This window comes from Pseudoalteromonas aquimarina (genome assembly GCF_049257255.1).
In the GTDB taxonomy this organism is placed as follows: domain Bacteria; phylum Pseudomonadota; class Gammaproteobacteria; order Enterobacterales; family Alteromonadaceae; genus Pseudoalteromonas.
On the sequence record NZ_JBMMUG010000003.1, the window covers coordinates 230,686 to 346,028 of the forward strand.

Consider the following 115,343-nt stretch of genomic DNA (forward strand, 5'->3'; position numbering starts at 1 on the left):
AGGCTTAATAACAATGGTCAAAAACACCGATATAACACAACGGATGTTGAGAACCTAAGTTACTTTGCGGCTGCAAAATTTGACCAGTGGCAATTCGGTTTAGAGGGGTATGTTAGCGAACACGGCTCGCTTATCACTAACCCAAACAACGCAATGTTTTTTGTTGAGAACTTCAATCACGTTGAAGATAACCGCCATTCTTTATTTGCCGAGTGGCAAGCAAAAGCCAATAAACTGAGGCATTTAGTCGGTGCACGTATTAAATATAATCAAGCTGATGCTGGGATTGTTTCAAGCTCTATGGCAATGATGAACCCACACATTAAGGCGTTGCAAGAGCAGTTTAATAATGCAGATCGCAGTGTCTCTGATACCACAGTTGATATTAGCTACTCAGGTAAGTTGCAACATACCGACTATTTCGCTAGTGAACTTAGTTTTGGTTTTAAGCAGCGCGCGGCTTCGTATCAGCAACGTTATTTATGGTTGCCAATGCAGGCAACAGGCGGTTTGGCAGATGGGAAAACCTATATTGGTAATATCAATTTAAACCCTGAAACCGCCTATCAAGTGAATCTGGCATGGCAATATCAAAAAAATGGCCTTAGCATTTCGCCGCAAATTTTTTATCATCAAATTGACGACTATATTCAAGGCACACCTTCACAAAATATGGCGGCCAATATGGTTGGCAACATGATGGCAGGGGAGGCACCGCTACAGTTTAATAATATTGATGCCTATTTATATGGTGGTGACATTAATATGGCTTGGCGTTTAAACAATGCATGGCAATTTACCAGTGTGGTGAGCTATGTAAAAGGAAAACGCGACGATATAAATGACGATTTATACCGTATTGCACCATTAAATGCGCGAATTACAGCATATTATCGAGAGGGCAATTGGCAGTCTCAGTTAACCATCAGTGCGTATGCTAAACAAACACATGTCAGCGAGCTGAATAATGAGAAAGAATCAGCAGGTTACGGTACTCTTGATTGGCAATTAGATTACGATGTGAATACGCAGCTACGCTTAAACTTTGGTATCTCTAATTTATTAGATAAAGCGTATAGCCCGCATTTAAATGGTGTTAATCGTGCCATGGGAAGTAGCATTAAAGTGGGTGAAGCTGTGCCTGAAGTAGGCCGCAATGTTTTTGTCGGTTTTAACTACAGCCTATAATTAAAAAAGGAGCTTAAATGCTCCTTTTTTGTTTTACCATTAAACAATCGATATTAAGCGGCTAAAGCCTTAATTGCTTATACTTTAAAAATACTTATATCGTTATTCAGTTTACCTGATAGCTCAGAGAGCGTGCGCCCTGTTTGCGCCATATCCGATGCGCTTATAGTCACGCTGCGAATACTGTCACTGAATTCATTAATGTTTTGCGAAATCTCAGCCGCAACGGTAGTTTGTTCTTCGGTAGAAGTAGAAACCACAATATTCATGTCGGCAATTTCAGTGATAGCATCAGCAATTGATTTAATTGAACTTGCTGAGGCTGCTGCAATTTCTACACTGTGGTTTGCTTTGTTTGATGCATCTTCCATGCTTGAAACTGCGCGCTGGGAGGCATCTTGCAATGCGACAATCATTGAGCTGATTTGCTCTGTTGCTTTTTGCGTATTATGAGCCAGTTGGCGAACTTCATCGGCTACCACGGCAAACCCTCTGCCTGACTCACCTGCCCGTGCTGCTTCAATCGCTGCATTTAGTGCCAGTAAGTTAGTTTGCTCTGCTACACTTTGAATAATTTGTACTACAGAGTTAATTTCATTACTTTTTTCGCTCAGTAAATCAATGTCTTCTTTGGTATGACGAATAACGTCGTTTAATTGGTTAATGGAATCGATATTCTCTTGAACTTTTGCCAAACCATGTCTTGCAGTGTCGTCTGATTCGTTGGCTTTATGCGATGTAGTCACGGCATTTGATGCAACTTCACCTATAGCTGCACTCATCTCGGTAATTGCCGTTGCTATCATTGCGGTTTGATGCTCTTGTTGCTCGGTTGTAGCGGCTACTTGACTGCTGTTTCGCGACATTTGTTCTGATTCAGAGCTCAGCGTTTTTACGGCGTTTAGCAGTTCTTCAATCAACGATTGAAAGTGGCTTATCATGGTGTTCACACTGACCGCGGTACTTGAAAACTCATCGTTTCCCGTTTCATCAACACGCAGAGTTAAGTCAGTGTTGTCAGCAATATTTGCCATTGTTGCACCAATATTTCTAAGCGGAGTGATAATCGATTTATAAATAGCCAGCGCCATCACGGTTGTTGCAATTAATAACACGATACACGCAATAATTAGGCTTGTTTGTTTCGATTGGTAATTGGCTGTAGCGCTGTCAGTGAATTCTTGAGAAGTATTAAGCTGCAGATCAATTAAGTCATTTAAACTGGTACTAAAAGGGTCAAATACATCGTACATTTCTTTAACAAACATGTCAGAAGAGCTTGCAAGTGGCTGATTAGTAGCAAGTTGGTTTTTATACCAATTCACTTTTTGTTTAACTTTATCAAATAGTTTTTCGCTAGTTTGAATAAGGCGTGACTCTTCAGGGGTGAGTTCTGTTTGTAAGTAAGCTTGCCAGTTTTCTTTTGCGACTTTTTCAGCACCCTCAATGGCATTCACTAACTGGCTTTTTGTTATCAACTTGGCATTAAATTTATGTAGATTATCAACAATACTTACCGCGTAGTTATCAGATACCACTTTGATTTGTTTAAGCGGTACAACACGGTCGTTATTAATACTTTGAATACCAGACACAAGTGATTTGGTAAGCACAAGCGTAACAAACACAAGGCCAATAAAAGCCACAATTGGCACAGTAATTAAAATGGTGAGTCTGGTTTTTACACTAACAGTATTGAGCATATGGGTTACCCTTACTAAGTGGTAACGCTTAGTTCACTTAAGCAGTTACGTCAGGTTATTGATTAATACCCTTCGACATGAATGCTTTGTTTATCTTGCCCTCCCTGTTCCATGCTGCAAACAAAACAACGTCATAAACCATAGCTAAGTATGGCTTATTGTTGTGAAAAGTACATTGTTGCGTTTATATTAAATTTAATATTTATAAATTAAACGAAACAATTTCTAAAATTCAAAGGGTTATTGATTTTGATCAAAAATTTAAAAAGGCTAATAATTATTTTTTAATTTTTAAGAACAATAAGTTTTAAATAACTAATTGATGCAACTATTGCAATATAAGTAATTGATATGTGATGGGTTAGTAGCTAGTTACCGAAATAAGCTGTTCTTCACAAGCGGCAAGTATCTAATTGAGTTTATAGCTTAGAACTAAAGTTATACGAGATTATTACGTGCTTTTCGCTTAGTCTAAGATTATGCGCTCTTATAATAACGATAATAATGCTTACAATTTGGTCTGTTAGTGCAATTGCATTTGTCTATTTGGCAGTGTTATTTGCGATTGCCTATTTTAGTGAAAAATACAAAGTTCAGTCATTTAAATCGCTGGTGTATGGTTTAACGTTAGCGGTTTATTGTACCTCTTGGTCATTTTATGGCACCACAGCGCAGGCTGCGAATAATGGCTGGTGGCTTGCGCCGACCTATGTCGGTAGTTTGCTGTTGTTTATTTTTGGTTGGCAAGTGTATTTAAAGATCAGTGAAATTTGCCAAACTCATAAAATTACGTCTATTTCCGATTTTATTGCTACACGCTACGGGCAATCTAGCTCACTGGCCAGTATTATTACCACTATCTCTGTATTTGCTATTATTCCTTATATTTCGCTGCAATTAAGCGCCATTAGCCAAAGTACACAGCTAATTGCAGGAAATAGCACAGAGGCTACTCAGTCTATTTTTCAAGACGGTACGTTTTATATCACGTTAGTCTTGGCAGTATTTGCTATTTTGTTTGGTGCAAATAAGCTGCGCCCCAATGCTCATAATTTAGGGTTAATGAACTCCATTGCATTTGAATCACTACTCAAACTATTTGCCTTTTTAGCGATTGGTTTGTATGTCTGCTTTGGTTTATTTGAAAGCCCTAGTGAACTAATGCAAGCAGCAAAAAGTGCTGAGTTGCAAAGCCAAGTTGCCGAGCGCGGCAGCGCAAATTATGTCTATATCAGCCATATGATTTTGGGTTTATTGGCGATGTTGTGTTTACCGCGCCAGTTTCATGTCAGCTTTGTTGAACGAGATGATAAAACCGATATTAAAAAGGCGCGTTGGATCTTCCCGCTTTATTTACTGCTTCTCAATATATGTACGCTACCGATTGGTTATGCAGGGCTGTTATTACTTGATCAACAAAGCGTTGCATTTGATACTTTTGTGCTGGCGCTGCCGCTGGCATTTGATAACCAAGGCTTAGCGTTGACAGCCTATTTAGGTGGTTTTTCAGCGGCCATTAGCATGGTGATTTTATCTGCAATTGTGCTTTCTGTGATGATCACTAACGATATAATTAACCCATTACTCTTAACCAAAAGCAAAGCTAAAAACACGCAGTCGGGCTTATCGCCAGAGGGTATTTTACTCGCGCGCAAAGCGGTGATATTGGGCGTGCTAATTGCCAGTTATTTTTGCCATAAGCTGCTAAGTGGCACCAATAGTTTGGCAAATGTCGGGTTAATGTCGTTCACCTTAGTGGCGCAGTTTGCTCCCGCTTTGTTACTGGGTTTGGTATGGCGAAGTGCCTCACGCAAAGCGGCAAAATACGCCATTTTAACGGGCTTTTCAGTATGGGCTTACAGCTTATTATTACCATCGATTGCTACCAGTTTAAATTGGCAATCACCCTGGCTGCAATTTGGCCCATTTGGTTTAGGCTTTTTGGCACCTGCGGATTTATTGGGGCTTGGTCTTGATAGTATTTCACAAACCTTATTGCTATCTCTTACCTTTAACACTTTAGTGTTTGTGTATATTTCACTCAAACGCGGCGCAGAAGTAGCCGAGCAACTGCAAGCTGAAAAGTTTGTATTTTCGGTAGAGCAACACCACGCAAATAACACCAAGCACCAGCTAAGTGTTGATGAATTAAGCCGGTTATTGCTGCGTTTTGTGGATGAAACAACCGGGCAGCAAATTATTCAGCATTATTTTCCAGAACGCGGCGCTGCATGGTTAAAGCCCTCAGATGCTAAATTAGAAGCCGTTGTAGCAAGGGAAATGGCCGCGGTTATTGGTGGAGCATCAGCTAACTTGATACTAACTGCTGCCAAAAACAAACAACATGGCCAATTGAGCGAAGTGGCAACTATTGTTGATGAAGCAAGCCAAGTACTTAAATTTAATCGCGATTTATTACAATCAACAATAGAAAACGTTAACCAAGGCATTAGCGTGGTAGATGGTGATTTAAATCTAGTGGCGTGGAATAGTGTGTATCAAACCATGTTTAACTACCCAGAAAACGCACTTTATATAGGCCGCCCCATTGCCGATATTATTCGCTTTAATGCCGAGCGTGGATTATTCAAAGCAGACGACATTGAAAGCGAAATCGCTAAACGTTTAGCCTTTTTAAAAACCGGAAGTGCTTATAAATATCAGCGTGATCATCAAAATGGTCGGGTATTTGAAATGCAAGGCAACCCACTGCCAAGCGGTGGCTTTGTAACTACCTTTAGTGATGTAACTGAGTTTGTTAATACCCAAGATGCACTGAAAGAAGCCAATACTAATCTTGAGCAAAAGGTTAACGAGCGCACCCATGCATTAACGCAGGCCAATTCAGAGTTAGCCCAAGCGACCGAAAGTAAAACCCGATTTTTTGCTGCGGCAAGTCATGATTTATTGCAGCCCTTTAATGCCGCGAGCTTATTTTGCTCAGTAATGGAGGAAAAGTCGCAAGGGACAGAGCTTTCAGAACTTGCGAGTAATATTAAAAACTCGCTCACCTCAGCGGAAGAATTACTAAGCAGTATTTTAGAGCTAACAAAACTTGAATCTGGCAGCTTAAAAATCGAAAAAAGTGAATTCTCGATTGCCAAACTTCTCACCCCACTTAGTGCCGAGTTTTCGGCACTTGCCAGCGAAAAGGGGCTTAGTTTTATTGCGCAATTTGATGATGTGATTGTCAGTTCTGACCGCACTTTACTGCGCCGTGTTGTGCAAAACTTATTAAGCAATGCGGTGCGTTATACCCAATCGGGCGAGGTAACACTTTGTGCCAAGAAAGCAGGCGAGCACTTAGAGTTATCGGTAAAAGACACCGGGCCTGGTATAGCTAGTGAAGATCAAACGCTTATTTTCCAAGAATTTAAACAACTCGATGGGCAAGATAAAGCACAGGGGCTAGGCCTTGGTCTAGCCATTACAAAACGTATTTCAGATGCACTTAATTTGGACTTGAGATTGCAGTCTAATATCGGGCAAGGTGCACAGTTTTCAATTCGCTTGCCAATTGCGGCGGCAGGTAGTCAAAGCCAAGAACTTGCGCTTAATCCAATAAATTCAGAGCAGGCAGCTAGCTTCGTTGGCTTAACGGTATGGCTGATAGATAACGATGAAACAGTTTTACAAGCCTTAGCAAAGCGTTTGCAAACATGGGGCTGTGATGTACAAACGGCAACTAATGAAGCGCAGTTAATGGCACTTAAAGAGACGAAATTACTGCCTATGCTGATAATTGCAGATTATCACCTAGATGATGGTGCAACCGGTGTGGAATTACTCGACAAATGCGGCTTAAGCCATGTGCCTTGTATAATAAATACCGCCGAGCATGATGAATCAGTACGCGAGCTGATAAGTGATGCGGGTTACCCACTGCTTTATAAACCAGTTAAAGCGCCAGCGTTAAAACGCTTAATTAAAAAGCTATGTGCTTAAAAGGCTGATATTACCTATGTTCAATTGACTCAAAACCTTAGAGATTCTATTTGCTCAAACGACTTGGCTGGCGTAGTCTTAATGAAAGTGTTGATAATTTAGTCAAAATCAAAGTTGATACAATTTAAATCACTCTGTTAGCTTTCACTACTCAATTGGCTGTACTTATGACGAAACCTGTAACCCAGTTTATTGCACGACAAGCCATTCTCGATGCAAATAAGCAAATATTTGCTTATGAGTTGCTGTATCGAGATTCAGACAATAATGCCTTTCCTGTTGGTGTTACCGATGAACAAGCTACAGGACGCGTGTTTTTTAACTCACTTATTTTAGTTGGTAAAGATAAATTGGTTGCCAATCATTGTGCATTTATAAACTTATCTGACACAACGTTACTGCAAGAAATTCCGCGACTAATCACACCCGATAATCTTGTGCTTGAAATTGTTGAACGCTCGCAGAATATAGAAGAATTGCTAGAAATTGTGAAATCGCTCAGAAAACAGCACTATAAATTTGCCCTAGATGACTATGACAAAGACCCAAGATGGGAGCCTTTGTTGCCGCATATGTCATACGTTAAATTAGAGCTAGAACAACCAATTATAAAAACCACCACCTTAGTTAAAAAACTCAAGCGTTTATACCCAAAACTTAAAATTGTTGTTGAAAGAATCGAAACCTACGACGAGTTTGAATACTTAAAAGGCGCGGGTGTTGATTTGTTTCAAGGCTTCTTTTTTGCCAAACCCGAAATGTTAACTCATGGCAATGTAGAGCCATCAAAGTTGGTGGTGTTTGATTTATTAAAATCGACAACGGAGCCGAATCTCAATTTCAAAGAAATCGAAAGTAAGATTGCTAAAGACTTAAGTCTCACTGCACGCGTGCTAAAACTCGTTAATGCCCGCTCTGGCCTTGATAAACAAGAAATGAAGTCGATTTCTCAGGCTGTGGTGTATTTGGGAGAAGACACACTAAGGCAGTTTATTCGGGTGCTAGCACTCAGTGATTTGGGTGTTGATAAGCCGTCAGAATTGACCAAATTTGGCTTAATGCGAGCAAGCTTTATGTCGTTATTTTTAGCGCCAGGCGGTATTGAGATGGCCGAAGAAGGCTACCTGATTGGTTTAATGTCTATTTTAGGCGCTGTATTAGATATGGATCTTAATACCGTTATTAGCGAATTCTCATTAGACAGCAATTCAAGCGGAGCGCTATTAAATTATGAAGGGTTATTAGGTGGTGCATTAAAAATCGCAATGGCGATTGAAGAAAATAATTGGCAAACAGCAGAATCCATTTTAGCTGAAGTACGACCCGCAACACCCATCTCAAGTATTTTTGAATTAGCAGAACAAAGCCGCACCTATGCAGATGATGTGTATGCGGTTGTATCAGGGTAAGAAGGACTAGAGTTCGCGCCTTAAAACGTTAAAGAATCGGTTTTAAACTGCTTAGGATGAATTATTGACTCAAAGTATCGATAGTTTCTTTACGACGGCAAAGTGCCATTAGCTGACGTTCAGCACCCCATCCTTAACTGCGCAATTTTTATCCCCTAATATGCTTATAACTTGCTTTAAATAGAGTACCTATCCAAATAATCCCAGAACATATCGTAATCAATTACTTTTATGCCTCTTGCTTGATAAGCGTTTAATGCCTCTGTGTCACTTGGTGTATCTTCACCAATAATAATTAAAGTTGTTGTATTATCTATACTATCAGTGAATTGCGTTCCATCTTCTTCAAGTTGTGCTTTGACTTCTTCCATCTCGTCTTCATCTAATTGATAAAACCCGATGACTTGCTCACTAAAGTCAATCACCTCCTCGTCAGCGATGGGGGAACAAATAATGTGGTTAGTACCAGTGGATGATAAAAATACCTCTGCACGTTCAACCTCTGCGCCATTTTGCTGTAAATATTCGATAATGGCGTCAAATACCATCACATCTACTTCAGAGCCAACCTCTGCACTGAGTGTTGCAAAGTTATTATGCACTGTTAACGCTAGGGCTTGCGGTGTTAAGTGCGTGTTTTGCAATACACTGTGAAGCTGTGTGGTACTTAGTAATTGTTCTATGCTGTTTGCAACGGTTTTGTTATCCATATTAATGATAGTTGCATCAAACACGGTACTCGACATATTTAATTTCCTTATTCTTTTTCAGCTTCTAACTCTTTTAAAAAATTCGTGCTCCAGCGCTTTACTTCTGGGTCAACTTTATCACTCAGTAATAGATCAATCACTTGTTGATAATAGGGCAGCGCAAGTTCTGGGTTTCGGTGGCGATTTGGCAACCAAGCATACACTCGGCAAAGGGGTCTGATATTCGCTTCAGCACCAACAGAGTCAATACTTGCCTTGTAGTAGGGCAACGCTGTCAATAAGTGTTTAAACACCAATTGATAGGGTATTAAATCTGGATCGCGACACGGGCGCCAGTCCCACAGAGCTTGGGATAAATCTGAAACCACTTGACCCGCTTTATCAAAAGGATCGGCATCCCAAATTTTAGTATGTTCGAGGTAATCCTCACCGTGCACCGCCACAATAAAATTATATAAGCGTTCACGGGTAACAAAGCCATTTTCAATAAACTCGTTATAAAACAAAATTTGACGATACGCTGTATAAATTCCATTGGCATAACGTTCTTGCCGCATAAGCTGAACCACTTCTTGCATAGCACTAACATCATCGCTTACATGCAAAAGAACCAAATAAGCAAAATGATGATATTTTTCATCTAATACCCCTGTATCATAAAACTGCTTATGGGCTGTAATGAAAATAGTCGGGTCTCCTTCCCCATCTTTAATTAATTCATACAGCCAAGCTTCAAACAGCGGCCACTTTTCATCTCGTGTTTGTTTTTGTTGTTTAGTTAAATTACGCCACGGGGTGGTATCAAATATCATCATTAGGTAGTCCGTTACTGCTATGTTTGTTGTTTTAATATATGTTTTTTGCAATTAGCTTTCAGCTTCTGCTTCAAGTTGTTTTAAAAAATTCGTGCTCCAGCGTTTTACTTCTGGGTCAACGTTATCACTCAGTAATAGATCAATCACTTGTTGGTAATAAGGCAGCGCAAGTTCTGGGTTTCGGTGGCGATTTGGCAACCAAGAATACACCCGGCAAAGGGGTGTAATATTATATTCGACGCCTGAAGGTGAAATACTTGCTTTATAGTAAGGTAACGCCGTCAGTAAGTGTTTAAACACCAATTGATAGGGAATTAGGTCTGGATCATAGCATGGGCGCCATTCACCCAGTGCAATCACTGCATCTGAAACCACTTGACCCGCTTTATCAAAAGGGTCAGCAGCCCAAATTTTAATATGCTCGAGGTAATCCTCACCGTGTACCGCCACAATAAAATTATATAAGTGTTCACGGGTAACAAAGCCATTTTCAACAAAGTCTTTAAAAAATAAAATTTGTCGATATACAGTACAAAGTCCGTTAGCATACATGCCTTTTTGCATAAATTTTACCACTTCATGCATAGCAGCCATCTCGTGGCTGGCATGCAGAAGTGTAAGATACTCCCAGTGCTTATAAATAGGATGGACATCGCCTTTATCGTAAAATTGTTTATAGGCAGCAATTTCTTCATAAACATCTGTTTCATCATCTTTGCCACGTTCATAAAGCCAAGCTTCAAACAGTGGCCACTTTTCATCTCGTGTTTGTTTTTGTTGTTTAGTTAAATTACGCCACGGGGTTGTATCAAATGTCATCATTGGGTAGTCCGTTACAAAAATTAAAGCGCTTTGTTCATGCATTTTGCATGCTGATGAAGGTTTTATCAATGACCGCTTTTCGCTCAATTGCGGCCTTTAAGGCTGTTTCTGAGATACCCTTCCGCTTTTATCTAAAAATTCAAAGCTGTTTTGAGGATATAGTTTGATAGAGTGGTCGCCTTTCTATTACGAAATACATCCTTGTATTTCGCCCTTCGGGCCAGCTTCGCTGTTCAAATTTATTCCCGATAAATTTGTGGTTATTTTATCTTTGGCGAAGCACTAATTTGTCAGGAACAAGTTAGAACGCCGCAGGCGGTCTTTAGATGAAAAGAAGGATCTTGTAATAAAGAAAAGTAACATGAAGCCAATGGATGGACTTTATGATAAACAGGAAGTTGTAAATAGCTTGTCTAATACCCAAATTAGCTCATTAACGACTTGGTAATCTGTTGTGATGAGGTTTTCCACTTAAACTAAGCCCGAATATCAAGCAAAGCCCTCGGCCGATTTAGTATCTACTTGACTGAGTTGATTAAATAAAATGCCGGCTTGGGTGCGGTTGTTAAGGCCAAGTTTACGCAAAATGGCGGATACATGTTGTTTTACAGTGGTTTCTTGCACTGACATTTCATAGGCAATTTGTTTGTTTAACAGGCCGTCGGCAATCATTGCCAGTACCTTGTATTGCTGTGGCGTAAGCTTTTCTAAGTTTTGTGCAAATTCAGTTTGTTCGTTGTCGATTGGGTGGGCTTCTAGGTCTAGATTTTCAGGCAGCCAAGTGTCGCCATCAATCACGACTTCAATGGCTTTGCCAATATTGCTCAGCGAGGTCGACTTTGGAATGTAGGCGCAGGCACCTGCTTCCATGGCGTGGTTGATAATTTTGGCGTCTTCCGTTGCCGATACCATAATCACTAAAATATCAGGGTATTGGTTGCGAATTTGCGTGAGCCCTTGCAGACCTTTGGCGCCAGGAATATTTAAATCGAGGAAAATAAGTTCGGTTTCTGGGTGAGTTTCCAGCAATGAAAACAAGCTCGCTAAATCATAACACTCTTGAATATTGTCTTTTTCGAGATAGTTTGCAGCCGCTTGGCTTAAAGCGCTGCGAAATAGTGGGTGATCGTCTGCGATAATGGCTTTCACTTGCGTTGTCATCCAATTAACTCCAATTCTTCCTGTTATAAGGTATTCGAAATACGGTTACAAGCATTTCCCCAAAGCTGGGCCACCGCACTAGGTGTTGGTGACCCAAGGGGGAGTGTTAATTAAAAGCGGTAATTAACGGTAAGCGTAACGGTACGCGGGTCGCCGTAATAACCAATTAAGGTATTGTCACCACCTAACCCCGGCGTATATTTGCTTGTATCCGTTGGGTCTGTAGGATCAGGGGTGACAAATTGATAACCACCAACAAGGTATTCTTCGTCGGTGAGGTTTTTACCCGTTAGTGATGCGCTCCAGTGGCCATCATTCGAGTACCAAGTAACACCCAAATTCACTAAACCGTAGGCATCTTGCGAAAGTAGGCTAGCTTCTTCAAACAGCACATAATCGCCGCGGTGGTAGTAGTTACCATTTACTACAAAGTCACCAAATGTTGATTCAATGGAATAATCAAATCCGAGGTTAAAGGTTAAATCTGGGGTGTTGGCAATATCAAATTGGTCTGATTTATCAAATTCTTCGCCCGTTTCTGGGTCTGTGTCGATCACTTCAGTAAATTCAGCATCGATATAACCAAGCGAGGCATTAAAATTAAGGTTGTCAGTGGCAACATAAGTAAATTCGGCTTCTATGCCTTGCGACTCTGAGCGGCCAATATTGCCAAGGCGCTGGTTGAGATCGGCTGAAGTTTCACCCGGTAAAATCGAAATATACTGGCGGTCTTTATGCAGCAATGAGAACAAGGTGATATTGGCGCGTAGGTTATTGTTCCACTCGCTTTTCATACCGAGTTCAAATGAGTCTACAATTTCTGGATTGGCAGCGGGCTCTGCGGTTGTGGCACGTGGGTTATAAGTACCTGACTTAAACCCTTGTGCGTAGCTTGCAAAAAACATCATGTCATCTGAATGTTGATATTCCACACCAAGGCGTGGTGTAAAGCGCGACCAATCTTCGTTATCGTTAAGTACTTCTGGTACTAATTCGCCTGCTGGGCGCTCATAACCTGGGATCCAACCTGAGTATGGGTACACAGTGGCAAATACTAAGCCATTGTTTACGTTTGCTTCTTTTTCATCTTGGGTATAACGGGCACCAAGGGTTGCCGACCACTGCTGGTTAAAGTAGTAGCTGCCTTGAATATACGCGGCTTTACTCGATGAATTGTTACAACCAGACACTTCACGGGTTAACCCCGGCAATGAAATCGCATTACCTAGTACTTCTAAAATGGCTTCAAACTGGCCGCATGATTCGCCATCATAGTAATAAAGGCCCGACACCAATTTGTAGTTTTCACCTGCGTGGTTTAGTTGTAATTCATGGCTGGTTTGATTGTCGTCATATACAGCTGGCACATCAAAAATACGAAGCGGTGTATTATCAAAGTCGATATTAGTTGGCGAATAACTTTCACGCTTAGATGCAACGTATTTTACGCTGGTGGCATCTGTTAAATCCCAGTTGGCAAGTAGGCTGTAGCCTTCGAGCTCTACTTTGTTCCACGTTGGTAAGCTGGTGTAGGAGTCGTATACGCTATTTGGCACTGGCGCATTTGTTAATAAACTTGGTAGTAAACGATAACCGCCTTTGGCGTTTGATGTATCGTCGGTTTTATCCCAATTTAAGCGGAAGAATAAATCGTCATTGGCATGCCATTCGAGCGTAACGCGGGCAGCTTCCACGTCTTTGTTGTAGTTTTCGGTATCTTGATTTGGTAAGTCTGATTGTAAATATTCACCAAACCCGTCACGGTTTAAGTTGGCATAACCAACACCAACATAAAGGGTATCTTGAATAAGTGGGTATTGGCCTGTTAGTTTAACATCGCGCTGGTTATAACTCCCTACGCTTGCCGATACATTAAATGACGCATCGCCAGTCATTTCTTTAGTTACGTACTTAATGGCGCCACCTATGGTGTTTTTGCCATACAGTGTGCCCTGCGGGCCGCGTAATACTTCAACGCGTTCAACATCAAGTAAATCAAGCACGGCACCTTGCGGGCGCGCTAAATACACATCATCAATGTAAATACCTACACCTGGCTCGTAGCCCCAAAGCGGGTCTTGCTGGCCTACACCACGAATAAACGCGGTAATGGTTGAGTTTGTGCCACGGCTGCGTTGCAACGTGGTATTTGGTGAAAATTGCTGTACTTCAATCAGTTCGGCAATGCCTTTTTCGGCAAGCTCGGTTGCACCTATTGAGGTAACTGCCACTGGCACTTGTTGAAGGTTTTCGACGGTTTTACGCGCGGTTACTTGAATGCGTTCAAGTTCTGCTTTTTTCTCGCCGTTTTCCTGTTGATTTGCAAATGTAGGGGTTGCTAATGCCAATAATACAGCGCCACTTACTGCAGACAGTGAGCGCAGGCAAGCGTGTTTGCTGCTGTTGATATTTGCCTTGGTCATAATGTTGTTCCTATCTTTATTGTTATACGTTACATCGCACAGCCAAGTCAGTTACCAATCTAGTGGGTAATCTTTAAAATAGCTTTAGCACTATAGTACTATCCACTGTTAATTTGTTGTTTTTAAATAATAAATCATTCACGTATAACTATAGTGCTATTGTTTAAATCGCCACCCTTAGCCACATTGATAGTCAGCAGTAATTTGACGCACTAGCAGCCAAGTCACCCTTGTTAGTGATTCAAATAGGAAGATTTTATGTTAAGTATGCTTGGCCTGATTGGTGGTCTGGCGCTTTTGATTGTGTTAACGCTGCGCGGGATGAATTTATTTATTGCCGCGCCAGCATGTGCACTCATTGTGGCGCTCACCAGTAATTTGGCGATTTTTCCAAGCGCTGGCGCTGATAATTTTATTCAAGGCTATATGAATGGCTTTGCTAATTTTGTTAGTGCATGGTTTTTTATGTTTTTGCTTGGCAGTTTGTTTGGCAAATTTATGGAAGACACCGGCGCTGCCGACAGCGTAGCTCGCTATATTGTCGATAAACTCGGTATGAAACACGCGGTACTGGCAATTGTGATTGCGTGTGCCGTATTAACCTATGGCGGTGTTAGCGTGTTTATTGTGGCGTTTTCGGTGTACCCAATGGCGCTGTCGCTATTTAAAGACGCCAATTTACCGCGCCGTTTTATTCCGGCTACGTTGGCATTTGGTTCGGTTACCTTCACCATGACATCCGCAGGTTCGCCTGAAATTCAAAACTGGATCCCCATCAAGTATTTAGGCACTTCGCCTTATGCTGCGTGGGAAGTGAGCCTAGTTGTAGCGATTTTTATGGCGTGTTTTGGCTACTGGTGGCTGAGAAAAATGATTGGTAAAGCGGTGGCTAATGGCGAGCAGTTTGAAGCGCGCGATGACGACCCAGAAATCCCCGAGCGTGATTACCCGCATCCAGTAACTGGGCTTATTCCGCTGTTAGTGGTATTGGCACTCTCCTTTATTTTGCACGACAGCTTACAGCAGGCTGCCTTGATTGTGGCGTTGTTAGGTGGGGTATTGTCGATTGTGGTGATTAACTTTAAGCACTTTCACAATCTTGCCAAAGCCACCACTGAAGGCACTAATGGCGCACTGATTGCGATTGGTAATACTGCGGCTGTGGTCGGTTTTGGGGCGATTGCTAAATCATCTGACGCATTTACCGTAGCGGTTAATTTAATGACGCAAATTCCAGGCAATGAGCTGATTGGTGCAGCAGTTGCGGTGAGTGTGATTGCGGGGTTAACGGGCTCTGCCTCCGGCGGGCAAGCCATTGCACTGCCATTAGTAGCGCCGCATTATTTAGATGCAGGGGTCAACCCTGAGCAATTACATCGTGTGGTGTCAATTTCGTCGGGTGCGCTCGATACCTTGCCACACAATGGGTATGTGGTAACTACCATTCGCGCAATTTGTAAAGAAACCCATCAAGCGGCATATTGGTCTATGGCGGCATTAAGTGCGGTGGTACCGTTACTTGGCGTTGTGTTGGCGTTGTGTTTGTTTATTTGGTTTTAAGGGCTGATTATGAAAATAATAAAAATGATTACTTTGGTGTTTTTGCTACTGTGTTTGCACGTACATGCCGAAACGCTACTTGTTGAAAAACAAACATTTACTACACAAAACTTTAAAACCTTTGGCGGTAAAAATATTGCCGAAGTAAAGGTAGGTTTTGAAAGCTACGGCACGCTTAATGCCAAAAAAGACAATGCTATTTTAATTACGCATTTCTTTTCCGGTAATTCCCACGCTGCTGGCAAATACGCTGAAAGCGATGCGCTACCTGGTTATTGGGATGCGATTATTGGCCCTGGCAAAACCATTGATACCAATAAATATTTTGTAATTAGTGTGGATTCACTCGCCAATGCCAATGTAAATGATGGTCACACCATTACTACAGGTCCTGCGTCAATTAATCCTGCCACAAACAAACCGTATGGCCTTGATTTTCCAGTGGTGACCATTCGCGATTTTGTTAACGTGCAAAAGTTAGCGCTTGAGAGTTTAGGCATACAAAAACTGCATGCTGTGATGGGCGCATCAATGGGGTCGTTTCAAGCGCTTGAGTGGGCGGTAACTTACCCAGATTGGGTTGGCAAATTAGTGCATGTGATTGGTGCTGGCCAAATGGATGCGTGGAGTGTATCGGCGCTAGAGCACTGGGCATTGCCAATTCGTTTAGATAAAAACTGGAATAACGGCGATTACTACGGCAAAGCTGCGCCTATCGACGGGTTAACTGCCACTATGCTCAATATCACCCAAGATGCGATGCACCCAAATATGTTTGCGCTGAGCTTCCCTAATTTTAAAGTGCTGGATAAAGGCGCACTGAATGATATTCGCACCCAACCCGAAGTAGTACAAACCCTGTTAAGCCGCGCTAAGCTTCGTGCTAAAACGCAAGATGCCAACCATGTGCTTTATTTAGTGCGCGCATCGCAGCTGTTTGTAGCGGGCCATCAAGATGACTACTTAGCAAGCCTTAGCAAAATTAGCGCACCGAGTTTAATTATTCCTGCCAGCAAAGATTTACTGCTGCGCCCAGAAATGGGTCGTACTCTTAATAGCGCATTAAAAGCGCAAGGAAAACAAACCGATATGGTAGAGCTCACTGGCGATTGGGGCCACTTAGAAGGGGTATTTGCAATCTCAGCACAAAAAGAACGTATTCAAGCGTTTTTGGAGGCAACTAATGAATAAACATATTTTGATCACCGGCGGTGCCAGTGGCATTGGTTTGGGCATTGCAGAAGCGCTCGCCGATAGCGACACCTTAATTACCGTAACGGACTTAAACCAAGACGCAGCACTTGAGGCGGCAAAAAAACTCAGTAGCAAAGGTTATCACGCGCTTGGTGTGGCACTAAATGTGACCGATGAAGCAGCGATTATTCAGCTACTTAGCGAGCTGCCTGCACCAGTTGATGTGTTAATTAATAATGCAGGCATTCAACATGTTGCGGCACTTGAAGAGTTTCCGCAAAACCAGTGGCGTTTACTGGTGGATGTGATGCTTACCGGCACGGCACTAATGACCAAAGCGGTATTACCAAGTATGCGCGAGCGCAATTTTGGCCGCGTGATTAATATTGGCTCAATTCATAGCTTAGTGGCGTCGCGTTTTAAGTCAGCCTATGTGGCGGCCAAGCATGGTTTAGTAGGTTTTTCGAAAGTGATGGCGTTAGAAACCGCCGAGCACGACATTACTATTAACACCATTTGCCCAGCGTATGTGAAAACCCCACTGGTTGAAAAGCAAATTGCCGATCAGGCAAAAAACCATGGCATTAGCGAGCAACAAGTGATTGAGCAAATTATGCTCGCGCCAATGCCAAAAAAATCATTTATCGATATTGCAGAAATCGCTCACACAGTGCGTTTTTTAATGGCGAAAGAGGCGTGCAATATTACCGGGCAAACCTTGGCGCTAGATGGCGGCTGGACCGCACAATAGGAGTTTAAAATGGCAGGATTTAATAAGGTAGTTTCAAGTTACAGTGAGGCAATGGCTGGGCTTGAAGATGGCATGACGGTGATTTCGGGCGGTTTTGGCCTGTGTGGTATTCCAGAAGGTTTAATTAGTGAAATTAAGCGCCAGCAAACTAAAGGGCTTACGGTAGTTTCAAACAACTGTGGTGTTGATGGCTTTGGTTTGGGCATTTTGCTTGAAGACAAGCAAATTAAAAAAATGGTGTCATCGTATGTGGGCGAAAACGCCTTATTTGAGCAGCAACTTTTAGCGGGCGAATTGGAAGTAGAACTTACTCCACAAGGCACGTTGGCTGAAAAAATGCGTGCAGGTGGGGCGGGTATTCCGGCATTTTATACGGCAACAGGTGTGGGAACGCTCGTTGCTGAAGGTAAAGAAGTTAAACAATTTAATGGCCGCGATTATTTGCTTGAGCCAAGTATTGTTGGTGATTTTGCCATTATTAAAGCGTGGAAAGCTGACCGCTATGGCAACTGCGTTTATCGCCATACTGCGATGAATTTTAACCCCATGGCAGCTACCGCAGGCAAAATTACCGTGGTAGAAGCAGAAGAAATTGTCGAGCCCGGTGAGCTTGCGCCAAGCGAAATCCATACCCCTGGCATTTATGTAAACCGCGTTATTAAAGGTGAATTTGAAAAACGCATTGAGCGCGTTGTGACACAGGAGCAAAACTAATGGCGTTAACCAGAGAACAAATTGCACAGCGTGTAGCGCGTGAACTTGAAGACGGTTTTTATGTAAATTTAGGCATTGGTATTCCAACACTTGTGGCGAATTTCGTGCCTGAGGGCATCGAAGTGATGCTGCAATCAGAAAATGGCTTACTCGGCATGGGTCCTTATCCAACAAAAGATCAAGTAGATGCCGATATGATCAACGCCGGTAAAGAAACCGTTACTGCAGCCACAGGGGCAGCTATTTTTGATTCGGCAGAAAGTTTTGCGATGATCCGCGGTGGCCACGTTGATTTAACTGTATTAGGCGCATTTGAAGTGGATCAACATGGCAATATTGCCAGCTGGATGATCCCCAAAAAATTGGTGAAGGGAATGGGCGGCGCGATGGATTTAGTGGCAGGCGCTAAAAACATTATTTGTGTAATGACTCATGCTAATAAACACGGTGAGTCCAAATTACTCAGCCATTGCAGCCTACCGCTCACAGGGGTGAACTGCATTAATAAAATTGTTACCGATTTAGCAGTGCTAGAAGTAAAAGACGGTGCATTCCATTTATTAGAGCGCGCACCGGGCATTAGCGTGGATGAAATTGTCAGCAAAACTCAAGGCAAATTAGTAGTACCAGAGTGTGTGCCAGAAATGGTGTTTAGTTAATTTAATTTCCAGTTGTAGCGCAAAATAAAAGGGGAACGTAATAGTTCCCCTTTTTATCGAAACATGCAGTCAAACTATTCTGATGTTTCAGTATCGGTTTGTTGGCCCATATCCTGACTCAATTGCTGCGAATTTTCGTCATCATCTGGGGTAATGAAAAAGTCATTGGCATTGATATTCGCTAGGTTGTCAAACTGCGCTTTGCCAAGGCTAAACCAATGTGCAAAATCACTGCGTTTTACATAATAGCTGTCTTCATGTTGAGCAAATTCAAAGTCAAACTGCTTGCCGTCGGCATCTTTCACGCTGAGCTTTTCAATCTCTGCAAAAGCAATTTCTTGCTCGGCGATTGCCGTGACCGTTAAACTCGAAAATTGCGCAAGCAGCTCATCAATACGCTCGGTATCAAGTGTTTGACCTTCAGGCAATTTTGCAGGCGCTTTAACTTGCCATATGGTTTCAACACCGGTCTTTGAGCTGGCGTTTGCATTTATGATATCTGGTAAGGCAGCGCTTTTATCTGCGATAGACTCTGTACGTTTGTCTAGGTCAGCATCATGCTTTACTTGCGTTTTTTCAAACGCTAATCCTGCTTGGCTGATTTCGCTGATATCTTTTACCGACAGCAATGACTTACTCAACCAATCATTTTTATCAACATTAAGCTGATAGCCGCTGAACTCTATGGTGAACACATCGTTATTGTCGCCATTACGCACGTAGAGCTTTTTAAAGCTGGGTGACTCACCTAACAATATGTCAACTTTATCATCACCTAGCTTGTAGGTGATGCGCTTTTCGAAATTGTCATCGGCCACTTTAAAACGTTCGTGACTGGCTTGAGTGCGTGACACAGGCCAATTCACCTTGCTGTTGATTAAAGTGTCGGTCAGGGCTGACACTTTATAATCAAGTAAAGGTAAATTTGGGTATTCAGCCAAATGCCAATCTGCACCGTTTTTTACCAATGTAAGCGGCTTATCATTATCACCTTCTTGCAAGGTAATTTCGCTGATGGCGTGTTGTTCTAGGCTTAACAATGACACTGGCGCTTGTGTCTCAAAGCTATTTTGGCCGTTATAAAATAGTGCGCCAGCTAGAATAACCTGTGCGCCTAGTGCCACAGATAAAATAGTTACTGCTTTATTCATGGTTGCACTCCTATTGCGAAATCCAAGTTAAATACTCACGCTGTTTGCGCTTTCTACGTTGACGATCAACCAGAGCCAGACCCATTAGCAATGTAAAGGCCAGCGCATAGTTTCCGTATTCCCAAATAAGCTGCTGGTCGTGTTCCATCGGTGGTAGGGTGCGGTTGAAATTACCACGCGCGCGAATGCTCATGAGCGCTCGGTCTTCCAGCGACCAATCCACGGCGTTCATCATCAGCTGCAAACTATTTAGATAATCGCTTTGCGATACGCCTGCGGTTAGTTGCAGCACTTGGTCTTGTACAAAGTCGTTTGAACTGAACAAGATAATGCGTGCACTGTCTGGCGCATGCTTAATCACACTGCTGACATCAAACTGTGTGTCGCTCTGGGCTTCACTGTTTTCAGACTCATTCTCAACGTTGTCAGCCGATGCATCGCTTTGAGAATTGGACTCTTTGGCAGCTAAAAGCGGAGAGTTTTTATCCGCAAAGAATGAGGTAAATTTACCTTGTGCCATCACACCCATTAATTGCTTCGCGGTGTCACCTTCTGATATGTAACTTGTCTCGCCTTGCGCGTTTAGTTGTGGCATCACATCAAGAGACGATGACGTCCACGCTTTGTCAGAGCTTTCAATCAATTTAGTGAAAGTCACGTTTTCTTTATTCTCTGCAAGGGTAATGGGCGACGACCAAGCCATTGTCAGTTGCGGTAGCTCAGAGGTGATTAAATTGTCTTGATTTAATCCATCACGGATATCTGCAAAATAGGGGTAATCCAACATACGCATTTCTTGCAGTTGGAAACCTCCAACATTGCGGGTCACCGGAATTGGGAATGCCGCATTGGTGGCATCCATCACTAGGCTGTTATCAATGTTTAAACCATGATGCGCCAACCAATCTGTCAGCCCACTGTCGACTGAGGTCATGTTCAAACTGCCACCAGCAAGGTTGATACTGTAAGGCGACGTCGCTGCGATCACCGTCCCGCCTTTCATTAAGAATTGGTCTACAGCAAATAACTGTTTTTCATTCAGTGATTTAGGGGCGACCAGCATTAGAATGTCGGCTTCACCCGATACACTGCCATCACTTAAATCTTCATTGATGATGTTCAGCTCACTGCCTAGCATGCGCTCTAGCTCTCTAAAGCTGCTACTTGGCATACCGTAACCATAACTCGGGGCTGAAGCGGGTTTTACTAGCGCTAAGTTTTTAGTGAAACCTGAAGCAAACCGCTTGATTGCCGCATCGAGGTTGCGCTCAAAGCTTGCGTCACTAAAGTCATCCAGTGGAATTTGTACAATTTGATCTTCGCCCGCTAAAGTCAGATAAAAGTAGAAGGTTTGATCTGAGAAAAAGCTGGTTGCCATTGGCTCAAAACCATAATCTTCGGCTATTTGAGTTGCAACTTTACCGCCTTCGGCTTCTGGCTCGATAAAGTTTACACTCAGCTTATTGTAAGACTTGGCTTGTACATCATTTAAGTGCTTTTCAATGCCTTGCTTTAAGCTTTGTAATTGCTCTGGCAGTTTGTCATTTGCCGACACATAGGCGTTAAACGTCAGTGTTTGCTTTACAGTATCGAACAAGTTACCACCGCTTTGATAGTTTTGTAGTACGGTTTTAATCGCGCGGGTAATGTCGTGTTCAGGGTTACGTAGCAGCACTTCAACATCTGACTCGGCGCGGGCATTAACCTCAATTAAGTCTCTAAACCCTAGTACTTGATGCTCGTCGCCGTATTGCACCAGAATATTAAAATAAGAGCTGACAATGGACGCTTGATAACGGTCGGCCACTTGGAACGGCATCGGCTTAATGCCAAATTGGGTGTTGGCTTCTTCTTCAAGCTCAGGGTGCATTTGTGGATCAATAAACTCAACGCGCACTCTGCCATCGGCAACGACTTCGTACTCTTGTAATAAGTCTTTCACTTGCGGCACCAGTGGCGCTAGTAACGGGTGGGTTTTATTACTGAAATACCCTCTGATCAACATAGGCTCTTGTAATTGCGCCAAATAAGACTCAGTCGCTTCAGAAATCGAGTATTGTTTGCCAGCGGTGGTGTCTAAACGCAATTGCGGTAACTGACTGAGCCACACGTTAGCTGTGAGTAAGTTTACCACCAGCAAACCTGTTACTAGTTGCCAGGTTTTATGGTGACTTGATTGTGCATTTGCTTCGTTGTCGTTTTTCGCCCAGCGCTCTTGCTCTAAAAAGTAAGTATTTAAAGCCAAGAACACTAAAGTTAACGAAACATAATAGACCAAGTCTCGAACATCAATGACACCACGGGTGATGTCGTCAAAGCGCGCGCCTGTGCCGAGTTGTCTTAAAAATTCAGCCCCTTGATGAGAGAAAAAGTCGGTTATCGCAGCAGTACCAATAAAGTAAAAAATCCCACCAATTACGCAAGCGGTGATCAAACTGACTATTTGATTGTCACTTCGTGCCGATACCGCCAAACCAATGGCAATATAGGCGCTACCCAATAACAACACCGCCAAATAACCCGAAATAACCGGGCCCCAGTCTAACTCACCTAAAAAGCTGACGGTGATCGGCAAAGGCAGTGTGATCACTAACGCTATCGCCAGCAGTGCCAAGCAACCTAAAAACTTGCCTAGCACAAAATGCCACAGCGGGACCGATAAGGTATGCACGTATTCAATGGTGCCGCTGCGTCGCTCTTCACTCCAGAGCTTCATGGTTAGGGTTGCTGATAAGAAGATCAGTAGAATGGGCATCCACTCGAACATTGGGCGCACATCGGCAATATTGCGAGAGAAAAATGCCTCAGCCCAGAAGAAGATAAACAAGGTTAACGACACAAATGCACCAATAAACAAGTAAGCTATGGGCGATGAGAAAAATAGCGCGATTTCTTTTTGCGCAATACGAACAGCATTAAACTGCGCAGATTGACTAGGCTGCATGCTCGGCTCCTCCCTTAGTGTTATTCGCGGTTGCGACGAATTCGTCGTTATTGATTTGGTTAAAGACGGTTTCTAGGTCACGTTTTTGCGGATAAAGGGCAAACAATTGCGCCCCATTTTCAATGATGGTTTTGCTTATATTTGCAGAAACTTGCTGCATGCTCGACTTGTCTTCTAGGCTCACGATAAATTTATTTGATGCATGTTCGACAGCAAAAACACCTTCAATGTCGGTGAGCTTTTTCGCTTCTGCTAAGTCGCTTTCGACCACCAGCTGTTTGCTTCGCTGCAATGCTTCGAGTTGTTCATCAAGGACCAGTTGCCCCGACTTCAAGATCAACACACGATCACACAAAGCATTCACCTCTTGCATAATATGGGTCGATAAAATCACCGTGGCTTTTTTGGCGATGTCTTTAATCAACTCACGCATATGTTGGGTTTGCTCTGGGTCGAGACCATTGGTTGGCTCATCCAAAATCAATAGTTTTGGTTGCCCTAAAATTGCCTGTGCTACACCCACACGCTGCTTGTAGCCTCGCGATAAGGTTTCGATAGGAGCCAATAATTTTGCCGATAAGTCAGTGGCTTTGATGGCGCGTTTGATTTCGGCTACTTTGTTATTGCCCTTTAAACCTTTTAAATCAGCGGCATAATCTAGGTATTCAGCCACACTCATTTCTGGATAGACGGGCAAACTTTCGGGTAAATAGCCAAGTTGGCTTTGAAGTTTTTTGGGCTCTTTAGAAAGCGTCACGCCATCTAAGCTGACGTCGCCAGTGTCGGCTTCAAGATAGCCGCTGATCATTTTCATTATGGTGGTTTTACCCGCGCCGTTGTGCCCAAGCAGCCCGATAATTTCACCTTTTTGGATCTTAAAACTCACAGAATCTACAGCTTTAAAACTGCCATAGCTGCGAGTTAAATTACTCACCTCTAACATGGAAGTCTCCGAATTAAGCTTATTACTGGTTGTTTATAAATAGATTTTTATTTGAAAAGAGTGCTTGAGACGTTATCGAAAAATACATTGTTATTATCTCCATAGTTGCAGGGTAAATTCCCCAAACAAAGTAAAGAACGAATCGTATTTTCTGATATGGGCAAATTAAAAAAGTTCAAGAGGGAGTGGTTATTTTTTGTTGCAATATCAAGTTAGGCAATAGAGCTAACCATAAGTAGCGGAAGTTGACGAGTTTGCCTGTGTTGAAAACTGATTATTTATCTTGAGGTTGCAGCAAAAGGAGGTGGGGCTAACAGATAAACAATACTTTCCAGCGTGTTAACATTTAGCAGTGCTAGAAGTAAAAGACGGTGCATTCCATTTATTAGAGCGCGCACCGGGTATTAGTGTTGATGAAATTGTCAGCAAAACTCAAGGCAAGTTAGTAGTGCCAGAGTGTGTACCAGAAATGGTGTTTAATTAATCTAATTTTCCAGTTGTAGCGCAAAATCAAAGGGAAGCTAAGTTGTTTCCCTTTTTATTTACACTTTGAAAAATATGAAATAATTGGTGAATGAAAGTGCGCTAAGAGTGCACTCTATTGAACCATTTATAAAGAATGGCCTTTAATTTGTCATGGTTAATTGGTTTTGCAATAAAATCATCCATGCCAGCATCATAACAACGCTGTTTATCTTCTTTAAGTACATTGGCAGTTAATGCAATGATTGGCGTATCGACGAAATTTGGCATTTTCCTAATATGCTTAGTTGCTTCAGTACCGCCCATTACGGGCATTTGCATGTCCATTAAAATAATGTCAAAACAGTCTAATTGGCAGGCTTCAATGGCTTTTTGTCCGTCTTCGGCAATTGTGATTTGGGTAATATTAAATTCGGCCAATAGAGCTTTTATCACAATACGATTAACTTCATTATCTTCAACTACCAATACGTTGAGAGTGGATATATCTATCTCTGGGGAGTTGTTTTTTTGCTGTGATTTACTTTCGATTTCTTCTTTTTTGGCGCGAGAGGTTTGATAATTAAAGTAAAAGTGCGACCCTTTATCTAACTCACTTTCAACTTGTAACGGCGAACCCATTAGCTTGAGCAGTTTGCTGGCAATTGCTAAGCCAAGCCCAGTACCACCAAAACGTCGGGTGATGGATGTATCGGCCTGCGAGAAAGCCTCAAATAAATTATCAATATTGTCTTCAGAAATCCCAATGCCCGTATCTGTTACACTAAAGGACAGCGCCAACGTGTCGTCGTTTTCTAATATTTGAACATAGAGTGAAACGCTGCCAACTTCTGTAAATTTTATTGCGTTGCCAAGCAAATTGATAAGAACTTGCTTAAGCCTTGTTTTATCTCCGTAAAATAAAACGTCTTCATCTTGCGACTTTGAGACGAAAAGCTGTATGTCTTTTGCGGCTGCTTGATGGATAAAAAGTTGCTCTAGTTCGTGCAATAAAAAGCTGAGATCGATAACCGTGTTTTCAAGCTGGATTTTAGATGCTTCGATTTTACTTAAATCTAAAATGTCATTGATAATAACCAGCAAACTATCTCCAGACGACTGAATGATATTAAGCATTTCTGCCTGTTTTTCAGTCAGTTCGGAGTTTTCTAATTGTCTTGCCATGCCGAGGATACCGTTCATTGGGGTTCTGATTTCGTGGCTCATATTTGCTAGAAATTCCGATTTCACTTTAGAAATTCGCTCGGCTTCTAATTTGGCATCTTTTAGATCTTTACTTAATTTGCGAAAGGTATCGGCCGCAATTGCTAATTTACCAATTTCATCGGTTCTATTAAGGTCGGTTATTGGCGCACTTAAATCGCCTTTAATGAAACGAGAAAAACTGACGGTTAATCGTTTTAAGGCATAAGATATGTGCGACTGAATAAAAAAACCGAAAAGTACAATATAAAATATGATGCCAAGGCTAAGTGACAACAGCACTATCTCGGTATTTTTAATCGCCTCTTCATTTTGTTTTTTAATATCAGCAAGGCGTTTAAGCGATGACTCCCTCAAACTATTTGCTAAGGTGCTAAATTCAATAGAGTCACCCGACATCACTACATTCACAAGCGTTAGATAATTTCGGTTGGCTTGAATGCTTTTGCGAAAGGTGTTGGCATACTTTGCTGATAATTTTGTCGTTTTAGCCACTTCTTCATAAAGTGCGGTGTTATTAGCATTCACCCGATTAACTGAAAGTAATTTTAAAGCGGTATCTACCGATTTTCGCTTGGAGTAATCTTTTTTATCTAAAAAGAGCAATGCATCGCGGTGAAGGCTATGCCAAATATTTAACTGTTCTAGTATTTCGGTATTTTCAGTGGCATTTCGACTGTGCTTTTTTATGTTTTCTAGTCTAGCTATGGCTTCAGTGTAAATTGCAGGTAGGTCTTGTTCGATAAGCTGTGTTTTGGTTTCAAATTGCTTATAAAATACATCCAAATTATTTTTATACCGCTCTATTAATTCTGACATTGCATCAAGATAAGTGTGATCTGTCGGGTGCATGGTTCCTACAGAAATGGCATTTAAACTGGTTTCAATTCGGGAGAAATTCTCAGAAATTTTCTCAAAAATGCTATTACTGCCAGACGACCCATAAACGTTAACATCGCGTTGTAGCTCAACAATATCTTTGTTTATTCTTAAAATTTCGACCGAATGGTTACTTATCTTAGTGGTGTTATTGATAGCATTTTCAATTGCGCGCAAGCGCTGCGACATAATTGCGTAGCTAAATACTAAAATCACTAGCACTACGAGCAGTGCTAGAGTCATTTTAGAGACGATTGAACTAGCTATTTTTTTAAACAATTTAAAGCCTTATGCGTTTAGCAGTTCGTACCATTTATCAAGGCTATAATCATAATTTTTCATCACCGTATTCCATACGGCGATGTTTGAAAAGCGTTTTATGTAACTGCCTCCATCACGCATCTCACCGGGTTTAACGGATATTTTGCCATCGGTTCCTCTTAGTTGTTCTGTTGCTTCTTTGCCGTTGTACCAATAGTCCCATTCAGGAACTGACATTAAAGGCTGGCTGCGCTCGGGATTTGAAATGTAGTAACCTTGCCTTGCGATAAATGCACCTGGATAACCGGACAGCCACCAATTCATGTATTCGTATGCAGCATCTTTAACCTCGCCTGAGGTGTTTTTAGACAGGCACATAACGCCATGCCAAGCACGGTAGCCTTCTTTAGGGGAAGCATAGACAACCGGAATGCCACTGCCTTTGCAAGCGCTAACGCCAGGGGAAAACATACTTTGAATATGAACTCTGTTAGATTTCATAAAATCTACCGATTGTGGCACTGACGTCCAAAATCCAGAAAAATGACCTTCTCTTTTTTTAGCAAGTAAAATGCTAAACAGTTGGTCAATCTCTTCAATTGACATATCGCCCATGTCATTAAAGGTCATAAGCCCTGCGCCTTGTGCCGCAAGTGCTGCATCAAAAATACCGATGGTTGGCGCGTTTACTAAGGCCACTTTCCCTTTATTTTTCTCATCTAAAAGCCAAGACCAAGACTCTGTTTCATACGCAATCCCTTTATTTATATGTTGCGTGTTGTAGCCAAATGAATCGACGTTATGAACATAAGGTAAAAAGCTAATGTGAGAAGATGGGTTATTGCCAAGTGTGCCATTTGGCTGAACAAACAAAAGCTTGTTGGGTGAATCGCCAACGCCTAATTTGGCTTCTGGAACTATTTTCCCTGTTTTGGTAAGCGGATTAATCTCGTCCCAATAGGTTAATCTATTAATATCAATAGGTTGAATTGCATCGGCCTGCCATAAAATATTTATTGAATCTGACCACTGTTCATACAAGTCAAATGAGCTTGGATCTGCAGCAGCCTTTTGCAAAACTGCAGCACTGCCCATAGGAGTAAATTCAAGGTTAAGCCCGAGCTCTTTCATAGCGCGCTGTCTTAACTCTTCTTGAAGGGTGACATGTGTGCCCATTACGCGAAGAGTCACTTGTTTCTTTGCAAAAACATAAGGCGCTTTGAATGCCAGCGAAGTAAGGGCTGCACCCGTGCCAATTGTTTTTAGAAACTTTCTACGATTAGTCAGCTCATCCATTTCAAATTACCCAGCTCTAGCTCATTGTCTGAAATTAAGTGTAGAACAATACGTTACAAATGGTGATTGCGAATTAGATAGGTATGATGGGTAAACTGGCCTGCATTTTATAAAATATTGATTAAATTGTTTTTAATCCATTTTTAAAGGGTAGTAGTGGCAAGCGTTGTAATTTAACAATTTGGAAAAAAGCTTTTTTGTGCTTTTCGATGAGTGCTAGCTTAAATCTTGTAGTGTTTTAATACAGGCTTCAAGGTGTTTGGGGTGATAACCTGATACCTGAGCTGTCACAATGGCTCCTTCTTTCATTATGCAAATAGCATCGAGTAAGAGCGGGTTACTTTGGTGCAGTTTACTTTCAATTAGCGCTCTTACTTGTGCTTTATGTTGTTGGCAAAGAGCATAAATTTCACACGTTTCATCACTAAATTCTGCTGAAGTATTAATAAAGAAGCAGCCTCTAAAATCGCCTAAGCTTGGTTCTTTGTGATTAAACCAGCTTGCAAGCGCGTTAAATAGCTGAGTGATTAACTGCTGGTTGGAATTGACATCACTTAACTTTTCATGGAGCCACGCCATAAAGGAAGCATGACGAATCTGTAATGCGGCTTTTAATAGCTCGTCTTTGCTTGCAAAGTGGCTGTACATCGTACGTTTCGCTACCCCTGAAACAGCTAGTATTTCGTTGATACCAATGGCATGAATACCTTGTTTATAAAAAAGTGATAAGGCGGTATCAATCAGTAGTTGACGTTTTTTTGTCATATTTATCTTTGTATGGCTTTGTCTGAAAAGTATATTGACAAAAGTAGACCGTTTTGTCTACCATGAAAAAGTAGACAGAGTGGTCTACTTTTGTTTTGGAGTTACAATGAACGGAATTTATATCGCAAGTTTGGCTGGGTTAGGTGCGTTTTTGGCTATCGGTATGCTGTCTTATGTGGATGCGTCATTGACCAATGTGGCGCTTTTGATGGCACCATTTGGTGCAACTGCAGTACTGGTATTTGGCGTACCCGAAAGCCCACTTGCACAAGCAAAGAATGTAATTGGAGGACACTTAATTACGGCGTCTATTGGTATTGCATTTACTTTATATATTGGTGTGTCGCCGTTCACTTTAGCGCTAGCAACGGGTTGTGCTGTGACTGCAATGTTGCTTACTAAAACGACTCACCCGCCAGCGGGAGCCAATCCAATTTTAATTATGCTTGCAGGGCAGGGGTGGAGCTACTTAATTACTCCCGTGTTAATTGGCGCAGTTGCATTAGTTTTGACTGGTAAAATGATGCAAAAATTACAAAAGCGAATGCTAAAACCAGTTTAAGCAAAAATCAGCGAAAGGTCTGCGCTTTAAGAGAGTTGTTGTTTAAGCCAAATTGTTGCGTCGGTTGGGTTTTCAAAAAATGCGATATTTTGCTTTTTAAGTGCCGGTGTACGCGCTAGTAAGATTTGTTTGGTGACGTTGTTATCAATAATAAAAGCTTTTGCAACAATTGCTTGCTGATTTAACCACTCATTGTAGTTATCGAGGGTTTGGTATGCTTCTGGCGTACCACCTTCTACTTCAAGGTTATTAATTAACATGGCAAAAGGTTGATTTTGAAAAGTGCTTACTAGGCGCTTAATTTCATTTGCATAGTGTTGTACGCCTTTGTCATTAAAGCTACCGATAAATGCAGCCGAAATAATACGCTCACCAATTAAAGCGACTTCACATGTACCATGACGGTTGCTAGCCTTGAACTTCATAAGCAAATTAAAACAGAAATAATATTAAGTGTAACGGATTTAAAAGTAATGTGCAGTTAGCAATTGGTTTTAGATGTGGAGAGCGTAGAGCTGAGGCAAGTTGATTACTTGCCTCCGGAATATTTGCTTATAAAACCACTAGGTTTTCAGCTTGAGGTCCTTTTTGACCTGTCGTTACAGTGAACTCAACTTTCTGACCTTCAGTAAGGGTACGGAAGCCGTCACCAGTAATAGCACTAAAGTGTACAAATACGTCTGGGCCTGATGATTGCTCGATAAAGCCAAAACCTTTTGATTCGTTGAACCACTTAACAGTGCCGTTTACTTTTTCTGACATGATATAAATCCAGTATATAAATTTGGGTGTAACAATTGCTCATAATGAGCGTGAATAGCGTCAAAATAAAGCAAAGTGTTAGTGACTACAGGACGTCGTACATCAAATTCGGCGAAATGAAGAAATAATACTGTAACTCAACTTATTAGCTACAAAGTCAAGTTAACTGTCATGCAAGTCAAAGTCAATGATAATTTAATGACAAAATTGGGAAGTTTTTACTCAAAATTTGTTTGTTAAGTAAACAGTTTCAATTTTTCATGATAGTTGAGGCGCTGTTTTACATTTTTTATTAATCAATTGAAGAATAAGCGATTAATCAGATTTTCTGCATAATCATAGGGGGGCTATTTGTATTTGGTTAGAGTGATGGACTTAACTTTTGGTTGTTAAGTCCATTGAGTTTATTGCGTGCTTTGAAAACAGCGTGTTTGATTTTCACAAAGCATGGTCGTGTTTCACTGTTAACGATGCATACCTCTAATTGGGTAGTTGTTATCTGGATTGCGGATCCACGCTAAACCATTTACTAATGCTTCAAGTTCAGGACGCACAAATGGATTATTTGAGATATCCACAACTTGTATCTCGCCTTTTGCATTAACCACAAATAATCCGGGCTCTGCAAACGGATGGTCGGTTTCTTGCTCTGAACGTGGTTCTGAGATGTAAAGACCAAGGGTATTCATTTGCTCGGTGGTTAAACCGTAGGCAATTGGAAAGTTTACTGTTAGCTGTTCTAAATGGGCTGTGAGTTGTTCTGTACTGTCACCTGAAATAGCAACAATATCGACACCAATTTCAGATAACTTCTGCTTAAACGTGCTTAATTGATTAAGGTACTTAGTGCAAAGTGGGCAGTGGAGACCACGATAAACCAACACCAATTGCCAATCATGACCTGCTTTAGGTGAGCCAATTTCAACAATTTCGTCAGACAGAAGTGTTGCATTAAATTTAGGAAACTCTGTTCCAGCATGTAATTTTTGTGTGTATTCAAAAGACATGATTTACTCCATTAAAAATGTTTGTTGATGTGTGCAGCAAAGCGTTTTAAATCGTTTTCTACATCTGCGTTTTTCATCACATCAAAACAAGCAAATGTTGGCAAGGCTTGCATATCAAAAAACTTAAAATTCATATGCATTGGAAAGAGCAGATCATCTACCGATTTACCGTTAAAAAATTCATCTGGTTTGTTGAACGACTCTTCAGGCGCATTGAATGTGACTGACATCATGTATTTTGTGCCTGTTAGCGTGCCGCCACGGCCATAATTTATTTTAGGCTCTTCGGCTGTTCTACCATCACCATTACACAATGCACCACCCATACCTGCTGTGTACACTTCATCCATGTATTTTTTGAATGACCAAGTTACACCCATCCAATTAATTGGTGACTGAAAGATAACCACGTCTGCCCATTGATGGTTTTCGAGTTCTTGCTCGACATTGATTTCGTCTTGCATTGTTACGACTCTGGTGTTGTGTCCTTTTTGGTTAAGTAATGTGACTGCAGAGTCAACCAATGTTGCGTTGAGTTTGCCTTCTGAAAAAGTGTAATACTGATGGCCATTAATAATTAAAATATTGCTCATAATTTACTTTCCTGTGGTTGCTTTCATCAAAACTGTATTTGAGGTATATTTTAGGAACCTAGTGTGCTTTTACAATTAGTATACTTTTAGTAACCTAGTTTAATGAGGACCTTTTTTAGTGGAAAGTTATGTAAAAACAGACGCTAAGGGACGAAAAAAAGTTTTTAATGTGTGTGATGAACCTTGCGCCATTGAAAAAGGAATGCGATTGATTGGCGGTAAATGGAAAGGATCAATTATTTATCATTTAAAAGATGAGCCTGTTCGCTTTAATGATTTAGTAAGAATGTTAGGCGGGGCAACTAAAAAAATGGTTGATCAACGCTTAAAAGAGCTAGAGCAAGAAGGCATGGTTCTTCGTAAAGTGATTAATGAGCGCCCAGTTGCGGTTACTTATGAGTTAACGGCGTTTGGTCGCTCTGCACTTGGTATTCTTGAATCATTACGTGTGTGGTCAGAGTCTAACGATATTGAGTTAAATAAATAACTTAAATGGCATTTTGTACCTTAGCTTACGTTTGACAATTACACCTTCAAATAAGGTTTGGTAATAGGTATCTTTTACGATAAAAAATATCTATTACTAAGCCAAAAATAATTCGTTGTATTTTTAATTCCGAGCCAATTAAATTGCGCGCCATAAAACCACCTCATTTATTCGAAACTCAGTCATATCTTGTGTGATTGCTGTTAATTTCGAGCACGTCTTAGAGAACATTCATCCGTGGAAAATAGAATTATTATTGGTCGTTTGGAAAACATTGATTTGCCTGAATTTGGTATTTTTCAAATGCCTGTGCGCATTGATTCGGGTGCACAAACATCGTCACTGCATGTTGATAATGTTGAACGCATTACCATTTCAGGCAAACCTGCGGTTGCCTTTGATTTACATCCAGAACTTCATAATGTTGCTGCAAAAGTACGCTGCCAAGCAGTAATAAAAGATCAACGCAAGATTAAATCTTCGAATGGGGTGAGGGAGCAGCGTTTTGTCATCATAACGCGAGCAAAGTTAGGCGATTTAAGCTGGCCAATCGAGATCACTTTAACAGATCGCTCTGATATGACTTATTTAATGTTACTTGGTCGCCAAGCTATGGGGGAAAAGTTTTATATTGATCCTGCCGCTGTGTTTTTGACATCGTGTGACTGAGGCGTATTGTCGCGAAATTTTTTATAGTTAATGGTAAATTGATAGGTCTCGCTAAAAATATCATCATTCAACAATAATGTACCTTGATTAAAGGAAATTGTTTATCTTCTAAGCTACTGTTAAAGCTAAAAGTAATTTTTAACATGGTGATCAATGGTAAAGCACGGTAGCAACGCTAAATTTGCCTTTAAGCAATGGGATTTGCTTGAATTTACAAGGCAATGTAAATGAGGCTTGTACGTGCTTTAAGCTATCTTTTTTGCTATTTCATATTATCTACTAAATGCTTTGCCAACAGCCCAGTAGAGGTTCGTATTCTGGCAGATGATGATTACCCTCCTTACAGTTATGTAGAAAATGGTGTTTTAAAAGGGATCTATATTGATTACTTGAAGAGACTTTCACACCACTTGCAAGATGATTACACCATAAGTGTAATGCCACTACCTTGGAAACGCGCTTTAAAGTTAATTGAAAGTGGTGAAGAATTTGCCCTTATACCCCCTTATATTCACCACAAAAGTAGGCCTTTTATAGCCCATTATTCAAGTTCGATTGGCATAGAAAAAGTCGTGGTGTTTTGTCATAAGGATGTGTCTTTAGAGCATGCTTTTAGTCTTGGGCCTAAAGCTCGCCCTGCACTCAAGTTAGGGATTAATGCTGGGTACTTACTACTTAATGACAAATATAAATCGGCAGTAAGTAAACGGCGTATTATTTTGGCGACCAATAAAAGTACTGCAAGTAATGTAGAAAAGCTTATAAAACGTCGCATTGATTGTTACATAAATGATGAAACATCGACCTTGATTACCCTTAGCGATGTGTTAAGTCATTACCACACGCAATTTAAGCGTGACTTTGTGGTGAAAGAAGTTATTTCGTCGCAGTCTGCACATATTGGTTATGCAAGAGATTTTCAAAAACATGGGTTTTCAAATCAAGCGTTTATTGATGCTATGAATGATGCCATCAATACGATTTCACCAAACGGTATTAACTTCTAGTATTGGGTAAGCTAACTTTATTCCTATGCCATCGTGTGAGTGTTTAATTTTCTTGCTAATGTTCCCCCAACTTATATACCCTATTATTTTTAAACACTTAAATTACTTTAATTTAGGTATCTAGTTAGCTACTAAAAGCATTAAATTGATATGAAACACATCTTTTACTCTTTGCTCGCATTACCTATGCTGGCAAGCGCAGCACAATTTGAGTTAACAGTTACAGCAATAGACGAAAATATTTACCAACATGTTTCCTACGAGCAAGTAGGTAAGTGGGGCATGGTTGGTGCTTCTGGTTTAGTTGTGGTTGACGGTAAAGACGCTTTTTTTATTGATACACCATGGTCTAACAGTGATACTGAAAAGTTAGTTGATTGGACACAAGAGCAAGGTTTTACACTTAAAGCGGCTGTTGTAACGCATTTTCATCAAGATGCAAGCGGTGGCCTTGATGCGTTAAACAAACGAAATATTCCAACTTATGCTTATAAAAAAACGAATCAGTTATTGGAAAAACATAAAGGGTTGTCGGCAACACATATTATCGAAGAGAATAAGTTTTCACTTCTTAAAGACAAAATAGAGGTGTTTTATCCTGGTGGTGGGCATACCGCTGATAATGTTGTGGTATGGCTTGAAAAGCCTCAAATGCTCTTTGGTGGTTGTTTTGTAAAGGGGCTTAACAGTAAAAATTTAGGCAACCTTGAAGATGCGGTTGTTTCAAAGTGGCCAACATCAATTGAAAATACGCTTAAGCAATTTCCTAACATCAAATTAGTGGTACCAGGGCATGGTAAAGCGGGAAATAAAGAGTTACTAACTCACACTTTGCATTTAGCAGAAAAAGCGCTGTCTAAAGAACGATAAATAACCTGAGATAAAATAAAAGTCACTTTGTAGCGCAGCTACTTTTACATATTAGTGTGTTGAGTTTGTTTGCAATGGATTCGTTATTTGCGCTCAAATGGCCTTGTTACTGAGAAAAACAATAAAACACAAGTGTATAAAACAACATAATCTTTACATTACAGATTTTGCGCAAACTTTTTAACTCGAGTTTAAGTTAAATCAATTGCGCCATAGTTTAACTAAAAACTATGGCGCGTTTTGTTTTTACAAATTAGCTTAGTTATACGCGCCACTTGCATAATGTAGCTCGTAGCTGTGGCTGTATATTTCTAAAATATTGCCAAATGGGTCTTCCATGTAAATCATACGGTAAGGTTTTTCACCTGGGTAATAATAGCGTGGTTTTGCCATGCGTTTTTTACCGCCAGCGGCGACAATTTTTTCAGCCAACCCTTCTACATCTGGGTCTTGCACACAAAAGTGGAAAATACCTGTTTTCCAGTACTCAAAGTTATCTTCAGGGTTTTCTTGGTTTTTAAATTCAAATAATTCAACACCAATGCGGTCACCAGTAGATAAATGGGCAATGCGAAAACGCTGCCAGCCAGCACCAAATACATCGGTACACATCTCGCCTATTGGCGAGTCGTCTTCAATAATTTCAGTAGGTTCCATAATCAAATACCAACCTAACACCTCAGTATAGAACTTTACTGCGGCTTCTAGGTCCGGCACTGATATACCAATGTGCGAAAAACTTCTTGGGTAAGTATGTGACATTGTGCTTCTTCCTTTTTTAACAAGAGTATTTACTTGTGCTAAGCCTAGTTAATAAACTAAATTAATTGAAATTATAAAATTTTAGAAAATCTATAATTTAAAATTATGATGTTAAATAACATATGGTTAAAAACTTATATCACGCTAGTTGAGACAAAAAGTTTTACTAAAACCGCAGATTTATTAGCAATGACACAACCGGGTGTTAGCCAACATTTGCAAAAGTTAGAGAGTTATTGCGGCCAAGCCTTAATAAAGCGCTATGGCAAAGCATTTGAAATTACCGAGCAAGGAAAGTTGGTATATGACTATGCGTTGTCGACGTTTAAGGGGCAGATTGATTTACTCGAGCAACTTAGCTTTGATGATAAACACCGTGGTATCTGCCGTATTGCATGCTCTGGCGCAAATGCATTATCTCTGTATGAAAAGCTTATTGCACTACAAGTTAAGTTGCCAAACCTGGTGTGCGAGCTTGAAATTGCACCAAACGAACGTATTTTAGAGCACATTCAGCAAGGCTCAATTGATTTAGGCATTGTTAACCACTATTCAGCTGATAAAGGGTTTTCAGCAACGCGCTTAAGTCATGAAAAAATTTCTGTGGTGATGGCAAAAGCTTGGCAAGGTACGATTACATCGTTTGATGATTTATGCCAACGCGGGTTTATTAATCACCCAGATGGCAAGCATTACCTAAGTATGGTGTTTACTCAGCTTAATAAACATCCTAGCAGTATTGAATTTATGCCAATTAGCGGCTATATCAACCAGCTAAATCAAATCCTGTTACCAGTATCAAAAGGGTTGGGATTTACCGTTTTACCGCAAGTAGCAATTGCACATTCACCTTTTAAAGACGTGCTTTGTGAATTTGAATTACCTAAACCAATTTCACAGCCAAGGTATTTAGTTAAAAAATACCAGCGAGACTTACCTGCTCGTTTCGATTTAGTCATGGATTTGATAAGTGAGCATTTTGACGGTTCAACCGATGTATTATGAAAGTAACAGGGAAATGATCTCGTGCATTACCGGTAATACCGATAACACCAATAGACCAGCCATGGATAAATTAAATATGCGCCTGTGGCTTTGGCTATTGAGTGCGTTTTGCAGCATAGAGCCAAATAACAACCACACACCAACACAGGGAAACGACACAATAAAAAATGTCAGTGAAATAATAAGTTGCTGAGTTAATAAGTCGTCACCGCTTGAGGTAAACGCTGCTATGGCACCTGTTGCAACAATCCATGCTTTGGCATTTACCCATTGAAACAGCGCACCTTTCATAAACGAAAAAGGCGTTGCTTGACGGCTCTTTTCAACACCTGAACTGCTACTTGCAATAAGCCAGGCTAAATAAAGTAAATAGCCAACGCCCACGCATTTAATAATGAAATGCAAGGTGGGGTAAAGGGCAAAAAGCTGGGCAAAACCAAACCCTACAACCAGCAGCATTAAACTAAAACCAATACAAATTCCTAACAACAGTGGCAAGCTTTTTTGAACACCAAAATTTACCCCAGAAGTCATCACCATAATATTGTTAGGACCCGGTGTAACCGATGATGAAATTGCAAAAAGCGTCACTGCCAGCAAATAATCCATGTAAATTCCTTAAAATGACTTTGCGTGAGTTAAGCGCTTATTTTGCTCACGAGTACGCAAATATAAATAAAGTGGTAAGCCACATGACACGCCCACACATAATGTGCCCACAAGCGCTAAGTACCAATACGCAACTTTATTTGTTTTTGCATCGACAATAATAAACACAATTAAGGTAATTGCGGCGATTAACACATCAAGCCAAGCGAATAGGCTAATGGGATTGGCCGTTGCCGATTCAACAAATAAAGGTAGATTTGCGCCATTTTCAATGACCCAAGGAAGAAACGCACCATAAGGAATAATGCTGCCTAAAAGTGCAGCTGCGAGATAAAAATACTTCATATTATGTTGAACATCCATTTCATGTTTTGTGCGATAACCAATATTAGCCAAGGCGCATTTTGCGTTACAGGTTAATTTATAGGTTGCCAATGCTCAATTGAACAATTCTTATTCATTTATCGCAAGTTAAAATTTTTTATGAAATCGTGATAATTTTGTGAGATTTCGGTGATGGCATTGAGAACTTTGTTTTTCATAGTGAAAGGGTCAAAAACAACCGAGAACAAATTATGAAGACACAAATCCTTTCACTTTTTGCTACTAGTGCACTTCTTGCAGCGGGCAATGCAAATGCTGCAGATATAGATGTAAAAATTACTAACTTAACCCAAGGCATTTATTTCACGCCGTTACTTGTTACGGCGCATTCGAGCGATGCCATGTTATATAAATTAGGTGAAGCGGCTTCACCTGAACTGCAAGCAATGGCTGAAGGCGGCAGTTTAGATGGGCTTGTTGCTATGGTAAATGGTATTGGTGCAGATACCATGGCAAACCCAGCGGGTGGTTTACTTGCCCCAGCCATGAGTACCATGACCAACTTAATGACAACCGACGGCAATACCCAATTATCAATTGTCGGTATGATGCTACCAACCAATGATGGCTTTGTTGGCCTAAATAGCTGGAGTATTCCAAGCGAAGTGGGTACTTACACCATTTATTTAAATGCCTACGATGCGGGCACAGAAGCCAATAATGAGTTAGTAAAAAATGGATCTGGCGCACCGGGTGAGCTTGGTATTCCTGCGTCTCCTGGGGTAGCTCCTGGCGAAAATGGCACAGGCGTTACCACTAGCGAAGAGAATAAAATGGTCCATGTTCACCGTGGAAGCCTTGGAGATGACAATGCTTATGGTGGTAGTAGTGACTTACATAACACAGTTCACCGCTGGTTAAACCCAGTTGCGAAAGTAACAGTCACTGTGAAGTAATTGGGGGTCATTATGAGACTTAGTAAAATTTTGATCCCAGCAGCATGTTTAGCGCTTGTTGCCTGTGGAGACGACGATAACGACAAAATGACGGTTGAGCCACCAGTAGTCACGCCGCCAACCACAATGACCTATGAATTTATGGTAACTGCTGTGAATTTAACGCAGGCACAACCGATGTCGCCGCTAGGCAGTGCTTTACATACCTCTGGTCAATTTTGGCAAATTGGTGAAATAGCATCTGAGCCACTCGAAGTACTGGCTGAATCCGGTGATAACTCGGGCCTTTTGGCATTAGATGTGGTGAACGCAAGCACATCAAGTGACGCAGTATTAATGCCGGGGCAAAAAGTTGAGCTAATGCTCACAAGCGAGATGCTGGAAGGTCAAAAATTATCATTAATTTCGATGATGGTGAATACAAATGATGGCTTTACCGGTCTTAATGCCATAGATGTTTCTTCAATGAGTGTAGGGGATATGCAGTACTATAAAACCTTTGCTTATGATGCGGGCACAGAAGCCAACTCTGAAGCGCCAGGTACCATACCGGGGCCTGCTGACGGAGGTGAAGGCTTTAACAGTGCACGCGAAGAAATAAATAAAGTTGCGATGCATCCTGGGGTTGTTGGACAAGATGATGGGCTGAGTACTTCGGTATTAACCAGCCTTCACAAATTCGACAACCCGCTATTGGCTGTCACCGTAACACGCGTTAAATAGGCCGGCGATTTGTTTTACACCTTAGCAAGGCGTGTGAAAACACCCACATTGTATTTGCACGCCAACTAAGGATTGCCTTGTTGTTGTCATCGTCGGCCTATCTTATTTCTCTAATAAGCAGAGGTGTGATGATGCAACACTCGGTACTGATTGTTGAAGATGATCAAGATATTGCGGGGTTACTTCAGGTTCATTTAAATGAACTTAACTTGCATGTCGATCATGTTACAACTGGTGAAGCGGCACTGGCCCAATTAGCAAAGCAAGATTATCAAATTATCTTACTGGATATAATGTTACCCACAGTAGACGGGCTAACCTTATGCCGCGAAATAAAAACCAAAATGCCCGAGGTGAGCGTGGTACTACTCACATCTAAAAGCAGTGAAATGGATCGGATTATCGGCCTAGAAATGGGCGCAGACGACTATATTTGCAAACCGTTTAGTTATCGTGAATTTCAAGCGCGTATCAAAACGCAAATTAGGCACATCCGCTTATTGCAGCAAAGCCAAGCACAGAGCATGCAAAACAGCGAGCAGCCGCAGATTCTTAACTTTGGTGCCCTACACATCGACCCCTTTAGTCATGAAGTGCGTTTTCAAGGGGAAGACTTACCGCTTACCGCAACCGAGTTTGACTTAATGGTGTTTTTTGCAAAACACCCAAATCAAGTGTTTTCAAGAAGCCAATTATTAGAGTCAGTTTGGGGCTACGACCATAGTGGCTATGAACATACCGTAAACTCACATATCAATAGGCTGCGAGGCAAGCTAGAAAAGCATGCTAAACAACACGTTATTGAAACGGTTTGGGGCGTGGGTTACAAACTCAATGCCAAGTCTTTGGCTGTTGCTGCACTATGAAAAACTCGCTGTATACCAAGCTCTCACTTACATTAGCGAGCATATTTATTCTTACTGCCAGCCTTTTTTTATGGTGGACACAAAACGTATCGCAAGTAAGCCGTGCACAGGCAGAGCAAGCGCTGCATTTGGGTTTGGCCGAACATTTAGCCAATGATAATCCACTGTTAAAACAAGGAGTATACGATTACAAGGCATTAGAGAATTTATTCCATACCTTAATGGTACTTGGCCCTGCGTTTGAGTTTTATTTTGTTGACCCGAGTGGAAAGTTACTGACGTTTTCAGCCAAACCAGGGCAAGTTAAACGCCAGTTTATCGACTTAGCGCCGCTTGTTACCTTAATTGAAGATCAATCTAATTTACCCATTTACGGTGATGATCCGCGCAATTTTGACCACAAAAAGATTTTTTCAGTGGCCCCTGTGTATAACGGCGATACTCTACAAGGTTACTTGTACGTGATTATTGGCTCGTCGATTTATGATTCTATTTTTGCGTCGATTAAAAGCTCAGAGCAAATTCTAGTAAGCAGTATTTGGTTAGTACTAGGTTTAGGTTTTTTGCTTTTTAGCATGCTGGTGGTATTTCGCACTATTACTAAACCACTCAGAACCTTAAGTAGTTTTATTCAAAAAGTAGATAAAACCGAATTTGATATTTCAGAATTGCCTTTATTAGATTGGCCAGAACAAAATAATGAAATCCATCAATTAGGTGCGGCGGTCAATCGCATGCTTATCACCATCAATCGGCAAATGATGCAGCTAACAGCACTTGATGAGCAGCGCCGAGAACTACTTGCGCATTTATCTCACGATTTACGCACGCCACTTGCCTCACTGCAAGGCTATTTAGAGTTACTCAATAAAGAAACGCCCAATGCTAATGAAAAAGCTGCACATTATTTAAATGTAACGCTTAAAAATTGCGGCCAATTAAAAGCCTTGATCGATCAAATTTTTGAACTCGCTCATCTTGAATCCGGCCAAACCAATATTAATCTGGAAGTATTCAACTTAGGTGAGCTGATTTACGATGTGATGGCAAAATTCGCCCTACGCGCTGAAAAAGCAGGCATTCAATTAAAAGTGCATCCAAAAGAATGCGATTTTAGTGTTTATTCAGACATCGCAAAATTAGAGCGTATTTTAACCAATCTAATCGAAAATGCGCTGCGTCATACTAATCAAGGTGGAACGATCAGTATCAAGGTTGTTTTAGAGTCGCAGCAGTACAAAATTGTTGTTGCCGATACCGGCGTGGGTATTAGCGGCGAAGATTTACCCTATATTTTTGAAGCGCGATACCGTGCAAGTAACAGTTTAGGCTGTAAAAAATCGCACGCAGGGCTAGGGCTTGCAATAACAAACCGTTTAATTCAGCTGATTAAATCCGACATCAAAGTAAAAAGTGAACTTGGTAAAGGCACTGAATTCGCATTTACTTTACGCCCTTCCAAACCGGTTTAATGTTCGTCAGGTATTAGTGGAACACGGATGTTCGCTAATTAGCCCTTAATTATTAAAACAATTATGCAACTCTTAAAACGGGTATGTTAGAGTTCCACCTCTTGAATTTAAAGGATTTAAATATGAAGTTGTCCATTTTTGTTAGCTTATTTTCAATGGTGCTACTACCTTTTACTGCTTTTACTAAAGAAATTGAAAATAAACCAATAACTGTACTGAAAACCAATAACAAACCATTCAATACTAGTTATGGTACGAACGACAATCATGGCTGGGCATTCATTAATTATACTGTTGATGCAGAAGCTAAACTTACTGGTTTTGAAATTATTAACTCGTCTGATTTTAGAGAAATGGAAAAAGATGTAGCTAAATTTCTATCTAATTTAGAGTTTTCGCCTGCTTTAGTTTCAGGAAAGCCAACCTCAGCTAGCAAAAACTATTTTTTTCGATTGAAGTTTCACCGTAAAAAAACTACTCACAGTCAAGTTTCAAGACAATTTTATAAAGATTACGAGATGATCCAATCATTCCTCGATTCAAAAGATCTTAAAAATGCTGAGGCTGAACTCGAAAATATTGCAGAACATAGAGTAAAAAACTGGGTTGAACAAGCTATGTATTATTGGCAACAATCTCAACTCCATTTCTATAAAAATGATTGGCAGAATTACGGAAATTATATGGATGATGTGCTTAGTTTAAGTGAATATTTACCTGAACCAATTTCCGTACCTGCACTGCAAAATGCAATTGAATGGTATGTGCATGATAAAGACTATCCAAGAGCAAGGTTAGCTTTAAAACGATTAGAACAAGTTGAAAACGTCGTACTTGATGATAAGACTAAGCAAGAGTACACATTGCTTATTGAAAACCCCATCAATGATGAATCTGAAATTAAAGTTGAAAAACGACTTGATAAAGGAAATGTTTTTTTTAGAAAACTTGTTAGAAATAGTGCGGTAATAGAACTTAAAAAAGGCAGTTTTACCCAAGCTCAACTTCGCTGTGCGAATGGTTTAGCGAAACCATTAAAAAATAAGGATAGTTATATATTTGAAAGAAACTCCGTTAAAAACTGTCATATTTTACTTCGAACTGATGAACCAACAAATTTTATTTTGACTCAAAAGTCTTAGTTAGTAAATGAAAGTTACTTGATTTAACATTAAGTTGTATTTCAACAACGGCTTTAACATTAGTTTTGAGAGCTTAATTAATCAAGATGTGATTATTGTTCAGCTTATTATTTTAAAAATATGCAAAGAAGAAATGGCTTTACCTTAATTGAATTGATTTTAGTGATTGTTGTACTCGGCGTGTTAGCCGTTGTCGCTGCGCCTAAATTCCTTTCACTTAATCGCGACGCAAATATTGCAACCCTTAAACAAGTGGCTGCTGGTTTAGATCAGCTTACCGATGGCATTTACGCTAAAGCAGTGATGCAACATAAACATAAAGTTAGCAATGAATCCGTTATCGTTAATGGGGTTACCGTTAATACCTATTTTGGTGCGCCGCAAGAAATCTGGAATAACGCGTTGGGCGATTTAATGGACGGAGATTTCAGTTATGTGGGCAATGGGTATTTTGATTTAGGTGCAAGTTTAGTTGCGAGCTATAACTGCCAAGAGCGCTTGTGTGTGATAGATCAAACCCCAGCATCTTATGTAAATAGCAGTATTCAGGGCTGGGGATTATTTATATTCCCTAAAGGCTACAGCCTACAAGACGAATGCTATGCCTATTACGCTTTTGCTGAAAATGGCAGCCAAGTTACCAGTAAAGTAGCCTCTACTGTTGATACTGGCTGCTAGTTTAATTGCTTATTTGTGAAAACTTCCTCCTATTTAGCATGATTTTATGACGGGGATAAGGTGTTTAATTAAGCGCTAATGGATTAAACGCGGCTGAACTATTTCAATCAGGTACACGTATAGATATCTCATAGTTTGCAATACGTTCGGTTTGAAATAGTGCTCAATACTCTTTATTGGTTTACCCATGATTTACGCTTAAGTGATAACGCTGCGCTTGAATATGCGCTGAAAAACAGTGAACAAATCGCTTTTGTCTATGTGCTTGATCCCAGTACGAAAATTGCCAATAACTATCACAGCCAACTGCTTGGCGATCATCAAACGCGATTTATCTTAAATGCCTTACAAGAACTTGCCGATGAACTTAATGCCATTGGGCATCAGTTGATTGTGTTAGAGGGCAAGCCGCAAGCTGTTGTAAGTGAGCTTATAGAAGCTCATGCGATTACTGAGTTGGTGGTTGCAGAGCAAGTGGGTGAATACGAAAGACGACAAGTCCTTCACTTAAAAAACACATTTCCTAAAGTGAATGTTGTGCAGTTTTGGCAACATACACTATTCACACAGCATCAAATTGACAAGTTTGATTGTATGTCGGGCAGTTTTAGTAAATTTCGCAATAAAGTTGAAAAAAATTCTTTAGACGTTGCTAAACCAACACTATCAGAAAGCACACTTTTACCCGAACATTTACCTAAGCCAATCAAAATTGAAAACAACTTTGTTTTATTGAAATGGTTTGAAAGCATCGATACATCCTATTTATTGCCAAATGAAATGCCTTTTTTTGCAGGGGAACATGCGGGAAAGTATCACTTGGTGAGTTATCTAAATAGTGGCGCGGTAAAAACTTACAAAGAAACCCGCAATGAGTTAGATGGCTGGCACAACTCGACAAAATTCAGCCCCTATTTAGCGATTGGTAATTTATCGCCAAGGCAAATTTGTCATGCGGTATTACAATATGAGCATTCAGATGGCGCCAACGAATCAACCTATTGGATCAAGTTTGAACTGTTATGGCGTGAGTACTTTCAGTGGCTGAGTGTAAAATTAGGCGAGCGACTTTATGCGTTTTCAGGCCTCAGTGATACCAAACCACTCACTAGCTTTTTTGCCGAGCGGTATCAAAAATGGTGTAGCGGTAATACACCTTATCCGTTAGTTAATGCACTTATGAAGCAACTTAACGCTACCGGTTATATGTCAAATCGCGGCAGGCAAATTGCGGCAAGTTGTTTTGTAAATGAGTTACAGCTTGATTGGCGCTATGGTGCTGCTTATTTTCAACAACAGCTGATTGATTTTGATGTGGCATCAAATTGGGGTAATTGGCAGTACATTGCAGGCGTTGGTGTTGATCCGCGCGGCGGGCGGCATTTCAATATTGAAAAGCAAACCGAGCTGTTTGATGTAAACGGCAAATTTATTCGAAAGTGGCAAGGCACAGCGGTTGGCTCTTTGCTTGATGCCAATGATGCAGCAGATTGGCCAATTTTAAGCGATGTAACTTAAATGAGCATTGCAGTTGTTTGGTTAAAACGCGACCTCCGCCTGTCTGATCACGCGCCACTGCTTGAAGCTTCAAAAACAGGGTTGCCAGTATTATTGGTGTACTGTTTTGAAGACATCTTGCTTGACGATGCACACTATTCTGAGCGCCATTGGCGATTTGTCTCACAGTCACTGCGCGATATGGCAAACAAGTTGCCAAAAGGCGCTTTGTATGTCGCAAAAGGTGACGCTCTAGCGGTACATCAAGCGCTTAATCTTAAATACGATATTTCGCAGGTGTTTTCACATCAAGAAATTGGCCTTGATAACACTTTTTCGCGAGATAAAGCGTTTTCTACTTGGTGCAAAAGCAATCAAGTCATCTGGCATGAAGCCCCTTTAGGGGCGGTGCAACGGGGTTTAAGTCATCGCATTCATTGGGATGAAAACTGGCAGCAAGTAATGCGTGCCCCTTGTTTGAATCTTGATTTAAACACGGTTAACTGGTTTAAAAATAATGATTTCGAATGCCAGTTAGCACACTTTGAAACGCGCTTTCAAAATATTCAGGGGCAGTTTCAAAATGGCGGCGAAAGCGAAGCATTTAATGTGCTTAACGACTTTTTTACCGCTCGCGGTAAAGTGTATGCATTTAACCTTTCAAGCCCAAGTTTAAGTCAAATTTATTGCTCGCGATTATCGCCGTATTTGGCGTGGGGCAATATTAGTTTGCGACAAGTGTATCAAACGGTACTCATTCACTGGCAAGTTCCCGGCTGGCGTAGAAGCCTTGTTGCTTTTACATCGCGACTTCATTGGCATTGCCACTTTATTCAGAAATTTGAAAGCGAATGCGAGATGGAGTTTCGCCACGTTAACAAAGGGTATGACGACTTACCGCGGGTGACTGGTGGCTTAGCAGAGCAAAGATTACATGCTTGGAAAACGGGGCAAACTGGTATTCCAATGGTTGATGCCTGTATGCGCTGCCTAATTGAAACTGGCTATATAAATTTTCGCATGCGCGCTATGTTAGTGAGTTTTTTGTGTCATCACCTAGAGCTTGATTGGCGTGCAGGTGTAGCGCATCTTGCCAGTTTATTTTTAGATTTTGAGCCAGGTATTCATTACAGCCAGTTTCAAATGCAAGCGGGTGTGACTGGCATTAATACCATTCGCATTTATAGCCCCGTAAAGCAAGGGGAAGAAAAAGACGAAAAGGGCGACTTTGTTAGAAAGTGGGTGCCTGAACTTCGCGAAGTACCTGCACCATTGATCCACAGCCCATGGCAGCTATCACAAATGGAACAAATGATGTATGGCTTTACATTGGGTGAAGATTATCCTGAGCCGATTGTTGATGTAAAACAAAGCTATAAAGATGCACAAGCGTTACTTTGGTTATGGCGTAAAAAGCCAAAAGTCGTGATTGAAAGTAAGCGGTTACTTAATCGCCATGTTAGGCCAAATTAGTGAAAAAATCAGCACTACCTACAAAAATATGCCAAGTGTGTGAACGCCCCTTTACATGGCGTAAAAAGTGGCAGCGAGATTGGCATAATGTGAAATACTGCTCAAAACGCTGTGCGGGTAACCGACAAAAAGGAAAGAATAATGACCAGTGAGCTTCGATTAATTTTGGGCGATCAGCTCAATGCACAGCATTCTTGGTTTAAAGAAAAGTCGCACAATGTGACGTATCTGATTGCAGAGCTACATCAAGAAGCAAGTTACACCACCCATCACATTCAAAAAGTATCGGCGTTTTTTGCGGCAATGCAGGCATTTGCCAGCGCACTAGAAAAAGCTGGCCATAAGGTGATTTACTTAACTTTAGACGACACACAAAAGTACGCTGATTTACCCGACTTATTAAATCATCTAATCAAACAGTACGGTATTCGTTCTTTTTGCTATCAACTGCCAGATGAGTACCGTTTACGTGCCCAGCTAACTGATTATTGTAAAAGCCTTTCTATCGACTACAAGGTATTTGATACCGAGCATTTTTACTTGGCTGATAATCAATTAGCCAGTTATTTCAAGCAAGGTAAAAAACACCGGTTAGAGCATTTTTATCGCAAAATGCGCGTGGAGTTTAATGTATTGATGAATGGAGAGGAACCACTTACGGGGCAGTGGAATTTCGATAGTCAAAACCGCAATAAGTTAAAAGCCTCTGATCTTGCCGATATTCCTGAGCCACTAGTATTTGCTAATGATGTCACTGACATTCTGGCGCGCATCGAAAGACATGGCATAAAAACCATGGGTAAAGCAGACAAACAATTGCTCTGGCCAATTAATCGCAGTCAAGCAAATCAACTATTAGCCTTTTTTTGCAAATACTTATTACCAAAATTTGGTCAATTTCAAGATGCAATGACAGGCAAACTTATTGAGTTTGGCGAGGACAAAGGCTGGAGTTTATATCACTCTCGATTATCGTTTGCCATTAATGCAAAAATGATAAGCCCTCATAGCGTAGTGAATGCTGCCATAGAAGCCTTTGAACAAAACGACGACATAGACATTGCCCAGGTAGAAGGCTTTGTAAGGCAAATTTTAGGCTGGCGTGAATTTGTGCGCGGTATTTATTGGGCAAATATGCCCAATTACGCATCGCTCAATGCCCTTGATGCGAACTTGCCACTGCCAAGTTGGTTTTGGAGTGGAAACACCAAAATGCGCTGCCTGTCTCATGCGATTACGCAATCACTTGATTTTGCTTACGCTCATCATATTCAACGCTTAATGGTAACGGGTAACTTTTGCTTAATAGCAGGTATTCACCCTGATGAGGTTGATGACTGGTATTTAGGCATTTACATCGATGCACTTGAGTGGGTTGAAATGCCAAATACCCGTGGGATGAGCCAGTTTGCCGATGGCGGTATTGTTGGTTCAAAAGCCTATGCGGCAAGTGGTAATTACATTAAAAAAATGAGCGATTATTGCAGTGATTGCCATTATAAAGTAGCAAACACAGTGGGGGATGATGCTTGCCCGCTTAATTCTCTTTATTGGCAATTTATGGATAAACATAAAGACAGCTTTACCAATAATCCACGCACTAAAATGGTGTTAAGTAACTGGCTAAAAAAACCAGAAGATGAGCGCGATAAGGTGCTCAGTCGCGCGAATTTTTTACTGCAAAATCTTGAAGATTTGTAATCGATTACTTGTGGTTAAGCGTATAGCAAAGCAAATGATTTTTAGGCAAATGCAATGATAAAACACATAACTCAAGATGATATTAAAGCGATGGAACAGCGCAAACGCGCTCGGTTAATTAATAGCTTATCAGGCTTTAAAAGTGCGAATTTAATTGGTAGCCAAAACGCATCGGGTATAACAAATCTGGCGATCGTCAGCTCAGTATTTCATTTAGGTGCAGATCCTGCGCTAATAGGTATGATCATCCGCCCAGATACCGTACCTAGAGACACGTTAAGCAATATAAAAGCAACGGGTGTGTACACCATTAATCACGTAAATTCTCTTATTTGGCAACAAGCCCACCAAACATCGGCGCGTTATGACGAAAGTGAATCTGAGTTTGAAAAAGTAGCGCTGACAGAGCAGTTTGAAAAAGGCATAAATGCGCCATTTGTCGGTGAATCACAAGCCAAATTTGCCCTTAAATTACGTGAAATAAAACCGCTCGAAATTAACGGCACGGTATTGGTCATTGGGGAAATAACCCATATTATTGTGCCACAAATCGCACTTTGCAAAGACGGTTACATTGATATTGAAGCGCTTGATACCGTGGCAATTTCAGGCCTTGATTGCTACCACACAACCGAGCGATTGGGGCGATTAAGTTATGCTAAGCCAAATACAAAGCCACAGTTATTGAACATTGAAGGTGAGGTTTGCTAGTCACATTGGTTTAACCGATTCCATAAAAAAGCCCTACTTATTGTGAGTAGGGCTTTTGCTTTAAGGAAAGAACAATTAGAACACGAGATCCACACCAAAAGTGACAAGATCAGCATCATAATCACTTAAATCATCTTCAAAATGGGTGTACTCCACTTTAAAGGCTGCAGATGGGTGGAAGTCGTACCTTACTGTAAATGAATATGCATTCGACTTTGCCGCTTGCGATGCAAGGGCAAAATTAGTGGCATCTTGCAGATACAGAGGTGGATTTGTGCCAGGTACTACAACTGGAATTTGAATACCCCCAGGCCCTGTGATACTTCGAGGTACTTGATTGAATTGGTCGCTTGAGTTTTTATCGTCATTGCCTTCATACGTTGCACTTAATGTAATTGAATCCATGCGATAGCCAACAGACACATAATATTGGGTTTGTTTAGCTAAAATGCTGTTATCAATTTCAAATTGTGTGTATTCAGCGTCGAATAAAAAATCGTTGTAATCAATTCCAATACCAACAGCGGCAAAGTATGCATCATCTTCTTCAATAGCTAAATTACTATACTGTTCGTTTAAGCCATAGGCTTGTAAGCCATTGAAGAGCCCTGTTAGCTCATTACTACCACTCACATCAATCGTTGCTTCAGAGATAAAATAAGCAACACGTCCTGTAAGCCAACCGTTTGACAAACTCCAATTGATACCCAAAGTGTCTTTAAGTTTTGCGGCATCAGAGTTAGTGACGGCTGTAATATCGGTATCAACAGAGCCAGCCATCAATTGTAAACTACTGTCTAGTTCACCAATGGTTGAGTTATGCAAATAGCTTAACCCTTCATAAGTTGAAAAAGACAAGTTATACACAGATTGAGGTGGTCTAACCCAGCGGTAGGCGTAACCTACATCAAGAAAATCAGAATAGCGGTAAAATGGAATGCGCATTTTACCTGCGCTTAATTGCGCATTTTCAGATACTTCATAAGTAAGATAAGCCCACTCAAATTCAGCATTAAAATCTTCACTGCCACGAGCAATCAATTGTGCAGTTGCAGATAATCCTTCACTCACATCAGCACTGACTTGCACAGCAAACAGACTATCATTTTGCCAGTCCAGTTCATCTGTGTAGTTGTAAAGTGAATCACTGCTATTGAGTGTTTGTCCACCATAAATTGAAGCAAAGCCATTTATTCGAACATCTGCGTAACTAGGTGCAGCCGCAGTTGTAAGTAACAATGAAGCAAATAGGTAGCGATTTTTCTTCATAACTTCACCTCGTTAAAAAGATTGAACAACCTTAACACTGCCGTCGGCACTGCCTTGTGTCACAAATCCGATAAGATTTGGATTACTAGCAACAAGGCTTACAACCTCAGCATCATTTGCAGCTTCTTTTGGTGGGGTACCTTTACCGGTAAATACCAGTTTTGACCAATAAGCCTTTAATTGACTTGATGATTTGCTAAGTACATTTTGATTAAATTCATCAGTGACAGGGTTGCCATCGGCCTGAGTGATAGGCAGGGCTTTTGAGCCATCGGCAAATGATTTTGTTTTGCCCGTGAAGATTTTTTTAATTTCGCCTGCATCAATTGCATTTGCATTTGATGGATGAACAATAACATCAACTGCGGCACTTAATGACCAAGACGAAAACATAAATAGTGTTAAAATAATTAATTTTTTCATTACGTTACCCTCAATTAAAATACCATGTCAACGCCAATAGTAATGGCTTTACTATCACCAGCAACTGCAAGTTCATACGAATTGTCTTCAACATCATCGTACTGAATTTTAAATGCCGCGTTAGAGTGGAAATCCCAACGAACACCAAATGATGTGGTGTTATGATTTTCGCCATCAACACCATCTTTTTGGTCAAAGGTAGAATATGAAACAAAAGGAGTGAATGAGTCGATACGGTAACCAAGTGTGATCATGGCTGTATCAAGGTTACCATCAAGGTCTAAACGATTAAGCTCACTTAAAACAAAGAAATTACCAAAATCAGCGTTAACCGCTAAGCCATAAAAATTGCCATCGCGCTCATCTTTACCATCCCACATTGAAGGTTCACCATCAATATAACGTTGATTGGTATAGGTCATTGCGGTAGCCCTAATTTCAAGCCAATCGTTACTGGTTTGAATAACGCCGCCAAGAATATCTTTCCAGATTTCACGGGTTGTTGCACCAAAGAAAAAGTCTGAAAGCAGTTTATTTTCTTTATCGTCTTCGCGACCCATATAGATATTTCCAGACAGTGACCAATCACCTATCGAGCCCGTGTAAAGAGCATTTACCCCGTTATAATTGAAGATTTGCCAGGTATAGTTATCTGCTGGTGCACGCATCCATACGTAGGCGTAACCTACATCGTAAAAATCAGAGTAGTAAAACAGAGGTAAGCGTTTTTTACCTGCTTGCACTGTCCAATTTTCATTGATTTCATACGATAAATAGGCCCACTCAAACTCCGCATTAAAGTCATCTGCGCCACGGGCAACAATTTGAGCTGTTGCGCTTAACCCCTCACTGACATCCGCAGTGACTTGTAAGCCAAATAAAGATTCGGGTTTAAACGTGATGTCTTCGTTATATACGCTCACAATGGGATAGTCAGCGAGAAAGGTTGGTTCATTAATACCGTAGTGAGGAACACCTGTGCCACTTAGTACTTTGCCTGCATTTATGCTAGTAAAACCAGAGATATTAACATCTGAAAAGCTTGGAAAAGCCGCAAAACACAATGCACAACCTAATAAAACTTTATTGTTCATAACTGTTTCCTAAATTGCTTAATTTGCGTTATTAGCGAAGTAAGTATAGTTAATTAAACAGAATTACTAGCAAAAATTGAAAAATAGACAACAATTTAAATGTTGATGTTTACGAATAAATAATCAGCAAAGTTAATCTACTAGGAATAACAGGCGTGATGAAACTAATAAACAATTTAAGCATAAACAAAAAGATTCATTTAATCACAGGGTTAACAGTTATTTTGCTGCTTGCAATTTTGACTGTCAGCCGCAGTACAATGGTAGATAACGAAAAATCAATTAACGAAATCTCTTCCGTTAGTTATGAAGTAGTTAAGTATGCCACTGCCAACAAATATTTAGTTCAAAAATTAGATGAACTCTACACTCAATCAGTTACCTTTGGTGATGAAGAGCTAATAGGTAAGGCTGATGAAACAGGCAAATTAATTCAACAAAACTTAGATCAGCTTGCAAGGCTCTCTCCTGAGGATGTCAGTAGCCGAGATATGAAACTGTTAGAGGCATACAGCAAAATAGCCAAAGAAATAGCTTCTGGCATGATAGCAGGTACTGCAGATTTTTCTAAAATTCAACAGCAAGCTCAAGAAAAAACAGCAAAATACGAGGAGCTCGTTGGGCATTTTGATGCTTTTCAGAGAAAATCGGATGAACGCTTTCAAGCACTTATTAGTGATACTTTAGAGCGCTCTAGTGATGCACTAGGGGTAACCATTGGCATTATTGCTGTCGCCATTATTATATCAACTTTGCTCGCCATCTTTATTGCGCAAGCTATCAGCCAGTCGGCGAAAGATGTCGCTTCGTCTTTAGAGCAGCTTGCCAATGGTGGTGGTAGTTTAAGCAGTAAATTAGAGGTGCGAAGCGAGGATGAAATTGGTCAAGTATCGCAAAATTTCAATGGCTTTATTTCACTGCTAAAAGATTCAGTTGAAAATGTGGTTTCGGTTGTAAGCCCTTTAATGGAAAACTCAACGCGCTTGGTGCAGGGCATGGAGCGAGCTGAAAATGCAACAAACCAGCAATCTCATGATGCAGAAATAGTGCGCCAATCAATGGAAGAAATGAAACTGAGTGTGGGTGATATTTCTAATTCTGCTGCAAGTGCAGCGGAAGCTGCGCGAAGCGCTGAAAAAGAAGTTGAAGTAAGTACAAGGCAGATTGAATCATCTGTTACCGAATCAAACGCACTTCGAGATGAAATCGAAGCTGCATCTGGCACTATAGATCAACTAGCGAATGATACACAAAACGTGGGTCAAATCTTAAATGTTATTACCTCTATTGCAGAGCAAACTAACTTACTCGCACTCAATGCTGCTATTGAAGCTGCGCGTGCTGGTGAGCAAGGTCGCGGTTTCGCTGTGGTGGCTGATGAAGTTCGAGAGCTTGCATCACGTACTGCAAAATCTACAAATGAGATACGCGACTTACTTAATGTGTTAACTGCAGCTGCAAATGAGTCAGTAACAGCAATGAACTCAGCAATGGAAAAAGCCAAGTTAAATTCTGATAATGCCGAAAAAACGGGCGAGTCTATTCGTAAAATTGCCGAACAAATATTGGCGATTAATGGTATGAACGCTCAAATAGCAACGGCCACAGAAGAGCAAACCTCTGTTGCCTCCATTGTTGTTGATAATGTGTCAAATATGCATTCATCGTTTGAATCAACATTGAACTCGCTTGAACAAGTCCGAAATGTGGCAACTAATTTACATGACTTATCAGATAAATTACTTGATGCTACATCGCGCTTTAACTTGTAATCGCTACGTTTAAATCTTTGGGTTTAGCACAAAATGGATTTTGTGCTTGTTTTCTTATCTCAATCCAAACACTTGCAGCTCAAAAAAACTATTGCTGAGGATGTAGTAAACTATACTCGTGCTTAAGCAAACCGTACTTCAAATCATTGCACCACTTGTCATTAATACGATAGTTATCGCGCAATTTTCCTTCTAACTTAAACCCAAGAGCTGTTAATAAACAACTAGATGCTTCATTTCCCTCAGTCACAGTAGCGTTTAATTTATGGTATTTACACTCATTAAAAGCAAACTCCGTCATTTTGAGTGTGGATTCTTTGCCGTAGCCTAAACCGTGAAATTCGGGGTCAATTAAAAAGCCTAGTTCTGCTTGCTTAAATGGCTGCCACTGAGATAAAAAACCGGTTACGCCGATGGGCTTTAAACTCGATTTTTCAATCATTACAAGTGTTAGCCAGTTATTATGCTCTTTTTGCCAATGCCCCAATCGTTCATTAAAACGTTGTTTAATTTTCTCATTTGAAGGCAAATCTGCAACAAAGCGCATCACATCAGGTAATTGATGTAAGTGAGCAAAAAAATCATAATCAGTGAGTGAAATTGGTCTAAAAAGTAAGCGAGAGGTTTCAAATTCCATTTTAACGATTTGTTTAATTGTAAGTTCTCCAGTTTAATTGCCTCTGAAGGTAAAAGCTAGATGAGCTTTAGAAGGTATTAATAATCACAACTCTAGGAAATGCTATATGCAAAAAATGGCTATTTTCATAGAAGATGAATACATTCTTTGATTGTATCGGTCTACAATATATGTGTTGTAAACTGTTTTAAAGGCGCGTTATGCGAACATTTTTATTCAACGGTATGCTGATAATGCTCACAGCGGTTTCTATTACAGCATATGGCAAGAATAAATTAACGTATTGTTATGAAAACAAGCCAGTTCTTCCCCATTTTTATGGCTCTGGTCCAGATGTGCCAGCTGAAAACCCAGGTCCCGCAATCGAAATAATGCAACAGCTAGAGCGCCTTACGCAGCAAGTTGAAATTAGTTATGTACGTTTTCCTTGGAAGCGTTGCCTTAATGATTTATCGCTTGGTAAGGTTGATGCGGTGGTTGGTCGTTACCACCCATTACGAGAGCAAATTGCGCAGTATCCAAAAAAAGAAGATGGAAATTTAGATAATGTACGTAGTTTTTCAATTTCTTCATCTTGCTTAGTTTATAAAGAGAATGAAATAGTTTGGGATGGCACAAATTTAGTTTTTAAAAAACCTATGAATATGTCGGTACCCAATGGCTATGGTGTAATAAGTGATATGCGCTTGAAAGGATTTGATATTTATCAAGTTCCATCAATAGCCAAAGCGCACGAGTTGCTTTTTAAAGGGCGGGTTAATGTGTCCTTAACCAATTGCCAAATGGAAAAGTTGCCCAAAGGGTTTATTGAAAATACCATTCCAATAAATGAGAGTATCGGTTACTTAATATTTAGCCATCAATACTATGCGAAGCAACCTAATATAGCCCATAGCTTATGGGATAACTTGGCTAAAATTAATGCGTTAGAGTATTACGAAAAATATTTTAAAATGGCGCTATCAGCCGAATTGTCTGGCGCATCAACAGTAGCTGACAAGTAAAAAAAAAGCGGGTTTCCCCGCTTCAACTTTCCCCAGATAAACTTGTTAGTAATTAGCGTTTTCTCAGCCTTACTTTTTGCACTACAGTGCCTTTTTCATCAATAACAAAGAGATGATCAGTCTTTGGTAACTTTACTACATCAGCAATCAAGTTTCGCTTTTTCTTAATTAAAGTCACGCGATCACTATTCAGTAGGCTCGCTTGATGTTCGCATTCGGTGTAATCTTTTTGGCGAGAACCTACTTTTACTTGCCCTAAACACATCACCACAACAGGTGCAGGCGAATTATCGGTACGGCGTAATATATCCCTTAATAAAAACTCATTGCCAGAGTCCCACACCAGTAAATAAAAAGGTTGGTCTTTAAATTGTTCGTAATTTATTTTCTCTCGCTTAAATGTTTCGCCAAATTCAGCTGGAATATTAACGCCCACATCAAGCTTTTGCGCGAGCGCAGTGTTCGAAAAAATCAGTAAACAAAGTAAAGATACAAAATATTTCATAAAAACAGCCTTGTAGTAAATGAAAGACTATTTTTACAAACAAATATAAGCGAAATATGTGATGTTTATTTTATTGTGTGTTTATTTGTTACATTTTGTTTTTACTCATAAAAATATTTTTTAGCCTCTTTTTCAAACCTTTTTGAATATCCTTTCGACTAACTATAAAACAATCTTTACTCAACAGGATTTATTATGGATATGAAAAAAATTGCGACATTAATTATAAGTGCAAGCGTATTAACCGCTTGCGCAATTGCAAATGCAAGCTCAGATGAAACGAGCATTGCAAAAAATGAACAATTAAAAATCTACGTTTTTGATGGCTGTAAGGCAGTTGACGAAATCGTCATGACTCAGACGCAAATCGAAGCCTATAACGCAATGAAAGCGGATGAGATGACACTTAAAGAGCTTGAAAAGCCATTGAAAGAAATGGATAAAGCGCTTGCAAAACATGAAGCTGCGCTGGATAACTTGTCTGGTGAAATGGTGATAGAAGAGAATGATGAAGTGATTGTTAATAAAAAGCTGATAAAGCAACATGAAAAAATCGCACAAGAGATGGAAGCAGTGGTTCGTAGTCATCAAAAAGATATCGATGCGGTTGAACTGCATGCCCGTCATTTCGAAAAAACAGCGCGAAAGTTTGAAAAAGCAATTAAGCCGTCAATTAGTAAATACGGTGAGCACAATATTCAAGTTAGCATAGGCAAAAAGAATATTGATTGGCAATGTGAAGCATAACCCTTTTCCAACCCTTTAAATGCCCCTAACGGGGCTTTTTGTTGATTATTATTTATGTTCAAATTAAAAGTGTTGTTAAATTCTGATGGTGTAATTTATCGAAGTAATGCGACTAAATTTGATAGGTGAGTTAAAAAATGTGTTCTACATTCGTCTTTTACTTTAATACCAAAGACAATAAATGACAGGTGGCATTTATCCTTACTTTTACATTACAAATTAAGTTAAACTTATGAACAACGTCTTGATGTGTAAGCCCTTAATTTGACACCACAGCACCATTTAAAAACCATTCTTAATAATTACTATGCGCTCAGTGAAAGTGCCTTTGAAGTGTATCAAAATTGCACCCAACTACGTTCGCTCAAAAAAGGGCAAACTCTCTACGCTATAGGAGAGACTCCTAACCACTTTGCCTTTTTACACAAGGGGCTAATGCGAGCATATGTTATTGATGAACAGGGTAATGAGTTTAACAAAACGTTTTTTGCTGAAGGTCGTTTTCCAGGCAGTATGTCAGCGTTATTGAAAAATACCCCTAGCTTTATGGCCGTTGATGCATTAGAAGATTGCCAAATTCTAGAGATAGATTTTAAAAAGTTTAGAGAAGCGCTTTTTAAAAACAATGAACTAATGGCATTTCATATCAATTACCTTGAAACCCATTGGTTACTTGAAAAAGAGCCAAAAGAAATTGGTTACCTGCAATTTGAGGCTAAACAACGTTATTTGCAGTTTTTAGTTGATTACAAACACATTGTTAGTCGATTAGCGCAATACCATATCGCCAGCTATCTCGGCATTACGCCAACACAACTGAGCAGAATTAAAAAAGATTTAAAATAATTTTGGTTCATCAACATATGTAAATGAGGTTAAACCGCAAAGTCATTAATCTTGTCTTATCAACTTTGAATGAGGCAAACATAATGGATTTTATAAATTCGCTAAACTGGCGCTATGCCGTAAACAAATTCTCAACTGAATTACTTTCTAACGAGCAACTCCAGCCGCTAATCGATAGTGTACATTTAAGTGCAAGTTCATACGGTATGCAGCCGTATGAGCTAATAATCATAAGTAGCGAAAAATTAAAGCAAGCATTACTGCCTTATAGCTACGGGCAAAACAAAATTGCCGAGTGTTCCCACTTATTCGTGTTGGCAAATCGTGTAATGACAACTGCAGCAGATGTTGATTTATACATTCAACAATTAGCCAATAACCAAGGCATAGATGCCAGCAAGTTAGCTGGATATCAAAATACAATTAGTAACCATTTATTATCGCTGTCTGCTAGCGAGCAAGCGCAGTGGAGTGCAAACCAATGTTATATTGCGCTTGGTAAACTTCTAAGTTCTGCCGCAATTAATCAAATCGATACTTGCCCAATGACAGGTTTTGATAATGTCGGTTTTAATCATGTTTTAGGATTAAGTGAACGTGGACTAAACGCTGAAATAATATGCCCTGTTGGTGTTCGCAGCTCAGAAGATCACACAGCGTATCGCAGTAAATTCAGACGGCCGCAAGACCAGATGGTGAGTTTATTATGAATATGCTTTGGTCATTGGCTTTTGCAGCGGGCAGCTGTATTGCCATTCAAGCTGCGATGAATGCGCGCTTAGGACAACTATTAAAAAGCCCTTGGTTGGCAACAAGTTATGCATTTTTAACCAGTTTTATCTTGGTTTCGCTGGTACTTTTGCTAATCAATGCAAAAACGCTTTCAGTCACTTTACAAAATGTCCAACTGAGTAATATACCTTGGTACTTATGGGGGTCATGTGTATTAAGTGTTTTGGGTGTAGGTAGCATGTATTGGCTGATACCCAAAATGGGCGTAGGCAATTTAATGAGTTACGCCCTAACCGGGCAAATTATCTTCGCTATGCTAATTAGCCATTTTGGCTTATTTGAAAGCCCGCAAAAACTGATTACGACGACAAAAGCGCTGGGAGCAATGCTTTTAGTCGCGGGCATTATTTTAATAAACAAGGATTAAAGATGACAAACTTGCAAAGAAACTTAGCCAATTTAAATGCCTTTTGGTTAGCTTTTGCCAATACGCAAGAAAATGGTGTACAACGTCATATCGCTTGGCCTAACAAAGTATGGCAAAGTGATTTTAAGACACTTGATGAGACCTCTTGGCAAGGCAATGTGTGTGTCACAACATTACCGACAGTTCTACAAAAAAAGAATATAAGCAACAGCCTAATTGCTATGACGTTGCAAACTTCAAAATTATCCGGTAGTAAAAGCGAAAGTATCGAAATAATATCCACTCTTGAACAACTAAAGAAATGGGCATTAACGTGTGCAGAGGCTTTTGGTTATGAAATTGATTACAGAGCACTTGAGCCACTTTTAACAAATAGCGATGCCAAGATTTTTGCTTTTATTGACCAAGGAAAAATTGCCGGTACAGCAATCGCCTATATTTCCAATGGTACTTTAGGTATTCACCAAGTTGGCGTGCCAGCATGTAACCAAGGAAAAGGTATTGGTAAGGCCCTAATGCAACATTTACTTTGGTTTGCAGGGCAACAAAATTGTGACCTAATAAGTTTGCAGGCCTCACAAGCTGGCCTGCCAATGTATTTGGCAATGGGGTTTACAGAGCAGGGTACTTGCTATCACTTAAAACAAAGTAACTAGGTGTATTTATCTCAATCCAATTGTATTTAGCTTTTCGCCAAGCTAGAGTAAAAATGCTCATATTAAAAAATACAAAAACGATAAACTATGATTGATTTACGAAGTGATACGGTAACGAAACCCTGCGCCCAAATGCGTCAAGTTATGGCTGCTGCAGAAGTTGGTGACGATGTATTTGGTGACGACCCAACGGTAAATGCGTTGCAGCAAAAAGCCGCAGAATTAACCGGCCATGAGGCTGCATTATTTGCCCCAAGTGGCACGCAAAGTAATTTACTAGCTCTACTCGCACATTGCCAACGTGGTGATGAGTACATTGTTGGTCAAGATGCTCATACTTATAAATATGAAGGTGGCGGTGCGGCAGTATTAGGTAGCATTCAGCCACAGCCAATAGAGTTCGAAAAAGACGGCAGCTTGTCACTCGAACTAGTCAAACGAAAAATTAAGCCGAACGATCACCATTACGCGCGCACGCGTCTATTATCGATTGAAAATACAGTATCGGGTAAGCCACTGCCAATGGCTTATTTATCTGATGCTCGCAAGTTTTGCGATGAACATGGTTTAGGTCTTCATTTAGATGGTGCGCGGGTCTTTAATGCAGCTGTGTATCATCAAGTTGCGGTTAAAGACATCACCTCAAAAATGGATTCAGTGTCTATTTGCCTGTCAAAAGGGCTTGGCACACCACTTGGCAGTGTATTGTGTGGCTCGAAGGAATTTATTCATGAGGCACATAAATGGCGTAAGATGCTTGGTGGCGGTATGCGCCAAGCTGGTATTGTTGCGGCTGCGGGGCTATATGCTTTAGAAAACAACATTTCACGCTTGGTTGAAGATCATGAAAATGCCGCTTGGTTGGCAAATGAATTAGCAAGCATTGAAGGTTTGAAGGTAATTAATCAATTTACCAATATGGTATTTGTAGAATATTTAGGTGAACTAACGGCCGCTGACTTTGCCAATAGATTATTCGAACAAGGCATTAATATTTGTGCTGGCGAGCAGATTCGTTTGGTATTGCATAAAGATATTTCTCGACAAGATTGTCAGACGGTAGTGGATACCATTAAACGCATCTTATAATTGTTAAAAATCTAGTTACTTAAAATCGGTTGTGATAAGTATTATTTCAATTAAAAGTCACAACCGAATCTCACTTTAGAAATAACTTCAATCTACAAGCTTTGCTAGCTAACTTCGCATAGTTATTTTTTTTAAAACTAAATCTGTTTTTTTAGGTGTTTTCAACATTTGATTGCTTGCGATAGTTGATGGGAGTAACGCCTGTGTGTTTTTTAAAGGCGCTATAAAACGCTGACTTAGAATTAAAGCCCGCATCCATCGCAATATCGAGTACCGTTTTATTGCTGTTTGTGAGTTCATTTTTAGCGTGTTTTACACGGTAGCCATTTACATAATCAAAAAAGTTAACGTCTAAACGCTCGTTCAATGTTTGAGAAATATAGTTGGATGAAGTATTGATACTTTTTGCAAGTACTGGCAATGACAAGGCGGCGTTTAAATAGATTTGCTCTTGCTGCATTGCGTTTTCCAATTTGTTTGCAATGTGTTGTAAATTGTCTTGAGTTAATGCCGAAGTTTTATATTTGTTTTGCTTTACTGACAACAGAGTAGGTTCATCATCTTTACTAATGTCATCAAATACTTCTTCAAACCCTGGCTTTTGGCGAAGCGCCCAAGTCGCTAAAAACATTACTGCAATCAGTAATAATAAACTAGAAAAGGGCGTATACATTTCACTTGGGAACAGCAAATTATTGAGTGTTAAATTGACGGCAAATAATCCCCAAGGAATACCTACTAAAAGTGCTAGCGCTGTAAGCCAACCCATTTCTTTTTGTGCTGTTGTAGCAAAAATGTCTTTTAAATGCGCGCGGTAGCGGTTTAAGCGAACAATAGTTTTAACCACATAAAATGCTGATTGTATAACCCAGCCAATAACCAATAAAAAGGTGATAATCAACCCAGCATACACACTATACCGCAAGATGGGTGATGCGCTTTCAAGCACCGCATCATCACCGTCAACCAAAAGCCCATGTTGAATCTCGTTAGGTAAAACTAATGTAAAAAGTGAAATAAATAGTCCGATTACAGGCAAAGCAAAATGCCATTTGTCGTGTTTGGTAAGCGTCCATTTTGATTCTGCTGTAAGGCTTTTAATGTAAAACCAAAAGCTTGGGGCGATCATTAATAATGCAGGTAACGATACGATAAGTTGCGTTTGCCGCCACTCGGGCGCGAGCAATCTTAAGCTGGGTTGGCATATCACAATTGCAATGGCAATAAAGCAGCAAGAAAGGGAAGTATAGCCGAAATTTTGGCCTTTTTTAGTAATAAGTAAACTTGCGTTAAAGCCTAATAAGGTTAGGGTTGCAATGTTAATCGCAAATAAGTACATCTCAGATGGTTGCAAATTAAATCCTTTTATTTCTTTATAAACAATATCTTATTTATTTTTGTTGTTTTTTTCTGGTTCTGCTCAACAGATTAGAACGATATTGCTTTAGGTATTTTACATAATCGTTTCTAACTTAACTAGCGTATGGTGTAAGGATTAAAAAATGACATACCAAAATGCAATGATGATAGAACCAAATGAATTTAAAACACCGTTTAACTGGGCTGGCGTTAGCTTTTTACTCTTTATGATAGGTATTCCTGCAATACCAGCAGTATTTATTGTTGCTTTAGTTGTAATGGGTAGTGGTGTTGATTCGCCACTCAGTGAAATGATTAACGCGCGCTATTTTGAAATGCCACTTGTGATTATTTGCCATGGCGTATCAGGTATTGTGTTTTTTTTAACAATGCCATTTCAGTTTTCACCAAAGCTAAGACAAACAAAACCGCGCTATCATAAAATTAATGGCTACTTTGCTTTTATTTCTGCGTGTGTGATGGCGGCGTCTGGCGTGTGGATGCATCATGTATTTTCGCCTAATGAATTTGGCGCGCGCTATGTGAGTTTGGTGATAGTTGCGATAGCGATTTTCTTAACGTTTGTTATTGCTGTTAAGTATGCAATTAAAAAGGATTTCAAACAGCATCAGCGTTGGGTGTATTTTGCAGCAGCTGCTAGTTTAGCGGTTGTTAGCCCACTATTCTTAGAAATTATTGCGATGCTAATGGGTAATGTGGGAGCTGAACTTATGCACGGTTATGGGCGTTTAATCGGCTTGGTTTTGAATCTTCAAATTGCGCATTGGTTATTTAAAAAGAACCATAGCTAGCGATGAATTTGTGTACCTTGAGGTATTTCATTTAAGCGAAATGAAGATGTTTAGAGATGAGCACTAATGCGGGAAGAAACATCAACTAAAGCACTTTAGAAAAAAGCCAGTAACACGGTTACTGGCTTTTTAGGCTGAAATTTATTGGGCTGATTTTTACTGAACTAGGCTAATGATCAGATTAAATGCAGATTCTTTATCGTGAGCGGTCTCGGCATGTAAAATAAGTTGCTCACCCAGGATTAATGTTTGCTGCTGTACTTGCAGTCGTGCAGCATCATCTTCAATACCATCAATATCTGACACATGGGCAAGGCCAATGGTGCGGCGAACAAGCTCAGTGCCGGCAAAACCAAGTGCATCTTTAATGATTTGGTTTACAAAATACTCTGCATAGCCTGGTGCCTGAAGCGATAAATCACGGGTTTGCTCTTTAGCAAGTGACAGCCACGTTTCTGCAAATTCGTTGATCACTTGCTGAATCGTCGTCAGCAAGTAGGTTTGCATTTGGCGGCGTTTTGGAATTTCACTAATACGGGCATTTTGCGCACAATAATTAAGTAAAAAGTTACCAATGAACGAGCCTAAATCAAAACCAATTGGGCCAAAAAAACCAAACTCAGGGTCGATCACCTTAGTTGATTGCGCATCAACAAAAATACTACCTGAATGCACATCACCGTGTAATAAGCTTTGTGGCGACGATAAAAATAGCTGCTTTAATTTAGCCACTTTAATGTGAAGTTCGGTGTTTTGCTGAAGCTTCTCTACCTCACCTTCAAGTGTCGCCGGGTAGTTATTGCGCAGAGAGGTGCGGTACGGATCATCAAAGAATAAGTCTTCAGTGATGGCGCACAGCTCAGGGTTTGTGAACTCAATGACCAAGGCTTTCTTTTCTGCAGGTGTTAAGTAAAAATCTGAGTAATAGAAGCTGGTGGTTGCCAGGTAGTTTGCAAGTTGGCTGCCTAAATTTGGAAAGGTTTTTGCCTGGTTTAGTTCGCCACGCAAAATCGCCATATGGCCTAAATCTTCCAAAATGGTTACTGCAAGTTCGGTGTTTTTGTGCAGCACTTTTGCGGTATACGGTTCGCACACCGCACCATGTTTTTCAAGTACCGCCGCTTCAATTCGCGCTCTATCAAGGGTTAAAGGCCACGACTCACCAACACAACGGGCATAAGGTAATGCCTGCTTTAAAATAATGCTGTTACCGTTTTCATCAGCAATGCGAAAGACTAAATTGAGATTGCCATCACCAAACTCATTACAAGTTAATTGTGCATTTGGGGCAAAAAATTCGTTTAACTGTGCAACATAGTTAAGTGCACGCTCATTATCAAAAGCAATATAGTCAGCCATGGTGTTCGCTATTCAAAAATACAGATAATTACGGAATTCTATACTGATGAATGTTTAGATGTCTATACTTCTTTGTGTCTTAGTGTAAAATGAGCGCGTTAATAGTTTGGAGTTTCACAGCATGCAAAATTTGCTCGCGCGCAGTCTTAAATATCAAGGCGGACAGTTATTCGTTTTAGATCAGTACCTTTTACCACATCAGCAGCATTGGCATGTGTGTAACAGTGTGGCTGAGATGCAAGAATTGATTTTGACATTAAAAGTGCGTGGGGCGCCGCTAATTGGTTTAGCTGCAACCCTGCTAGTTGCCCATTTAGCAGAGCAAGGTGTATCTCATAGCCAACTTGCCGAAGCAATAAATGATTTAGAGGCAACGCGTCCAACCGCGGTTAATTTAATGCATTGCATGAAACGTATGCGCCAAGCATTAGCTCAAGACAATTTTGTTGATGTTTTGGTAGCAACTGCCGAGCAGCTATTTAATGAAGATATTGCGCTGTGTGAATCCATGGCAAGCCTAGGTGCAGCGCTTGTAAAACCAGGTGATAATATTTTAACTCACTGCAATACGGGTGCATTAGCAACAGCAGGGGTGGGTACGGCACTGGGTGTAATACACCACGCCCATCAAAAATACGGTGATATTCATGTTTGGGTGGATGAAACACGCCCATTACTGCAAGGCGGTCGTTTAACGGCATTTGAGCTTGAAAGTTGGCAAATTCCGTACACCCTTATTTGTGACAATATGGCCGCAAGTTTAATGGCTGCGGGTAAAGTAGATAAGATTTTTGTGGGTGCAGATCGCATTGCAGCTAATGGTGATTTCGCCAATAAAGTTGGTACCTATAATTTAGCTGTGCTGGCACATTTTCATAATGTAGAGTTTTATGTGGTTGCGCCAATCACCACCTTAGATATTGACTGTGAAAGTGGCCAACATATCCCAATTGAAGAGCGTGCTGATGCTGAAGTAAAAGGTGTCAGTGGTAGCTTTGGTGAGTGCCAATGGGCACCAAACAATGCCAAGGTATTTAACCCTGCCTTTGATGTAACGCCAGCACAGCTGGTGACGGGTTGGGTACTTGATACGGGCGTTTACAATTTGCAGCAAGTAAAAGACGGCGCGTTAAAAGAGCTCTAAATATAAAAAGAGCACCATTCGGTGCTCTTTTTAATTTTTTCTAATCCAAGATTGGAAACTCATTGGCAATGTTGCTTTCGGTGCTTTGTGCCACCCAACCCGCTTCGTTATTGAAAAAACGAATTGCGGTAAACTCAGGATCGCTGCCCATATCAAACCAATGCTTAGTGTTAGCCGGCACTGAAATTAAATCACCTTGCTGGCAAAGCACTTGATACACTTTATCGTCTAAATGCAGGCAGAATAAACCTTGGCCTTTGACAAAAAAGCGTACTTCGTCTTCGCTATGCGTATGCTCAAATAGAAACTTCTGTCTTAATTCAGCTGCCGCTGGATTACCTTTAGCGAGTGAAATAACATCCACCGTTTGGTAGCCGCCGTCGTGCTGCACACGTTTAATATCGGCGTCATAGGCGTTTAAAATATCATCTGAACTGTGGCTTGCGTCAATTTCAAATGCTGCTTGCCAGTTCTCAAATACCACACCTACTTGATTAAGTTGTTGCTGAATTTCAGTAAAGTTTTCGCTCTGTAGCAGCGCGCTTACTGCATCGTCGTGACGGTAAATAGTTAGTTTGCTCATACAAATAATGCTTCATCAAATTGGTTGAAATCGTCAATTGCTGGGTGTTGGTCGCTTTTTTCTTGGTTATCACGCCATAACTGCAAGGTGTGCATGCCCGCACTTTTAGCGGCATCAAGCTCTTCAACGATGTCGCTTAAAAACAACACCTCAGAGCCAGCAAAACCAATCTTTTCTAGAATATTGGTGTACGAACTTGCGTCTTTTTTACCGCCAACATGAGTATCAAAATAATCGCTGAACAGTGGGCGAATATCACCATAGTCAGAATGTTCAAACAACAAATGCTGTGCTTTTACCGAGCCAGACGAATAAACAAAAAGGCTCATGCCCGCGTCTTTTTGCTGGTTTAAAAAGGCATAGGCGTCTGGGTAAATATGACCTGTGAAATCACCTTGTTGATAACCCGTTTGCCAGATTAGTCCTTGCAGTTGTTTAAGTGGGGTAATTTTTTGATCCGTTGCAATCCAATGTTGCAGCGCATCTATGACCTCAGTAAGACTGGCATCTGGCTTAGCAATTTCCGCTTTTACTGCATCAATTTGCGTTTTTACCGTGGCATCGCTTTGGTTTTCTTCAACAAACGCAGCAATATGTTTTGCCGCATACGGAAATAAAATATCTTTTACAAATGAAATGCGGGTAATTGTGCCTTCAATGTCGGTAATGATGGCTTTAATCATAGTGATGACTCCAACTTAATGCGCTCAAGCTCGCATGCGAATAAAAACTCCAACCCTTCAATGTGGCGACGTGTTTCAGCCACACTGTTGCCCATAGCATATAAACCATGACCGCGAATAAGCACACCGTGAATCACTGGCTCTTGTTGGTGGCGTTTTGCAACAAGCTCTGCCAAGCGGTCAATATCTTGGTCATTATCAAAAATGGCAATAGTAAGTGTACTTTCATGACTGGTGATACCGCGTAATGACTTTTGCATTTCATAGCCATGAATTGCCAAGGTATCACCTTTTATAAAACGCGATAACACAGTCGCGGCCACAGAGTGGGTATGTAATACACATTCAGTGGTTGGCTGAAGTTGGTACAATTTTAAATGAAGTGATGTTTCGGCAGATGGCTTTCCTTGACCTTTGCAAATTGCGCCTTGCTGATCGAGCTCTAAAAAGTGTTCAGGGGCAAGATATCCTTTATCATGGCCACTTGCGGTCACAACAAATCCCGTGTCTGTTTTAATTGAAAAATTACCACCAGTTGCCGGTACCCAGCCTTTATCGCTGACCCAACGACCCGCTTCAATCAATGCACTTTTTGCGGCATCATTATGCATAATAGGTTACTCGAAAATATAAATTAAAAACATTTAGACGGCTATACATCCGTTTTGGGCAATGATAGCATCGCTTTTGTCAAAGCACCATCAAGATTAGAGGTATCGTGTGCAAAGTAAATTACCAAATTTAGGCGTCAGTATTTTTTCGCAAATGACCGCATTGGCAAATGAGCACCAAGCGCTTAATTTATCACAAGGTTTTCCTGAGTTTGATACGCCTGAAGCGCTAAAAAGCAAACTTAACTTTTACAGTGCACAAGGGTTTAACCAATATTCGCCATCCAGTGGTGTACCCGTATTACAACAGCAAATTGCCGATTTGGTATTGCGTAAATATGCTTTAACTATTTCACCAGAGGCATCGGTAACCGTTACATCAGGTGCAACAGAGGCGCTTTATGTCGCAATTCAAGCACTTGTAAGCCCAAATGATGAAGTGATTGTGTTTGACCCTGCGTATGATTCTTACCAGCCAGCGATTGAACTTGCCGGTGGTAAAGCGGTTCATATCGCGCTAACAGCGCCAAACTACCAAATAGATTGGCAGCAGGTCGCTAACGCAATTACCGATAAAACCAAAGCGATTATTATTAATTCGCCACATAACCCAAGTACTAAAACGCTAAAACAAACAGACATTAATGCGTTAAAGCTACTGCTTGAACAGCATGATCTGTACCTCATCAGCGATGAAGTTTACGAGCATATTTGCTTTGATGGTGCCACGCATTTAAGTGCGCTTGGCGATGACGCACTTTTTGCCCGCAGTTTTGTAATTTCGAGTTTTGGTAAAACCTTCCACTGCACAGGGTGGAAAATGGGTTACTGTGTTGCCCCTGAAAAGTTGATGGTGGAGTTCCGTAAAATTCACCAGTATGTAACGTTTTCTAGTTTTACACCTGCGCAACTGGCATTAGCCGATATGCTTAAAGAGCAGCCAAACCATGTTGATGAATTAAGCGCGTTTTATCAGCACAAGCGCGATGTGTTAACTAATGCATTAGCAGATAGTCGTTTTACACTGTTACCAAGTGAAGGTACCTATTTTTTACTGCTTGATTACTCCGCCATCTCAGAGTTAGATGATGTGGCATTTTGCGAATATTTAGTAAAAGAAGTGGGTGTTGCTGCTATTCCGCTTAGCGTATTTTATGAAAATGCCCCTGGCGATCGTGTGATTCGTTTATGTTTTGCAAAGGAAGACGCCACTTTAATCGCTGCTGCGGAGAAGTTATGCCAGCTATAAATAACAGCTTAAAAGTCGCCTTAGTGCAAAGTGATATTGCATGGCTTGACGTTACTAAAAATTTAAACACCTTAAGCGAACAACTGAGCAATCTAGGTTCGGTTGATTTAATTTTACTGCCTGAAACTTTTGCTACAGGTTTTGCCATTAATTTAGATGTGGCAGAGCCAAAGCAAGGGCCAATTTTAAATTGGATGTTGGCCCAAGCAAAACGCTTAAATGCGGTGGTGGCGGGTTCGGTGCTAGTGAGTCAGCAAGGTAAAAAAGCGAATCGCTTTTACTGGTGTTGGCCAAATGGCACGGTAGAATTTTACGATAAACGCCATCTGTTTTGTTTAGGCAACGAAGGTGATTTTGTAACTGCCGGTGTTGAGCGAAAAATCATTAGTATCAATGGGTTTAGGTTGTTGCCACAGGTATGCTACGACCTACGTTTTCCAGTATTTCAACGAAGTCGCAACGATTATGATGTGATGGTTAATGTGGCAAACTGGCCTGCTGCACGTCGTCGTATTTGGGATACCTTACTGCAAGCTAGAGCAATTGAAAATCAATGTTATGTGCTTGCTGCCAATCGTTTCGGCGATGATGGCAATGGTGTTGCGCATAATGGCGGTACTGCTGCCTATGATTTTACGGGTGAAACGCTCGTAGTCGCCGAGGATAACCATGCAGAAGTAATCACAGTTGAATTGACGAAATCGGCGTTAACAGAGTTTAAAGAAAAGTTTCCAGCCTATCTTGATGCGGACCAATTTACACTGCCTAATATCAAATAGACAAATTTAGCTTGGTTACTTCTCGCTAGGTAATGTTTGTTTTATTAAACCTAAAAGCTGTTTTACACGTAATAACTTAATAGCTCAAAACAGCTTAGGTGTTTAATGAAATCGTCTCTTGCAACTGGTTTGTTTGTTATGGCAGCAAACGCTCATGCTAATATAAATCTTAACCAACTTGAATGGATGGTGATAAACGACTCAGTAATGGGAGGCGTTTCCAGCAGCCGAGTTATTGTTGGTGATAACAACTTAACCTTTACGGGTGAGGTATCACTTGCCAACAATGGCGGTTTTGCATCATTTCGAGCGCCTATTTCGTTTGAAAATACCAATACAGATTTACTCAGCTTTAAGGTTGTGGGTGATGGCAAACAATACCAGCTGCGTCTGCGGGTAGATGGTCATTACGACGGCCCTGCGTTTGTTTATCACTTTAAAACCGAAGCAGGTAAAGAGCATAGCTTTAATTTAACAGAGCAAGACTTTGTTTTAATGTTTCGCGGTAGGCAATTTCATTCGGACTATCAACTTCGCTTTGACGATGTGCGCTCGGTTGGTTTTATGATTAGTGGCAAGCAATCAGGTAATTTTAATTTGCAAGTAACGCAAATTAAGTTGCAATACAAAGTTTAAGAAAAAGTTAGTGGTTAACATTTTGTTCAGTTTGTTTTTTGTACAATTCTTGCAACCTAAATAAATTGTTCTCCTTGGATTTGTTTAGGCTTTCCCCTATTGTTTTAATTTTTAAAACAATTTTGCCCACAAACCTTCTTTGTGGGCTTTTTTTGAATTCTAAACAAAGCTTTTAATTCTATCGCTGTAAAACGGTTGCTGTTGATTTAGCAGGATCTTTAATTAACTCTTCAAAATCTTTAATTAATAGTGGTTTAGATAATAAATAGCCTTGAATATCATCACACTGTGCTTCTTTTACATAATCGAGTTGCTCTTGATTTTCGACACCTTCAGCAGTTGTTTTTACTTTTAACGATTTTGCTAATGAGAAGATGTTTTCAAGCACGACTTTACCTTTTTCAGTTTTCATACCGAGTTTAATAAAGCTTTGGTCAATTTTAAGATGTTTGATTGGTAGCGATAATACGGTTTCTAAATTAGCGTTACCGGTGCCGTAATCATCAATCGCCACTTCGATACCCGCTTGTTCTAATCGCATCATATTAATTGCGGTTTTCTTGTAATCTTTTATTAAGCCATATTCTGTAACTTCAATTTCAAGATAATTATGAGGAATATCAAATTCACCCACTTTTTCAAAAATATAAGCGATAGTGGTTTGTTCAAATAAATGGCGAGCAGATAAGTTAATTGAAATAGGTACTATCGGTTTGCCAAGGGTTATCCATTCGCGAATTTGCTTGCACACGTTGTGAATCACATATCTGTCGACGATAGGCATTAGCCCTTTTTTTTCAGCAATAGGGATAAACTCTCCTGGGGAGATAAATTCTGAGTTGAGAGTCCAGCGAATTAAGGCTTCGGCTGATTTTACTTTTAACGAATTTGCATCAAACTTTGGTTGATATTGAAAATACAGCCCATCATTTTCAAGTGCACTGATCAGTTCTCTTTTAAGTGTGGTTTCCCGTTTCATATTTTTATGAAATTCAGGGTTAATATTTACCACTTTATTTACTTCGCCATCTGCACTGCGAAGGGATAACTCACATTGCTCGACAATTGAATCAAAATGATCAATTGAACTAAGCGAACTAACACAGCGATTAAACTTGGTTTTTAACACCATGTTTTCAATAATCAGCTCTTTATTTATTAGGCTGCGCATTTGTTTAATTTCTTCTTTACCGCCAGCGTTGTGGCAGATTAAAAATTTTGATGTGCCAAGGCGGGCAATTAACGCATTTTCTAATTCAATTTCTTTACATGCAGCGCTAAAGCTTTGCAAGTAGCCATCACCAATATGATGGCCATGAATATCATTAATGTCTCGCAAATACAGCAGCTCAATCACCGTCATTTGCATTGGAAAGTGCGCATTTTTAAGTTGTTGTTTAATGCCATTGGGGTTTAATAAGCCGGTGAGTTGGTCATGATAAGCTAAGTGTTCAATTGCTTTTTTATCTGCATGTGCTTTACTTCTGTCTCTGATAAAGGCTAAAAAATGGTTATCTTTGGCTGTTTCGTATCGAGAGATAATAATTTCTACAGGAAATACCGACCCATCCCTTCGCATCGCTTCCACATTACGAATTTTCTTTAATACAGACTCTAACTTTTGTGATTTTACAAACGCTTCGTGATGCGATTTTTGGTATTTTATAGGGATAAAAATGGCGATATTTCGACCTTTCAGCTCTTCTTTTGTGTCGTAGCCAAATAGTGCTAAACCGCTCTGATTAACATTGGTAATTGTGCCTTGTTCATTTGTTTCAATAATGGCATCGGGCGTTAAATCACTTATCAAATTGGCTAAGTTGTCTTTTTCGTGAAGCAATTCGTTAAGGTGTTCGTTAAATGCAAAAGAGTCATTTAATGTACAGGCGAGGGTGTAAAAAATGTCCTTTTCTTCTTTTACTCGTGCTTCTGTGTTGCCGTCATTAAAACGTGTAATTGCGGCGCAAAAGAGCTTTATTCGTTGAATATACCCAGTGCGCATCATGACAATATAAGCGGTTGAAAAAACCAAGAAAATAATTGTTGAAATAAGCGCAGTATATTGTACTTGCAATGAAAAATTATGTAGCTCTGGGTAAATATACTTTTGAATAATTAAGAAATGAGATGATTTTTTGTTACCTTTTTCAAGTACGGGGGCAGATATCAAGAGTAAGTCATTAGCTAGTAAATAATTAGCGTCGGTATTTAAAAAATTAAATGCAATGGTATCTATTTCAAGTAAGGGTTTATCCTCTTCAGCAATCGTATTTGAAGCAACAATAGTTCGGTCATTTGATACCACATAGGCGGATTTATAATCTTTTAATTCGGCGGTTAATGTGGCCCAATTTTTTACCTGTTCAATGTCACCATGGCTGAGATTCGATGCCATTAGCTCAGCCTGATGCTCAAGCAAAGCTTGTTCTTTTTCAACAATGTTTTTAATGGCAACTTTTTCTACAACGGTTAAAAAGAAAAGTACAATTAAGGCAAATGAAATTGCACTGCCAATTAGAATAAACGCCCAAGGTTTAATTTTCATTAAACACCTGCTTTGCGATGTGTGGGTTAATTAAGTTATTGCAGTGACATGGCTTATCTATCTTGCCTTGTTCTAATAAAACCGTGTTATAGCTTTTAATTAACAGCGCTTGCTTTTCGGTATTTTCAAGCCAATCCATTACAGCTTGGTCGTACAATAGGGTAATCTTGCTAAAGGTATCTTTTAATTGTTGCTCGCTTAAATTAAGGCGTTGATTTAATGAATTTATATAAGGGGTGATATCACCCACGATATGTTTAACTGTTTGATTATTCATTTTTAAAAAAGATAGTAAATGAGATTTTTTATCTGCTGACAGAGTTTTTTTATTTGTAATCAAAACATCAACGATTTCACCTGGGATTTGGCTACTATCAAACAATTGTATTGCGCCAGCATCAAGCAGTTTGCTGCTACTAGGATCAAAGGTGAATACAGCGTCTATTTCGTTATTTTTATAGGCTTGTACATGGCGGTTTGCTTCTAAATTGATCAAAGTAATGTCATCCATGCTAAGCGAATTTAGCTCTAAATAACGAGACAAAAAATACAAGCCTAAAGCGGACATTTCAGCGCCTACTCGCTTGCCTTTTAGGTCTTGTGCATGGGTAATGCTGGGTTTTGCCATTAAGGTATCTGCACCATTGGAATAATCGACTACCCAAATAACCACAATATCAAAACCGAGCGCTTTTATTTTAACAGCCTCATCTAATGTGACTGCTGCCACGTCTATGGACTCATTAATGATGCCATTGAGTACCTGCGATGCATTGCGATACTCTATTAATTTAATGTGCTTCATCACATCGGGGTATTTTTGGCGGGTGATATAAAATGGCTCGTAGCCTGGCCAAATATTTGTACCTATACGCAATGTAGGTGTATTTTGCTCATGGCAGGATGTTAAGAAGATCAAAGTGAATAATAAAAGTGTTAACCGTCTCATTGTGATCAATTTATATACTGATTTCTATGAGTTTAGTCACAAATAGTAATTTTGCAGTATTGGAGAATATTTATTGTGACGAAAGCGATTGTTTTGCAGCATTGCTTGAGCGGTGTTTTTGATGAAAGTTATTTCAGAAATAAAAAAAGGCGCAAACTGCGCCTTTGGTTTAGTGTAGCTTCACTCGTTATTTAATATCAAAACGGTCAAGTTGCATCACTTTAGTCCATGCTTTAACAAAGTCGTTTACAAAACGCTCTTTTGAATTATCAAACGCATATACTTCAGCAACAGCACGTAATTCTGATGATGAACCGAAGATTAAATCAACCGGTGTTGCTGTGTATTTTACAGCGCCAGTTTTACGATCTTTACCTTGGTACACATCGCCAGCTTTTTGCCACTGAGTGGACATATCAAGTAAGTTGACAAAAAAGTCATTGGTTAAAGTGTCTTTCTTATCTGTAAATACACCGTTGCTTGAGCCATCTGTATTGGTATTTAGCACGCGCATACCACCCACTAATACCGTCATTTCAGGCACAGTCAGAGCAAGCTGATCTGCTTTATCTACTAAAGCATCAGTTGGTGATTTGTAATAACCGTTTTCATAGTAGTTTCTAAAACCGTCAGCACTTGGTTTGAGTAACGAAAATGAATTTACATCAGTTTGTGCTTGGGTTGCATCACCACGTCCTGCAACAAATGGTACGCTTACTTTAACACCTGCATTTTTAGCTGCTTTTTCAACTGCTGCCGCGCCGCCAAGAACTATCATATCTGCAAGTGAAATTTTGCTGCGACCAAAAGTACGGCCGTTAAATTCATCTTTAATTTCAGTTAGTTTTGCAATTACTTTTGCAGTTTGTGCTGGGTTATTTACTTGCCAATCTTTTTGCGGTGCAAGTGCGATACGTGCACCATTTGCACCACCGCGCATATCAGAATCACGGTAGCTTGATGCAGACGCCCATGCTGTTGCTACTAGCTCTGAAATTGAAAGACCTGAATCTAAAATTTGTGCTTTTAGCTTTTTAACGTCTTTGTCACTTACTAGCTTGTAATCTGGCTTGTCGATAGGATCTTGCCAAATATGTGCTTGTTTTGGATATTCGTCACCTAGGTAATTATCAAGTGGTCCCATATCGCGGTGCGTTAATTTAAACCACGCTTTAGCAAATGCAAGGCGGTATTCTTCAGGATCAGCTAAGAAGCGCTCTGCAATTTTGCGGTATTCTGGGTCAAATTTTAACGCCAAATCTGCCGTATTCATCACAGGCGGGTTGAACTTACCTTTAACGTGCGCATCCGGAACTGATTTATGTAACGACTCATCGGTAGGTACCCAAATAATCGCACCAGCAGGGCTGCGAGATTGTTTCCACTCAAAATTTAGTAAGTTTGATAGGTATAGAGATGTCCACTTAGTTGGCGCTTGTGTCCACGCACCTTCTAAACCACTTGTAACTGTGTCTTCTGAATGGCCTTTACCGCATTTGTTTTTCCAGCCAAATCCTTGTTGCTCAATTGGCGCTGCACCCGGTTCTTTCTCTAAACATTTATTCGCTTTGTGAGCGCCGTGCATTTTACCAAAGGTGTGACCACCTGCGATAAGTGCAAGCGTTTCTTCGTCGTTCATTGCCATGCGCGCAAATGATTCGCGAATGTTTTTTGCCGAACCAAGTGGATCAGGTACGCCACCCGGCCCCTCAGGGTTGACGTAAATTAAGCCCATATGAACAGCAGCCAGTGGGCGCTTTAATTTACCGTCGCTATCGCGACGATCGCTTGCTAACATTTCAACTTCTGGTCCCCAATAAACCATATCAGGTTCCCAGTCATCATCACGACCTGCTGCAAAACCGTAAGTTTTAAAACCCATGTTTTCTAGCGCTACGTTACCTGCAAGTACAATTAAGTCACCCCAAGAGATAAGCTCACCGTATTTTTGTTTAACAGGCCACAGTAAGCGACGTGCTTTATCTAGGTTACCGTTATCTGGCCAGCTGTTTAATGGGTTGAAGCGTTGTTGACCGCCGCCCGCGCCACCACGACCATCAAGCGTACGGTAAGTGCCCGCGGCATGCCAAGTCATACGAATAAAAAATGGGCCATAGTTACCCCAATCGGCAGGCCACCATTCTTGTGAGTCAGTAAGCACCGAATCGATGTCTTTTTTAAGCGCATCCATATCAAGCTGTGTGAACGCTTTTTTATAATTAAAGTCTTCACCTAGCGGATTTGAGCGTGCATCGTGATCGCGAAGTGGCGTTAAATCGAGTTGGTTTGGCCACCAAAATAGGTTTGATTTTGCTTGGTTAGGCATCACTTTACCCATGCCAATCGCGCCTTTTGGCTTGCTCATCGTGTCTTTAGCAAATGCAGATGTTGCGCCTAAAGATAGTGCTACAACAGCTGCAATAGAAGTGTATTTTAATATCTGAACGGATTTCATTTTTGAATTCCCCTTATGATTTATGGGTGTATTAACGCAGCTAAGTATAGAAGGGAATTTAAATAACTAAATTTGATAATAACTAAGTTGATATTCGTTTTTTTAGATTGTTGTTATATCGACATTTTCCATGCCATATTGGCTGTTAAAACGCTAATCAAAAAAACATATGATCACCATCGGTATTTTTGAATTTAAGCTTAAACACTTGTTATTAAATTATTTTTTATTGTTTTATGGAGTTCGTGGTGTTACTTGCGGGAGTTGCTGTATAGCTATTTCATATAAATTGATTATTATTTAAAAAACATTCGATTTATAAGAATTATAATGATTTCACTGAAACAACTTCACTATGCCTTAGCCGTTGAAAAAACGCTGCATTTTAAAAAGGCCGCAGATAATTGCCATGTTTCGCAATCAACGCTCAGCACAGCGGTTCATGAGCTTGAAAAGCAATTAGGTGTGGCTATTTTTGAGCGCAACAATAAACATGTGTTTATTACCGATGAAGGCAAGTTAATTCTTGAAAAAGCCAAACGCATCAAACTTGAAGTGGACGAGTTAACACTGTTAGCAAAATCAAATAAAGCACCGCTTGCAAGCCCAATGACGATTGGCGTTATTCCGACAATTGGCCCTTTTTTACTGCCAAAAGTATTACCCAAAGTGCGCACTGAGTATAGCGACTTCAAACTTAAAATTGTTGAAGATCAATCGCATGTATTAGTAGAAAAGCTACGCGAAGGCGAACTCGATGCCGCTATATTGGCACTTCCATATGATATTGACGGTTTAATGGCATTTAACTTTTGGCAAGAAGATTTTTACTGGGTCAGTCACAAAGACGAATGTGCACTTAATTTAAGTGAAATCACCACCAATGAGTTTGATTTAGACAAATTAATGCTTTTAAAAGATGGGCATTGTTTAAAAGAGCATGCTTTGGCTGCATGTAAATTAGAAAATACCAATAACGAAAATCAGCTGGATTCAGCCAGTTTACATACTTTAATTCAAATGGTTGCAGGTAAATTAGGCACAACGTTAGTGCCGCATATGGCACTTGATCAACTTGTAAAAAATGAAGGTGAACTCACAGCCGTTCATTTAAATGAACCAGGGCCACATCGCACAATTGCACTGGTGGTGCGTCCTAATTATGTCAGAACTAACGATATTGTGTTATTGCAGCAGTTATTTGAGCATGAATTAAAAGACAAGTGTTATTGTGGTTAAAACAAAGTGTGATGTGCACTTTACAGAAATATTTTTGGTTATTTACCTTCGACACTGCAAAAACACGATTGATCCTGTATAACTAAATGAGCGTAGGTAACTTACTTACGCAAAAAGGTTTTAGTTATTAATAGATATAACAAAATAAATCACTATCAATGCATTTAATCGAAGTATGTGTGGTTCGATTACTTCAATTAAGAATGATCCCCTACATTCTTGCCTAGCATTATCTCGTAGGTAATTAGCAGCATGTGTATTTGTTATCTTTCATACATAGTTAATGTGTGGAACTGAATTAATTTTAAAAAATACCTTCATGAACCAGTCACATCTAATTAAGGAGATGCGCGATGTCATCAAGTAAATGCCCATTTACATCAGGAAGTATTACACAAACCGGAAAATCGAACACAGATTGGTGGCCTAACACCCTCAATCTCGATATTTTGCATCAGCACGATTCTAAAACTAATCCACTTGGTAGCGACTATGATTACCGTGAGCAATTAAAACAGCTTGATTTTGCAGCGCTGAAAGCAGACTTAACCGCACTTATGACTGACAGCCAAGATTGGTGGCCTGCCGATTGGGGCCATTATGGTGGTTTAATGATCCGCATGACATGGCATGCCGCGGGCAGTTATCGCGTTGCCGATGGTCGCGGTGGTGCAGGCACAGGTAATTTGCGTTTTTCACCGCTTAATTCATGGCCAGATAATACCAACCTCGACAAAGCGCGTCGTTTACTTTGGCCAATCAAGAAAAAGTACGGTAACAAGTTAAGCTGGGCGGATTTAATTGCCTATGCTGGCACCATTGCTTATGAGTCGATGGGACTTAAAACTTATGGCTTTGCGTTTGGCCGCGAAGACATTTGGCATCCAGAAAAAGATACCTACTGGGGCGCAGAAAAAGAGTGGCTTGCTCCATCAGAAAATGACAACAGTCGTTACTCAGGTGAGCGCGACCTAGAAAATCCATTAGCCGCAGTAATGATGGGCTTAATTTATGTTAACCCAGAAGGGGTTGATGGTAAGCCAGACCCACAAAAAACCGCCCATGATGTACGTGAAACCTTTGCCCGCATGGCGATGAATGATGAAGAAACAGTAGCACTTACTGCAGGTGGTCATACCGTAGGTAAATGTCATGGTAATGGCGATGCCGCGAAACTTGGCCCTGAACCAGAGGCGGCGGATATAAATGAACAAGGCCTTGGTTGGAATCATCAAGACGGTAATGGTTTGGGAGCTCACACAATAACCAGTGGCCTTGAAGGTGCGTGGACAACCAACCCTACTCAGTGGGATAACGGCTATTTCGAGTTGCTACTCAACCATGAGTGGGAACTTAAAAAGAGCCCAGCAGGTGCATGGCAATGGGAACCTGTCGCTATTAAAGAAGAAGATAAGCCGCTCGCGGTTGATGGCAACGGTAAACGCAATAATCCCATTATGACCGATGCTGATATGGCGATGAAGGTTGATCCAGAATATCGCAAAATTTCAGAGCGATTCTATAACGACCCAGCTTATTTTTCTGAGGTGTTTGCACGTGCATGGTTTAAATTAACACACCGTGATATGGGGCCCAAAGCCTGTTATATCGGCCCAGATGTGCCAAAAGAAGATTTAACATGGCAAGATCCTATTCCAGTTGGTAATACGGCGTATGATGAACAAGCGGTTAAAGCTGCAATTGCTGCTAGTGGGTTATCGATTGCTGAAATGGTAACAACAGCGTGGGACAGCGCGCGTACTTTCCGCCATTCTGATAAGCGGGGCGGTGCAAATGGTGCACATATTCGCTTGGCGCCAGCAAATAATTGGCAAGGCAATGAGCCTGAAAAGCTTGCGAAGGTGCTAAGTGTGTATCAAGCAATATCAGATGAACATAATGTAAGCGTTGCTGATGTGATTGTGCTTGCGGGTAATGTTGCAATCGAGCAAGCGGCAAGTGCAGCCGGTTTTACAGCAAACATAGCCTTTAACAAAGGGCGGGGCGATGCTTCTAAAGAGATGACTGAAGTAGATTCGTTTGCTTATTTAGAGCCTGTACATGATGGTTTTAGAAATTGGCAGCAGCAAACATTTGCAGCAAGCCCAGAAGAGTTATTACTGGAACGTGCTCAACTACTCGGATTAACAGCACCAGAAATGACGGTATTGGTGGGCGGTTTACGGGTATTAGGCTGTAATTATGCTGGTTCTCAAGCAGGTGTGTTTACCGACCGCATAGGGCAACTTACTACGGACTTTTTTGTCAATCTAACAGATATGCGTTATGAGTGGCAGCCAACAGGCGATAATCAATACGTACTGCGTGACAGAGCGACTAAAGAAGATGCTTGGCAAGCTACGCGCGTTGATTTGGTATTTGGCTCAAACTCAATTTTGCGTGCTTATGCAGAAGTGTATGCGCAAGATGATAATGGTCAGAAGTTTGTAGATGACTTTGTTGCGGCATGGAATAAGGTAATGAATGCCGATCGCTTTGATTTAGCAAACTAGCATTTCGCCTAATAAAAAAGCCTTTCTATTTAATTGATAGAAAGGCTATTTTAACTGTTTTCTGAATATATAAATTAGCTTTTTGGTTTTTGTCATAGGCATATTTCCTTAAATTGTTGGGTAATCTCTCTTACTCAAATAATAAGTAGCTACCACCTACGGCTACACCCGTTACAATTGCTGCTGTCATTCCTGCTGTTACTAAACCAACTACCACAAAAGCAGTAAGTGCTGTCGTCATTAAAATATCAAATACGTTGTTCATTTTTTATCTCCCAACTATTTCAGAATTATTTAGTTAACATGTATGTGCCGCCAATTGCTGCACCAGCCATAATTGCAGTTGTCATACCTGCAGTTACAAGGCCTGCTACTACAAATGTTGTTAAACCAGCTGCCATTAAAATTTCGATTGCGTTTGATGTATTCATTGTTCAATTTCCTAGTTAATACCAATCCACTTAAGTAGCTGATCATTCTAGCGGACTAAATATCATGCTAACTGCGTTAGAATTTATCAATGTAGAACAACTACATAAGAAAAATTCCGCCTTGTTACCATTTCATTTATCCAGCGCTATCCCTGATCACATACTTAACAGAATTGGTATAAGTTTGAGTAAAGCGTGTTACTTGAGTTAAATAATAGGCAATTGGGATGAGGATTCTGCTGCTTTGTGATGTTTGGCGATTTGAGGTGATATTTGGTTTTATGAAGTGATAAGTGATAAGTGATAAGTGATTTTGAAATTAGTGAGAATTGCTGTGTTGCGTTACTTTTTAAAAAGGTAAGTCACAATAAAAAGGTGCTCTAAAGCACCTTGTTGAGTTTTATAATTGCGCTGTCAATTTAGAGTGTACTGCTGAGACAGTGAAAGCCAGTATTGTTTTATCTTTATGCGGCGTGACGTTGCTTTGATTGTTTTTGTTTACTAACGCATTGCAAAGTTTACAAACACGGCTGTTAGCATAAATCCCACACCAACAAAAAAGCCAATTAGCGTTGCTTTAACTATGGTCGATTTTTTATTTTCTTCTGTTTGTTCTAGTTTATCGCTCATGATTACATTCCTTATTTTAATTAAAAATGTAGTGTTACAAGTTTTAGTATTTATTAGAGTGTATAGGTCAATACGTTCTAAGTATCACAAATATTTTGTACACGATTTTGTATGTTTTGTAACCTAACATCCTTAATCTTTTTAATTTAACCTGAGTTCAGGTTAATTTAGCTATTGAGCAATAACAATAGTGAAGTTTTGTCATCTTAGAAAAGATTTAATGGCCATCGTTTTGATTTAACGAATGATATTTTTAGATAACCTGATGTCTAATTAAATCATAACGGTGTATTCAAACTAATCTGATAAATGGGATTGAATATTGAATAACCTTTAAATGTTTATAGCTAATTCCAAATTAGCTAACAAGCAGAAAATATTGAACTTTTTTTATTTGGCTAGTTCCTAGTATGAAAACATGCAAAAGGATAAACCATGAAAAAAACAATAATTACAATGGCAGTTGCACTGGTGTTAGGTGGTTGCACCGCTACGATAAAAGAATCCCGTTTTATTCAACAAGATGACAAAGTTGAATTTTATACTCAGTCTTTAATTGCTGATTTAGATAAACGCACACCTAATCATCAAGTGATTCAAATCAGCATGCAAGCGGATAATGAAGCACTAACACTCAATGGCTTACACCTTGATCACCCCAGTACAAGCAATACCATTTTATATATTCCGGGCAATGGCATGAGTGTTGAAAAAGCAGCTAAAAAAGCACTGGTTGAATTGGCTGAATATGGCAGTGATATAGTGATATTCGATCGTCGAGGTTTAGGTGCGAGTGACGGCAAAGCAACGATTGCTAACCTGATAAGTGATGCTAATTTAAGCTTAGATTATACTAAAAACACACTAAAAGCCGACAAAGTAATTGTTCATGGTTACTCGTTAGGCAGTTTTGTTGCTGCACAAGTTGCGAAGAATAAGCCTATTGATGGCTTGGTAATGCAAGGTTCGGCCACTAATGTCGATGATTGGATTGATGAAGCAATGCCTTGGTATTCAAAAGTATTTGTTAACGTTGAGGTTGATGATGCTTTTTATAGCGTTGATAACCGTCAAGTTGTTAGTGAGGACTATAGCGGCCCACTACTTGTCATCGGTGGTGGCAAAGACACACAAACACCAGCTGTATTATCGCAAAAGCTTTTTGATGCGAGCAATAGTGAAATTAAACAGTTAGTGATTGCTGAAGAAGCAAATCATGGCCAAATGTTTGACAATAAAAAGGTTCAAATGGCTTATAGCAGCTTTATTTCCAGCCTCTAAGCATTGATTTATTATAACTTCCAAGCGATTGTAATTGATAATGAGCCCAACAGGCAGGTTTCCGAGAATGTTTGAAATTTCGTTGCACTGGAATTTAAATGATGTTTAGAAATGGTAACTTTATGGTTCTTGAATAATTGCTAGAAAAAAAGCCTTTCTATTTAATTGGATAGAAAGGCTATTTTAACTGTTTTCTGAATATATAAATTAGCTTTTGTGTTTTTGTCATAGGCATATTTCCTTAAATTGTTTTGTAATCTCTCTTACTTAAATAATAAGTAGCTACCACCTACAGCAACACCCGTTACAATCGCAGCTGTCATTCCTGCTGTTACTAAACCAACTACAACAAAAGCAGTAAGTGCTGTGGTCATTAAAATATCAAATACGTTGTTCATTTTTTATCTCCGATGCGTTTTACGATTATTTAGTTAACATGTATGTGCCGCCAATTGCTGCACCAGCCATAATTGCTGTTGTCATACCTGCAGTTACAAGACCTGCTACTACAAATGTTGTTAAACCAGCTGCCATTAAAATTTCGATTGCGTTTGATGTATTCATTGTTCAATTTCCTTTAAGTTTGAGTAAAGCGTGTTGCTTGAGTTAAATAATAGGTAATTGAGGAGAGATTTCTGCTGCTTTGTGATGTTTGGTCAATTGCGGTGATATTTGGTTTTATTTCGGGATAAAGGAATTGTGTTAGTGGCGAATGGGTGACTTTCAGGTTGTATAAATAAAAAAACCGATGCAGCTGCATCGGCTTTTCAGCGTTTGTTTATTCGCGTCGTTATTCTTCGACTAACACTTGCTTGCCGTCGCTATTTACAACCAGTAAGTAAGACTCACCAAAGTCACCGGTGCATAAATCGATTGCATGACCATTAATTGTTAAGTCGAGTGCGCAGTTATCAAGAGTTAAAAAGTCAGATACTTTGCCGCGCTCAGTAGTCATTACTTGGCTGCCTTTTAATGTCACTGGATACACGCCGTTTGCGAAAATACGCACGTTGAAAGTATTGGCATTATCGCGCTCTTTTTTCTCAAGCAGGGTAAGGTGTTTCTCCACACCATTTTGCCAAGCAATTACCCAATATTCATCATCGTCACTTAAGTTAGTATGCATCTTAACTTCATTACTATTACTCATAGCGCCGCGCATACCAATATTAACTTGATTCATTACTGCTGGGTAATCATAGTCGTATTCACTGGAGTAGCCATTCACTTGTATATTACCTGCTACTCGATTTTTACTATCAAATAACCCACTTGAGCCTGTCGCTAAATTACGTTGTTGCAAATGAAAGTCGAGGCTATAGTCCATTGCATTGATAAACGAAAACTCTGCTTCATGGGTTAATGCATCGTCTAAATCATCTGTAATTGAATCACTGCAGCCAATTAGTCCTAAGCTTAGTACACTTACAAATAGTGCTGCTTTCCCTGTATTGTTAATCATAATTTGTCTATTCTCAATCTACCCCAAAAATTCTAGCGCGATAATAACATAGTACTAGTTCTAAAAGGGTGGGAATGGGAACAAACAATCTAATCTTATGTAAGAAAGTATTTAAATTTATTACAGATCCTTACGTTTATAGGCTAGGCGAAAAGATGCCCTCAATCGAGGGCATAGCATATTTATATTCAGTTCTTGTTATGCAATATGCGATAAAGCGCTGGCAAAACAAAAAGTGTTAGCAAGGTGGATGAAATCACCCCGCCAATAACCACAGTCGCCAGCGGCCTTTGCACTTCTGAGCCAATGCCAGTGTTAAGTGCCATTGGAATAAAACCAAGCGAGGCAACAAGTGCGGTGGTAAGTACTGGGCGTAATCGCGTTAGCGCCCCGGTTATAATGGCGTCATTTAAGCCAAGCTTATTTGCTCTTAACTCACGAATAAACGACACCATTACTAAGCCATTTAAAATTGCTATACCAGACAGGGCAATAAAGCCCACAGCGGCTGAAATTGAAAACGGAATATCTCGCAGGAATAGTGCAAAAATGCCGCCCGTAAGCGCCAGTGGTACGCCGCTGAAGATAATCATTGAGTCTTTAAATGAGCCAAGAGCGATTAACAACAGCGCCACAATAATCGCTAAAGTTAAGGGTACAACTAAGGTTAAACGCTTGGTTGCTGATTGCAGTTTTTGGTAAGTTCCGCCGTATTCTACCCAGTAACCTGCGGGAATATCTGCATTTTGTTCAATCGCCATTTTCACATCTTTTACAAATCCACCTAAATCGCGGCCACGCACATTGGCTGTTACCACAATGCGGCGTTTACCATTTTCACGGTTAACCTGATTTGCCGAGTTTACTTTTTCAATGCTCGCGACTTCTGACAACGGAACATAATCGCCATTGGCTAAGGTAATGGGTAGGTGTTTAAGATTATCGATATCACGGCGTTTATCATCGGGTAAACGCACCACAATATCAAAACGGCGATCGCCTTGATTAAATTTACCAACGTCCACTCCACCCATGCTAATGGCAATTTGCTGTTGTAAATCGGCCTTGGTCAGAGCATAACGCGCTAACATGTGATCAATTGGATTGATGGTTAAAATGGGCAAGCCTTTAATTTTTTCCACTTGCACATCGCGAATACCAGCAACGTTTTCAATTGCACTTTCAATGCGCTTTCCAACAATCGCAAGGGTATCAAAATCATCGCCAAATACCTTAATCGCAAGCTCTGAACGTACTCCTGACAGCAGTTCATTAAAGCGCATTTGAATCGGTTGCAAAAACTCATAACGATTACCTGGAATGGTTTCAACTAGCTGCTCAAGCTCAGCTACCAGTTGGGTTTTTGGCTTGGCTGGGTTTGGCCATTCAGCACGCGGTTTTAGCATAATAAACACATCCGCAACGCTAGGCGGCATAGGATCGGTGGCGACATCGGGTGTACCAATCTTTGAAAATACACTTAACACTTCGGCTTTTTCAGCAATTTTTTGCTCTAGTAGTTCTTGCATTTTAATCGACTGAGTAAGTGAAGTGCCCGGTATGCGCATCGCATGCATAGCAATATCACCTTCATCTAAATTTGGCACAAATTCGCTGCCGAGTTTGGTACTCATAACGCCAGAAGATGCCATAAGAGCAAGAGCGCTGCCAACAACTACCCAACGCATTTTTAACACAAAGGTTAAGATTGGCTGATAAAGCGCAGTGCTTGCCTTCATTACGATATTTTCTTTTTCTTGTACCGGCTTTTTAAATAACAGAGCAATACATGCAGGCACAAACGTAATTGATAAAACCATGGCACTCACTAGGGCAATTACCACTGTCATTGCCATCGGATGGAACATTTTGCCTTCCACGCCAGTTAGGGCAAAAATCGGTAAATAGACTGCGGTAATAATAAACACACCAAATAGGGCAGGGCGGATCACTTCACGGGTGGCATCAAATACCAAGGCCAAACGCTCGTTTAATGGCAAGGGCTGCGCTTTGTTTTGACTTTTGTGAGCTTGGCTTAAGCGGCGCATACAGTTTTCTACGATAATAATTGCGCCATCAACCAGTAGGCCAAAGTCGAGTGCGCCTAAACTCATTAAGTTAGCACTTACTTTACTTTGTACCATGCCTGTAATGGTCATTAACATCGCAAATGGGATTACCATCGCGGTGATAAGTGCCGCTCTAAAATTACCGAGCAATAAAAACAAAATAACAATGACTAGCAGTGCGCCTTCAAGCAAATTGGTTTTAACGGTATCGAGGGTTTTATTCACCAGTTTTGTGCGATCGTACGCAGGGTTAATCACCACCCCTTGCGGTAAACTTTTACTTATTTCTGTTAAGCGTTCGCCAACCTCTTTTGCCACTTTTTGACTGTTTTCACCAATTAACATAAAGACGGTACTGAGCACCACTTCATGACCATTTTGTGTTGCTGCACCAGAGCGTAGCTCTTTACCTTCAATCACATCGGCAACATCTTTAATGCGAATTACCGCACCTTGCAAATTCGTAACGGGTACATTTTCAAGCTGGGCTAAATCGCTTAATTGACCTGGAATGCGCACTAACCACTGCGACCCATCACGCTCAATAAAGCCCGCTCCTCGGTTTTGGTTATGGCTACCAATAGCATCAATTACATCTTGTTGCGACAAGCCAAATGCCAACAGTTTTTCAGGTTTTATGGCAATTTGAATTTCGCGCTCAAAGCCACCAATGGGGTTTACTTCAACAACGCCTTCTACTTGAACTAATTGCGGGCGAATGATCCAGTCGTGCACGGTACGTAAATCGGTTGCAGTGATTGGGCTGCCATCGGGGTTAATTGCTCCTGGCAAGGCATCAACCGTAAACATAAAAATTTCACCCAGCCCAGTCGAAATAGGGCCAAGCTCTGGCTCTACACCAAAGGGCAACTCAGATTTTGCCGAAACCAAACGCTCATTTACTAATTGGCGGGCAAAATAGATATCGGTGTCATCACTGAATATGGCAACCACTTGTGATAAACCATAACGTGAAATAGAACGTGTGTAACTTAAGTTGGGCACGCCAGCCAGTGCGGTTTCAAGCACGTAAGTAACGCGTTGCTCTACTTCCAGCGGGGTGTAACCGGGCACTTCGGTATTGATAACGACCTGCACATTGGTAATGTCGGGCACGGCATCGATGGGCAGTTTGGTAAACTGCCAAGCCCCCAGTGCTGCAACTAACATTACCATGGCAAGTACTAACTTACTTCGCTCAATCGCGAATTTTAAAATGGATTCTAGCATAAGTAATTACTCACTTTTAGTGGTCGTGTGACGCGCCTGATTTTTCAATGTCGGCTTTTAAGATATAACTGTTGTCGGTGGCATATTCGCTGCCAATATCAATGCCACTTAACACTTCAACCCACTCACCGCTGCTGCGACCAAGGGTTAACATACGAACCTCAAATTGGTCGCCAAATTTGGCAAATACCACATTAAAATCACGAAATGCATGCAGTGCTTTTTTCTCAATTGCCATCGGTACCGTAAAGCTTTCAAGGGTGATGTCGGCGCTAACAAATTGGCCTACTTGCAGTTGGTTATTGGGGTTTGGGATGAAGGCGCGATAGGTTTTTGCTTGATTGCCAGCAACTGAAAATAGACTGTCTTTAATGGTGGTATCTATTGGCGTATTTAAGCCATTTACATTAACGCTTACTGCTGCGCCTTGGCTGATTTTTGCTGCGTCGTTTGGAAAAACTTGTAGCTCTGCAACAAGCTCAGTCATATCGGTAATTTCTATTAAGCTGCGCCCAGCCGTTTGCTCACCAAGTCCCACATTTTGTTTAGTTACAATGCCATTAATCGGGGAAATAACGCGGTAGCTTTGTAAGCTGTCGTTACTTTGAATGGTCATTATGTGCTGACCTTTTTTAACCTGCATACCCAATAGCGCAGTGAGTTTGGTAATTTCACCATCAAAACGCGCGCTTATTTGGCGCTTAGCTCCTGCTGGCAGGGCGAGTTTTCCATACACAGGCAAAGTTTTTGTCAGGGTTTTTGCTTGCACGGTATTGGTGTTAATGCTCAGTTGCTCAGCAATGGGGGCAGCAATTTGAGTGCGTCCTTCAAAATTATCAAAATGCCACTCATAGACTTCACCTTGATAACTGGCGCTTATTTCAACGCTAAATGAGTGGGGCTCGTTTATCGGTGACGTACCCTTTAAAAAGGCGCCATTTGGTTTAAATGAAATGGTGTCTTTTTTGCCACCTAATCGGCTCAGGGTAACGGTAACGTCCACATCGACGGGTGCTACTGTTTTTTCGTGATCTTTAACAAATACACGGTATTCGGGTGCTTTTCCTTGTTCAACTAGTTGCAGCTCCAAAGAGAAGTCACCTGTTTTGAAAAGTCGTCCACCGTTTGGCCCCGTAGCTGCATCGTTGTGCTCGCTATCATCTTGCTGGTGATCGTGGTCGCTTCCGGCAAGCGCATCAAAATTTAGCACAATGAGTAATAGGCTCACTAAAAATGCATTTAATAGATTTGATAATTTCATCGCAATCTCACTTAATTGTTAGGCTCGCGCCGGTTAAGCGCTCAAGTTCAACATTGAATCGTTGAATATTGGTGTAGGCTTGTATCAGCTCCAATCGGGCTTGTAATAACTCTTGTTTTACTGCGTACCAATCGGTGTATCGGTAGCGCCCCTGCTGATAGGCAAGCTCGGCTTGTTTACTTGCGGTTTCGAGGGCGGGAAGTGATTCTTTTAAAAGCGCATTGGCAATATGGGTATTGTGGGTTAGCTTGTGGTTAAGTAGTAACGCTTGGGTTTGGGCGCGCGCAATCCAGGCTTTTGCCTCGGCTGCTTGCTGCTGTTTACTGGCGTTAAGCGATGCAATTTTCCCTTCGCTACGAGACGCACCCCCTAACGGAATTGAAACGCCAGCACTTAGTGAAAAGTCATTAAGCGCTTGGTCGCGCGTAATGCCTGTATTGATTTGCCAAGCGGGCTTACTCTCAGCTTGTGATAGTGCAATTTCTGATGAGATTACACGCTGTTTTGATGCAAAGAGTGAAAAACGCGGCGTGTTTTTTAATTGTGCTTTGGCATCTTCCAGTGAAAGGGCATTAGGTAATTGGGTTAAATCGCCCGTTACATCAAATTCAGCAGAACCTTGCCACTGGGCTGCTAACTGTGATTTTGTTGCTTCAATTTCAAAGTAAAGATCTTCAACTACTAATGTTTGCTTTGCTAAATCGGCTTTTGCGCGGTATTTATCAATACTGTTTACGCGGCCTGCTTCTACCCGTTTGGTAATCTCTGACAGGGCTTTTTTGGCTTGTTTTTCCGCCAGAGTTGCCAGTTGTAACTGGGCTTGTTGCGCTAATAAGGTAATAAACAAATTGGCCGTTTCGGCAGCTAAATCGAGCGCTTTGGCCTCTTTTTCAACGGCATAAATCAGCCCTTGTTGCTTGGCGATATCCACTCGTGCATCCACTTGCTCACCATCGAGCAACCACGCAATACTCAAGCTTGTTTGGCTATTAGAAAAGCCCTGATAATCGCCAGTGCCAAGTGCATCTTCAACGCTTACATCAAGGGTAACTGGGCTTGCAACCCCAGCTTGTTGAATAAGCCCTTGATTTGCTTGTTGCAAATAAATTAGCGGCGTTAAATCAGGGTGGCTTTGTATTGTCTTACTGATGGCGGTTTTTAAAGTTATGACTTCGTTTGCGGCAGCACCCTGTGGTGCGAGCAATAGACTCGCAACGACAAGGTTTAATCCTATCAATAACCGACTGTTAATCGGTTTTCTTTGTGTGACAAATTTTATAAGCATATGTTTACTCCTAAAATTTAGGCTTTGTACCGATTGTTAATCGGTTTTTTGAATTTGCAGAAATACCTTTAAAGTCCATGATATTAATGACTCGTAAAGGTTTCGATAAAGTGGTGGATGCTATCGACTGAGGTCAAGCATAGGAAAAATGCGGCAATTGCGAGCAGCATCATGAACAAGTGATTAACTGGTTTTAGCGATAATTGCCCAAGTAAAAAATACACACGTTGCTCTAGCACATCAGCGCCAAAATTAGCCACCATGTCAGTATTTTTAAGGGTAATGCCTGTGGCATTTAGCCTTGCTACTTTTACAAGAGTGCCCGCAATATCGAGTGATGAAGTAGTGTTTGAAACCACGGCGTTATCAGCATCTTGCTCCATTGCTAAGGTCATATGCAGGACTAAACGCTGTTTAATGTTTGGTATAAAAAATGCCGCGAGCAGGGCAAATAACCATTTTTTAAATGGGTCACGCTTATTTGCATGGGCTAGTTCGTGCTGCATAACAATATGGTATTCAGTGTTGCTAATTTGCTCGCGCATGCCTTTAGTAACAAAGCACTTAGGGCTGATAAAACCTGCAGTAAATGCTGCGGCATCATTTGAATCGATTTCGAAGGTATTGTTATCAAGCTTACGGGAAAGCGCCATTAAGCTTTTAATTTCATGCTGATGGGCACGCAGTTTTAACAATCTTGAGCTAATTACATATGCCAAAAAACCAAGTGCGCACGCTGTCACTGCCCCGTGCCAACTGAGCCATGAAAAACTGTCAATATGATGCCAATGATCCATACTTGACGCACTTTCAAACGGTGACAGGCCATTGGCAGCGTAGACAAAGTAGGCGGCGGTCGAAAAGGCGCTAAACCAAGGTAAGGTCGCTAAAAACCACAAGGTGATTTTGCGAGATTTAACCTGTAATTTTAAAAATCGCGTACTCAATAATGTGACAAACGCAGACACCGCAATGTTGTGTAGCACAAAGCACACAACGGCAATTGCTAATACATTTAACAATAAAGTGAGGGGTTCTGCGCTCATAACTTAGACTTGTTGCTTAAGTTTTAATTTTTGTTGTTCGATCAGCGATTCTAATTTGTCCAGTTGTTCAACATTGAACTCTGACGACATCGAACTAAATGCGGCAATTAGGCTGCTACCATCGTCTTCACCAACAAAGTCAGTGGTGACTGATTTTATTAGCTGGCCTATTAGTTCGTGGCGCTCAACGCGGGCTTTATAATGAAATGCATGCCCCTCTTTATGACGCGATAACAAGCCTTTTTTGTAGAGGCGTTCAAGGGTGCTTTGGTAGGTATTTAAACTGCCACCGCGGGTATTTTCAAAGTGAGCAAAAACGGTTTTTACGTCAGAGCAACCGTGTTGCCATAGGTAGTGTAAAAGCAATTTTTCTAAATCGCCGAGTTTCATTGTGATCACCTTAAACTAAAAACCGATTAACAGTCGGTATAATAGGTTGACTAAAACCGATTTGCAATAGGTTTTTATTAATTGCCATAAAGAAGATAATAAAAAAGCCTAATAGACACTCTATTAGGCTTTTAAATGACAGAAACAGTTGTCGGTTATAAATATTTTTAACCCATTTATAAAACCTTCATCGGAAAGTGCTTATTGCCCGTGTGTCCAATCCGTCCAGCCAATCGCCTTTCCTGGCTTTGCAGGAACAGGAGCAGGAAATTGACTTCCGTATATTTTATTAATTATATGAGGTTGCCAGGTATCGTCCCCTTCGGCCGGAAAATTAGCCTCTTCGTGCAGCCATGTAAACGCTCGAAGTAATGCATTATCTGACCAGGAAAAGGTGTCGAATCCAGCGCGATTCAGCATAACTGCTTGAGCGATTGCGCCTTGAAGACCTTCATAAACGTAGTTTTCTTTTTCAGGTGGCCATGAAAAACTGCCACTACGTCTTTGTTCTTCAGGCAGCACACCATCAATACTGTGTCCACGCTTTTTGGAACCAATAGGGTTTATGCCAACAGGCTTCTTAGGATTTGCTTGCCACCACTGTGTATCACGGTATTTAAAATCGCTGTAACTCTCTCTATCGCCAAGCCAGCCTTTGAACACGGCCGCTGATGCAGTTAACTCTTCGTGATCTTTAAAATAAATAGCGAGTGCAATGCGACTTGCACCTGCATGTGTGCCCCAATTATTTGGTCTATCTTCGTGAGTTGATTTTAGTGTACGTCCACCCAATTCTTTATATAGTGCTTCTTTAAGCCATGCATCAAAAATCATTTTTTTGTCTTCAGGCAATCCAACTAACTGAGCTGCGATAATATAGCTTGAAAGCTCTCTACCAAATGCGAGCGTTGTGCTTCCTTCTTCTGTTCCAATGGCTTGCATACAGGCATTAATCACATCATCCCGATAGTTTTCATAACCTAAACGTACATAAACGAGTGCTTTAGCAAGTACATACACGTTAGTCATATCATCTTGATTAGAGAGGTTAGGTGTTGAAAGGGGCTTGTCAGCGTTGTTCTTAATGTTTTGCCATGCTTTACCACTAATAGGTAATTCGGCAATCTCATTTGGTGAAATCCATATATAATCAGGCATTGTACTAGCGTATGAAGGTAAAATAAAAATTAAGAATGAAGATAAAAATAAAACGAGTTGGGCAATGTATCTGGTAGAAGTTCGCATAATAGTTTTAACAGACGGAGAATTAAACTTATATTGAGTTTAACGTAAAATTATATTTTGGTTATGATTTTTTATAGCGAAAATAGTCGATAGCTGTTTTAAGCCATGGCAAGCGTTGTTTTAAAAATAGTGATATGACACGTTTATAATTCTTAGAGCTAATTATGGTGAAAAAATCATTTATAGATAGTCTTTCGCCTGAAATATGAAAGCGTAAAAACTGTAATGCTTTTTGCTGCTTTGGCGACATTAGATGTTGGTGCTTAGCGGTAAATACATCAAGTGCATCTAAGCGTTTTTGCGAAGAGCTGCTAATGCGGTTTAATTCATGCGCGGTATTCAGTTGATATGTCGGCTCCGATAGTTTTAAACCATCACCAAATTGCTCACAGAGCCTTAACCAGATATCGTAATCTTGAAAAGCGGGTAAATTCTCATCGAACCCGCCAATGGCTTTTAATCGCTCAGTTAATGTCAGCACCTGATTGCCAGCCTTATTGTAAAAAAGCATATCGTCTAGGGTAATAACGCCAGTATCTAAGGTACGTTCAATTGTGCGAGTGCCTTGGTTTTCAATAACAGGGCTTGTTACAAAAGCATATTTTTCGTCGAAGTGGGCAACTAATTGAGCGATATGATGTGGCAAAAATTCATCGTCATCGTCAAGCCCTGTGATGAGTTCACCTCGAGCAACATTAATCGCTAAATTCCTAGAAAAGCAGGCACCTTTTGCATTTTCATTGGTAATAACTGTGATGCCATGTTCTTTTTCATAGCGGCGCAGTACTTCAGCCGTGTTATCTTGACTACCGTCGTTTACCACGATGAGTTCAATCGGTTGATAGCTTTGCGCCAGAACTGAATTAATTGCAGTTTCAAGCATTTTAGCCCGATTATGGGTTGGCATATAAACTGTAACTAGCATTAATCTTAGCCTTTATCGAACTTTAACTTTTTTAAAAGCTTTGTGGGAATTGAAATGTAACCAGATTTGGTAGCGCGATACAGTAAAGGTAAATACAACACCAAGAAAATTAACCCCGATAGCAATTGAGATAATAAAATAGGCCAATTGAGCGCAGTTAATTCAGTTGAAATTAGGTAACTAACAATTAAAACTGAAAACGGTACCAAGCAGTTCAAAACTTCTTTCAAAAACTGCGAAAACGGCAACTGATATTTGTTATATACAAACCAGCTTAATAAAAAAAATAAGGCAACAAATGATAGAGATGCAGCAAGTGCAACAGAGGTTAAGTTGTTACTTGTACTTAGTGTAATGACAAGCAGTATTACGGCTACTAACACAGAAATAAGCGCAATGAGTGCGGCTTTTGCTTGCCATTGATTGAATACAATGATGCCACGTACTGGATAACTTAAGGTTAAGAAAAATGCACCAATCAGTAACCATTGTGCAGGTAAAATTGACTCGTTAAATGCAGGCAAAAACCACGTTATAAACACAGGTAGTGCATAACACATAACAGCAATAACAAGTGGTATAAAGTAAGCATTCAAACGAATACCTTTGATCATATACTGTTCTAAAATAGCTTCTCTTGAACGTTGTTTATCTTCTGCCATCAGTAATTGTTCTGTCACTTCTCGAGAAGAACCAGGAATATTAATCATTACACCAACTAAAATGCCTGCAATGGCATAAATTCCCAGTGCTTTTGCACCTAAAAATGATGCAACCAACACTTTATCAATATTGCGAAGTGTTAGGTTGACCAAATCGAGCGCCATAATCGGGCTACCAGTTTTTACTAATGATTTAGCAAGTGGCATATTGGCAGCACTTGGCAAGCTTATTGGGATTTTTCTAAGTAAAAAGCACAGAGAAATAAAGCAGGATAACCCGAGTGCTAATAATGCACCATATAAACCCCACAACAAGATAAAACTAAGTCCAAAAACAAAGTTTAAGGTATAGCGAATAACGGTTGTTTGACTCACTAAGGTGAAGTTATGGTAACCCTTAGCTTCGGCGCCATAATGCTCATAAAGCGCATTGAGGAAAATAATAACAGCCATCGCATAGAGGCCATATTCCATTTCAGGAGAAAGCGGGGCGCTTATGGCGTAGCCTGCCATAATTATTGCTAATACAGTGGTCGCAACTAAAGTAACGACCAAAGTAGTATGTGTGAAAAGGTTAAGTGCACTGCTATCTTTTTCAGCTAACTCAGCGATTTTAAAGCGCATTGCTGAACGTGTACCAAGATGTGCAAAATTAGCATAAAAAGGGACTACGTTTAGTAGACTCCAGATACCAAAAAGCTCAGGACCAAGTAAACCTGGGCGAAAAAATGCAGTAGCAAGTCCAAGCATATGGCGATAAAAATTGCTCGATGTAAAATGAACAATGTTTTTAAATGCCGATTTTTGATGGGCTGTTGGCACCTGTTCTTGACTCATTTTATTGTGGCTTTACTAATCTTAACCCCGAATAAAAAGCACGCGAGCCGGGTTCATCGTAATGTCTACGAGAGCACTGACCGAACTTAGATCCTTTATTCCAAGCGCCACCCCGTTGCGCACGATAAACATGGCCATTCATAAAGTGGTAGCTATCATCGCCCGCATAAACTGGCTGGTGGCGTTGATGTTTACTGTAACCATCTTTAGCAAATGCATCGAGTGTCCATTCCCACACGCCATCGTTCATATTATTTAACCCAAGATGAGAGTGATTTTCATCTTGTTGATGTGAAGGAAAATATTTGATGTTTTCACCTTGGTTGCGACACGCATACTCCCACTCAGCTTCAGTAGGTAAGCGATAAATTTGACCTGCATTGCGGTTTAATTTACACATAAAAAGTTGTGCATCTTGCCATGAGACTTGGTTTACAGCGGATGTGGCACACGCTTCGCCTTTGCAAGACTGTTTGGATGGATTATAACCCAAGGTATCTTGCCAAAGTTGTTGGCTGACTTCGTTTTGAGCAATCCAATAACCGCTTAAACAAACTTTATGCAGTGGTTGTTCGCTGCTAGAGCATTGCTTGTTCCAAGGCCCGCAGCCCATTTCATAACAGGCACTGCCGACCCAAGTAAATTGGGTGTTAGTAACCTCATCAAGCCAAGATTTAATTTGTTCGTTTTCATTTGGGAATGGCTTCTTCGGTTGCCAGTCGTGGGTTGTAAATGTATTGATATACTGACCACTTTTACTGTCCCAAAAGTGCACATTATTTCGTTCATCACTAGTCATAATAACGCCATCATTGTTAACAAATGCGACACTTTTAAGAATGTAATCTGAGTTCTCAATATTCAACAACTTACGTTTGGTGCGCAATTCCCAGAGTGTAATATCACTGTTTTCATAGATGGCTATTAATTTTTGTCCATCACTAGAAATATCGAAATGAGTAATTTTCCTTTTTTCGGGATCATTAAACGTTGATTTGTGGCCTGTTGACGTCTGCCAGTAATGGATGCCAGTTTGTTTACTGGCGCTTATTAAAAAGTCATTCTTCTCATCGAAACTTAAGTGAGTAACACTACCTTGATGAAGCGGATAGTGCGCTTCCATTTTATGTGTTACTAAATTCCATAAACTAATATTTCCTTCAATATCAGCTGATGCGGCATATTTATTATCTGAAGATAGAGTAACGGAAGAAATGGGGGCAGAATGTTTTCTAAATGTTTTGATTTCGCGGCGCTTAACTAAATCCCACAGGCGAACCTCGCCGTCTAGGCTTCCTGAAATTGCTACCTCTGCACTGTTAGAAAAGGCAGATGCGGTAATTGCAGATAAATGGCCTGTGAAAGATTCAAGCTCACTGCCAGTAGCGACATCCCATAGTGTCAAGCGTTGAGAAGTGCCACCAGATAATGCGAGTAACTTATTATTCGAAATGGATGAAGTGTAAATTTTGCCTTCTTTCTCAGCTAATACATTTTGTGGGCATGCAGCTTGGGTATCCCAAATAACAAGTTCGTTACCATTATTGACAAGTAATGAATCACCATTTCCAGAAAGGGAGATTTTATTGTGTTTTTCGAAAAAAGCTAGAGTTGAAGGTTCAATGGTAATTTCTACTCGTCGGTTAAGTGCTTTACCCTGTTCAGTAGAATTATCTGCCACGGGATTAGCCTTTCCCTTTGAGCGCACTTCACGAATTTGTATTTCATTTTGTAAGTGAGGTTGTAAAAGTGTTTTTACTGCGAGTGCTCGGCTTTCACCCAATTGTAAGTTGTATGCATTAGAAGCCCTACTATCGGTATGTCCTATTAAATCTAACTGAAATTGATGTTGTTCAATTTGTTGTAACTCAGTAATAAGTCGTTGTAATAGTTGTTGGTATTCAGGTTTTATAACAGATGAGTCTGTGTCGAAATAAATACTCAATGTAAAAGCATTATCTTGTTCAACTAAAGTGGACACTTTTTCTTGAATATCGATGTTTGTTGGAAATGAGTATGCATCGTTATTAGCTAATGTAGTACTACAAAATAGTACAGATGCCATGGCCAAGCATGTTGAAATAACTTTGTCAGTACTTAGGTTGAGGCAACTGACTTTCTTTCTTGGTTTAGTCATTTTTGATTGGCTCCCATTTGATAACACGTTTGTTACGAATAAAATCTAACATACCAAGTAAAACACCTAGATTACCCAGCACGAAATAATGAACAGCATTGAATAGTTTTAAGACTTTGTGAGGTAGTAACGTTGAATAAGGTGCGATAAATGCTGTTATATAAAATCCAATTTGTAAAAACATAGTAATTTGATACACGAAATGGGTTTTGAATAACAACATATTTGAAAGAAGTATTAAAATTAGCGAGAGCGGCAGTAAGCGCCTCATTACTTTATTTATTATTAATCCAAAGGCAAATAGTCCGGTTCTGAAAGGATTTAATAATCTCGGAAACATTGCAATACCGGTCAGGCTTCGGCATGTGATGCGTCTGCGACGACTGATTTCGTGTTTACTATTACGTGAAGGAGTTTTAATAAATGCTTTTGCTTGTCCTTCAAAAACAAACTTTTTACCTTGGTTGATTACAGCCAATGCACTGTAAAGGTCGTCTGTTACCCCTTCAGCAATTGGACTGTGATGTTCACGCCTTATAGCATAGAGCTTGCCATCATTTGATGTTAAAAAGCCTAATTTGCTCTCTTGTAACTTTATCCAGCTATCGAGTTTGATGTATTTCTTTTGAGCATCTTTAAGAGCACTAATATCAGTGGATATGGCTCGTTGACCACAAACGCCACTTACCTCGGCATGAGCAAAATGTTTTGTTAAATGGGTAATAGCATCATTTACCAAAATTGCATCAAGATCAGAAAAAATGAGGATATCAGCATCTGTATGCTCTACTGCTCGATTAAGTGCTTGCGCTTTTCCTATATGATTTTCGTCAAACAGAACAGTTATGGCATCGGTCTTTAGAGTGTTTAGCAAAGAAAGAGTGTTATCTGTTGAACCGTCAGAGAAAAAGATAAAGTTAATTTTTTCTTTTGGATAATCTAATGACAGGCAATTCTCGACTTTCTTCTCGACTAATAGTTCACCATTTCGTGCAGCGATTAACATAGTCACTGTAGGAAGGTTATGGACTGGTTGATCCGATATTTTTTTCTTACTACGAATAAAATAAAGTAAACATGGATATAGCAGAAATACAGATAAAAAAGGAACTAAAGCCACTATACCAATGAGCCATGCAAAAAATAATAGACTATCCATTTTGTTTGCTCTCATCTAAAGCAGTCTGGCTATAACGAAGAGCCAGTTGGGATAATGCTAAGCCAACCAGCATAAATTTATGATGTGTTTCACTAAAAATTAATAAGTAAAACAGTGTTGCAAATAAAAAGAGCCTCAAACTGGCAATGTAATCAGCTTCTTCTTGCATATTCGCATTTAGATAACGATTCTTTGCTGTTGTAAATGCTCTTAAAGCTGTCATTAGTAACATTAAGAACGAAATTAGTCCTATAATTCCGGTACCAACAAGAATTTCAATGTAACTATTATGTGCATATCGACCTAGAATTTTTCCTGTTTCTTTGTCAATTTTTGCATATTGAGTTTGTGCATAAATTCGGTAAAAGCTATCCAGTCCATGGCCAAATAAAGGGCGTTCAATAAATGCATCGGAGGCAACTTCCAAATAGCTTGCCCTTCTAACTAGCGAGGAATCTTCCCAAGATGTTAATGAAGTTTGACGTTGCCAAAATGAATCTGGCATAACTACAACAAAAGTCGTGAGACTAATACTTAGACCAAGTAATATGAATCCAATATATTTCACTTTGAAAAAATGTCTAAATTCAAAAGCTATTAGCGCCGAAATAATTACAAATACTAAAAAACCACCGCGTGAAAATGTTAAACCAATGCCAAGCACTGCATTTGCTAATAAAATTCCATAAGCAAGTTTAGATATTGGACGTTTTGCATACAAAAAGCCATGAATAATGATTGGTAGAGTTGCAATAATCATAAGCGAGAGATTATTTGGGTCGATAGTTGCACCTACATTACGCGTTAATTTCCCGCCCATATGTTCTTGCGTAAAGAGATTTAAACCAAATAAGTAATCTAAGTTACCTAATAGGGTGCTAATGGCCACACTTATAATAATAATCTTTGGGATTGTTTTTCTGAACCCGTGCCTTGGAACTAATGCAACTACAAGTAAAATATAAAGCAAAGCAGCGATCCAGAGTTTAAAATCTTTAATTGAAGCTGCCATATATGGCGAAAGCCAGGTAGAGATTATTGCAACTAAAAAGAACAAGCCTAACCATAACGAAACTGGGTTTCGTAAATCATTAAAAGACTTTTTATGGATTATTCTATCAGTAATAAAAACTAGAAATGTTCCCCCTGCAACTATCCAAGCAAGGTTTATTTCTGTACCTCCCACCATTATCTTTCTAAAAGCACCAAATGGGATCATAAAAATCAAAATGTAAACGCCAAATTGAGGTGACTTGGCCATTACTAAGCTAGCGATAACTAGAATGCTTGGAACCGCTGCTAGGACATAATATTTGGTGGTTAAAAGTAACACCGTCAGTACTATCAGCACTGAAATGATGAATAAACGTGAAAGACCGATGTCACTAAGTTGTCTGCTCATATTGTCAGGAAATACTCTTATGTAAAAAGTATTTATGTAATTTTAGTTGATTCAATGGGCTGAGCTTTCGCATCGATACTACATACATAAACGCGTCAGGATAATTACTGCTTGCATCGCGCTTAAACTTTAATTTAGCTTCGCAATGGACAGACTTATGCCTTGCTTTTGACTGAAACAAAGGCTTGTATTGAGTAATTAATTCAATCGCTGCAATATCGTTTGTTATCTCGTGTGGTAGTGCAATGTATACATCATCTTCATTTATGTTAATTACCTCACCTTGCAGATCACTAAGATGTATTTTAAGTTCATCAGAGCTGTCTTCTTCTGAATGTTTATACCACAAATTAACTTTGGTTTTATGGCAGTTAACTCTGTCTAACTCGCGTCTTTCAGCAGGACTTTTGTAAAGAGGTGATAAGTGTTTGACAACTTTTAAAGCGACTTTTGGCAATTTGCGCATCAATTTGAAAAGCAAAACGCTCAGGGCATAAGATAATAAGACAATATCAGATTTAACCTCATGACTGCGTTTTAAGTAGAAATTATCAATCAATGCACGGGTTTTTTTAGATGCACTGTGTGGAGTAAACAGTTGAGAGTAACCAATTAACCCTGGCTTTACAGCAAAACGCTTATCATACCAAGGGATCTGCTTACACATTTCATCGTAAACAGTTTGCCTCTCAGGGCGTGGGCCAATAATGTCCATATCGCCTTTGAGTACATTAAACAATTGTGGTAACTCATCTAGGCGAGTTTCACGTAAAAATTTACCTATTGGAGTTTCTAGTTTGAGTGTACTTGTCGATACTAATTCAGCACCGATAATGGCCTCCGCATTTTCCGTTAACGTTCTAAACTTATACATCGTAAAGGTTTTTTTATTTCTACCGAGTCGTTTTCCGGCATAAAAAGCTGAGCCGCCATCTTGTAATTTAATGATGATAGGAATGATAAAAAACACTGGTAGACTTACCAAAAGCAATACTAGCGCGGCTAATTTATTAAATAAGGTGTTAGCAATTCCTTGCTTGGCAACATATCCACTATCGAAGTGAAAAGGGTGATCTTGTTTCATAAACTGCATACTACCTATTGCTATTTATTTGATGTGCGTTTTAGCTTTTTGGGTAAATTAATGAAAAACCTTAAAACGCGTGTTGTGTAAGCAGGTTTTGTGGTGACTTCCTTATTACTTAATGCACTAATGGTTGGTAACCCTAAATAGCGCTCTGAATCACTGACACGCTTAATTGAGTCATCAAAGTACTCGTTAATGAACGCCACGGTTAATGCAACTAACACTGCAATTACTAAGCCAAATGGAATCAGTAATCGCTTATTTGGGAAGGTAGCCGTATTACTTGCCCATGCAGGAGTAAGCACAATTATTTGAGTATTTAAGCTTGCACTTTGAATACGTTCAAACATTAAGGATTCTTCTTTTAGGCGATAATAATTCTCAAACGATTTCTCTAATAAGCGTTTTTCTCGTTGTAGTTTTTCAAGTTGCAATTGATACTGAGCCAGATCACCATTTCTGGTATCTAGTTCGATAATTCTTTCTTGTAAAAATCTAATACTATCACGCACCGCGGCAAGCTCATTTTCTTGATGCTCCATTAACGCACGTACTTCACGAATAAGTGTACGATACGATTTATCAAGCTCGGCTTTCATACTTTTGGCACGCTCACTGCTCGCAACAAAATTACGACTAATTTTTGTATATTCTTCTAACTTTAAATGCACAACATTTGCGATATCTCGAATGGCTTGATTTTTAATATTTGAGAAAAACTGGTAAGCTTTTTTTTCATAACCTGGTAAGCGATTAGCGTTGAGTTTTGCCATTTCATCAACTAAGTTGAGTTGTTTTTGCATATATTTGAGATCAGCATTCAGTGCTAAACGGCTTTTCTCAAGTATGCTTAGTTGCAATTGATAATCTTTTTTGACTGCTAAATTACTTTCAATTTCTTTTAGTGACTCAGGCGCTTTTATCTTGGCTACGACCATCGCTATTTCAGATGATTTAACATCGATTAAACTTTGGTAAGACATTACAGTTTGATCATAGAAATTTTTGGTTTCTTCCGGTTTGTAAACAGCATTTCGATAGCTCAAATATTGATTCACAAGCTCTTTAAGGATTGCCTTTCCTTCACTGGGTGAACCCCACACAATGCCAAGCTCTAGTACTTGAGATGAACGAACCACAGTAACCGATAATGCTGATGCTAACTTACTGCTGGTTTTTATCAGCTTTTCTTCAGCCGCCTTGTCTTTCGTGTCAGTTCCATCAGGAGTTAATGGTATATCAAACACTTGGTCGTTTTTAGCTAATGCTAAGATGGTTCTTTTAAGCACTTCAACAGAACCTATGATTTCTGCTTCTGAGTTTAAGTCTTCACGTGTTATTTCTTGTTTCTTTTCTTGTAATTGCTGAACAATTTCAGGATTACGTTCAACCCGTTTACCCTTTACTAATAAGGTCGATTGAGAGGTATATTTTTTGGGAGCTAAGAATGCTACGGCTAATACAGCGATAAAAATTAATGCTATAGTATCAATAATTAAACGTTTATTAGCAAAAACAATAAAGAGAATTTCTCTTATAAAGTTTTCCGATTTGTATGCTTCTGTATTCACTTATTAATGCCTTTATTATTAATCTTCATCAACCGGCGCTCTACGTAATTGCCAAGAAAAGTTTAATCCCCAACCTCTGAACATTAAAACGTCTGAGATTTGTTGTGCCAAATAGGCTGCATCTGAAAGTGGCGTTGATGGTATATAAACAATATCGTCAGGCATCAAGAAAAATAAGCTACCGTTACCTGCCATTGTGAAGGTTTGCTCCGCGTTAACACGTGTAGCGATCATTTGCTTACCTTTCCGACGGATCACATAAACTTCATCAAGTTGCGCATCGCGATTGTGTCCTTTAGCCAGTGCGATAGCTTGGATTACTGATGTCGGTTTAGTAATGTCATAAGCGCCTGGACTTTCAACTTCACCCATTATGTAAATTTTTGAGCCCGCGTGTTTCTCTAAAAATAAATCTACATGTAAGCTGGTACTGATGTTTTGATATTGTTTGTTAATGGTATTTTTAATCTCAGGAATAGACTTTGCTGCTACAAACACGTCCCCAACCATTGGGAAGGTCACATAACCATCAGGGCGAATTGTTACCAAACGACTTAAACCACGTGCAGAGGTGTGTAAATCTTCTTTCATTTCGCGAATTTGAGATAAGTACTCAGGCACACTGACGTAAAGAGAAGGAGAATTCAGCACACCACGATAGGCTTGTTTTAATTCTTCAGCGACTTCAGACGCGGTTTTACCATATACTTTTATAGTGCCAATGTAGGGCATTGCGATGGTGCCATCAGGTAAAACTTTTTGCGTTTGATTCAGTTCTGAAATATCTGGAAATTTTACTGATACTGTATCACCCAAAGAAATACGATAAACAAGTTCAGGTTGCCAAGTTTGAATTTGGAATAATACGTCTAAAACATCCCCCGGAGAAAGCTTGTATTCAGCTAAATGTTCAAAATCAGGAGGGCTGAAAGAAAAGCTAGTTGCTTCTATAGTTGCTTCTTCACCTAATTTTAATCCTGTTTTTTCTGAACTACTACAACCGAATAAAACAGAAAAAAAACAGCAAAATAAAATTGATGTGCGGAATATTTGGTACATGTTAACAAACATCCTTAACCGTAAAAAATCTGAGGAATGTAAAATTGTCTGCGGTTTAAAATTGTGCCGATCAATTTGCCATGTGAACTTGTAAGTTTATCAGCTGCAGTTTTCACTACTTGCCACTTTGTAGCTTCACATTCCACAACCAGTAAAATGGCATCAAATACGCCACAAATAAGGCTTACTTCAGATGTGCCAAGTACATATGTGGTATCAACAATAATGTAATCATACTGTGATTTAAGTTCAGTAATTAAATTATTAAGTTTGTTATCTTTGATAATTTGTGAAATATGCCCTTTAGGTCTACCCAAAGGCATAATATCAAGGTTACTGTTGTCTGAGGTGTGACATGCTTGTTTAATGTTTACGCTGTCATTTAAACACTCAGAAAGTCCAGGTTGGAGAGGTAATTCAAAAATCTCATGTAACTGCGGGGATTGGATATTACTGTCAATTAACAGTACTTTGTAATTGTTTTCGAGAGCAAGTTTTCGAGACAAGCTGATTGCGCTGAGTGTTTTGCCTTCACCTGACTTGCTGCTGGTCACTAGAATAGATTGCACTCTCTCACCATCAGACGCTTCCATAAGGTTACTCTCTAATAGTGTGAGTTCGTTTTTGAATGAATCGGCAAGTGATATATAGTTAGATGACATCGTTTTAGCCAGCTTATTTATTTTATACAAGCAATAACAAATCTTACTAAAATAGCTGATTACCGTAAAGCGATTCGTGATATGTTGTAATAGTTAAAATGTAATAGAAAAATGCGTTAGCAATAACTTGAATGCATGTACGAAATTAACTATTTCTATTAGTTGTAGCTGATAGAAGTATTTTTTGTCAAAATAAGCTTTTTTTAATTATATTCATGATGTTATTAACTTATCTCGCTGCATGAATAATTCCCCATTGTGTCTTTTTCGGAGTACTTGACAATGAAAGTGGCTTATCTGATGTCACGCTATCCTAAAATTACTGAAACTTTTATTTTAAATGAAGTAATGGCGATAGCGGATAACGGGATAGATGTAACGCTTTATCCCCTGCAAAAAGAAAAAGCCAGTGTCGTGCATCCAAGTGCATTAGCCTTGATGGATAAAGTCACGTTTACCCCTTTCATCTCTTTTAAGATTGTTGCAGCTTTGCTCAAGGTATTTTTTGCACAGCCAATAACTTTTTTGAAAACACTGTTTAATGTCATTCGATATAATTTAGTTTGTTCAAACTTTTTGCTTGGCGCAGTCGCTTTTTTCCCCAAAGCAGTGTATTTGTCAACGCTCTTTAAGAAAAAGGGTATTGAGCATATCCACGCGCACTTTGCTAATCATCCTGCAATGGTTGCATATGTGATTTATCAGCTTTCGGGTATTGGATATTCGTTTACCGCTCATGGTTCTGATCTTCATAAACGACAACAAATGCTAAAAGAAAAATTTGATGCTGCTGAATTTGCCGTGATGATTTCAAAATACAACGAAGATTTTTTTTATCAGCATACAAAAATAGAAAAAAGTCACAAGCTTCATATTGTGAGATGTGGAGTGGATACAGAAAGCTTTAGACCTAAATCTGAGAAACAAGAAAAAGTAATTAAAATTCTATGTGTAGCATCTTTACGTGAAGTAAAAGGTCATCGCTACTTAATCGATGCATGTTCTCTTTTGAAAAAAAGGGGTATTTCATTCCGTTTAACGCTAATTGGTGATGGCCCAATGCGTGATAATATTGAGTCGCAAATTGAAAGTTTAAAATTAAACGAACATGTCACACTGTTAGGTTCACAACCTCAAGAAGTCATTCAAAAGAACCTCGCTGAAAATGATATATTTACCCTGACCAGCTTTCAAACTTCTTCAGGCAATCGAGAAGGAATTCCGGTTGTGATAATGGAAGCGATGGCTTGTGGCTTGCCCATTGTTGCTTCCAATGTAAGTGGTATTCCAGAACTGGTAGAAGATGGTGTATCTGGTTTATTGTGTGAAACACAAAACCCTCAAAGTATAGCTGATAAATTATTAGAACTTTGCAATGATGATGCGAAGCGAAGAGGGATGGGTATTCAAGGACGGAAAATCGTTTTAGAAGAATTTGATTTACAAAAAAACGCAAACAAACTCGCAAAACTATTTGAAAAATTCAAAGCTACTAATTAGCTATGTTAAAGATGTTTTTAATTGTGAGTTTTGTTTATTCTAAAACGAGTATTACCATCGAATTAACGTTTTGAATGTAGCAAATAGCAACTGTATAGGGTGATATTTGTTACATTCATCATTATTACTTCTTAATCTACAAGTATTCAATGCCAACACAAGAAGTGTAGCGTTTGGCAATTTTAATTACTTTGTCTTTTGATTCGATGGTTTCTTCATCGTTTTTGAAAATGCGCTGTTCACACATACCGCGCATATTTGAAAATGTTTTTAAGCATTCTCGCGCACTTTTACCTACTGAGTCTTTAGTTGAGCCGTCGTTACAAAATTGCATAGCAAGCATATTTGACGCTACTTTTATCTCACCAATTTTAACTTCACTGTGTTCTACCTTACTCAGTAATTCTTGATAGTTAGTGACTTGGTTTTCAGAGTTCAAGTTGTAGTAAATGTATGTTCCGCCCAAAATTAGGCAAAGAAGTGCAATAAACTTCATAATCATTCCTTTGATATTGTTTTTATTGATTTAAATATTTAGTACTGCTTTTTAATAGCTTATCCTAACTGATTTTTGATCAAAAATTAAACGTTTGTTTGGGGTGTTATTTTGGTTTACTACTTTAAATGTGGTTTTTATTAAGATTTTTTCGTTTGTTGTACTCACTCAAAAGTAACAAAAACTACTATAAATAGAGGGGGCTAGGTAATGTAAAACTTAGCCCCTATTGGGAAATTTCTAAGCTAAATTGTTAACAAGCTTTGAACTATGCTGTGATTGCTCTAATTTTTCTGCGGCAAAACTATTAAATAACCAAAGTGCTAGCGCGGTAACAAACGCAATAGCGGCGCATAATAGCCAAAAGTTCGCGGGTTCATTAGCTTCAACAGCCCATTTGTTGTAACCCCAACCAGAGAGCTTACCTGCAAACAAAAAGCCAATGGCAGATGCCGTGTAAAGATAGCCTTGATACATCGCTGCTTTGTCTTTCGGCATTACTGAGGCTACGTATTCCTGCTGTTTTGGCGATGCCATCATTTCACCGAGCGAAAAGATAAGTAAAGCCGCTACCGCAAGCGCGCCACTTACAATCGCTCCAGCCTCTGAATTTGCCAGTAATAAATAACTGCTGGCAATCATTAGAGCGCCCGCAATAATTACATAAAAGGTTTTAAAGCGTGCGCTCAGTGCCGATACCAATACTTGTAATAGTACAATAGAGCCAAAGTTTACCGCAGCAATGTATTCAGGTTTAAACTGACGATAATCACTTGCCCACTGAGTCGCGAGTGTACTGATTTCAGCTTGAGACAGTGCGCTTAAGTTTGGTAAATGAGTTTGCAATACGTCTTTTGGAATGCGCACATTGTAGTTAGTTAATTCAAGGTAGGCTTTATGAAAGCTGTTTGCTTGGCTGTAATCAAATTGGCTTGCAAGCGCAGTGATTGCAGTTGTTAGCTGCGGCACATTAACAAACGAAGCGGCTTCGCCAAAGCCCGCATGAATTGAATTCGTTAGCATCACAAGATCACTGCTATCAACGTAGTCGCGAATAAAAAGCGGAAGGGTGATAAAAATTTGCATATAAACCAGCCAAAACCCGCTCAAAATCAAAATAAGTAACAAAAATGGTTTATTACCTATTTTTATTTTGCTGCTATACCAATGTGTTCCAGCTTTTGGCGCTAATATGTGCCAGACTAAGTTTAAACCTAGCCAACTTGCAATAAACCCGTAAGCGAATGACTCAGAAATTAATTTTGTACCTGGTAACATAAACGCAATGAGGATTGGAAAAACAAGTAACGCAAAGCGACCATTTCCCAGTACTTCTCGCATTTCTACGAGAATATCTTTAAGTGGTTTGGCTGGGGTGTTTTTGCGAATTTCAGCAGTTGGGTCGCGATAAAATAAAGTGACAGGGATAAAATTAATCGCAATCCACACTGCGGCCATAATAAACACCATATCCCAGCTTGTGTCTCGCATAATACCGGCAATAACTGGCCCTAAAAAGCCACCCACATTGACCATCATGTAAAAAACGCCAAAGCCTAAACTGCGATTGCTATCGTTGGTTGCATGAGTCACCGTGCCGGTGATCAATGGTTTGAAAATGCCAGCACCAATTGCAACACCCATAAAGGCTAGGAAAAACGCGCTATAGCTTGATACTTGACCTAGCAAGTAATAACACGGGGTCATCATTGCAAAGGCAAGTAACAGCATTTTTTTGTAGCCGTAGCGATCGCCTAATGCCCCAGTTAATGCAGGCAACAAGTAGATGCAAAATGGCACAAGCCCTTGTAAAAAACCGCGTTGCTCATCACTAAACCCCATACCGCCTTGCAGCACAGGGCTAGTCATATAAAGGGACGATACGGTAAAAAAACCATACCATGCTAATCGTTCAAATATCTCCATAATATTGGCAATGTAGAAGCTGCTGCCAAATGGACTGCGCAAAGGCTTGTGTGTTGTCATAACAATCTTTCTTTTTATTTTGAATATTGTATGCAATATATCAAAGGTGGTTTTTTTAGCAACAATGATGCGATTTTCTGTCTTGAATATGGGATATTTGGTAAGTTAAATTTAAATTAAGTATGTGCTAACTCATTAATAAATTGAAATATATTTCGCAAAAGTGAGCGATTTATGTGAAAAATCTGTATAACAGAAACATTGTTTATTAATTGAGTAATTTAAAATGAACTATAAAAACACATTACTACCTCTTTCACTTATTGCTGCCGCCGTTTTCTCTTTCTCTACAGTTGCCAGTGCACCTGTAGGTATTGATAACAGCCACCGCAGTGAAGCAAACCAAGCACGCGATTCATTTCGTAAGCCATACCAAACGCTTGAGTTTTTTGGTGTGACAGCTAATTCAAAAGTGGTTGAGATTATGCCTGGTGGCGGCTGGTACACTGAAGTATTAGCGCCAATGCTTGCAGCAGAGGGGCAGCTTGTAGCAGCTCACTACCCAATTACGACAAGCTCAAAATACCGTAAACGCTCACGCGAAAACTTTGAGAAAAAATTAAGCGATAACAAAAAAGTTTACGGCAATGTTGTTATCGCTGATTTTGATCCAAATGCGTCAATCGATGAAAAAACAAAAAACGCAGATGTAGTGTTAACCTTTAGAGGCTTACACGGATTGCAAAATGGTAATCAGTTAGCTGCTGCATTTAGTCAGTTTAATCAGATGCTTAAACAAGGTGGCAAATTAGGTGTTGTACAGCATCAAGCACCTGAAGGGTTTGATCCGGTAGCAACAGCGAAAAAAGGCTATTTGCCAAAATCACATGTAATTGCAGTGGCAAAAGCCGCTGGATTTGACTTAGAAGCTGAGGCGTATTTCCACAATAACGCGAAAGACCGCATTATTATTGATAATGTTGAAGCAGGCGTATGGGCACTGCCGCCTTCGCTTAATGCAAAGGAAAATAAAGAGCAGTACCAGTCAGTTGGTGAATCTAACCGTATGACATTACTTTTCAAAAAGCGTTAATTGAATCAGGCTTTAACCTTTAAAACGGGTTGGAGCCTAATACAAATCACGCATTTAGGGCTTAAAAATTGGCCACTATTGGCTTAGTTTTTAAAGCCCGTTTAGTTTATATTGAAAACAATAAAAATAAGCATAAGAAGACGAAACGTGGCACAAGCAGTTAAAAAAATCGTTATTGTAGGTGGGGGCACAACGGGGTGGATGGCAGCGGCGAGTTTATCGCGCTACATTCAAGACAAAGACATGTCGCTCACGCTAATCGAATCACCCAACATTAATACGGTTGGAGTAGGCGAAGCAACCATTCCTAATTTTGTCGATTTTAACCGTAATTTAGGCATTAACGATGCTGAATTAATTAAAGCCACACAAGCGACGTTTAAACTTGGTATTGAATTTGAAGAATGGTCGCAAAAAGGCGAGCGTTTTTTCCATCCTTTTGCAGCCTATGGCGCACAGATCGAAAATTTGGATTTTCATCAATATATCAACAAGCTCAATGCAGAAGGCAAACAGCTTGATATTGAAGATTACAGTTTCCCAATACAGCTTGCCAAAAAAGGCGGATTTGCGCAGCCAAACCCCAATCAGAATAATCCTCTAGCGCAATATTCTTACGCCTATCATATTGATGCGGTGTTATATGCTAAGTTTTTAACAGAGTTTTGTTCTAAACGTGGTGTTAACCATATTTTAGCGAATGTGAACGAAGTCAAACTCAATGCTGATAACGGGTTTATCCAAGCACTCACCCTTGATAATGGTACGTTTATCGAGGGCGATTTATTTATTGATTGCTCAGGTTTTAAAGGCGTATTAATTGAAGGGGCGATGGGTATTGGCCTTGATGATTTGAGTCATTTGCTACCTTGTGACAGCGCTGTCGCAGTGCAAACAGAACTGGTGGGTGAACCCACGCCATATACCCGCGCAATAGCAAAAGAAGCCGGTTGGCAATGGTGTATTCCGCTGCAGCACCGTATGGGCAATGGCTATATTTATTCAAGCAAATTCACGACAGATGAAGAAGCGAAACAAAGCCTGCTCGATAGTGTAAAAGGGCGCACAATTACGGATGTAAAAACCTTTAAATTCCCACTTGGCAGGCGTAAAGTAAGTTGGCATAAAAACTGTTTTGCCCTTGGTTTAGCTGCTGGCTTTTTAGAGCCGTTAGAGTCACTTGGCATTTCGTTAATTCAAACCGCGCTTGCTAAGCTGATGACTTTCTTCCCAGATATGTCTTTTAATCAAGCTGATATTGATGAAGTTAACCGTTTGCATAATGATGAGTTAGATCGCATTGTTGATTTTTTATTAGTGCACTACAAATTAACGCAACGCACCGACACCGCTTTTTGGCGTTACTGCCAAGAGATGCCTATTCCAAAAACGCTTGAGCACAAAATTGCCATGTATAAAAATCGCGGCCATGTGGTGATGTATGATAACGAGTCTTTCCAACAAGCAAGTTGGCTTTCAATGTTTTATGGTTTTAACGTTACTCCTTCCCGTTACGATGTACGTTTAGATCACTTTAACTCAAACGCGATTGCTGAAAACTTGGCGCAAATGAAAGCGCAAATTGCTATGGCCGCGAATAATTGTTTGAGTCATCAGGCATTTATTGATAAACATTGTAAAGCAAATAATGATGTGAAAAATCAATAATGTTAGTACCGTTTACAAAAACGCACATAGAACAGCTAGCGAGCTGGTTTCAAGATGAAGCCAGCCTTGCGAAGTGGTCAGGCCCAGGGTTCCGTTACCCTTTTACAGAAGAAACTTTCTTTCAAGATTTAAACACAGAGAAGCTAGCTTCATTTTGCTTGCTTTGTGAACAAGGTGAGTTTGTCGCATTTGGCCAATTTTATAATCGCTTAGAGCGCGTTCACCTTGCGCGTTTGGTGGTAAACCCAGCATTTCGTGGTAAAGGGATCGCAGAGCGTTTAATTTATAATTTAATTCAAGAAGGAAAAGTGCAGCTTCAGTTAGACAGCGCTTCGCTGTTTGTTTTGTCAGATAACTTACCTGCAATAACGGCCTATCAAAAATCGGGCTTTGCTAAAACGCAGTACCCAACGCATATTCCTTTAGAAAACTGCATATACATGGTTAGAGAGTGTTAATTTAACGGTGTTTGTACTGGGTTTTGCAATACCCACGTGAAATATCTGGATTTCGCAGTTTTAAATGCTTAGTGTTGCGGCCAGATACACGCGCTCGCCATAAACGAAAGCTGGCTGGTTTTAACGTCTGCCTCATTAATTGGATAACATTCTTCTCAGGTAATCCATAGAGTGTTTCGATGGCTTCAAATGGGGTTCTATCTTCCCACGCCATTTCGATAATGCGTGATTGATCAGATTCAGTCATTGGTGTGTAAATTAATTAAATGAATATTCTGAGTACGCTAAAAATCGTATTTTTGATCAGTTGTTAAGGTAATTAGCTGGAAAGTCGTTTTGTGGTGAGATTAAAGGAAAAGTACTTCAGCAGCTAAAGCAAAGGCGCTGCTGAAATATGTTAACACTAGTTAGAGAGAAGATTCACCCACTCATCCGGATTACTGATGATAAACTCATACGTTTCATTGTTTGTGCACGTAATGCGAATTGCATCTGAGCTAATAGGTAAAATGCCAGCGCCTTTGCCAACGCACTTTTCTACTTTAGCAATCGAAGATCGTTCGAATTTATATGGCCCTAAACCTAGCTTCTCATTAAACGGTTTAAAACAAATATCGTATTGTGACACTGAAAACTGACCATCAGCTCTTGTCACACCATTTTGAATGGTTGCCGTTGATGATTTTTCGCTATGATGTTGCATCTCACTTACTCCATGTAACCCAAATACACGTTAAAACTAAATTTAACTTAAATTTTGATTGCTACCTTAAGCGCTGAGATGTCTTCAAACAAGTTAAAAATTGTTAAAGCTCAAGCGATTACTTGTTTAAAAGAATCATCTTTTTAACAACGATGTTAAGAAAAGCCGTGGTTGTAAGTGATTTTATAGGTATATCGCAGTATTGGTTTTAGAAATTAGCAAAGCTAGTTTCAAGTTGATAGAAATAAGCTTTCCCTCATAGCGCGGATTTATTGTCTATACTCATTTTTAGATAATTGTTTTTACACTGCTTTGAGGTAATTGGGTGGCCTATAGTAAAGCTGAAGAAATTTTTAAAATTGTTGAGTCCAACAGTGTAAATTTACTTAGTAAATCAAAATGGCTTTTTATAATGGTTATTTTGCTTATTTTAACAACTGGTTTATCTGCCTATTACACCTTTCTTTCCCTTGCGAGTTTAGAGAAAACAGAACAAGGACGTTATCAAATGGTTTTGCTTAGCAATCAAGTGCGCCTTAGCTCTGACAATTTGACCTTGATGGCACGTGCCTATGCCGCAACGGGTAATGGAAAATACTTAACCTTTTTTAATCAAATTCTGGCTATTAGAAATGGCGAAGCACCACGGCCCAAGTATTATCAGCGGGTTTACTGGGATTTCTTAATGCCTGAAAACGGCGTTGCTCCGAGTGAAAACAGCGCTGCAATTTCATTGCAAACCATGTTAAACGAAGTGGGTATCACTGAAGAAGAAAGGCAAATGCTTAATGAAGCGCAATCAGCGTCAGATAAATTGGTTGAAATTGAGCAAAAAGCGTTTGCATTGGTAGCAGAAGGACTAAGTCAGGATATACCCTACAATGCGACGTCAGCGCGTTTGGCTGCGATAGATTTGCTCTATAGTGAGGCATATTTGCAAGCAAAAGCGTATATCATGGGAAAGGTAAACACCTTTTTACAACTTCAAGCACAAAGAACGCAATCCGCTATGCGTCATGCAAGTAAAGTAAATAGAGTGTCTTCTTTGTTTGCACTGGTGAGTTTTATATTGCTCTTTATCACGGTGATTGCATACGCCTACTTTAGACAGTTATATAGCAAGCGTTTGATTAACTTATTGAAAGAATCCGTTGATGGGCAATTTAATTTGCTTACTCAAAAAAATGAGATTTTAGCTGAGAATGCCAAAGTGATGAAAGACACTTTTGAGCAGTTAGTTGAAGCTGAAAAAATGGCATCGCTAGGCAGCTTAGTGTCAGGTGTTGCTCATGAAGTTAATACGCCACTTGGCATTGCAGTAACCTCTGGTGATTATATCGCGAGTGAAACCAAGTCACTTGAGAAAATGTTTAATGCTGAAACTCTGTCACGAAATGAGATTACTCGCTATTTTTCAAAAATGGATGAGTCGTTAAGGCTGTTAACGAGTAGTTTGCAACGTGCCGCAGGGCTTATTCAGTCTTTCAAGCAAGTGGCTGTTGACCAATCGCATAAAGACATTCGCAATATTCATCTAAAAGCTTACTTGGATGATGTGTTTGCTTCACTGACACCACTTTTTAAAAATAAAGGCATTACCATAAATAATCATGTGGACGAGTCTCTTTTATTGGAAGTGGAAGTGGGCGCTATTGGGCAAATTTTTACCAATCTAGTTAACAATTCGATTATTCACGGCTTTGACCAAGGACAAAGAGAAGGCGTAATTGCCATTGATGCCACAGAAACAGACGAGCATGTGATTATTTCATATCGCGATAATGGGGTAGGTATGAAAAACACTGTGCTTGAAAAAGTGTTTGAGCCTTTTTACACCACCAATCGCAGCAATGGCGGCAGCGGCCTTGGAATGAGCATTGTTTATAATCTTGTTACAGCCAAACTTCATGGAGCTATTGAATGTAAAAGCAAGGAGCTCGAATTTACTGAATTCAAAATTAAGCTGCCAAAAAAAGATCTATCAAGTTAAAGCCGGTTGGCCTTGTTCGATATTTGGAATTTTGGTCCAAACGCTTTGGCTTAACTTGTTTTTGTTCTGCAATTTATCCAAATGGTGAAATCTGCTACCCTTCGCACACTTTAGTTTGAGAGCAAAAAACATGATTAAAGATAACGACATTATAAATACATTAGATGAGCTAGAAGCGTTTTTATTATTAGTTGAAAATGGCGGTTTAGGTCTTAAAAATGTGGAAGGAGTCGCACTTGCCACGAACAATAGCAATGGTCGTCCGTTTATTGCTGTGTTAGATGATAAACATCAATTGCTTTTAGGCCGATGGGTGTCAAATGAAGTTTATGAAAACGGCAAAGATATGGTCAGATACGGCGTAAAGAAAACGCATTAAAACCGTTTATCATTAAAAGTGTTGGCGTTAACCAATAACCTTGCACCAGCACTTTTCAACCCTTTCTTGAAATTTAACCACATGTAATTTAAGGTTTATTTGTATCTTTAGGTCAAATGACCTACGTCAATTACCTCCCAGTTGGGCGTTTGTCCAATGTCAGCAAAGGTCAATTTCGTTACTGTTTGTTAAGTATTTTAACGTTACAAACAGGATGCATTTTATGACTCGTATCTATGATTTACCGACACGGATTTTCCACTGGCTATTTGCTGCTAGTTTTATTGTAGCTTTCAGTATTGCGAATTTGGTGGATGATGAATTAGCTATCTTTGCTTACCATATGATTGCAGGAGCAACACTTGGCCTTTGTATAGTCTGGCGCTTTATTTGGGGATTTATTGGCACTAAACATGCCCGCTTTAGTGATTATGTTTTAAAGCCAAAAGCGCTTATCTGCTACCTTAAAGAGAGCCTTACCAAGCATAAAAAGTCATGGATTGGCCATAATCCGGCCTCAAGCTGGGCTGCAATTGTGATGATGCTGTTAGCATTTTTCCTGATTGTTAGCGGTATTTTAATGACTACCGGGCCGTTTAATGAGGCAATTGAAGAGCTTCATGAACTTGCTGCAAATGCTTTTATGCTGGTTGTGGTGTTGCATATTCTTGGGGTGCTAGTACACACCATTAAACAACAAGACCCTATCGCAAAGAGTATGATTTCTGGCTATAAAAATAATATACCTTCAGGTGTTGAGTCAGTGAAATCACATGCTTACCTAGGCGCATTGTGTTTGATTATCACGCTCACATTTACAGGCACATTAGTCATAAACTTTGACCATAACCAAAAAACAACATCATTGTTTGGTGTAACATGGCATTTGCAAGAGTTTGAAAGCGAACATGAGCAACATCATGAAAATAATATCCACTACAACGAACACGAGTAAATCACGCTATGAGTAACAAAGACCGCCTAATTTTATTAACTACTTTGCTACTCATTACATTACTGATCGCGGTAGACCTTGCAACCGACCTTAACGAAGGGGTGGCTATCTGGCATTTAGTGATTGAGGGTTCAGCCGGAATAATGGCATTGCTGGGTATAGGTTATATTTTTCGTGATATGGTGAATTTAAAACATCAACTTTATCATCAACGCTTGCTTACGGAAAATTTACGCCAAGAAGCAACCGAGTGGCGGACACGCTCAAAAGAATATCTTGATGGGCTTTCGCACTTAATTAACGAACAATTGTGCCGTTGGCAGCTTTCACCCGCTGAAAAAGAAGTGACGTTCTTGCTTTTAAAAGGTATGAGTTTAAAAGACGTTGCGGCAATTAGAGGCACCAGTGAAAAAACGGCAAGGGCACAATCCATGGCGGTGTATGCCAAAGCAGGATTAAGCGGGCGCTCTGAATTGTCTGCGTTTTTTCTAGAAGATCTTTTACCTCAAAAATTTGAAAATGACTAACATGCTATCAATACATCCGTATTTTTTAGGCGCATGAATATGCTACTATTTGCCTCAATTCTTATTTTATAAAGCTTTGTTATGAATCTTAATTTTTCTGATTTTTCGCCGACGCAAATTTATCATTTAATGACGCAAACAATTATTCCGCGCCCAATAGCTTGGGTTATGACAGATTCTGGCGAAGCTAATTATAATTTAGCGCCATTTTCTTATTTTACGGCGGTTTCAAGTAGCCCCCCTTTGATGATGTTCTCAGTCGGCAAAAAACCATCAGGTGAAGTAAAAGATACGGTTAAAAACATTATTGAAACGCGCCAGTGCGTGATCCATATTGCATCTAAAGATGATGCTAATTTGGTAACGCAAACGGCTGCGACGCTTGATCATGGCGAGTCAGAAGTTGCTATCAATAATATTGCATTAAGCGATTTTGACGGCTTTGCTATGCCGCGTGTGGCCGGGTGTAATATTGCTTATGGCTGTGAGCTTTATGAGATCAAAGAAATTGGCGATGTGCCGCAAACTTTAGTGTTTGTTGAAATTAAAACCTTGTATATCGGTGATGACGTAGTATCACTTGATGCAAAAAACCGCATTAAGGTGAATGCCGATAAAGTAAACCCGTTAGCGCGTTTAGGTGGCGGAGAATATTCGGGCATAACGTCAGCATTTGGTATCGAACGCCCTGAATAAATAAAATGCACAGTGAGCCTTCAAATGCTCACTGTGATTCAAGACTAAGCTGATTAAACTTTTGCTTAAGCTCGGTATTTTCTTTTTGTAACTGCCTAACATTAAGTACTAATTTCAGTACGTTTTTAAGTTCAAAATTATCCCAAGGT

Annotated in this window: 108 protein-coding genes and 1 pseudogene (2 of these 109 only partly in view); 51 read left to right on the forward strand and 58 right to left on the reverse strand. The window is 40.0% G+C overall.

The window, feature by feature from the left end; genetic code table 11:
• Positions 1-1,188, forward strand: partial view of a TonB-dependent receptor domain-containing protein gene (locus AAEU29_RS09025; protein WP_421973010.1) — the 3' portion only. It extends 858 nt beyond the left edge of the window; 1,188 of the gene's 2,046 nt are visible here — the last part of the coding sequence; its start codon lies off the left edge, out of view; the stop codon is at positions 1,186-1,188.
• Positions 1,189-1,265: 77 nt separating this feature from the next.
• Here the strand turns inward: AAEU29_RS09025 and AAEU29_RS09030 are convergent, their stop codons facing one another.
• Entirely contained in the window at positions 1,266-2,891 is a 1,626-nt protein-coding gene (locus AAEU29_RS09030) for a methyl-accepting chemotaxis protein (RefSeq protein WP_421973011.1), read from the reverse strand.
• Between the two features lie 504 nt (positions 2,892-3,395).
• Here AAEU29_RS09030 and AAEU29_RS09035 point away from each other — a divergent pair.
• Positions 3,396-6,836: a PAS domain-containing hybrid sensor histidine kinase/response regulator gene (locus AAEU29_RS09035; RefSeq protein WP_421973012.1), complete on the forward strand. Its 3,441-nt coding sequence runs from the start codon at positions 3,396-3,398 to the stop codon at positions 6,834-6,836.
• 167 nt (positions 6,837-7,003) lie between these two features.
• Entirely contained in the window at positions 7,004-8,245 is a 1,242-nt protein-coding gene (locus AAEU29_RS09040) for an EAL and HDOD domain-containing protein (RefSeq protein ID WP_421973013.1), read from the forward strand.
• A gap of 176 nt (positions 8,246-8,421) precedes the next feature.
• Here the strand turns inward: AAEU29_RS09040 and AAEU29_RS09045 are convergent, their stop codons facing one another.
• The 5 genes from AAEU29_RS09045 to AAEU29_RS09065 form a co-directional block, all read right to left on the reverse strand.
• Positions 8,422-8,991, reverse strand: coding sequence for a BRCT domain-containing protein (locus AAEU29_RS09045; protein WP_421973014.1), 570 nt, complete (start codon positions 8,989-8,991; stop codon positions 8,422-8,424).
• An 11-nt stretch (positions 8,992-9,002) separates the two neighbouring features.
• Positions 9,003-9,770, reverse strand: coding sequence for a hypothetical protein (locus AAEU29_RS09050; protein WP_421973015.1), 768 nt, complete (start codon positions 9,768-9,770; stop codon positions 9,003-9,005).
• 51 nt (positions 9,771-9,821) lie between these two features.
• On the reverse strand, positions 9,822-10,634 hold the full coding sequence (locus tag AAEU29_RS09055) for a hypothetical protein (protein ID WP_421973016.1): 813 nt from the start codon (positions 10,632-10,634) through the stop codon (positions 9,822-9,824).
• Positions 10,635-11,081: 447 nt separating this feature from the next.
• Entirely contained in the window at positions 11,082-11,753 is a 672-nt protein-coding gene (locus AAEU29_RS09060) for a response regulator (RefSeq protein WP_100914639.1), read from the reverse strand.
• 110 nt (positions 11,754-11,863) lie between these two features.
• Positions 11,864-14,176, reverse strand: a complete 2,313-nt coding sequence (locus AAEU29_RS09065) for a TonB-dependent receptor (protein WP_421973017.1) — start codon at positions 14,174-14,176, stop codon at positions 11,864-11,866.
• 258 nt (positions 14,177-14,434) lie between these two features.
• Between AAEU29_RS09065 and AAEU29_RS09070 the strand changes: the two genes are divergently transcribed.
• Genes AAEU29_RS09070 through AAEU29_RS09090 form a run of 5 tightly spaced genes read left to right on the forward strand, consistent with a single transcriptional unit; the run spans position 14,435 to position 19,054 of the window.
• A complete protein-coding gene (locus tag AAEU29_RS09070; protein WP_421973018.1) occupies positions 14,435-15,736 on the forward strand; it encodes a GntP family permease in 1,302 nt (433 codons plus the stop codon).
• Between the two features lie 9 nt (positions 15,737-15,745).
• Complete coding sequence (locus tag AAEU29_RS09075; protein WP_421973019.1) at positions 15,746-16,927, forward strand: E22 family MetX-like putative esterase; 1,182 nt, start codon at positions 15,746-15,748, stop codon at positions 16,925-16,927.
• A complete protein-coding gene (locus tag AAEU29_RS09080; protein WP_105172245.1) occupies positions 16,920-17,681 on the forward strand; it encodes a 3-hydroxybutyrate dehydrogenase in 762 nt (253 codons plus the stop codon). The genes AAEU29_RS09075 and AAEU29_RS09080 overlap by 8 nt, the downstream gene beginning before the upstream one ends.
• 9 nt (positions 17,682-17,690) lie before the next feature.
• The gene (locus AAEU29_RS09085) at positions 17,691-18,395 is read left to right on the forward strand and encodes a CoA transferase subunit A (protein ID WP_421973020.1); all 705 of its coding nucleotides are present in this window, start codon (positions 17,691-17,693) and stop codon (positions 18,393-18,395) included.
• Positions 18,395-19,054 carry a CoA transferase subunit B gene (locus tag AAEU29_RS09090; RefSeq protein WP_421973021.1) on the forward strand — a complete coding sequence of 220 codons (660 nt, stop codon included), beginning with the start codon at positions 18,395-18,397 and terminating at the stop codon, positions 19,052-19,054. Before AAEU29_RS09085 ends, AAEU29_RS09090 begins: the two co-directional genes overlap by 1 nt.
• Before the next feature lie 74 nt (positions 19,055-19,128).
• Here AAEU29_RS09090 and AAEU29_RS09095 read toward each other — a convergent pair whose 3' ends face one another.
• Genes AAEU29_RS09095 through AAEU29_RS09105 form a run of 3 tightly spaced genes read right to left on the reverse strand, consistent with a single transcriptional unit; the run spans position 19,129 to position 24,092 of the window.
• Positions 19,129-20,205, reverse strand: a complete 1,077-nt coding sequence (locus AAEU29_RS09095) for a DUF4340 domain-containing protein (RefSeq protein ID WP_421973022.1) — start codon at positions 20,203-20,205, stop codon at positions 19,129-19,131.
• Between the two features lie 10 nt (positions 20,206-20,215).
• Positions 20,216-23,149 (reverse strand): Gldg family protein, encoded by a 2,934-nt coding sequence (locus AAEU29_RS09100; RefSeq protein ID WP_421973023.1) that lies wholly within the window; start codon positions 23,147-23,149, stop codon positions 20,216-20,218.
• Positions 23,139-24,092 (reverse strand): ABC transporter ATP-binding protein, encoded by a 954-nt coding sequence (locus tag AAEU29_RS09105; RefSeq protein WP_421973024.1) that lies wholly within the window; start codon positions 24,090-24,092, stop codon positions 23,139-23,141. The genes AAEU29_RS09100 and AAEU29_RS09105 overlap by 11 nt, the downstream gene beginning before the upstream one ends.
• Positions 24,093-24,438: 346 nt before the next feature.
• Between AAEU29_RS09105 and AAEU29_RS09110 the strand changes: the two are divergent.
• Positions 24,439-24,576: pseudogene (locus AAEU29_RS09110) on the forward strand (succinyl-CoA--3-ketoacid-CoA transferase); the annotation flags it as partial.
• A gap of 101 nt (positions 24,577-24,677) precedes the next feature.
• Here AAEU29_RS09110 and AAEU29_RS09115 read toward each other — a convergent pair.
• The 3 genes from AAEU29_RS09115 to AAEU29_RS09125 form a co-directional block, all read right to left on the reverse strand.
• Positions 24,678-26,936, reverse strand: coding sequence for a response regulator (locus AAEU29_RS09115; RefSeq protein ID WP_421973025.1), 2,259 nt, complete (start codon positions 26,934-26,936; stop codon positions 24,678-24,680).
• A 9-nt stretch (positions 26,937-26,945) separates the two neighbouring features.
• Positions 26,946-28,214, reverse strand: a complete 1,269-nt coding sequence (locus AAEU29_RS09120) for an ABC transporter substrate-binding protein (protein WP_421973026.1) — start codon at positions 28,212-28,214, stop codon at positions 26,946-26,948.
• Positions 28,215-28,430: 216 nt separating this feature from the next.
• Positions 28,431-28,979 (reverse strand): TetR/AcrR family transcriptional regulator, encoded by a 549-nt coding sequence (locus AAEU29_RS09125; RefSeq protein ID WP_421973027.1) that lies wholly within the window; start codon positions 28,977-28,979, stop codon positions 28,431-28,433.
• A gap of 106 nt (positions 28,980-29,085) precedes the next feature.
• Between AAEU29_RS09125 and AAEU29_RS09130 the strand changes: the two genes are divergently transcribed.
• The gene (locus AAEU29_RS09130) at positions 29,086-29,541 is read left to right on the forward strand and encodes an HPP family protein (RefSeq protein ID WP_421973028.1); all 456 of its coding nucleotides are present in this window, start codon (positions 29,086-29,088) and stop codon (positions 29,539-29,541) included.
• A 26-nt stretch (positions 29,542-29,567) separates the two neighbouring features.
• Here AAEU29_RS09130 and AAEU29_RS09135 read toward each other — a convergent pair whose 3' ends face one another.
• From AAEU29_RS09135 to AAEU29_RS09150, 4 genes are all read right to left on the reverse strand, one after another.
• Complete coding sequence (locus tag AAEU29_RS09135) at positions 29,568-29,966, reverse strand: hypothetical protein (RefSeq protein ID WP_421973029.1); 399 nt, start codon at positions 29,964-29,966, stop codon at positions 29,568-29,570.
• Between the two features lie 127 nt (positions 29,967-30,093).
• The gene (locus AAEU29_RS09140) at positions 30,094-30,303 is read right to left on the reverse strand and encodes a cold-shock protein (protein WP_040134885.1); all 210 of its coding nucleotides are present in this window, start codon (positions 30,301-30,303) and stop codon (positions 30,094-30,096) included.
• A 464-nt stretch (positions 30,304-30,767) separates the two neighbouring features.
• Positions 30,768-31,310: a redoxin domain-containing protein gene (locus AAEU29_RS09145; RefSeq protein ID WP_421973030.1), complete on the reverse strand. Its 543-nt coding sequence runs from the start codon at positions 31,308-31,310 to the stop codon at positions 30,768-30,770.
• Between the two features lie 11 nt (positions 31,311-31,321).
• Positions 31,322-31,903, reverse strand: a complete 582-nt coding sequence (locus AAEU29_RS09150; RefSeq protein WP_421973031.1) for an NAD(P)H-dependent oxidoreductase — start codon at positions 31,901-31,903, stop codon at positions 31,322-31,324.
• Positions 31,904-32,021: 118 nt separating this feature from the next.
• Here AAEU29_RS09150 and AAEU29_RS09155 point away from each other — a divergent pair, with 118 nt between their 5' ends.
• The 4 genes from AAEU29_RS09155 (at position 32,022) to bla (ending at position 34,936) form a co-directional block, all read left to right on the forward strand.
• A complete protein-coding gene (locus tag AAEU29_RS09155) occupies positions 32,022-32,390 on the forward strand; it encodes a winged helix-turn-helix transcriptional regulator (RefSeq protein ID WP_421973032.1) in 369 nt (122 codons plus the stop codon).
• Positions 32,391-32,627: 237 nt separating this feature from the next.
• Positions 32,628-33,059, forward strand: coding sequence for an ATP-dependent zinc protease family protein (locus AAEU29_RS09160; RefSeq protein WP_421973033.1), 432 nt, complete (start codon positions 32,628-32,630; stop codon positions 33,057-33,059).
• Positions 33,060-33,286: 227 nt separating this feature from the next.
• Positions 33,287-34,066: a substrate-binding periplasmic protein gene (locus AAEU29_RS09165; RefSeq protein ID WP_421973034.1), complete on the forward strand. Its 780-nt coding sequence runs from the start codon at positions 33,287-33,289 to the stop codon at positions 34,064-34,066.
• Positions 34,067-34,216: 150 nt separating this feature from the next.
• On the forward strand, positions 34,217-34,936 hold the full coding sequence (gene bla / locus AAEU29_RS09170) for a subclass B1 metallo-beta-lactamase (RefSeq protein ID WP_421973035.1): 720 nt from the start codon (positions 34,217-34,219) through the stop codon (positions 34,934-34,936).
• Between the two features lie 258 nt (positions 34,937-35,194).
• Here bla and AAEU29_RS09175 read toward each other — a convergent pair whose 3' ends face one another.
• Positions 35,195-35,698 (reverse strand): lactoylglutathione lyase family protein, encoded by a 504-nt coding sequence (locus AAEU29_RS09175; RefSeq protein WP_274763398.1) that lies wholly within the window; start codon positions 35,696-35,698, stop codon positions 35,195-35,197.
• A gap of 105 nt (positions 35,699-35,803) precedes the next feature.
• Here AAEU29_RS09175 and AAEU29_RS09180 point away from each other — a divergent pair, with 105 nt between their 5' ends.
• Positions 35,804-36,703, forward strand: coding sequence for a LysR family transcriptional regulator (locus AAEU29_RS09180; RefSeq protein WP_421973036.1), 900 nt, complete (start codon positions 35,804-35,806; stop codon positions 36,701-36,703).
• On the opposite strand, the gene AAEU29_RS09185 is transcribed toward AAEU29_RS09180, so the two are convergent.
• Complete coding sequence (locus AAEU29_RS09185; protein ID WP_421973037.1) at positions 36,698-37,312, reverse strand: LysE family translocator; 615 nt, start codon at positions 37,310-37,312, stop codon at positions 36,698-36,700. The genes AAEU29_RS09180 and AAEU29_RS09185 overlap by 6 nt on opposite strands.
• 9 nt (positions 37,313-37,321) lie before the next feature.
• Entirely contained in the window at positions 37,322-37,657 is a 336-nt protein-coding gene (locus AAEU29_RS09190) for a DUF2834 domain-containing protein (RefSeq protein WP_421973038.1), read from the reverse strand.
• Positions 37,658-37,887: 230 nt separating this feature from the next.
• Between AAEU29_RS09190 and AAEU29_RS09195 the strand changes: the two genes are divergently transcribed.
• From AAEU29_RS09195 to AAEU29_RS09245, 11 genes are all read left to right on the forward strand, one after another.
• Positions 37,888-38,592 carry a spondin domain-containing protein gene (locus AAEU29_RS09195; RefSeq protein ID WP_421973039.1) on the forward strand — a complete coding sequence of 235 codons (705 nt, stop codon included), beginning with the start codon at positions 37,888-37,890 and terminating at the stop codon, positions 38,590-38,592.
• A gap of 12 nt (positions 38,593-38,604) precedes the next feature.
• On the forward strand, positions 38,605-39,315 hold the full coding sequence (locus tag AAEU29_RS09200) for a spondin domain-containing protein (RefSeq protein WP_421973040.1): 711 nt from the start codon (positions 38,605-38,607) through the stop codon (positions 39,313-39,315).
• Positions 39,316-39,443: 128 nt separating this feature from the next.
• Entirely contained in the window at positions 39,444-40,181 is a 738-nt protein-coding gene (locus AAEU29_RS09205; protein ID WP_394224856.1) for a response regulator transcription factor, read from the forward strand.
• The gene (locus AAEU29_RS09210) at positions 40,178-41,653 is read left to right on the forward strand and encodes a sensor histidine kinase (protein ID WP_421973041.1); all 1,476 of its coding nucleotides are present in this window, start codon (positions 40,178-40,180) and stop codon (positions 41,651-41,653) included. The genes AAEU29_RS09205 and AAEU29_RS09210 overlap by 4 nt, the downstream gene beginning before the upstream one ends.
• A 122-nt stretch (positions 41,654-41,775) precedes the next feature.
• Positions 41,776-42,795 (forward strand): energy transducer TonB, encoded by a 1,020-nt coding sequence (locus tag AAEU29_RS09215; RefSeq protein WP_421973042.1) that lies wholly within the window; start codon positions 41,776-41,778, stop codon positions 42,793-42,795.
• Positions 42,796-42,915: 120 nt separating this feature from the next.
• Entirely contained in the window at positions 42,916-43,473 is a 558-nt protein-coding gene (locus AAEU29_RS09220; protein WP_421973043.1) for a prepilin-type N-terminal cleavage/methylation domain-containing protein, read from the forward strand.
• A gap of 159 nt (positions 43,474-43,632) precedes the next feature.
• Positions 43,633-44,991 (forward strand): DASH family cryptochrome, encoded by a 1,359-nt coding sequence (locus AAEU29_RS09225; protein WP_421973044.1) that lies wholly within the window; start codon positions 43,633-43,635, stop codon positions 44,989-44,991.
• Complete coding sequence (locus AAEU29_RS09230; protein WP_421973045.1) at positions 44,992-46,443, forward strand: cryptochrome/deoxyribodipyrimidine photo-lyase family protein; 1,452 nt, start codon at positions 44,992-44,994, stop codon at positions 46,441-46,443.
• Positions 46,443-46,595, forward strand: a complete 153-nt coding sequence (locus AAEU29_RS09235; RefSeq protein ID WP_421973046.1) for a DUF2256 domain-containing protein — start codon at positions 46,443-46,445, stop codon at positions 46,593-46,595. Before AAEU29_RS09230 ends, AAEU29_RS09235 begins: the two co-directional genes overlap by 1 nt.
• Positions 46,585-48,144, forward strand: a complete 1,560-nt coding sequence (locus AAEU29_RS09240; RefSeq protein WP_421973047.1) for a cryptochrome/photolyase family protein — start codon at positions 46,585-46,587, stop codon at positions 48,142-48,144. The genes AAEU29_RS09235 and AAEU29_RS09240 overlap by 11 nt, the downstream gene beginning before the upstream one ends.
• A gap of 54 nt (positions 48,145-48,198) precedes the next feature.
• Positions 48,199-48,855, forward strand: a complete 657-nt coding sequence (locus tag AAEU29_RS09245) for a flavin reductase family protein (RefSeq protein WP_421973048.1) — start codon at positions 48,199-48,201, stop codon at positions 48,853-48,855.
• A gap of 75 nt (positions 48,856-48,930) precedes the next feature.
• Here the strand turns inward: AAEU29_RS09245 and AAEU29_RS09250 are convergent, their stop codons facing one another.
• Genes AAEU29_RS09250 through AAEU29_RS09260 form a run of 3 tightly spaced genes read right to left on the reverse strand, consistent with a single transcriptional unit; the run spans position 48,931 to position 51,641 of the window.
• Positions 48,931-50,124 (reverse strand): porin, encoded by a 1,194-nt coding sequence (locus tag AAEU29_RS09250; RefSeq protein ID WP_421973049.1) that lies wholly within the window; start codon positions 50,122-50,124, stop codon positions 48,931-48,933.
• A gap of 12 nt (positions 50,125-50,136) precedes the next feature.
• Complete coding sequence (locus tag AAEU29_RS09255; protein WP_421973050.1) at positions 50,137-50,547, reverse strand: type 2 periplasmic-binding domain-containing protein; 411 nt, start codon at positions 50,545-50,547, stop codon at positions 50,137-50,139.
• Between the two features lie 14 nt (positions 50,548-50,561).
• Positions 50,562-51,641: a porin gene (locus AAEU29_RS09260; RefSeq protein ID WP_421973051.1), complete on the reverse strand. Its 1,080-nt coding sequence runs from the start codon at positions 51,639-51,641 to the stop codon at positions 50,562-50,564.
• Positions 51,642-51,799: 158 nt separating this feature from the next.
• On the opposite strand from AAEU29_RS09260, the gene AAEU29_RS09265 reads away from it, so the two are divergent.
• Positions 51,800-53,413 carry a methyl-accepting chemotaxis protein gene (locus AAEU29_RS09265; RefSeq protein ID WP_421973052.1) on the forward strand — a complete coding sequence of 538 codons (1,614 nt, stop codon included), beginning with the start codon at positions 51,800-51,802 and terminating at the stop codon, positions 53,411-53,413.
• An 88-nt stretch (positions 53,414-53,501) separates the two neighbouring features.
• Here AAEU29_RS09265 and AAEU29_RS09270 read toward each other — a convergent pair whose 3' ends face one another.
• A complete protein-coding gene (locus AAEU29_RS09270; RefSeq protein ID WP_421973053.1) occupies positions 53,502-54,050 on the reverse strand; it encodes a GNAT family N-acetyltransferase in 549 nt (182 codons plus the stop codon).
• 200 nt (positions 54,051-54,250) lie between these two features.
• Here AAEU29_RS09270 and AAEU29_RS09275 point away from each other — a divergent pair, with 200 nt between their 5' ends.
• A complete protein-coding gene (locus AAEU29_RS09275; RefSeq protein WP_421973054.1) occupies positions 54,251-55,054 on the forward strand; it encodes a transporter substrate-binding domain-containing protein in 804 nt (267 codons plus the stop codon).
• Between the two features lie 52 nt (positions 55,055-55,106).
• Here AAEU29_RS09275 and AAEU29_RS09280 read toward each other — a convergent pair whose 3' ends face one another.
• The gene (locus AAEU29_RS09280; protein ID WP_421973055.1) at positions 55,107-55,559 is read right to left on the reverse strand and encodes a hypothetical protein; all 453 of its coding nucleotides are present in this window, start codon (positions 55,557-55,559) and stop codon (positions 55,107-55,109) included.
• A 195-nt stretch (positions 55,560-55,754) separates the two neighbouring features.
• Here AAEU29_RS09280 and AAEU29_RS09285 point away from each other — a divergent pair, with 195 nt between their 5' ends.
• The 6 genes from AAEU29_RS09285 to ltaE all read left to right on the forward strand — a co-directional run bounded on the left by AAEU29_RS09285 (position 55,755) and on the right by ltaE (position 60,056).
• The gene (locus AAEU29_RS09285; RefSeq protein WP_421973056.1) at positions 55,755-56,306 is read left to right on the forward strand and encodes a hypothetical protein; all 552 of its coding nucleotides are present in this window, start codon (positions 55,755-55,757) and stop codon (positions 56,304-56,306) included.
• A gap of 333 nt (positions 56,307-56,639) precedes the next feature.
• Positions 56,640-57,152, forward strand: coding sequence for a Crp/Fnr family transcriptional regulator (locus AAEU29_RS09290; RefSeq protein WP_421973337.1), 513 nt, complete (start codon positions 56,640-56,642; stop codon positions 57,150-57,152).
• Between the two features lie 83 nt (positions 57,153-57,235).
• Positions 57,236-57,862, forward strand: a complete 627-nt coding sequence (locus AAEU29_RS09295; RefSeq protein WP_421973057.1) for a nitroreductase family protein — start codon at positions 57,236-57,238, stop codon at positions 57,860-57,862.
• Positions 57,859-58,311 (forward strand): DMT family transporter, encoded by a 453-nt coding sequence (locus tag AAEU29_RS09300; RefSeq protein ID WP_421973058.1) that lies wholly within the window; start codon positions 57,859-57,861, stop codon positions 58,309-58,311. The genes AAEU29_RS09295 and AAEU29_RS09300 overlap by 4 nt, the downstream gene beginning before the upstream one ends.
• Before the next feature lie 2 nt (positions 58,312-58,313).
• Positions 58,314-58,967, forward strand: a complete 654-nt coding sequence (locus AAEU29_RS09305; protein ID WP_421973059.1) for a GNAT family N-acetyltransferase — start codon at positions 58,314-58,316, stop codon at positions 58,965-58,967.
• 87 nt (positions 58,968-59,054) lie between these two features.
• Complete coding sequence (gene ltaE / locus AAEU29_RS09310; RefSeq protein ID WP_421973060.1) at positions 59,055-60,056, forward strand: low-specificity L-threonine aldolase; 1,002 nt, start codon at positions 59,055-59,057, stop codon at positions 60,054-60,056.
• A 151-nt stretch (positions 60,057-60,207) separates the two neighbouring features.
• On the opposite strand, the gene AAEU29_RS09315 is transcribed toward ltaE, so the two are convergent.
• Positions 60,208-61,410: a helix-turn-helix domain-containing protein gene (locus tag AAEU29_RS09315; RefSeq protein WP_421973061.1), complete on the reverse strand. Its 1,203-nt coding sequence runs from the start codon at positions 61,408-61,410 to the stop codon at positions 60,208-60,210.
• A 148-nt stretch (positions 61,411-61,558) separates the two neighbouring features.
• Between AAEU29_RS09315 and AAEU29_RS09320 the strand changes: the two genes are divergently transcribed.
• Entirely contained in the window at positions 61,559-62,227 is a 669-nt protein-coding gene (locus AAEU29_RS09320) for a DUF2306 domain-containing protein (RefSeq protein WP_421973062.1), read from the forward strand.
• A 156-nt stretch (positions 62,228-62,383) separates the two neighbouring features.
• Here the strand turns inward: AAEU29_RS09320 and mtnK are convergent, their stop codons facing one another.
• Positions 62,384-63,586: an S-methyl-5-thioribose kinase gene (gene mtnK, locus AAEU29_RS09325; RefSeq protein WP_421973063.1), complete on the reverse strand. Its 1,203-nt coding sequence runs from the start codon at positions 63,584-63,586 to the stop codon at positions 62,384-62,386.
• A 121-nt stretch (positions 63,587-63,707) separates the two neighbouring features.
• Here mtnK and mtnA point away from each other — a divergent pair, with 121 nt between their 5' ends.
• Entirely contained in the window at positions 63,708-64,730 is a 1,023-nt protein-coding gene (mtnA, locus tag AAEU29_RS09330) for an S-methyl-5-thioribose-1-phosphate isomerase (RefSeq protein ID WP_421973064.1), read from the forward strand.
• A gap of 40 nt (positions 64,731-64,770) precedes the next feature.
• On the opposite strand, the gene AAEU29_RS09335 is transcribed toward mtnA, so the two are convergent.
• Genes AAEU29_RS09335 through AAEU29_RS09345 form a run of 3 tightly spaced genes read right to left on the reverse strand, consistent with a single transcriptional unit; the run spans position 64,771 to position 66,607 of the window.
• Positions 64,771-65,313: a 1,2-dihydroxy-3-keto-5-methylthiopentene dioxygenase gene (locus tag AAEU29_RS09335; protein WP_421973065.1), complete on the reverse strand. Its 543-nt coding sequence runs from the start codon at positions 65,311-65,313 to the stop codon at positions 64,771-64,773.
• Positions 65,310-65,996: an acireductone synthase gene (gene mtnC / locus AAEU29_RS09340; protein WP_421973066.1), complete on the reverse strand. Its 687-nt coding sequence runs from the start codon at positions 65,994-65,996 to the stop codon at positions 65,310-65,312. Before mtnC ends, AAEU29_RS09335 begins: the two co-directional genes overlap by 4 nt.
• Positions 65,993-66,607 carry a methylthioribulose 1-phosphate dehydratase gene (locus AAEU29_RS09345; RefSeq protein ID WP_421973067.1) on the reverse strand — a complete coding sequence of 205 codons (615 nt, stop codon included), beginning with the start codon at positions 66,605-66,607 and terminating at the stop codon, positions 65,993-65,995. Before AAEU29_RS09345 ends, mtnC begins: the two co-directional genes overlap by 4 nt.
• Positions 66,608-66,761: 154 nt before the next feature.
• Between AAEU29_RS09345 and AAEU29_RS09350 the strand changes: the two genes are divergently transcribed.
• The 3 genes from AAEU29_RS09350 (at position 66,762) to AAEU29_RS09360 (ending at position 69,271) form a co-directional block, all read left to right on the forward strand.
• Positions 66,762-67,856 carry a methionine aminotransferase gene (locus AAEU29_RS09350; protein WP_421973338.1) on the forward strand — a complete coding sequence of 365 codons (1,095 nt, stop codon included), beginning with the start codon at positions 66,762-66,764 and terminating at the stop codon, positions 67,854-67,856.
• Entirely contained in the window at positions 67,844-68,635 is a 792-nt protein-coding gene (locus AAEU29_RS09355; RefSeq protein WP_421973068.1) for an amidohydrolase, read from the forward strand. Before AAEU29_RS09350 ends, AAEU29_RS09355 begins: the two co-directional genes overlap by 13 nt.
• Before the next feature lie 105 nt (positions 68,636-68,740).
• Positions 68,741-69,271, forward strand: coding sequence for a CIA30 family protein (locus AAEU29_RS09360; protein WP_421973069.1), 531 nt, complete (start codon positions 68,741-68,743; stop codon positions 69,269-69,271).
• A gap of 178 nt (positions 69,272-69,449) precedes the next feature.
• Here AAEU29_RS09360 and AAEU29_RS09365 read toward each other — a convergent pair whose 3' ends face one another.
• The 3 genes from AAEU29_RS09365 to katG (AAEU29_RS09375) all read right to left on the reverse strand — a co-directional run bounded on the left by AAEU29_RS09365 (position 69,450) and on the right by katG (AAEU29_RS09375) (position 75,220).
• Positions 69,450-71,816 carry an EAL domain-containing protein gene (locus AAEU29_RS09365; protein WP_421973070.1) on the reverse strand — a complete coding sequence of 789 codons (2,367 nt, stop codon included), beginning with the start codon at positions 71,814-71,816 and terminating at the stop codon, positions 69,450-69,452.
• Complete coding sequence (locus AAEU29_RS09370; RefSeq protein WP_421973071.1) at positions 71,806-72,765, reverse strand: ABC transporter substrate-binding protein; 960 nt, start codon at positions 72,763-72,765, stop codon at positions 71,806-71,808. The genes AAEU29_RS09365 and AAEU29_RS09370 overlap by 11 nt, the downstream gene beginning before the upstream one ends.
• A gap of 187 nt (positions 72,766-72,952) precedes the next feature.
• Positions 72,953-75,220, reverse strand: a complete 2,268-nt coding sequence (gene katG, locus AAEU29_RS09375; RefSeq protein ID WP_421973072.1) for a catalase/peroxidase HPI — start codon at positions 75,218-75,220, stop codon at positions 72,953-72,955.
• A 330-nt stretch (positions 75,221-75,550) separates the two neighbouring features.
• Here katG (AAEU29_RS09375) and AAEU29_RS09380 point away from each other — a divergent pair, with 330 nt between their 5' ends.
• Both AAEU29_RS09380 and katG (AAEU29_RS09385) read left to right on the forward strand, forming a co-directional pair.
• Complete coding sequence (locus AAEU29_RS09380) at positions 75,551-76,459, forward strand: hydrogen peroxide-inducible genes activator (protein ID WP_421973073.1); 909 nt, start codon at positions 75,551-75,553, stop codon at positions 76,457-76,459.
• A 353-nt stretch (positions 76,460-76,812) separates the two neighbouring features.
• Positions 76,813-78,972 carry a catalase/peroxidase HPI gene (katG, locus tag AAEU29_RS09385; RefSeq protein ID WP_421973074.1) on the forward strand — a complete coding sequence of 720 codons (2,160 nt, stop codon included), beginning with the start codon at positions 76,813-76,815 and terminating at the stop codon, positions 78,970-78,972.
• A 130-nt stretch (positions 78,973-79,102) separates the two neighbouring features.
• Here the strand turns inward: katG (AAEU29_RS09385) and AAEU29_RS09390 are convergent, their stop codons facing one another.
• The 3 genes from AAEU29_RS09390 to AAEU29_RS09400 all read right to left on the reverse strand — a co-directional run bounded on the left by AAEU29_RS09390 (position 79,103) and on the right by AAEU29_RS09400 (position 80,033).
• The gene (locus AAEU29_RS09390; RefSeq protein ID WP_421973075.1) at positions 79,103-79,237 is read right to left on the reverse strand and encodes a hypothetical protein; all 135 of its coding nucleotides are present in this window, start codon (positions 79,235-79,237) and stop codon (positions 79,103-79,105) included.
• Positions 79,238-79,262: 25 nt separating this feature from the next.
• Positions 79,263-79,403 (reverse strand): hypothetical protein, encoded by a 141-nt coding sequence (locus AAEU29_RS09395; protein WP_157813533.1) that lies wholly within the window; start codon positions 79,401-79,403, stop codon positions 79,263-79,265.
• A 501-nt stretch (positions 79,404-79,904) separates the two neighbouring features.
• Positions 79,905-80,033: a hypothetical protein gene (locus AAEU29_RS09400; RefSeq protein ID WP_421973076.1), complete on the reverse strand. Its 129-nt coding sequence runs from the start codon at positions 80,031-80,033 to the stop codon at positions 79,905-79,907.
• Positions 80,034-80,468: 435 nt separating this feature from the next.
• Here AAEU29_RS09400 and AAEU29_RS09405 point away from each other — a divergent pair, with 435 nt between their 5' ends.
• Positions 80,469-81,314, forward strand: a complete 846-nt coding sequence (locus tag AAEU29_RS09405) for an alpha/beta hydrolase (protein WP_421973077.1) — start codon at positions 80,469-80,471, stop codon at positions 81,312-81,314.
• A 263-nt stretch (positions 81,315-81,577) separates the two neighbouring features.
• Here the strand turns inward: AAEU29_RS09405 and AAEU29_RS09410 are convergent, their stop codons facing one another.
• From AAEU29_RS09410 to AAEU29_RS09495, 18 genes are all read right to left on the reverse strand, one after another.
• Positions 81,578-81,712 carry a hypothetical protein gene (locus AAEU29_RS09410; protein WP_269800857.1) on the reverse strand — a complete coding sequence of 45 codons (135 nt, stop codon included), beginning with the start codon at positions 81,710-81,712 and terminating at the stop codon, positions 81,578-81,580.
• A gap of 25 nt (positions 81,713-81,737) precedes the next feature.
• Positions 81,738-81,878 (reverse strand): hypothetical protein, encoded by a 141-nt coding sequence (locus tag AAEU29_RS09415; protein ID WP_157813533.1) that lies wholly within the window; start codon positions 81,876-81,878, stop codon positions 81,738-81,740.
• Positions 81,879-82,104: 226 nt separating this feature from the next.
• Positions 82,105-82,776, reverse strand: coding sequence for a hypothetical protein (locus AAEU29_RS09420; RefSeq protein ID WP_421973078.1), 672 nt, complete (start codon positions 82,774-82,776; stop codon positions 82,105-82,107).
• 188 nt (positions 82,777-82,964) lie between these two features.
• Complete coding sequence (locus AAEU29_RS09425) at positions 82,965-86,075, reverse strand: efflux RND transporter permease subunit (RefSeq protein WP_421973079.1); 3,111 nt, start codon at positions 86,073-86,075, stop codon at positions 82,965-82,967.
• 16 nt (positions 86,076-86,091) lie between these two features.
• Positions 86,092-87,336, reverse strand: a complete 1,245-nt coding sequence (locus AAEU29_RS09430; protein ID WP_421973080.1) for an efflux RND transporter periplasmic adaptor subunit — start codon at positions 87,334-87,336, stop codon at positions 86,092-86,094.
• A 7-nt stretch (positions 87,337-87,343) separates the two neighbouring features.
• Positions 87,344-88,621, reverse strand: a complete 1,278-nt coding sequence (locus AAEU29_RS09435) for a TolC family protein (RefSeq protein WP_421973081.1) — start codon at positions 88,619-88,621, stop codon at positions 87,344-87,346.
• 83 nt (positions 88,622-88,704) lie between these two features.
• Positions 88,705-89,667, reverse strand: a complete 963-nt coding sequence (locus AAEU29_RS09440) for a M56 family metallopeptidase (RefSeq protein WP_421973082.1) — start codon at positions 89,665-89,667, stop codon at positions 88,705-88,707.
• 3 nt (positions 89,668-89,670) lie between these two features.
• On the reverse strand, positions 89,671-90,057 hold the full coding sequence (locus AAEU29_RS09445; RefSeq protein ID WP_421973083.1) for a BlaI/MecI/CopY family transcriptional regulator: 387 nt from the start codon (positions 90,055-90,057) through the stop codon (positions 89,671-89,673).
• A gap of 201 nt (positions 90,058-90,258) precedes the next feature.
• Positions 90,259-91,215 (reverse strand): alginate lyase family protein, encoded by a 957-nt coding sequence (locus tag AAEU29_RS09450; protein ID WP_421973084.1) that lies wholly within the window; start codon positions 91,213-91,215, stop codon positions 90,259-90,261.
• Between the two features lie 148 nt (positions 91,216-91,363).
• Positions 91,364-92,227: a glycosyltransferase gene (locus AAEU29_RS09455; RefSeq protein WP_421973085.1), complete on the reverse strand. Its 864-nt coding sequence runs from the start codon at positions 92,225-92,227 to the stop codon at positions 91,364-91,366.
• A gap of 5 nt (positions 92,228-92,232) precedes the next feature.
• Positions 92,233-93,726 (reverse strand): lipopolysaccharide biosynthesis protein, encoded by a 1,494-nt coding sequence (locus AAEU29_RS09460; RefSeq protein ID WP_421973086.1) that lies wholly within the window; start codon positions 93,724-93,726, stop codon positions 92,233-92,235.
• A 1-nt stretch (position 93,727) separates the two neighbouring features.
• Entirely contained in the window at positions 93,728-95,863 is a 2,136-nt protein-coding gene (locus tag AAEU29_RS09465) for an SUMF1/EgtB/PvdO family nonheme iron enzyme (protein WP_421973087.1), read from the reverse strand.
• Positions 95,856-97,022 carry a glycosyltransferase gene (locus tag AAEU29_RS09470; RefSeq protein WP_421973088.1) on the reverse strand — a complete coding sequence of 389 codons (1,167 nt, stop codon included), beginning with the start codon at positions 97,020-97,022 and terminating at the stop codon, positions 95,856-95,858. Before AAEU29_RS09470 ends, AAEU29_RS09465 begins: the two co-directional genes overlap by 8 nt.
• Positions 97,015-98,424, reverse strand: coding sequence for an O-antigen ligase family protein (locus AAEU29_RS09475; protein ID WP_421973089.1), 1,410 nt, complete (start codon positions 98,422-98,424; stop codon positions 97,015-97,017). The genes AAEU29_RS09470 and AAEU29_RS09475 overlap by 8 nt, the downstream gene beginning before the upstream one ends.
• A 4-nt stretch (positions 98,425-98,428) precedes the next feature.
• Positions 98,429-99,508: a sugar transferase gene (locus AAEU29_RS09480; RefSeq protein ID WP_421973090.1), complete on the reverse strand. Its 1,080-nt coding sequence runs from the start codon at positions 99,506-99,508 to the stop codon at positions 98,429-98,431.
• A 20-nt stretch (positions 99,509-99,528) separates the two neighbouring features.
• Positions 99,529-101,082, reverse strand: coding sequence for a GumC family protein (locus AAEU29_RS09485; protein WP_421973091.1), 1,554 nt, complete (start codon positions 101,080-101,082; stop codon positions 99,529-99,531).
• Positions 101,083-101,100: 18 nt separating this feature from the next.
• Positions 101,101-102,141, reverse strand: a complete 1,041-nt coding sequence (locus AAEU29_RS09490) for a polysaccharide biosynthesis/export family protein (protein WP_421973092.1) — start codon at positions 102,139-102,141, stop codon at positions 101,101-101,103.
• A 14-nt stretch (positions 102,142-102,155) separates the two neighbouring features.
• Complete coding sequence (locus AAEU29_RS09495) at positions 102,156-102,803, reverse strand: CpsD/CapB family tyrosine-protein kinase (RefSeq protein ID WP_421973093.1); 648 nt, start codon at positions 102,801-102,803, stop codon at positions 102,156-102,158.
• Between the two features lie 282 nt (positions 102,804-103,085).
• Between AAEU29_RS09495 and AAEU29_RS09500 the strand changes: the two genes are divergently transcribed.
• Positions 103,086-104,303 carry a glycosyltransferase gene (locus tag AAEU29_RS09500; RefSeq protein WP_421973094.1) on the forward strand — a complete coding sequence of 406 codons (1,218 nt, stop codon included), beginning with the start codon at positions 103,086-103,088 and terminating at the stop codon, positions 104,301-104,303.
• Between the two features lie 136 nt (positions 104,304-104,439).
• Here the strand turns inward: AAEU29_RS09500 and AAEU29_RS09505 are convergent, their stop codons facing one another.
• Together AAEU29_RS09505 and AAEU29_RS09510 are read right to left on the reverse strand one after the other, a co-directional pair.
• On the reverse strand, positions 104,440-104,799 hold the full coding sequence (locus tag AAEU29_RS09505) for a hypothetical protein (protein ID WP_421973095.1): 360 nt from the start codon (positions 104,797-104,799) through the stop codon (positions 104,440-104,442).
• A gap of 240 nt (positions 104,800-105,039) precedes the next feature.
• Positions 105,040-106,785 carry an MFS transporter gene (locus tag AAEU29_RS09510; RefSeq protein ID WP_421973096.1) on the reverse strand — a complete coding sequence of 582 codons (1,746 nt, stop codon included), beginning with the start codon at positions 106,783-106,785 and terminating at the stop codon, positions 105,040-105,042.
• 226 nt (positions 106,786-107,011) lie between these two features.
• On the opposite strand from AAEU29_RS09510, the gene AAEU29_RS09515 reads away from it, so the two are divergent.
• The 3 genes from AAEU29_RS09515 to AAEU29_RS09525 all read left to right on the forward strand — a co-directional run bounded on the left by AAEU29_RS09515 (position 107,012) and on the right by AAEU29_RS09525 (position 109,944).
• Complete coding sequence (locus AAEU29_RS09515; RefSeq protein ID WP_421973097.1) at positions 107,012-107,818, forward strand: class I SAM-dependent methyltransferase; 807 nt, start codon at positions 107,012-107,014, stop codon at positions 107,816-107,818.
• A gap of 147 nt (positions 107,819-107,965) precedes the next feature.
• Entirely contained in the window at positions 107,966-109,486 is a 1,521-nt protein-coding gene (locus tag AAEU29_RS09520; RefSeq protein WP_421973098.1) for a tryptophan halogenase family protein, read from the forward strand.
• Positions 109,486-109,944: a GNAT family N-acetyltransferase gene (locus tag AAEU29_RS09525; protein ID WP_421973099.1), complete on the forward strand. Its 459-nt coding sequence runs from the start codon at positions 109,486-109,488 to the stop codon at positions 109,942-109,944. The genes AAEU29_RS09520 and AAEU29_RS09525 overlap by 1 nt, the downstream gene beginning before the upstream one ends.
• Before the next feature lies 1 nt (position 109,945).
• Here the strand turns inward: AAEU29_RS09525 and AAEU29_RS09530 are convergent, their stop codons facing one another.
• The gene (locus AAEU29_RS09530) at positions 109,946-110,191 is read right to left on the reverse strand and encodes a TIGR03643 family protein (protein ID WP_421973100.1); all 246 of its coding nucleotides are present in this window, start codon (positions 110,189-110,191) and stop codon (positions 109,946-109,948) included.
• A gap of 156 nt (positions 110,192-110,347) precedes the next feature.
• Positions 110,348-110,647 carry a hypothetical protein gene (locus AAEU29_RS09535; protein WP_421973101.1) on the reverse strand — a complete coding sequence of 100 codons (300 nt, stop codon included), beginning with the start codon at positions 110,645-110,647 and terminating at the stop codon, positions 110,348-110,350.
• Between the two features lie 325 nt (positions 110,648-110,972).
• Between AAEU29_RS09535 and AAEU29_RS09540 the strand changes: the two genes are divergently transcribed.
• The 5 genes from AAEU29_RS09540 to AAEU29_RS09560 all read left to right on the forward strand — a co-directional run bounded on the left by AAEU29_RS09540 (position 110,973) and on the right by AAEU29_RS09560 (position 115,194).
• A complete protein-coding gene (locus AAEU29_RS09540) occupies positions 110,973-112,637 on the forward strand; it encodes an ATP-binding protein (protein ID WP_421973102.1) in 1,665 nt (554 codons plus the stop codon).
• 130 nt (positions 112,638-112,767) lie between these two features.
• Positions 112,768-113,016 carry a hypothetical protein gene (locus AAEU29_RS09545; protein ID WP_421973103.1) on the forward strand — a complete coding sequence of 83 codons (249 nt, stop codon included), beginning with the start codon at positions 112,768-112,770 and terminating at the stop codon, positions 113,014-113,016.
• A gap of 223 nt (positions 113,017-113,239) precedes the next feature.
• A complete protein-coding gene (locus AAEU29_RS09550; protein WP_421973104.1) occupies positions 113,240-113,971 on the forward strand; it encodes a cytochrome b/b6 domain-containing protein in 732 nt (243 codons plus the stop codon).
• Between the two features lie 8 nt (positions 113,972-113,979).
• Entirely contained in the window at positions 113,980-114,498 is a 519-nt protein-coding gene (locus AAEU29_RS09555) for a helix-turn-helix transcriptional regulator (RefSeq protein ID WP_421973105.1), read from the forward strand.
• An 81-nt stretch (positions 114,499-114,579) separates the two neighbouring features.
• Positions 114,580-115,194 (forward strand): flavin reductase family protein, encoded by a 615-nt coding sequence (locus AAEU29_RS09560; protein WP_421973106.1) that lies wholly within the window; start codon positions 114,580-114,582, stop codon positions 115,192-115,194.
• Between the two features lie 28 nt (positions 115,195-115,222).
• Here AAEU29_RS09560 and AAEU29_RS09565 read toward each other — a convergent pair whose 3' ends face one another.
• A protein-coding gene (locus AAEU29_RS09565; RefSeq protein ID WP_421973107.1) for a response regulator crosses the window boundary here: on the reverse strand, positions 115,223-115,343 show its end. 305 nt of this gene lie beyond the right edge of the window; the window shows 121 of its 426 coding nt (coding positions 306-426); the start codon falls outside the window, past its right edge; the stop codon is at positions 115,223-115,225.

What these genes read in the sequence shown, in the direction of transcription:
- AAEU29_RS09045 (WP_421973014.1), bottom strand. Translation starts at nt 8,991, where the DNA reads ATGTCGAGTACCGTGTTTGATGCAACTATCATTAATATGGATAACAAA.
- AAEU29_RS09450 (WP_421973084.1), bottom strand. Translation starts at nt 91,215, where the DNA reads ATGCCTGATTATATATGGATTTCACCAAATGAGATTGCCGAATTACCT.
- AAEU29_RS09195 (WP_421973039.1), top strand. Translation starts at nt 37,888, where the DNA reads ATGAAGACACAAATCCTTTCACTTTTTGCTACTAGTGCACTTCTTGCA.
- mtnK (WP_421973063.1), bottom strand. Translation starts at nt 63,586, where the DNA reads ATGGCTGACTATATTGCTTTTGATAATGAGCGTGCACTTAACTATGTT.
- AAEU29_RS09120 (WP_421973026.1), bottom strand. Translation starts at nt 28,214, where the DNA reads ATGGATGAGCTGACTAATCGTAGAAAGTTTCTAAAAACAATTGGCACG.
- AAEU29_RS09230 (WP_421973045.1), top strand. Translation starts at nt 44,992, where the DNA reads ATGAGCATTGCAGTTGTTTGGTTAAAACGCGACCTCCGCCTGTCTGAT.
- AAEU29_RS09070 (WP_421973018.1), top strand. Translation starts at nt 14,435, where the DNA reads ATGTTAAGTATGCTTGGCCTGATTGGTGGTCTGGCGCTTTTGATTGTG.
- AAEU29_RS09515 (WP_421973097.1), top strand. Translation starts at nt 107,012, where the DNA reads ATGAACTATAAAAACACATTACTACCTCTTTCACTTATTGCTGCCGCC.
- AAEU29_RS09180 (WP_421973036.1), top strand. Translation starts at nt 35,804, where the DNA reads ATGATGTTAAATAACATATGGTTAAAAACTTATATCACGCTAGTTGAG.
- AAEU29_RS09380 (WP_421973073.1), top strand. Translation starts at nt 75,551, where the DNA reads ATGATTTCACTGAAACAACTTCACTATGCCTTAGCCGTTGAAAAAACG.
- AAEU29_RS09370 (WP_421973071.1), bottom strand. Translation starts at nt 72,765, where the DNA reads ATGAGACGGTTAACACTTTTATTATTCACTTTGATCTTCTTAACATCC.
- AAEU29_RS09280 (WP_421973055.1), bottom strand. Translation starts at nt 55,559, where the DNA reads ATGAAATATTTTGTATCTTTACTTTGTTTACTGATTTTTTCGAACACT.
- AAEU29_RS09440 (WP_421973082.1), bottom strand. Translation starts at nt 89,667, where the DNA reads ATGAGCGCAGAACCCCTCACTTTATTGTTAAATGTATTAGCAATTGCC.
- AAEU29_RS09190 (WP_421973038.1), bottom strand. Translation starts at nt 37,657, where the DNA reads ATGAAGTATTTTTATCTCGCAGCTGCACTTTTAGGCAGCATTATTCCT.
- AAEU29_RS09065 (WP_421973017.1), bottom strand. Translation starts at nt 14,176, where the DNA reads ATGACCAAGGCAAATATCAACAGCAGCAAACACGCTTGCCTGCGCTCA.
- AAEU29_RS09060 (WP_100914639.1), bottom strand. Translation starts at nt 11,753, where the DNA reads ATGACAACGCAAGTGAAAGCCATTATCGCAGACGATCACCCACTATTT.
- AAEU29_RS09495 (WP_421973093.1), bottom strand. Translation starts at nt 102,803, where the DNA reads ATGTCATCTAACTATATATCACTTGCCGATTCATTCAAAAACGAACTC.
- AAEU29_RS09405 (WP_421973077.1), top strand. Translation starts at nt 80,469, where the DNA reads ATGAAAAAAACAATAATTACAATGGCAGTTGCACTGGTGTTAGGTGGT.
- AAEU29_RS09420 (WP_421973078.1), bottom strand. Translation starts at nt 82,776, where the DNA reads ATGATTAACAATACAGGGAAAGCAGCACTATTTGTAAGTGTACTAAGC.
- AAEU29_RS09460 (WP_421973086.1), bottom strand. Translation starts at nt 93,726, where the DNA reads ATGAGTCAAGAACAGGTGCCAACAGCCCATCAAAAATCGGCATTTAAA.
- AAEU29_RS09175 (WP_274763398.1), bottom strand. Translation starts at nt 35,698, where the DNA reads ATGTCACATACTTACCCAAGAAGTTTTTCGCACATTGGTATATCAGTG.
- AAEU29_RS09425 (WP_421973079.1), bottom strand. Translation starts at nt 86,075, where the DNA reads ATGCTAGAATCCATTTTAAAATTCGCGATTGAGCGAAGTAAGTTAGTA.
- AAEU29_RS09505 (WP_421973095.1), bottom strand. Translation starts at nt 104,799, where the DNA reads ATGAAGTTTATTGCACTTCTTTGCCTAATTTTGGGCGGAACATACATT.
- AAEU29_RS09185 (WP_421973037.1), bottom strand. Translation starts at nt 37,312, where the DNA reads ATGGATTATTTGCTGGCAGTGACGCTTTTTGCAATTTCATCATCGGTT.
- AAEU29_RS09200 (WP_421973040.1), top strand. Translation starts at nt 38,605, where the DNA reads ATGAGACTTAGTAAAATTTTGATCCCAGCAGCATGTTTAGCGCTTGTT.
- AAEU29_RS09510 (WP_421973096.1), bottom strand. Translation starts at nt 106,785, where the DNA reads ATGACAACACACAAGCCTTTGCGCAGTCCATTTGGCAGCAGCTTCTAC.
- AAEU29_RS09245 (WP_421973048.1), top strand. Translation starts at nt 48,199, where the DNA reads ATGATAAAACACATAACTCAAGATGATATTAAAGCGATGGAACAGCGC.
- AAEU29_RS09365 (WP_421973070.1), bottom strand. Translation starts at nt 71,816, where the DNA reads ATGAAAATTAAACCTTGGGCGTTTATTCTAATTGGCAGTGCAATTTCA.
- AAEU29_RS09550 (WP_421973104.1), top strand. Translation starts at nt 113,240, where the DNA reads ATGACTCGTATCTATGATTTACCGACACGGATTTTCCACTGGCTATTT.
- AAEU29_RS09265 (WP_421973052.1), top strand. Translation starts at nt 51,800, where the DNA reads ATGAAACTAATAAACAATTTAAGCATAAACAAAAAGATTCATTTAATC.
- AAEU29_RS09345 (WP_421973067.1), bottom strand. Translation starts at nt 66,607, where the DNA reads ATGCATAATGATGCCGCAAAAAGTGCATTGATTGAAGCGGGTCGTTGG.
- AAEU29_RS09350 (WP_421973338.1), top strand. Translation starts at nt 66,762, where the DNA reads ATGACCGCATTGGCAAATGAGCACCAAGCGCTTAATTTATCACAAGGT.
- ltaE (WP_421973060.1), top strand. Translation starts at nt 59,055, where the DNA reads ATGATTGATTTACGAAGTGATACGGTAACGAAACCCTGCGCCCAAATG.
- katG (WP_421973074.1), top strand. Translation starts at nt 76,813, where the DNA reads ATGTCATCAAGTAAATGCCCATTTACATCAGGAAGTATTACACAAACC.
- katG (WP_421973072.1), bottom strand. Translation starts at nt 75,220, where the DNA reads ATGAAATCCGTTCAGATATTAAAATACACTTCTATTGCAGCTGTTGTA.
- AAEU29_RS09555 (WP_421973105.1), top strand. Translation starts at nt 113,980, where the DNA reads ATGAGTAACAAAGACCGCCTAATTTTATTAACTACTTTGCTACTCATT.
- AAEU29_RS09390 (WP_421973075.1), bottom strand. Translation starts at nt 79,237, where the DNA reads ATGAACAACGTATTTGATATTTTAATGACGACAGCACTTACTGCTTTT.
- AAEU29_RS09395 (WP_157813533.1), bottom strand. Translation starts at nt 79,403, where the DNA reads ATGAATACATCAAACGCAATCGAAATTTTAATGGCAGCTGGTTTAACA.
- AAEU29_RS09360 (WP_421973069.1), top strand. Translation starts at nt 68,741, where the DNA reads ATGAAATCGTCTCTTGCAACTGGTTTGTTTGTTATGGCAGCAAACGCT.
- AAEU29_RS09100 (WP_421973023.1), bottom strand. Translation starts at nt 23,149, where the DNA reads ATGCAGCCTAGTCAATCTGCGCAGTTTAATGCTGTTCGTATTGCGCAA.
- AAEU29_RS09480 (WP_421973090.1), bottom strand. Translation starts at nt 99,508, where the DNA reads ATGAAACAAGATCACCCTTTTCACTTCGATAGTGGATATGTTGCCAAG.
- AAEU29_RS09525 (WP_421973099.1), top strand. Translation starts at nt 109,486, where the DNA reads ATGTTAGTACCGTTTACAAAAACGCACATAGAACAGCTAGCGAGCTGG.
- AAEU29_RS09050 (WP_421973015.1), bottom strand. Translation starts at nt 9,770, where the DNA reads ATGATGATATTTGATACCACCCCGTGGCGTAATTTAACTAAACAACAA.
- AAEU29_RS09400 (WP_421973076.1), bottom strand. Translation starts at nt 80,033, where the DNA reads ATGAGCGATAAACTAGAACAAACAGAAGAAAATAAAAAATCGACCATA.
- AAEU29_RS09530 (WP_421973100.1), bottom strand. Translation starts at nt 110,191, where the DNA reads ATGACTGAATCTGATCAATCACGCATTATCGAAATGGCGTGGGAAGAT.
- AAEU29_RS09030 (WP_421973011.1), bottom strand. Translation starts at nt 2,891, where the DNA reads ATGCTCAATACTGTTAGTGTAAAAACCAGACTCACCATTTTAATTACT.
- AAEU29_RS09130 (WP_421973028.1), top strand. Translation starts at nt 29,086, where the DNA reads ATGAACGGAATTTATATCGCAAGTTTGGCTGGGTTAGGTGCGTTTTTG.
- AAEU29_RS09095 (WP_421973022.1), bottom strand. Translation starts at nt 20,205, where the DNA reads ATGAATAAAGCAGTAACTATTTTATCTGTGGCACTAGGCGCACAGGTT.
- AAEU29_RS09355 (WP_421973068.1), top strand. Translation starts at nt 67,844, where the DNA reads ATGCCAGCTATAAATAACAGCTTAAAAGTCGCCTTAGTGCAAAGTGAT.
- AAEU29_RS09295 (WP_421973057.1), top strand. Translation starts at nt 57,236, where the DNA reads ATGGATTTTATAAATTCGCTAAACTGGCGCTATGCCGTAAACAAATTC.
- AAEU29_RS09475 (WP_421973089.1), bottom strand. Translation starts at nt 98,424, where the DNA reads ATGAGCAGACAACTTAGTGACATCGGTCTTTCACGTTTATTCATCATT.
- AAEU29_RS09500 (WP_421973094.1), top strand. Translation starts at nt 103,086, where the DNA reads ATGAAAGTGGCTTATCTGATGTCACGCTATCCTAAAATTACTGAAACT.
- AAEU29_RS09055 (WP_421973016.1), bottom strand. Translation starts at nt 10,634, where the DNA reads ATGCATGAACAAAGCGCTTTAATTTTTGTAACGGACTACCCAATGATG.
- AAEU29_RS09150 (WP_421973031.1), bottom strand. Translation starts at nt 31,903, where the DNA reads ATGAGCAATATTTTAATTATTAATGGCCATCAGTATTACACTTTTTCA.
- AAEU29_RS09085 (WP_421973020.1), top strand. Translation starts at nt 17,691, where the DNA reads ATGGCAGGATTTAATAAGGTAGTTTCAAGTTACAGTGAGGCAATGGCT.
- AAEU29_RS09470 (WP_421973088.1), bottom strand. Translation starts at nt 97,022, where the DNA reads ATGGATAGTCTATTATTTTTTGCATGGCTCATTGGTATAGTGGCTTTA.
- AAEU29_RS09285 (WP_421973056.1), top strand. Translation starts at nt 55,755, where the DNA reads ATGGATATGAAAAAAATTGCGACATTAATTATAAGTGCAAGCGTATTA.
- AAEU29_RS09305 (WP_421973059.1), top strand. Translation starts at nt 58,314, where the DNA reads ATGACAAACTTGCAAAGAAACTTAGCCAATTTAAATGCCTTTTGGTTA.
- AAEU29_RS09075 (WP_421973019.1), top strand. Translation starts at nt 15,746, where the DNA reads ATGAAAATAATAAAAATGATTACTTTGGTGTTTTTGCTACTGTGTTTG.
- AAEU29_RS09145 (WP_421973030.1), bottom strand. Translation starts at nt 31,310, where the DNA reads ATGTCTTTTGAATACACACAAAAATTACATGCTGGAACAGAGTTTCCT.
- AAEU29_RS09105 (WP_421973024.1), bottom strand. Translation starts at nt 24,092, where the DNA reads ATGTTAGAGGTGAGTAATTTAACTCGCAGCTATGGCAGTTTTAAAGCT.
- AAEU29_RS09240 (WP_421973047.1), top strand. Translation starts at nt 46,585, where the DNA reads ATGACCAGTGAGCTTCGATTAATTTTGGGCGATCAGCTCAATGCACAG.
- AAEU29_RS09275 (WP_421973054.1), top strand. Translation starts at nt 54,251, where the DNA reads ATGCGAACATTTTTATTCAACGGTATGCTGATAATGCTCACAGCGGTT.
- AAEU29_RS09445 (WP_421973083.1), bottom strand. Translation starts at nt 90,057, where the DNA reads ATGAAACTCGGCGATTTAGAAAAATTGCTTTTACACTACCTATGGCAA.
- AAEU29_RS09430 (WP_421973080.1), bottom strand. Translation starts at nt 87,336, where the DNA reads ATGAAATTATCAAATCTATTAAATGCATTTTTAGTGAGCCTATTACTC.
- mtnA (WP_421973064.1), top strand. Translation starts at nt 63,708, where the DNA reads ATGCAAAATTTGCTCGCGCGCAGTCTTAAATATCAAGGCGGACAGTTA.
- AAEU29_RS09535 (WP_421973101.1), bottom strand. Translation starts at nt 110,647, where the DNA reads ATGCAACATCATAGCGAAAAATCATCAACGGCAACCATTCAAAATGGT.
- AAEU29_RS09035 (WP_421973012.1), top strand. Translation starts at nt 3,396, where the DNA reads ATGCTTACAATTTGGTCTGTTAGTGCAATTGCATTTGTCTATTTGGCA.
- bla (WP_421973035.1), top strand. Translation starts at nt 34,217, where the DNA reads ATGAAACACATCTTTTACTCTTTGCTCGCATTACCTATGCTGGCAAGC.
- AAEU29_RS09410 (WP_269800857.1), bottom strand. Translation starts at nt 81,712, where the DNA reads ATGAACAACGTATTTGATATTTTAATGACCACAGCACTTACTGCTTTT.
- AAEU29_RS09205 (WP_394224856.1), top strand. Translation starts at nt 39,444, where the DNA reads ATGATGCAACACTCGGTACTGATTGTTGAAGATGATCAAGATATTGCG.
- AAEU29_RS09135 (WP_421973029.1), bottom strand. Translation starts at nt 29,966, where the DNA reads ATGAAGTTCAAGGCTAGCAACCGTCATGGTACATGTGAAGTCGCTTTA.
- AAEU29_RS09270 (WP_421973053.1), bottom strand. Translation starts at nt 54,050, where the DNA reads ATGGAATTTGAAACCTCTCGCTTACTTTTTAGACCAATTTCACTCACT.
- AAEU29_RS09560 (WP_421973106.1), top strand. Translation starts at nt 114,580, where the DNA reads ATGAATCTTAATTTTTCTGATTTTTCGCCGACGCAAATTTATCATTTA.
- AAEU29_RS09125 (WP_421973027.1), bottom strand. Translation starts at nt 28,979, where the DNA reads ATGACAAAAAAACGTCAACTACTGATTGATACCGCCTTATCACTTTTT.
- AAEU29_RS09545 (WP_421973103.1), top strand. Translation starts at nt 112,768, where the DNA reads ATGATTAAAGATAACGACATTATAAATACATTAGATGAGCTAGAAGCG.
- AAEU29_RS09210 (WP_421973041.1), top strand. Translation starts at nt 40,178, where the DNA reads ATGAAAAACTCGCTGTATACCAAGCTCTCACTTACATTAGCGAGCATA.
- AAEU29_RS09220 (WP_421973043.1), top strand. Translation starts at nt 42,916, where the DNA reads ATGCAAAGAAGAAATGGCTTTACCTTAATTGAATTGATTTTAGTGATT.
- AAEU29_RS09165 (WP_421973034.1), top strand. Translation starts at nt 33,287, where the DNA reads ATGAGGCTTGTACGTGCTTTAAGCTATCTTTTTTGCTATTTCATATTA.
- AAEU29_RS09250 (WP_421973049.1), bottom strand. Translation starts at nt 50,124, where the DNA reads ATGAAGAAAAATCGCTACCTATTTGCTTCATTGTTACTTACAACTGCG.
- AAEU29_RS09335 (WP_421973065.1), bottom strand. Translation starts at nt 65,313, where the DNA reads ATGAGCAAACTAACTATTTACCGTCACGACGATGCAGTAAGCGCGCTG.
- AAEU29_RS09320 (WP_421973062.1), top strand. Translation starts at nt 61,559, where the DNA reads ATGACATACCAAAATGCAATGATGATAGAACCAAATGAATTTAAAACA.
- mtnC (WP_421973066.1), bottom strand. Translation starts at nt 65,996, where the DNA reads ATGATTAAAGCCATCATTACCGACATTGAAGGCACAATTACCCGCATT.
- AAEU29_RS09090 (WP_421973021.1), top strand. Translation starts at nt 18,395, where the DNA reads ATGGCGTTAACCAGAGAACAAATTGCACAGCGTGTAGCGCGTGAACTT.
- AAEU29_RS09455 (WP_421973085.1), bottom strand. Translation starts at nt 92,227, where the DNA reads ATGCTAGTTACAGTTTATATGCCAACCCATAATCGGGCTAAAATGCTT.
- AAEU29_RS09040 (WP_421973013.1), top strand. Translation starts at nt 7,004, where the DNA reads ATGACGAAACCTGTAACCCAGTTTATTGCACGACAAGCCATTCTCGAT.
- AAEU29_RS09260 (WP_421973051.1), bottom strand. Translation starts at nt 51,641, where the DNA reads ATGAACAATAAAGTTTTATTAGGTTGTGCATTGTGTTTTGCGGCTTTT.
- AAEU29_RS09215 (WP_421973042.1), top strand. Translation starts at nt 41,776, where the DNA reads ATGAAGTTGTCCATTTTTGTTAGCTTATTTTCAATGGTGCTACTACCT.
- AAEU29_RS09415 (WP_157813533.1), bottom strand. Translation starts at nt 81,878, where the DNA reads ATGAATACATCAAACGCAATCGAAATTTTAATGGCAGCTGGTTTAACA.
- AAEU29_RS09255 (WP_421973050.1), bottom strand. Translation starts at nt 50,547, where the DNA reads ATGAAAAAATTAATTATTTTAACACTATTTATGTTTTCGTCTTGGTCA.
- AAEU29_RS09300 (WP_421973058.1), top strand. Translation starts at nt 57,859, where the DNA reads ATGAATATGCTTTGGTCATTGGCTTTTGCAGCGGGCAGCTGTATTGCC.
- AAEU29_RS09490 (WP_421973092.1), bottom strand. Translation starts at nt 102,141, where the DNA reads ATGTACCAAATATTCCGCACATCAATTTTATTTTGCTGTTTTTTTTCT.
- AAEU29_RS09465 (WP_421973087.1), bottom strand. Translation starts at nt 95,863, where the DNA reads ATGACTAAACCAAGAAAGAAAGTCAGTTGCCTCAACCTAAGTACTGAC.
- AAEU29_RS09435 (WP_421973081.1), bottom strand. Translation starts at nt 88,621, where the DNA reads ATGCTTATAAAATTTGTCACACAAAGAAAACCGATTAACAGTCGGTTA.
- AAEU29_RS09140 (WP_040134885.1), bottom strand. Translation starts at nt 30,303, where the DNA reads ATGTCAGAAAAAGTAAACGGCACTGTTAAGTGGTTCAACGAATCAAAA.
- AAEU29_RS09080 (WP_105172245.1), top strand. Translation starts at nt 16,920, where the DNA reads ATGAATAAACATATTTTGATCACCGGCGGTGCCAGTGGCATTGGTTTG.